Annotated in this window: 94 protein-coding genes and 1 tRNA gene (1 of these 95 running past the window's edge); 48 read left to right on the top strand and 47 right to left on the bottom strand. The window is 35.0% G+C overall.

Features of this window, described 5'->3' with window-relative positions:
* Positions 1-100: 100 nt before the first annotated feature.
* The 3 genes from cas2 to cas9 all read right to left on the bottom strand — a co-directional run bounded on the left by cas2 (position 101) and on the right by cas9 (position 6,153).
* Positions 101-454, bottom strand: a complete 354-nt coding sequence (gene cas2 / locus LX80_RS01000; RefSeq protein WP_111293529.1) for a CRISPR-associated endonuclease Cas2 — start codon at positions 452-454, stop codon at positions 101-103.
* Between the two features lie 96 nt (positions 455-550).
* Positions 551-1,462 carry a type II CRISPR-associated endonuclease Cas1 gene (gene cas1 / locus LX80_RS01005; protein ID WP_111293172.1) on the bottom strand — a complete coding sequence of 304 codons (912 nt, stop codon included), beginning with the start codon at positions 1,460-1,462 and terminating at the stop codon, positions 551-553.
* A gap of 332 nt (positions 1,463-1,794) precedes the next feature.
* Positions 1,795-6,153: a type II CRISPR RNA-guided endonuclease Cas9 gene (gene cas9 / locus LX80_RS01010; RefSeq protein WP_111293173.1), complete on the bottom strand. Its 4,359-nt coding sequence runs from the start codon at positions 6,151-6,153 to the stop codon at positions 1,795-1,797.
* A gap of 236 nt (positions 6,154-6,389) precedes the next feature.
* On the opposite strand from cas9, the gene LX80_RS01015 reads away from it, so the two are divergent.
* From LX80_RS01015 to LX80_RS01055, 9 genes are all read left to right on the top strand, one after another.
* Positions 6,390-8,549: a S9 family peptidase gene (locus LX80_RS01015; RefSeq protein ID WP_111293174.1), complete on the top strand. Its 2,160-nt coding sequence runs from the start codon at positions 6,390-6,392 to the stop codon at positions 8,547-8,549.
* Positions 8,550-8,817: 268 nt separating this feature from the next.
* Entirely contained in the window at positions 8,818-8,952 is a 135-nt protein-coding gene (locus LX80_RS14650; protein WP_262509747.1) for a hypothetical protein, read from the top strand.
* 387 nt (positions 8,953-9,339) lie between these two features.
* Positions 9,340-10,698 carry a sigma-54-dependent transcriptional regulator gene (locus tag LX80_RS01020; protein ID WP_111293530.1) on the top strand — a complete coding sequence of 453 codons (1,359 nt, stop codon included), beginning with the start codon at positions 9,340-9,342 and terminating at the stop codon, positions 10,696-10,698.
* A 401-nt stretch (positions 10,699-11,099) separates the two neighbouring features.
* The gene (gene kdpA / locus LX80_RS01030) at positions 11,100-12,803 is read left to right on the top strand and encodes a potassium-transporting ATPase subunit KdpA (protein WP_111293175.1); all 1,704 of its coding nucleotides are present in this window, start codon (positions 11,100-11,102) and stop codon (positions 12,801-12,803) included.
* A 27-nt stretch (positions 12,804-12,830) separates the two neighbouring features.
* On the top strand, positions 12,831-14,861 hold the full coding sequence (kdpB, locus tag LX80_RS01035; RefSeq protein ID WP_111293176.1) for a potassium-transporting ATPase subunit KdpB: 2,031 nt from the start codon (positions 12,831-12,833) through the stop codon (positions 14,859-14,861).
* Positions 14,862-14,872: 11 nt separating this feature from the next.
* The gene (locus LX80_RS01040) at positions 14,873-15,451 is read left to right on the top strand and encodes a potassium-transporting ATPase subunit C (RefSeq protein ID WP_111293177.1); all 579 of its coding nucleotides are present in this window, start codon (positions 14,873-14,875) and stop codon (positions 15,449-15,451) included.
* Between the two features lie 17 nt (positions 15,452-15,468).
* Complete coding sequence (locus LX80_RS01045) at positions 15,469-16,545, top strand: porin (RefSeq protein WP_111293178.1); 1,077 nt, start codon at positions 15,469-15,471, stop codon at positions 16,543-16,545.
* On the top strand, positions 16,545-17,669 hold the full coding sequence (locus LX80_RS01050; RefSeq protein WP_111293179.1) for a sensor protein KdpD: 1,125 nt from the start codon (positions 16,545-16,547) through the stop codon (positions 17,667-17,669). The genes LX80_RS01045 and LX80_RS01050 overlap by 1 nt, the downstream gene beginning before the upstream one ends.
* Before the next feature lie 68 nt (positions 17,670-17,737).
* Complete coding sequence (locus LX80_RS01055; RefSeq protein WP_111293180.1) at positions 17,738-19,468, top strand: HAMP domain-containing sensor histidine kinase; 1,731 nt, start codon at positions 17,738-17,740, stop codon at positions 19,466-19,468.
* Between the two features lie 85 nt (positions 19,469-19,553).
* Here the strand turns inward: LX80_RS01055 and LX80_RS01060 are convergent, their stop codons facing one another.
* A complete protein-coding gene (locus tag LX80_RS01060; protein WP_111293181.1) occupies positions 19,554-22,772 on the bottom strand; it encodes a S41 family peptidase in 3,219 nt (1,072 codons plus the stop codon).
* 47 nt (positions 22,773-22,819) lie between these two features.
* Here LX80_RS01060 and LX80_RS01065 point away from each other — a divergent pair, with 47 nt between their 5' ends.
* Both LX80_RS01065 and LX80_RS14415 read left to right on the top strand, forming a co-directional pair.
* The gene (locus LX80_RS01065) at positions 22,820-23,527 is read left to right on the top strand and encodes a peptidoglycan DD-metalloendopeptidase family protein (RefSeq protein WP_111293182.1); all 708 of its coding nucleotides are present in this window, start codon (positions 22,820-22,822) and stop codon (positions 23,525-23,527) included.
* A 34-nt stretch (positions 23,528-23,561) separates the two neighbouring features.
* A complete protein-coding gene (locus LX80_RS14415; protein WP_170120350.1) occupies positions 23,562-23,735 on the top strand; it encodes a hypothetical protein in 174 nt (57 codons plus the stop codon).
* Positions 23,736-23,937: 202 nt separating this feature from the next.
* On the opposite strand, the gene LX80_RS01070 is transcribed toward LX80_RS14415, so the two are convergent.
* From LX80_RS01070 to ychF, 3 genes are all read right to left on the bottom strand, one after another.
* Positions 23,938-24,798, bottom strand: coding sequence for a glutaminyl-peptide cyclotransferase (locus LX80_RS01070; protein ID WP_111293183.1), 861 nt, complete (start codon positions 24,796-24,798; stop codon positions 23,938-23,940).
* Between the two features lie 35 nt (positions 24,799-24,833).
* Complete coding sequence (locus tag LX80_RS01075) at positions 24,834-25,979, bottom strand: NAD(P)/FAD-dependent oxidoreductase (RefSeq protein ID WP_111293184.1); 1,146 nt, start codon at positions 25,977-25,979, stop codon at positions 24,834-24,836.
* 72 nt (positions 25,980-26,051) lie between these two features.
* Positions 26,052-27,155 (bottom strand): redox-regulated ATPase YchF, encoded by a 1,104-nt coding sequence (ychF, locus tag LX80_RS01080; protein WP_111293185.1) that lies wholly within the window; start codon positions 27,153-27,155, stop codon positions 26,052-26,054.
* Positions 27,156-27,372: 217 nt separating this feature from the next.
* Between ychF and LX80_RS01085 the strand changes: the two genes are divergently transcribed.
* A complete protein-coding gene (locus tag LX80_RS01085; RefSeq protein ID WP_111293186.1) occupies positions 27,373-28,605 on the top strand; it encodes a nucleoside recognition domain-containing protein in 1,233 nt (410 codons plus the stop codon).
* A 9-nt stretch (positions 28,606-28,614) separates the two neighbouring features.
* Here the strand turns inward: LX80_RS01085 and LX80_RS01090 are convergent, their stop codons facing one another.
* The 13 genes from LX80_RS01090 to LX80_RS01150 all read right to left on the bottom strand — a co-directional run bounded on the left by LX80_RS01090 (position 28,615) and on the right by LX80_RS01150 (position 39,868).
* Positions 28,615-29,970, bottom strand: coding sequence for a hypothetical protein (locus LX80_RS01090; RefSeq protein WP_111293187.1), 1,356 nt, complete (start codon positions 29,968-29,970; stop codon positions 28,615-28,617).
* Positions 29,971-30,069: 99 nt separating this feature from the next.
* The gene (locus LX80_RS01095) at positions 30,070-30,765 is read right to left on the bottom strand and encodes a Sir2 family NAD-dependent protein deacetylase (protein ID WP_111293188.1); all 696 of its coding nucleotides are present in this window, start codon (positions 30,763-30,765) and stop codon (positions 30,070-30,072) included.
* A 30-nt stretch (positions 30,766-30,795) separates the two neighbouring features.
* Positions 30,796-31,215: an EVE domain-containing protein gene (locus LX80_RS01100; protein ID WP_111293189.1), complete on the bottom strand. Its 420-nt coding sequence runs from the start codon at positions 31,213-31,215 to the stop codon at positions 30,796-30,798.
* Positions 31,216-31,238: 23 nt separating this feature from the next.
* Entirely contained in the window at positions 31,239-31,958 is a 720-nt protein-coding gene (locus tag LX80_RS01105; RefSeq protein ID WP_111293190.1) for a (Fe-S)-binding protein, read from the bottom strand.
* A 21-nt stretch (positions 31,959-31,979) separates the two neighbouring features.
* Positions 31,980-32,471 carry a 6,7-dimethyl-8-ribityllumazine synthase gene (ribH, locus tag LX80_RS01110; RefSeq protein ID WP_111293191.1) on the bottom strand — a complete coding sequence of 164 codons (492 nt, stop codon included), beginning with the start codon at positions 32,469-32,471 and terminating at the stop codon, positions 31,980-31,982.
* On the bottom strand, positions 32,471-33,160 hold the full coding sequence (locus LX80_RS01115) for a tetratricopeptide repeat protein (RefSeq protein WP_111293192.1): 690 nt from the start codon (positions 33,158-33,160) through the stop codon (positions 32,471-32,473). The genes ribH and LX80_RS01115 overlap by 1 nt, the downstream gene beginning before the upstream one ends.
* Positions 33,161-33,203: 43 nt before the next feature.
* Positions 33,204-34,199, bottom strand: coding sequence for a pyruvate dehydrogenase (acetyl-transferring) E1 component subunit alpha (gene pdhA / locus LX80_RS01120; protein WP_111293193.1), 996 nt, complete (start codon positions 34,197-34,199; stop codon positions 33,204-33,206).
* A gap of 131 nt (positions 34,200-34,330) precedes the next feature.
* The gene (locus LX80_RS01125) at positions 34,331-35,554 is read right to left on the bottom strand and encodes a TCR/Tet family MFS transporter (RefSeq protein ID WP_111293194.1); all 1,224 of its coding nucleotides are present in this window, start codon (positions 35,552-35,554) and stop codon (positions 34,331-34,333) included.
* 54 nt (positions 35,555-35,608) lie between these two features.
* Complete coding sequence (locus LX80_RS01130; RefSeq protein ID WP_111293195.1) at positions 35,609-36,094, bottom strand: hypothetical protein; 486 nt, start codon at positions 36,092-36,094, stop codon at positions 35,609-35,611.
* 217 nt (positions 36,095-36,311) lie between these two features.
* Positions 36,312-36,899 carry a hypothetical protein gene (locus LX80_RS01135; RefSeq protein WP_146250349.1) on the bottom strand — a complete coding sequence of 196 codons (588 nt, stop codon included), beginning with the start codon at positions 36,897-36,899 and terminating at the stop codon, positions 36,312-36,314.
* 89 nt (positions 36,900-36,988) lie between these two features.
* Positions 36,989-37,921, bottom strand: coding sequence for a DMT family transporter (locus LX80_RS01140; RefSeq protein WP_111293197.1), 933 nt, complete (start codon positions 37,919-37,921; stop codon positions 36,989-36,991).
* 24 nt (positions 37,922-37,945) lie between these two features.
* Positions 37,946-39,241: a radical SAM protein gene (locus LX80_RS01145; RefSeq protein WP_111293198.1), complete on the bottom strand. Its 1,296-nt coding sequence runs from the start codon at positions 39,239-39,241 to the stop codon at positions 37,946-37,948.
* Positions 39,242-39,268: 27 nt separating this feature from the next.
* A complete protein-coding gene (locus tag LX80_RS01150; protein ID WP_111293199.1) occupies positions 39,269-39,868 on the bottom strand; it encodes a hypothetical protein in 600 nt (199 codons plus the stop codon).
* A gap of 147 nt (positions 39,869-40,015) precedes the next feature.
* On the opposite strand from LX80_RS01150, the gene LX80_RS01155 reads away from it, so the two are divergent.
* The 3 genes from LX80_RS01155 to LX80_RS01165 all read left to right on the top strand — a co-directional run bounded on the left by LX80_RS01155 (position 40,016) and on the right by LX80_RS01165 (position 43,609).
* Positions 40,016-40,426, top strand: a complete 411-nt coding sequence (locus LX80_RS01155; RefSeq protein WP_111293200.1) for a cytochrome c maturation protein CcmE domain-containing protein — start codon at positions 40,016-40,018, stop codon at positions 40,424-40,426.
* A 67-nt stretch (positions 40,427-40,493) separates the two neighbouring features.
* Positions 40,494-42,932, top strand: a complete 2,439-nt coding sequence (gene ccsA / locus LX80_RS01160; RefSeq protein ID WP_111293201.1) for a cytochrome c biogenesis protein CcsA — start codon at positions 40,494-40,496, stop codon at positions 42,930-42,932.
* Positions 42,933-42,994: 62 nt separating this feature from the next.
* Positions 42,995-43,609 carry a DUF4294 domain-containing protein gene (locus LX80_RS01165; RefSeq protein ID WP_111293202.1) on the top strand — a complete coding sequence of 205 codons (615 nt, stop codon included), beginning with the start codon at positions 42,995-42,997 and terminating at the stop codon, positions 43,607-43,609.
* 6 nt (positions 43,610-43,615) lie between these two features.
* Here LX80_RS01165 and aat read toward each other — a convergent pair whose 3' ends face one another.
* From aat to LX80_RS01180, 3 genes are all read right to left on the bottom strand, one after another.
* On the bottom strand, positions 43,616-44,263 hold the full coding sequence (aat, locus tag LX80_RS01170) for a leucyl/phenylalanyl-tRNA--protein transferase (protein WP_111293203.1): 648 nt from the start codon (positions 44,261-44,263) through the stop codon (positions 43,616-43,618).
* A 16-nt stretch (positions 44,264-44,279) separates the two neighbouring features.
* Positions 44,280-44,594 (bottom strand): ATP-dependent Clp protease adaptor ClpS, encoded by a 315-nt coding sequence (locus LX80_RS01175; protein ID WP_111293204.1) that lies wholly within the window; start codon positions 44,592-44,594, stop codon positions 44,280-44,282.
* Between the two features lie 63 nt (positions 44,595-44,657).
* A complete protein-coding gene (locus LX80_RS01180) occupies positions 44,658-45,530 on the bottom strand; it encodes a helix-turn-helix domain-containing protein (protein ID WP_111293205.1) in 873 nt (290 codons plus the stop codon).
* Between the two features lie 402 nt (positions 45,531-45,932).
* Here LX80_RS01180 and LX80_RS01185 point away from each other — a divergent pair, with 402 nt between their 5' ends.
* The 6 genes from LX80_RS01185 (at position 45,933) to LX80_RS01210 (ending at position 56,788) form a co-directional block, all read left to right on the top strand.
* Positions 45,933-49,127 carry a SusC/RagA family TonB-linked outer membrane protein gene (locus LX80_RS01185; protein ID WP_111293206.1) on the top strand — a complete coding sequence of 1,065 codons (3,195 nt, stop codon included), beginning with the start codon at positions 45,933-45,935 and terminating at the stop codon, positions 49,125-49,127.
* A gap of 31 nt (positions 49,128-49,158) precedes the next feature.
* Complete coding sequence (locus LX80_RS01190) at positions 49,159-50,955, top strand: RagB/SusD family nutrient uptake outer membrane protein (RefSeq protein WP_111293532.1); 1,797 nt, start codon at positions 49,159-49,161, stop codon at positions 50,953-50,955.
* Between the two features lie 172 nt (positions 50,956-51,127).
* Complete coding sequence (locus LX80_RS01195; protein WP_111293207.1) at positions 51,128-54,706, top strand: VCBS repeat-containing protein; 3,579 nt, start codon at positions 51,128-51,130, stop codon at positions 54,704-54,706.
* 21 nt (positions 54,707-54,727) lie between these two features.
* The gene (locus tag LX80_RS01200; protein WP_111293208.1) at positions 54,728-55,231 is read left to right on the top strand and encodes a DUF1573 domain-containing protein; all 504 of its coding nucleotides are present in this window, start codon (positions 54,728-54,730) and stop codon (positions 55,229-55,231) included.
* A gap of 5 nt (positions 55,232-55,236) precedes the next feature.
* Positions 55,237-55,572, top strand: coding sequence for a hypothetical protein (locus LX80_RS01205; protein WP_146250350.1), 336 nt, complete (start codon positions 55,237-55,239; stop codon positions 55,570-55,572).
* A 52-nt stretch (positions 55,573-55,624) separates the two neighbouring features.
* Positions 55,625-56,788, top strand: a complete 1,164-nt coding sequence (locus tag LX80_RS01210) for a glycosyltransferase family 2 protein (protein WP_111293210.1) — start codon at positions 55,625-55,627, stop codon at positions 56,786-56,788.
* A gap of 256 nt (positions 56,789-57,044) precedes the next feature.
* Here the strand turns inward: LX80_RS01210 and LX80_RS01215 are convergent.
* Together LX80_RS01215 and LX80_RS01220 are read right to left on the bottom strand one after the other, a co-directional pair.
* Positions 57,045-57,122: transfer RNA gene (locus LX80_RS01215), tRNA-Val, on the bottom strand.
* Between the two features lie 63 nt (positions 57,123-57,185).
* Complete coding sequence (locus LX80_RS01220; RefSeq protein ID WP_111293211.1) at positions 57,186-57,476, bottom strand: hypothetical protein; 291 nt, start codon at positions 57,474-57,476, stop codon at positions 57,186-57,188.
* Positions 57,477-57,665: 189 nt separating this feature from the next.
* Between LX80_RS01220 and LX80_RS01230 the strand changes: the two genes are divergently transcribed.
* A complete protein-coding gene (locus tag LX80_RS01230; RefSeq protein WP_111293213.1) occupies positions 57,666-57,995 on the top strand; it encodes a DMT family protein in 330 nt (109 codons plus the stop codon).
* A gap of 24 nt (positions 57,996-58,019) precedes the next feature.
* On the opposite strand, the gene LX80_RS01235 is transcribed toward LX80_RS01230, so the two are convergent.
* Positions 58,020-59,027, bottom strand: a complete 1,008-nt coding sequence (locus tag LX80_RS01235; RefSeq protein WP_111293214.1) for a WD40/YVTN/BNR-like repeat-containing protein — start codon at positions 59,025-59,027, stop codon at positions 58,020-58,022.
* A 47-nt stretch (positions 59,028-59,074) separates the two neighbouring features.
* Here LX80_RS01235 and LX80_RS01240 point away from each other — a divergent pair, with 47 nt between their 5' ends.
* Complete coding sequence (locus tag LX80_RS01240) at positions 59,075-59,809, top strand: tRNA threonylcarbamoyladenosine dehydratase (protein WP_111293215.1); 735 nt, start codon at positions 59,075-59,077, stop codon at positions 59,807-59,809.
* Here LX80_RS01240 and LX80_RS01245 read toward each other — a convergent pair.
* Positions 59,806-60,981, bottom strand: a complete 1,176-nt coding sequence (locus tag LX80_RS01245; protein WP_111293216.1) for an exo-beta-N-acetylmuramidase NamZ family protein — start codon at positions 60,979-60,981, stop codon at positions 59,806-59,808. The two genes, LX80_RS01240 and LX80_RS01245, sit on opposite strands and share 4 nt — an antisense overlap.
* 3 nt (positions 60,982-60,984) lie before the next feature.
* A complete protein-coding gene (locus LX80_RS01250) occupies positions 60,985-61,476 on the bottom strand; it encodes a YkgJ family cysteine cluster protein (RefSeq protein ID WP_170120351.1) in 492 nt (163 codons plus the stop codon).
* 270 nt (positions 61,477-61,746) lie between these two features.
* On the opposite strand from LX80_RS01250, the gene LX80_RS01255 reads away from it, so the two are divergent.
* The 4 genes from LX80_RS01255 to LX80_RS01270 all read left to right on the top strand — a co-directional run bounded on the left by LX80_RS01255 (position 61,747) and on the right by LX80_RS01270 (position 68,320).
* Positions 61,747-63,633 carry a DNA topoisomerase IV subunit B gene (locus tag LX80_RS01255; protein ID WP_111293218.1) on the top strand — a complete coding sequence of 629 codons (1,887 nt, stop codon included), beginning with the start codon at positions 61,747-61,749 and terminating at the stop codon, positions 63,631-63,633.
* Between the two features lie 12 nt (positions 63,634-63,645).
* Positions 63,646-64,482 carry a DUF1835 domain-containing protein gene (locus tag LX80_RS01260; protein WP_111293219.1) on the top strand — a complete coding sequence of 279 codons (837 nt, stop codon included), beginning with the start codon at positions 63,646-63,648 and terminating at the stop codon, positions 64,480-64,482.
* A 65-nt stretch (positions 64,483-64,547) separates the two neighbouring features.
* Entirely contained in the window at positions 64,548-67,067 is a 2,520-nt protein-coding gene (locus LX80_RS01265) for a DNA gyrase/topoisomerase IV subunit A (protein ID WP_111293220.1), read from the top strand.
* Between the two features lie 68 nt (positions 67,068-67,135).
* The gene (locus tag LX80_RS01270; protein ID WP_111293221.1) at positions 67,136-68,320 is read left to right on the top strand and encodes an acetyl-CoA C-acyltransferase; all 1,185 of its coding nucleotides are present in this window, start codon (positions 67,136-67,138) and stop codon (positions 68,318-68,320) included.
* Positions 68,321-68,374: 54 nt separating this feature from the next.
* Here LX80_RS01270 and mtaB read toward each other — a convergent pair whose 3' ends face one another.
* Entirely contained in the window at positions 68,375-69,658 is a 1,284-nt protein-coding gene (gene mtaB, locus LX80_RS01275; protein WP_245897907.1) for a tRNA (N(6)-L-threonylcarbamoyladenosine(37)-C(2))-methylthiotransferase MtaB, read from the bottom strand.
* A gap of 132 nt (positions 69,659-69,790) precedes the next feature.
* Between mtaB and LX80_RS01280 the strand changes: the two genes are divergently transcribed.
* The 5 genes from LX80_RS01280 to LX80_RS01300 all read left to right on the top strand — a co-directional run bounded on the left by LX80_RS01280 (position 69,791) and on the right by LX80_RS01300 (position 78,335).
* Complete coding sequence (locus LX80_RS01280) at positions 69,791-70,090, top strand: hypothetical protein (RefSeq protein ID WP_111293223.1); 300 nt, start codon at positions 69,791-69,793, stop codon at positions 70,088-70,090.
* Positions 70,091-70,275: 185 nt separating this feature from the next.
* On the top strand, positions 70,276-73,560 hold the full coding sequence (locus tag LX80_RS14600) for a glycosyltransferase family 117 protein (RefSeq protein ID WP_245897909.1): 3,285 nt from the start codon (positions 70,276-70,278) through the stop codon (positions 73,558-73,560).
* A 148-nt stretch (positions 73,561-73,708) separates the two neighbouring features.
* Positions 73,709-74,806, top strand: coding sequence for a vWA domain-containing protein (locus tag LX80_RS01290; protein ID WP_111293224.1), 1,098 nt, complete (start codon positions 73,709-73,711; stop codon positions 74,804-74,806).
* 30 nt (positions 74,807-74,836) lie between these two features.
* Positions 74,837-76,384, top strand: a complete 1,548-nt coding sequence (locus LX80_RS01295; RefSeq protein WP_111293225.1) for a sigma 54-interacting transcriptional regulator — start codon at positions 74,837-74,839, stop codon at positions 76,382-76,384.
* Between the two features lie 28 nt (positions 76,385-76,412).
* Positions 76,413-78,335, top strand: coding sequence for a gliding motility-associated C-terminal domain-containing protein (locus tag LX80_RS01300; RefSeq protein ID WP_111293226.1), 1,923 nt, complete (start codon positions 76,413-76,415; stop codon positions 78,333-78,335).
* Positions 78,336-78,351: 16 nt separating this feature from the next.
* Here LX80_RS01300 and murB read toward each other — a convergent pair whose 3' ends face one another.
* From murB to LX80_RS01330, 6 genes are all read right to left on the bottom strand, one after another.
* Positions 78,352-79,368, bottom strand: coding sequence for a UDP-N-acetylmuramate dehydrogenase (gene murB / locus LX80_RS01305; RefSeq protein ID WP_111293227.1), 1,017 nt, complete (start codon positions 79,366-79,368; stop codon positions 78,352-78,354).
* A gap of 24 nt (positions 79,369-79,392) precedes the next feature.
* Entirely contained in the window at positions 79,393-80,205 is an 813-nt protein-coding gene (locus tag LX80_RS01310) for an HAD family hydrolase (RefSeq protein WP_111293228.1), read from the bottom strand.
* Positions 80,206-80,338: 133 nt separating this feature from the next.
* Positions 80,339-82,831 (bottom strand): replication restart helicase PriA, encoded by a 2,493-nt coding sequence (gene priA, locus LX80_RS01315; protein ID WP_111293229.1) that lies wholly within the window; start codon positions 82,829-82,831, stop codon positions 80,339-80,341.
* Positions 82,832-82,924: 93 nt separating this feature from the next.
* Positions 82,925-83,665, bottom strand: a complete 741-nt coding sequence (locus LX80_RS01320) for a lysophospholipid acyltransferase family protein (protein WP_245897911.1) — start codon at positions 83,663-83,665, stop codon at positions 82,925-82,927.
* Positions 83,666-83,715: 50 nt separating this feature from the next.
* Positions 83,716-84,534: a 4-(cytidine 5'-diphospho)-2-C-methyl-D-erythritol kinase gene (gene ispE / locus LX80_RS01325; RefSeq protein ID WP_111293230.1), complete on the bottom strand. Its 819-nt coding sequence runs from the start codon at positions 84,532-84,534 to the stop codon at positions 83,716-83,718.
* 36 nt (positions 84,535-84,570) lie between these two features.
* Positions 84,571-85,164 (bottom strand): bifunctional nuclease family protein, encoded by a 594-nt coding sequence (locus LX80_RS01330; protein ID WP_111293231.1) that lies wholly within the window; start codon positions 85,162-85,164, stop codon positions 84,571-84,573.
* Between the two features lie 318 nt (positions 85,165-85,482).
* On the opposite strand from LX80_RS01330, the gene LX80_RS01335 reads away from it, so the two are divergent.
* Entirely contained in the window at positions 85,483-85,914 is a 432-nt protein-coding gene (locus LX80_RS01335) for a DUF3592 domain-containing protein (protein ID WP_146250351.1), read from the top strand.
* 13 nt (positions 85,915-85,927) lie between these two features.
* Here the strand turns inward: LX80_RS01335 and smpB are convergent, their stop codons facing one another.
* The 7 genes from smpB to LX80_RS01370 form a co-directional block, all read right to left on the bottom strand.
* Positions 85,928-86,371 carry an SsrA-binding protein SmpB gene (gene smpB, locus LX80_RS01340; protein WP_111293233.1) on the bottom strand — a complete coding sequence of 148 codons (444 nt, stop codon included), beginning with the start codon at positions 86,369-86,371 and terminating at the stop codon, positions 85,928-85,930.
* 73 nt (positions 86,372-86,444) lie between these two features.
* Complete coding sequence (gene accD / locus LX80_RS01345; RefSeq protein ID WP_111293534.1) at positions 86,445-87,371, bottom strand: acetyl-CoA carboxylase, carboxyltransferase subunit beta; 927 nt, start codon at positions 87,369-87,371, stop codon at positions 86,445-86,447.
* 243 nt (positions 87,372-87,614) lie between these two features.
* A complete protein-coding gene (gene fbaA / locus LX80_RS01350; protein ID WP_111293234.1) occupies positions 87,615-88,682 on the bottom strand; it encodes a class II fructose-bisphosphate aldolase in 1,068 nt (355 codons plus the stop codon).
* 120 nt (positions 88,683-88,802) lie between these two features.
* Positions 88,803-89,624 carry an ABC transporter substrate-binding protein gene (locus tag LX80_RS01355; protein ID WP_111293235.1) on the bottom strand — a complete coding sequence of 274 codons (822 nt, stop codon included), beginning with the start codon at positions 89,622-89,624 and terminating at the stop codon, positions 88,803-88,805.
* 65 nt (positions 89,625-89,689) lie between these two features.
* On the bottom strand, positions 89,690-90,853 hold the full coding sequence (locus tag LX80_RS01360) for a threonine synthase (protein WP_111293236.1): 1,164 nt from the start codon (positions 90,851-90,853) through the stop codon (positions 89,690-89,692).
* 62 nt (positions 90,854-90,915) lie between these two features.
* Positions 90,916-91,812 (bottom strand): LysR substrate-binding domain-containing protein, encoded by an 897-nt coding sequence (locus LX80_RS01365; RefSeq protein WP_111293237.1) that lies wholly within the window; start codon positions 91,810-91,812, stop codon positions 90,916-90,918.
* A gap of 18 nt (positions 91,813-91,830) precedes the next feature.
* A complete protein-coding gene (locus LX80_RS01370; RefSeq protein ID WP_245897913.1) occupies positions 91,831-93,192 on the bottom strand; it encodes a pyridoxal-phosphate dependent enzyme in 1,362 nt (453 codons plus the stop codon).
* 229 nt (positions 93,193-93,421) lie between these two features.
* Here LX80_RS01370 and LX80_RS01375 point away from each other — a divergent pair, with 229 nt between their 5' ends.
* The 4 genes from LX80_RS01375 to LX80_RS01390 all read left to right on the top strand — a co-directional run bounded on the left by LX80_RS01375 (position 93,422) and on the right by LX80_RS01390 (position 98,969).
* A complete protein-coding gene (locus tag LX80_RS01375) occupies positions 93,422-95,800 on the top strand; it encodes a sodium-translocating pyrophosphatase (RefSeq protein WP_111293239.1) in 2,379 nt (792 codons plus the stop codon).
* 172 nt (positions 95,801-95,972) lie between these two features.
* The gene (locus LX80_RS01380; RefSeq protein WP_111293535.1) at positions 95,973-96,863 is read left to right on the top strand and encodes a sterol desaturase family protein; all 891 of its coding nucleotides are present in this window, start codon (positions 95,973-95,975) and stop codon (positions 96,861-96,863) included.
* A 128-nt stretch (positions 96,864-96,991) separates the two neighbouring features.
* Positions 96,992-97,369: a BlaI/MecI/CopY family transcriptional regulator gene (locus tag LX80_RS01385; protein WP_111293240.1), complete on the top strand. Its 378-nt coding sequence runs from the start codon at positions 96,992-96,994 to the stop codon at positions 97,367-97,369.
* Entirely contained in the window at positions 97,359-98,969 is a 1,611-nt protein-coding gene (locus tag LX80_RS01390; protein ID WP_111293241.1) for a M56 family metallopeptidase, read from the top strand. The genes LX80_RS01385 and LX80_RS01390 overlap by 11 nt, the downstream gene beginning before the upstream one ends.
* A gap of 4 nt (positions 98,970-98,973) precedes the next feature.
* Here LX80_RS01390 and LX80_RS01395 read toward each other — a convergent pair whose 3' ends face one another.
* The gene (locus LX80_RS01395; RefSeq protein WP_111293242.1) at positions 98,974-99,996 is read right to left on the bottom strand and encodes a PorP/SprF family type IX secretion system membrane protein; all 1,023 of its coding nucleotides are present in this window, start codon (positions 99,994-99,996) and stop codon (positions 98,974-98,976) included.
* A gap of 89 nt (positions 99,997-100,085) precedes the next feature.
* Positions 100,086-101,309 (bottom strand): serine hydrolase domain-containing protein, encoded by a 1,224-nt coding sequence (locus LX80_RS01400; RefSeq protein WP_111293243.1) that lies wholly within the window; start codon positions 101,307-101,309, stop codon positions 100,086-100,088.
* Between the two features lie 120 nt (positions 101,310-101,429).
* Between LX80_RS01400 and serA the strand changes: the two genes are divergently transcribed.
* Together serA and LX80_RS01410 are read left to right on the top strand one after the other, a co-directional pair.
* Positions 101,430-102,674 carry a phosphoglycerate dehydrogenase gene (serA, locus tag LX80_RS01405; RefSeq protein WP_111293244.1) on the top strand — a complete coding sequence of 415 codons (1,245 nt, stop codon included), beginning with the start codon at positions 101,430-101,432 and terminating at the stop codon, positions 102,672-102,674.
* A gap of 77 nt (positions 102,675-102,751) precedes the next feature.
* Positions 102,752-103,933, top strand: a complete 1,182-nt coding sequence (locus LX80_RS01410) for a carboxypeptidase-like regulatory domain-containing protein (RefSeq protein ID WP_111293245.1) — start codon at positions 102,752-102,754, stop codon at positions 103,931-103,933.
* A gap of 4 nt (positions 103,934-103,937) precedes the next feature.
* On the opposite strand, the gene LX80_RS01415 is transcribed toward LX80_RS01410, so the two are convergent.
* Both LX80_RS01415 and LX80_RS01420 read right to left on the bottom strand, forming a co-directional pair.
* Positions 103,938-104,660, bottom strand: a complete 723-nt coding sequence (locus tag LX80_RS01415; RefSeq protein ID WP_111293246.1) for a copper homeostasis protein CutC — start codon at positions 104,658-104,660, stop codon at positions 103,938-103,940.
* Positions 104,657-105,694 (bottom strand): N(4)-(beta-N-acetylglucosaminyl)-L-asparaginase, encoded by a 1,038-nt coding sequence (locus tag LX80_RS01420; protein ID WP_111293247.1) that lies wholly within the window; start codon positions 105,692-105,694, stop codon positions 104,657-104,659. Before LX80_RS01420 ends, LX80_RS01415 begins: the two co-directional genes overlap by 4 nt.
* A 158-nt stretch (positions 105,695-105,852) precedes the next feature.
* On the opposite strand from LX80_RS01420, the gene LX80_RS01425 reads away from it, so the two are divergent.
* From LX80_RS01425 to LX80_RS01450, 6 genes are all read left to right on the top strand, one after another.
* Entirely contained in the window at positions 105,853-107,130 is a 1,278-nt protein-coding gene (locus LX80_RS01425; RefSeq protein ID WP_111293248.1) for an NAD(P)/FAD-dependent oxidoreductase, read from the top strand.
* On the top strand, positions 107,117-108,157 hold the full coding sequence (locus LX80_RS01430; RefSeq protein WP_111293249.1) for a phosphotransferase enzyme family protein: 1,041 nt from the start codon (positions 107,117-107,119) through the stop codon (positions 108,155-108,157). The genes LX80_RS01425 and LX80_RS01430 overlap by 14 nt, the downstream gene beginning before the upstream one ends.
* A gap of 74 nt (positions 108,158-108,231) precedes the next feature.
* Positions 108,232-108,723, top strand: coding sequence for a YajQ family cyclic di-GMP-binding protein (locus LX80_RS01435; protein ID WP_111293250.1), 492 nt, complete (start codon positions 108,232-108,234; stop codon positions 108,721-108,723).
* A gap of 170 nt (positions 108,724-108,893) precedes the next feature.
* Positions 108,894-109,145 carry a type B 50S ribosomal protein L31 gene (locus LX80_RS01440; protein WP_111293251.1) on the top strand — a complete coding sequence of 84 codons (252 nt, stop codon included), beginning with the start codon at positions 108,894-108,896 and terminating at the stop codon, positions 109,143-109,145.
* 151 nt (positions 109,146-109,296) lie between these two features.
* Positions 109,297-110,031 (top strand): bacillithiol biosynthesis deacetylase BshB1, encoded by a 735-nt coding sequence (gene bshB1 / locus LX80_RS01445; RefSeq protein WP_211307670.1) that lies wholly within the window; start codon positions 109,297-109,299, stop codon positions 110,029-110,031.
* 106 nt (positions 110,032-110,137) lie between these two features.
* Positions 110,138-111,802, top strand: coding sequence for a PAS domain-containing sensor histidine kinase (locus tag LX80_RS01450; RefSeq protein ID WP_111293253.1), 1,665 nt, complete (start codon positions 110,138-110,140; stop codon positions 111,800-111,802).
* 19 nt (positions 111,803-111,821) lie between these two features.
* Here the strand turns inward: LX80_RS01450 and LX80_RS01455 are convergent, their stop codons facing one another.
* Positions 111,822-112,418, bottom strand: a complete 597-nt coding sequence (locus tag LX80_RS01455) for an HD domain-containing protein (RefSeq protein WP_111293536.1) — start codon at positions 112,416-112,418, stop codon at positions 111,822-111,824.
* Between the two features lie 100 nt (positions 112,419-112,518).
* Here LX80_RS01455 and LX80_RS01460 point away from each other — a divergent pair, with 100 nt between their 5' ends.
* The 3 genes from LX80_RS01460 to LX80_RS01470 all read left to right on the top strand — a co-directional run.
* Positions 112,519-113,595 (top strand): 3-oxoacyl-ACP synthase III family protein, encoded by a 1,077-nt coding sequence (locus LX80_RS01460; protein ID WP_111293254.1) that lies wholly within the window; start codon positions 112,519-112,521, stop codon positions 113,593-113,595.
* A 6-nt stretch (positions 113,596-113,601) separates the two neighbouring features.
* Complete coding sequence (locus tag LX80_RS01465) at positions 113,602-114,414, top strand: N-acetylmuramoyl-L-alanine amidase (protein WP_111293255.1); 813 nt, start codon at positions 113,602-113,604, stop codon at positions 114,412-114,414.
* Between the two features lie 85 nt (positions 114,415-114,499).
* Positions 114,500-115,343 carry the 5' portion of an acyl-CoA dehydrogenase gene (locus LX80_RS01470; protein WP_111293256.1) on the top strand. Its footprint extends 311 nt past the window's final position, so 844 of the gene's 1,155 nt are visible here — the first part of the coding sequence; the start codon lies at positions 114,500-114,502; the stop codon falls past the right edge of the window.

Below are 115,343 nucleotides of genomic sequence, written 5' to 3' on the forward strand. Positions count from 1 at the left end.
TGCAATGCCAATAAGCGTTTTCAAAGAAAATAGAACAAAAAAAATGAAGTTTTTAGGAGGCATACTTGGCTTATTTGCCTCCTTTTTTATTTCTGTGTACCTAAAACAATTCTAACTGCTGTGGAATAGGCTGGCTCGGTGCTTCTTTTTTCCCTTGAAATAGTTCCATCATGCCAAATTGTTTATCGGTAATGGTCATTATACCTACATGTCCTTTTTCCGGCAGGTTCTTTTTTACGCGTTTAATATGTACGGCGGCATTTTCCATACTGGGGCAATGGCGGAGGTAAATGGAAAATTGAAACATGATGAATCCATCAGCCAACATATTTTTTCGGAATTGTTGGGCTGCCCTTCTTTCTGCCTTGGTTTCTGTTGGCAGGTCAAAAAATACCATTACCCACATAATTCTATAGGCATTAAAACGTTCTGCATTTTTTTGTTGCGCCGCCATATTGGCCAATATGCATTGAATGTTTAGTGATTATTAATAAAAACGATTATAAAAAGTGATTTATTTTAAACTGATGGGCTATTTTAATTGAATTGCTTATTGAAGCTCAGGAAAGGATAGTTTTCGTAGTTCACCGGTATAGCATTTGCTCAACGAAAATGCCGTTTTTTGCATAGCAATCATCAATGGGCTGGTTTGATTATCAATAATGGCATCTTGGGTTAATACATTTAACAATTGAATTTTCAATGGTTGGGTTAATGTTGTTACCAATGATGTTTCGTGAATAATTTGACGAACTATTGCATCTACAAATGGGCGATAGGGTTCCATCATGTCATCGGCCAAACAATAGGCATTATATCGGTTGCGATGAAAGATGCCTAAAGTTGGCAATAAACCTGCTCCTGCAATGGCGCGGGCCATGGCAGCCCTTATAATGGCATAGCCATAATTTAATAAATTGTTGGGTGGGGGGCCTTCTCGGTTTCTAAAAAACTGCCAGGATGCAGGAAATAAGTGGCTCCAATAATAAGCAGCCGCTTTTGCCTCGGCATTATCGGTATCGCCGCTTTTAACTTGCTGTTGAGCTGTATTTAAATATCCTGCGGGTACTTGCCATTTTTGTAAAATGGCAGCTTGATTTTTAATTTTTGCTTTTATGGTTTGTTGCCATAATTGCTTTTTTAAAGGTTCACTGGCATTTATTTGTGCTTTAAAGCGCTCGCTTTGCAAGGTATGACTTTCCAACGGTAACAACATACCGCTGGGGTGGTGGTTTGCATTACAGGTAATTACGGCAATATTGTTAGCCACCAGTTTGTCTAATAAAAAATGGGTAATGGTAATTTGAGGATGCTCTATCACCAATACCCCAATGTCCTCAATGGGCACGGTTTTATCTTGCCGGTCTTCCAATCCTTTTATATGGGCATAGCTAATTACCAACTGCTCTAAGTTGAATTTTAAATGACATGGATTTTCTATGCAAAGGGTTCGCTTCAGCATGTGGAAAATTAATTTATGACCAATTTTTATATTGCGATGTATAACATAAAACAGTAAGTTTAATTATGAGGAGTGTAATTGTCATAATTTTTTGCAAATAATCTAAATTTTAGCTAAATATTTCCTGAAAATTATCCATAAGAAATAAAATGATATCATTTTTAAAGTGTATAAATAATTAGTTGTTCTAAATTAATTTTATTTAAGCCGCTTGTGTAATGAAGCATATTTTCAAACAGATTTTTTTATTAATCAATTAATTGTTTTCAAAGTTAATTTTTGATTGGTTAGTTAAAAATTAAATATGTTAAAAAATGCTTTTGTGGCGATTCCTAATACTCACCTACATATACAATTTGCCCAATGTGATTTAATCGAACTTTGATAATCCCTTTTAACTTATTTGGTGTTTGAATTAACTCCCAAGTTACTTTTCTTAATAATTTATTTTCGCTAACAGAAGTTTCCAGGTGATGCCTGAACATATAATTTTTTGTGGAAATTTTTTGTACCCTAAATAAATTCGGACTTATCAATGCGTAGTTATCAGGATTTAACAAATCAATTTCTTTTGGGCTGAACCCATTTTTTTCATTAGGAAAAACAAAGTATTCGTTTTGTTTCATACTGAACAAAAATTGCCAACCTTCTTTTTTATTAAATTCTTTGTCAATTATTGGTAATCCTAGATTGCGGCGTGTAACTGCTTCGTAAAAAGATATTACATTTTCTTGTAAGTTGCCTTCTTTATCTAGAAATATAGCTACATGATGGTTGCTGCCAGTATTTACAAAATCAACAGGGTGTGTCTTGCAATTTTCATCTAAGATTAATTTTCCATTATGATCTTTTTTGGTATGTAGTGCTTGTACATTGTTAATACCCGAAATAGTTACTCTTTTTATTGATTTACCATTTTTGTTTATAATTGGGTTCTCGATAAGGTTGGAAAATGCAGTTTCTAATACTTTTTTTTGTTCTTTCTTTTCAACTCTTTTATTATAATCTTCTATTTCTAGTTTTGTTTTTTTATATCGTTCAATTAATATTTTTCTAATGCCCTTATCAAAAATAAATTCAATAGCCTTGTCATAGGATTTATCAATTTCTCTTTCAGATAGATTGGTAGCTTCACCTAATGCTTTTTCAAAAATATCTTTCTTTTTTGCATCCTTAAATAATTCGGGACAAATTTCTTTACGAATAGTGTATACAGTTTCAAAATTTTTCGTTTTTACTTTTTCGGGAACAGTAAGGGTTTTTGCTTCATCAATATAAATCGGATGTTTTTTAGGTGTATTTTTTGAGCCAAATGCTTTTTTCGGATCATTTTTATTTTCCTGCAAGTGCTTAAGCAAGGCATTTTTGTATACAGGCTTGCATACAGTTTTAATTTTTTCCTCGTCAAAGGTTGTACCAATTTTTTCTAGTTTTACTGTGTATTTTTTTTGGCTCCCGTAAACAGTTTCCAAATGTAATTGCCCACGTGGCGTAAGTTGTACTTTTTTGTTTATGCTGTTTTTTTTCTTTGTAATGTTAATATTTTTGGTAGTAACTTTATTTTTTGCTTTAATAGAAACTAAAGTATTTTCTAAATGTTTTTTTGCTTCTGCTCTAAATTCCTTTATTTCTATAGGTGGTTTGAATAATAACTTTCCTTTATCGTCTCGGTAAAGTTCTTTTTGTTCTATACCATAAATAACTGAATTTTTGTCACTCCGTGCATTCAAGTTGTTTAGATATTGAACATATTGCCGTTTAGTAAAGGCAACAGTAAGTGCATCTAGTGCATGATGTCGATGGTCGTTTCGTTTTGTCCAATCTTTAATTTGCTTCACTATTTTGCCGTCTCTGTTAGTGAACTCTTCGACCAATTGAACTGCTTTGTATTTGTCCCAATTTAATTCTTTCAATACGTCAACTAATTGCCAATCTTCACGTAAACGTTTAGTTATTGAACCTGACGTGCTCACGACATTTTTTACTAAACTTTCTAACATTGTTTTAGCATATTTGGCAATATATCTTGTATCTGATAAATCACGATTAATAAAGTCTTCAGGAATATCTTCACCTGTAATAATTAATTTTTTTAGCTTTCCAGAATAATATTTGTTAATTACCTGTATTTGTTTTTCCGCTTCGGTTAACTTATTCCATTTTTCTCTTGCTTCTTTTTTCATTAATGATTTTTCATACTCTGTTTTATAATAATCAAAGTCTTTTTCATTTTTCTTTCCATAAACAGAAATGATTCTGTTTAAAAAAATATTTAGATTATCATAGCCTTTTCCTTTTACATAATCAAAAGCGGTTTGATTTCCTTTTTCAATATTAATACTTCTAACCTCCAAAGTTTTATTTGAAAATGAATCATCAAATAATCGAGACTGTGGAATGATATGTTCAATATCAAATTCTTTACTAAATAATTTTTCTTGAGGTATATATGTATCGGAATATAGAGTTCTGTAACCGTTATTTTTTAATTCTTCATATAATTTATAACGAATTATATCGTTTTGAGTTACATTAGTTAAACCGAACTCTTTTTGCAATTTAGTTTTAATTTCATCATTCTTTTTTGTTGTATCATCAATTTCTTTAGTCATTTCTTCCCGTTCTTTTGCACTTTTTTTCAGCTCACGAGCTAACTCAATGCGTATTTCATCAGGTTTGCCATAGGTATCAATAATCGTATTGACTACATTAATCATCTGATTTAAAATTTTCTCCACAACAGGATTTCGTAAATGATTTTTCGGCAAAATATCAAGCCGGTTTTTATAAATTTTGTTTTCAATTTCCTCTTTTGTAAGCGAATTTGCCGAATGCTTGTAACCCGCAAGCGCACAAGCCACATCATATTTTTCACCTGTTTTTAAATGAGGCAATATTTTCTTGATTGCTTTTGCACTCAAATTTCCGTAATCACTTTCAAAGACCACTCCTGCAAGAATAACTGCAGCCTTTTTTTCAAAACCATAATCGTTTTTCAATTTATTGATTAGCTTTTCGTTTCCTGTAATTGATTTATCACCCTCAAACGAATAGAGTAAGTGCCAAAATTTGTATAATGTCTCTGTATTTGGGTGCAAAATATCCTCATTGTAATTAAGCGTTTTAAATATTTTTGAAACTTCAATTAAAATTTTTTCAGCAGATTCTTTTAGATTCAGTTCATAGCCCGATAGTTCTATAATTTTTTGATAGGCTTTAAATAATTCAGCCTGTGTTTTATTCCCTTCAATGTTATTGAAATTGATCTCAAAATCTTGTAAATCCAATAAAGCAAGTATTTCGGCCTTTGAAAGTTTTTCTTTTACGCTCAATTCTGAGAATAAAATATTTTTTTCCTTAAGTTCCAATGTTCTAGCATTCGGTTTGGTCTTTTTATTTTTTTCGCTTATAGGAAAAATTTCTATATCATTTAATTTTTGCCAAATTCTAAATTCCTGAAATAATGGTGATGAGCGAGGAATAACATGACTACCGACAATTTTAGTAATCTTTTTTCCATTTTTTTCTATTTCAATTTTTCGGTTTTCAAATTCACAAAAACTAATTAATCCATTTTTACTTTTTAATCTTCTTTGAAAAAAAATAATTACATCACGAATTTCTTTTTTTAGTTCTTGGGTCAGTTCTTCGTGATATTTAGCTTGTTCATCCCAAATAGTATTAAACTCATCTAAATAATCTTGACGATAAAAAACCATATTGCGTAAACTCGCATTTGGATTTTTATCCAATACACTCATTTGATACTGTCCAACAGTTTGTTTGTTGAAATATAACTCTTTACTTCGGTCACTGATTTCCCCTAAATAGCCGCTTGAACTATTGATTTGCGAATTTAGTTTTTGAAAAATAATAGATAAACTTTCCAAATCCATTTTTTCGGAAAGTGCTTTCACACGCCACTCAAAATTTTCTTTTTTTTGTGCATCTCCTTTTGTAGTACGTTTTACACCTATAAGTTTAAGCGGTTCCTGTAAAATTGCCCAGGTTGTTTTTTCGTTTTTATTGTGTAATTTTTCTTTTAGTTCATCCGTTAAAATATCGGGATAAAACTCTTTTTGTTTGTACCATATTTTATCAAACTCTTTTTGCAAATCCGACCTATAAAAATCGGGTAAATACTTTTCCCCATTATTCAATAATTGTAAGCAGAATTGTCCGGGAGTCAAATTTTCATTATACAATTTTTTTGCAATTTCCATTCCATCAATCAATACTCCCTCTTCTGTTCCTTTTGCTTTACGACTACTTTTGTAACCGCGCTTTTTGTTTATCATTAATAAAACTCTGGCAAATTGTTCTAGTGAAATTTTTTCACTTGCCGCTTTTGCCCTTAGTCTGTGTGTCTCAAAAGTACTAAAATTACCATTTTCAGATAAATTAGTTTCTTTCAATATAAACTTGTGTTCTTTTAAAATCTCAATTAGGTTTTCTCTGCGAAGTTTGTAACGTTGTAAATTTCTTCTAATACTCCGTTTGAGCGTTCTGTTGGCATTAGTGGTAATACTTTTTCCTTTTTTAAAATTCTGCTGTTCATCAACTGTTAATGGATTCAAACGCACACCAATTTTAATTATAGATGATTTTTCATTGTCATTCTCAGCTTCATTTACTAAAGCCCAACCTATGCTTGTTGTACCTAAATCAAGTCCTAAAATTTTTTTTCCCATATTTGTTTCTTTAATTAATTAATTTATTATTTTTATGTCATAATTTGAAAGCAAATCACAATAAGGATTATTCCGTTGTGAAAACATTTAAGTCGCCTCACCTTACAATGTGGGGCTTTTTTCTTCCCCAAAATACAAAAATTTTAATATTTGTATAATTCCATCTCAGCTTTTTTTATAAATGGTTCATCGTTGCATGTATTTGTGTTTTACCTTCATCTAAAATTTTCAAACACATGAGAAAAATATTTGGCTTACTGGCTGTGGCTTGCTGTATGGCAGCTTATTTGCCGGCACAACAAAAAACAATTCCTATTCATGAACTGGTTACCGGTAAACCACCTAAAGGTTTTATGCAACCATTGCCTTCTGTTATGGAGTGGCTCAATAATAATGAATTGGTTTTAGCACAACGTGGCGAAAATAGAAGCGATGTTAAACTGTTGCGCTATAACATTGCTTTAAATACAACAACACCTTTTACGCAAAATAAAGAAGCGCAACTGGGTAAACGCGTTACCGTTATGAACAACGATTTGTTTTTATTCATCAATGGTAATCCCACTCAAATTACGCACGATACTGCGCAGGAAAGAAACCCTACTTTTTCACCGGATAGCAATTTTATTGCTTACACCAAAAACAATAATTTATATGCTTACAATATAGCTAATCAAAAAGAAGTGCAATTAACCTTCGATGGCTCTGCCACTATTTTAAATGGTTATGCCAGTTGGGTATATTTAGAAGAAATTTATGGTCGTCCTACACATTATCGGGCATTTTGGTGGAGCCCCGACAGTAAAACCATTGCTTATGCCCGCTTTGATGAAAGCATGGTGCCTATTTTCCCTATTTACAGCAGCCAAGGGAAACATGGTTATTTAGAAGAAACCCGCTATCCACAACCCGGTGATAAAAACCCTGAAGTTAAAATTGGTTTTGTTCATCCAAACGGTGGCAATACCACATGGGCTAATTTCAATGAAAAATACGATCAGTATTTTGGATGGCCTGTTTGGCGCAGCGATAATAATAGTTTGTGGTTACCTTGGATGAATCGGAAACAAGACAGTTTAATTATTTATGAAGTAAATACACAAACGGGTACACGTAAACCGGTATATACCGAAACGCAGAAAACATGGATTGATTTAGAAGATAGGGTAGGTGGGCGCATTAACTTTTTAAAAAATGGCAAAGGTTATATTGCGCAAAGTGATAAAAGCGGATGGAATATGTTGTATCTCTATAACATGGATGGTACTTTGCAACATCCTATTACCAACGGAAAATACACAGTTACCGGCATTGAATATATTGACGAAGCTAATCGCATAATTTATTTTACAGCAAGGGGTATAGAAAATTCTACCAGAATAGATTTGTACAAAATAAGTTTTGATGGCGGAACCCCAAAACGATTAACATTTGGGAATTATACTCATTCCATTAATTTTTCGCCATTCGGTAATTATTTTATTACCACATACAGCAATACACAAACCCCTGCCCGTATGGCATTGGTTGATGTAAATGGTAAAATAGTCAAAGAGTTGGGTAATGCCAAAGGTGCTGAAATGGACCAATATGCTATTGCCAAAACCGAAATTATACGCATTAAAAGTGCAGATGGTTTATTTGAATTACCTGCTTTGGTTACATGGCCTACTCATTACGATAAAAATAAAAAATATCCCATGTTAATCAGTATTTATGGCGGCCCTAATGCCGGTACTGTATGGGATAAATGGAATTGGACTGCGAACAGGGAATTGTTAGCACAAGAAGGATTAATTCAAGTGGCTTTCGATCACAGAGCCAGTGGCCAGTTTGGAAAAGCAGGTGTAAATTATATGTACCATGATTTGGGGTATTGGGAAATGGAAGATTACAGCACTATGGCAAAATGGTTTATTAACAATGCAGGTGCCGATCCTGCCCGTATTTGCATTACCGGATTCAGTTACGGTGGATACATGACGTGTTTAGCATTGACGTATAAGTCTGATGTGTTTACTTATGGCATGGCCGGCGGAAGCGTGGTAGATTGGCAGTTGTACGACAGCCATTATACTGAACGTTACATGGGCACACCGGCAGATAATGAAGAGGGATATAAGAAAAGCAGTGTTTTAAATTATGTAAACAATTATAAAGGCATGTTACAAATTGTGCATGGTACCATGGATGATAATGTGCACATGCAAAACAGCATTCAATTAATTAGTGCATTGGAAGATGCCAAGAAGCCTTTTGAAATGATGTTATACCCGGGCGGCAGACATGGATGGCCTTATTTACCGGCTAAGTGGGATGATTTCCAAAATTTAAAAACCAAATTCATTTATAAATATTTGTTGCGAAAATCTGTTCCGGAAGGACTCATTCACTAAGCCAAAAGCCTCAACTTTAAGTTGGGGCTTTTTTGTAGGGAATATCATCTCGTTTCAGTATTCATTACTTACTATTCAAACTATTGTAAACAAGCTTGCATCATTCTTTCAATGACCCTGCATTAATGTTTGCTAATATTTTAAGTTTTTTATGTTAAAAAATTTAGTATTTCAATTTTTTTTATTAAATTTGCTGTTCTTTCATTTAAAATAGCTGCATGCATATAACTCTACCCAACTTTATTTAATCACCTAAAACCTCGGTAGCATGCAAATGTTATTGTTAGAAACCGCATTACTGATTGGCGGATTCTTTTTATTTATTTATTTGTCAGCAGGAATTGACGCCATTACTTCCGGCATAAAAAATTTAAGAAAACGAAATGTAATACGGATAATTTAAAAAATTATTTCCTTCATTGTAATTGCCGCAGGGGTTTTATTTACTTTCTTTTTAATGGTATTATTCAGCTACAAACCGGAAAAAGATAGTAAAAAATAGTTTTTATGATATAAATGACGCATCAGGTATTTGAAACAGAACTTGGTTAATTGAATTACATGAGGTAATTCTAACATCAATACACTAAAAAAAGCTGATACATTCCTATTAGGTGCACATGTTATTCATCGGCAGCAATAAAGGTTTTATCATGTTTTGATGATTGTCTTGGACATTGAAATAGGTGATTCATCATTTTGAAATGCCTTTATTTTAATTTTCAGAATCAAATTACTTTTACATTTGTTATGCTTTAAAAGCATTTACAACGAATGTATTTTCATGAATATGGCCAACACTATTTTAATAATTGATGATGAAGTGAAGCTTAGAAGCTTATTGGCTAAAATGTTGATGCTGGAAGGCTTTGAAGTACTTCAGGCCGGAGATGGTAAATCGGGATTAAAGAAATTAGAACAACAAAATATTGATATTGTACTTTGCGATGTAAAATTACCCGATGAAAATGGTATTGAATTATCTGCCGCCATCAAGCAAAAGTATCCTACCATTGAAATTATTTTAATGACGGCATACGGCACTATTCCGGATAGTGTGAAGGCCATTAAAAGTGGTGCTTTTGATTATATAACCAAGGGTGATGATAATTTAAAAATAATTCCCTTACTGCATAGGGCAATGGATAAAGTAAAGCTGGCAAAACGCGTACAGCAACTGGAGAAACAGTTAGTTCATAAATATGCGTTTGATAGTATTATCGGAAAATCAACAGTCATTCAACAGGCAATTGATGCAGCTAAAAGGGTGGCACAAACGGATGCAACGGTTTTATTATTGGGAGAAACAGGAACGGGAAAAGAAGTATTTGCACAAGCTATTCATCAGGCAAGCAAGCGTAAACAAAACAATTTTGTCGCAGTGAATTGTTCGGCTTTCAGCAAAGATTTGTTAGAAAATGAATTGTTTGGTCATAAAATGGGAGCATTTACCGGAGCCACGAAAGATGCAAAAGGTATTTTTGAAGAAGCCAATGAAGGAACCATTTTTTTAGATGAGATTGGCGAAATGCCCATTGATTTACAAGCCAAACTGTTGCGTGTTATTGAAACAGGCGAATTTTTAAAACTCGGCGATACCGTGCCTACTAAAGTGAACGTACGGTTAATTGCTGCAACGAATAGAGATTTAAAACAAGAAATTTTAAATGGAAAATTTCGTGAGGACTTGTATTACCGTATTTCTGTTTTTCAAATTCAATTGCCTTCCTTGTGTGAAAGATTAGAGGATATACCTGTTATTGCAGCCTATTTCCTAAAACACTTCTCAGAAAAAATAAACAAGAAAATAGAAAATATTAGTCCCGATTATATTCAACTCTTGCAAAACCATACTTGGAAAGGCAATATTCGAGAATTAAAAAACATTATTGAACGAAGCGTTATTTTAACCGATTCGGATGTTTTGCAGCCCGAAACCTTGCCTATTGATTTTCTGCAAGATTTTAATAGGGATACTATGCATCAATCGGGTATTTTTGATTTAGCCTCTGTTGAAAAAGCACATATTCAAAAAGTACTGCAATATACCGGTGGTAATAAAACGGAAACTGCTCGTTTATTGAATATTGCTTTAACTACTCTTTACAGAAAACTGGAAGAATACAAAATTTCCGTTTCCCCTCAATAAATTTCTATTGTTACCCTTTCAAAACGATAGTCTTACCCTTTCAATTTGAAAGGGTATTTTTTTGCAAATGAATAATGAAAAAATTTCATAATTCAGTCCTGTATTACATTTTATTGATCTTGAAAATTCTTGGTCTTTCATTTGCCACCTATAATGCCAAAATGAATGAGCCATGCCAAAACTGAACACCTCATAATGATGCTTTAAGTTATGTATTTAATTTTCTAGTCAACGAATTATATCACCACCTTATCAATCTTCATGCAAAATGTTTATCGTTTTTATTATAGCAATATTGGTATTCATCTACATGTGTTATGTACTTGTGCATCCTGAAAAATTTTAAAGCAAATTTTATTAAACGTCAGGTAGAAAAGTTTTAAAGTTTAAAAATAATTATAATGCAATCTTATTCGGAATTATATGGTGTAATTGCCATGTTCATAATCGCTGTATTAATTGCCATCCCATTGGGTAGATATATGGGAAAGGTATTTTTAGGAGAAGATACCTGGTTAGATGTTGTGTTGAATCCGGTTGACCGCTTCATTTACCGCTTAATTGGGATAGATGAAAATGTTGAAATGAATTGGAAACAACACATCAAGGTATTGTTGATGATTAATTTTATTTGGTTTGTATTGGCCATGTTGGTATTAACAAATATGGCGCATCTGCCATTCAATCCCGATCATAATCCATCCATGCCACTCGATTTGGCTTTTAATACCGCTATCAGTTTTATTACCAATACTAATATTCAGCACTATGCAGGCGAAACAGCCATGTCGTATTTAGGACAATTGGTATTAATGCTCTTTCAGTTTATTAGCGCAGCCAGTGGTATAGCCATTTCTATTGTTGTTATTAAGGCCATGAAAGAAGGGATTAATTTACCGTTGGGTAACTTTTATTTTTACTTTGTTCGTACATGTACAAGAGTATTATTGCCTATTTGCATTGTACTGGCCATTATTTTTTTATACAACGGTGTGCCCATGACGTTTCAAGGTAAAGACACCATTACAACTTTGCAAGGTGATACTGTACAAGTTAGTAAAGGGCCTGTTGCAGCTTTTGTTGCGATCAAGCAATTGGGTACAAATGGTGGGGGGTTCTTTGGACCCAATTCTGCTCATCCGCTGGAAAATCCGAACTACTTTACCAATATGGTTGAAACAATAGCTATTTATTTATTACCCATTGCTTTAATCTTTACCATGGGCTATATGCTGAATAGAAAAAAATTAGCTTGGATTGTTTTCGGTATTATGACCTTAGGATTCATTCTTTTGGTGGTTCCCACCATTAGCATGGAGGTTAGGGGAAATACAGCCATTGCCAAAATGGGTATTAATAATATTTCTGGAAATATGGAAGGAAAAGAAGTTCGCTTTGGTTCAATGGCTTCAGCCTATTGGGCAATTGCAACAACGGTAACCAGTAATGGTTCTGTAAATGCCATGCATGATAGCTTTATGCCATTATCAGGTATGTGTGCAATGTTGGGAATGATGATTAATGCCTTTTATGGTGGGGTAGGTGTAGGATTTTTAAACTTTTATATTTTCATGATCTTAGCCGTGTTTATCAGTGGTTTAATGGTAGGAAGAACACCTGAGTTATTGGGTAAAAAAATTGAAGCTCGTGAAATGCAAATTGCCATGATTGTTGCTTTGTTGCATCCATTCTTAATTTTAACCGGTACCGCTATTGCTTCCTATTTGTATGCGCATCATCCTGAACAATATGCAGCATGGTTATCTAATCCCGGCTATCATGGCTTCAGCGAAATGTTGTATGAATTTACTTCAGCAAGTGCCAACAACGGTAGCGAGTTTGCGGGGCTAAATGCGAATACGGCCTGGTGGAATATTGCCGATGGAATTGTGATGTTATTGGCCAGATTTATACCAATCATTGGTCCGGTAGCAATTGCCGCATCTTTATCGCAAAAAAAATATATTCCTGCCGGTGCCGGCACTTTACAAATTGATACCCCAACATTTGGCATTATGATTATTGCGGTAATTATCATTATTGCAGCATTATCCTTTTTCCCTGCACTGACACTGGGTCCTGTTGCCGAATATTTTTCTTTCTAAACAAATGTTATATATCAATTATATATTATGACAAACAAAGTAATCAATAAGGCATCAATAGGTGGTGCATTAAAACAATCTTTTTTAAAATTAAATCCTGCCACATTAATATTGAATCCGGTAATGTTTACAGTATGGTTAGGAACTGCGGTAATGGCTTGTGTTTGTATATGGATTGCTTTAGGCGAAACATCGCAGGGCAGTTTAAGCTATAATGTAACCATTACCATTATTTTATTTGTAACATTATTGTTTGCCAATTTTGCGGAAGCAATAGCTGAAGAACGTGGCAAAGCACAGGCGAATAGTTTAAGAAAAACCCGTGAAGATTCACCTGCTAAGTTAGTGTTGCCTGTAGGTGAAATTTATATGAATGAAGTCATTACAATTCCGGCTTCCAAGTTGAAAAAAGGAGATGTATTTATTTGTGAAACCAATGATATTATACCGGCCGATGGTGAAATTATTGAAGGTCTTGCTACCATTGATGAAAGTGCTATTACCGGAGAAAGCGCACCTGTTATAAGAGAAGCGGGTGGTGATAAAAGCAGTGTTACCGGCGGCACTAAAGTATTAAGTGATAAGATAAAAGTTAAAGTTACAAGCGATGCCGGAGAAAGTTTCTTAGATAAAATGATTGAGTTGGTGGAAGGTGCTTCCCGACAAAAATCGCCCAATGAAATTGCGCTTACTATTTTGTTGGCAGGGTTTACATTGGTATTCATTATTGTAACGGTAACACTTAAACCATTTGCCGATTATGCACATACACCCATAACCATTGCGGCTTTCATTGCCTTGTTTGTTTGTTTAATTCCTACAACCATTGGCGGCTTATTGTCTGCCATAGGCATAGCAGGCATGAATAGAGCATTAAAAGCCAATGTGATTACAAAAAGCGGTAAAGCAGTTGAAACAGCTGGTGATGTGGATGTGCTGTTGCTTGATAAAACTGGTACAATTACGATTGGTAATAGAAAAGCTACTCATTTTCATGCATTATCTAATGTTGACAAGGAATATTTTAAACAAATGGCGGTATATAGTTCCTTGGCAGATGAAACCCCTGAAGGAAAATCTATCATTGAGTTAGCTGACATGAATGTATCGGTACAGCAATTAGAAAATCCCAGGTTTATTGCATTTACTGCCGAAACACGTTGTTCGGGAATTGATTGCAATAACTTACGCATAAGAAAAGGGGCGGCTGATGCTATTAAGAGAATTTGCGAAAAAGCAGGCACCATGTTTCCGGAAGAAGCTACCCATATTGTTCAATCTATTTCAATGCAAGGGGGTACACCGTTAGTGGTGGCAGTAAATGAAAATGTGATAGGAGTGGTAGAGCTACAAGATATTATAAAAACAGGTATTAAAGAGCGTTTTGACCGATTACGAAAAATGGGTATAAAAACTGTAATGGTTACAGGAGATAATCCATTAACCGCTAAATACATTGCAGAAAAAGCAGGTGTAGATGATTTTATTGCCGAAGCAAAACCTGAAGATAAAATGAATTACATAAAGGTTGAACAAATGCAAGGCCGCTTATTTGCTATGATGGGCGATGGAACAAATGATGCCCCTGCTTTAGCTCAAGCTGATGTAGGTGTTGCCATGAATAGTGGTACCCAAGCAGCCAAAGAAGCAGGCAATATGGTTGATTTGGATAATGACCCCACTAAACTAATTGAAGTAGTTGAAATTGGAAAGCAATTATTAATGACGCGGGGTACACTTACTACTTTTAGTATTGCCAATGATGTAGCAAAATATTTTGCCATTGTGCCGGCCTTATTCATTACCTACATTCCTGCATTGCAGGGAATTAATATTATGCATTTGCATAGCCCTCAAAGCGCCATTTTATCTGCTGTTATTTTCAATGCAATTATCATTCCTTTATTAATTCCATTGGCTTTAAAAGGTGTTACCTATCGGCCTATTGGTGCAAGTGCTTTATTGCGCCGCAATTTATTCATTTATGGCTTAGGGGGTATTATAGTTCCCTTTGTAGGTATTAAACTCATTGATATGATTGTTACATACTTTTTTTAATATAATTAGATATGAAAACTTATTTATTTCCGGCTATACGATTAACATTTGTTTTTTTGGTTCTATGCAGCATTATTTACACTGCAATTATATGGGGTGTTGCAAAAATTACACCCAACAATGGCGAGCCTGCAATTATAAATGTGCAAGGAAAAAGAATGTATAGCGATGTTGGACAAAAGTTTGATGCTGACCAATATTTTTGGTCGCGTCCTTCTGCTGTAAATTATAATGCGGCCGCTGCAGGTGCCAGTAATAAAGGCCCATATAATACCGATTATTTAAAATCAATACAGGCCAATATTGATTCGTTTGTAATACATCATCCGGATGTGGCTGTGAAAAATATTCCCATTGATATGATTACAGCCAGTGCTAGTGGCTTAGACCCCGATATTACGGTTCAGGCTGCCAACATTCAGGTAAATAGAATTGCTCATGTTCGCAATCTTCAACCCGGTTTACTGCAGTCATTAATTCAACAACATATTCATCATCCATTTTTGGGAATTTTTGGTCCTGCTTATGTAAATGTATTGGAATTGAATGTTGCTTTAAATGATTTGTCTGCAAGTTATCATGCACAATAAAATTTTTTAATTCATTTATGCGAAAAATTACATTTTTATTTTTTTATTTTTCTGCTGTTGCCGTAAATGCGCAAACAGATTCCTCAAAACAAAAATTGAAATTGAGTGCATACCTTGATATGTATGATACCTATGATTTTGCCAATCCCGATAATCATACTCGCCCCACTTTTTTGTACAATTACACCAGAACAAATGAGGTTAATTTAAATTTAGGTTATATAAAAGCTTCGTTAGTAGAAAAAAATGTAAGAGCTAATTTGGCTTTTGCCACCGGTACTTACATGAATGCCAATTATGTCAATGAAGTTGGTGTAATGAAAAATGTTTTTGAGGCTAATTTGGGTGTAAAACTATCATCAAAAAAAGCACTATGGATAGATGCAGGTATTTTCCCGTCACACATTGGTTTTGAAAGCGCCATATCAAATGATTGTTGGACTTTAACTAGAAGTATATTAGCGGAAAACTCACCTTATTATGAAAGTGGTGTGCGGCTATCTTATACTACTTCAAACGAAAAATGGTATTTGTCAATGCTATTGCTGAATGGATGGCAAGTTATTAATAGAGTAGATGGCAATAATGCACTTGCTTTAGGCCATCAGGTTACTTTTCAACCATCGCAGGCCGTTTTGTTCAATAGCAGTTCATTTATTGGTAATGTATATGCAGACAGTATTTCGCGAATGCGCTATTTTCATAACTTTTACACAGTTATTCAATTCAGTTCCAAGTGGGGAATCACAACAGGGTTTGATATTGGGCTTCAACAAAAACACAAGTATAGTAATTCATTGAATAACTGGTATGGCTACGTAGTTATATTACAATGGAAACCTACTGAAAAAAATGCAATTGGATTGCGGGTTGAAAATTACAATGACCCGAATAATATTATTATTCCAAAAGGTTTCAACAATGGGTTTAATACCTTTGGTTACTCACTTAATTATGATCAATCTATTTTACCCAATTTATTGTGGAGAATAGAAGCCAGATATTTATACAATTCCGATAACTATTTTACAAATAATAATATGCCGGTTAATAATAATGTTTCAATTTGTACAGCACTTCAAATGTCGTTTTAATGGCTAATAAAGATATTTCCATACAAGATTTTTATAACCTGATTAAAAAATCTAAGCGCGGTAAATTTAAAATTTACATAGGCATGAGTGCAGGAGTTGGCAAAACTTACCGCATGTTACAAGAAGCGCATGCTTTACTAAAAAATGGGGTAGATGTTAAAATAGGATACATTGAAACACATCAACGAAAAGAAACAGAAGCCTTGTTACAAGGATTACCGGTTATACCTCGACGAAAATTGTTTTATAAAGGTAAAGAGCTGGAAGAGTTAGATGTTGCTGCGGTATTAAACATGAGGCCTGAAGTGGTAATTATTGATGAGTTAGCCCACACCAATATTGAAGGAAGTAAAAATGAAAAACGTTGGCAAGATGTTATGGAAATATTAGAGGCCGGGATAAATGTAATTAGTGCGGTGAATATACAACATATTGAAAGTTTAAACGAAGATGTAAAGTCCATAACAAACATAGAGGTAAAAGAACGTATTCCGGATAGCGTTTTGCGGGAAGCAGATGAAGTGGTGAATATTGATTTAACTGCTGACGAATTAATAGACAGATTAAAAGAGGGGAAAATATATACAGCTGATAAAATTCATGCTGCGTTAAAAAATTTTTTTCAAAAAGAACACATACTACAATTGCGCGAATTAGCATTGAAAGAAGTAGCATCGCAAGTAGAAAGGAAAGTGGAAACTGAAGTAATAAAGAGTAATACATTAAAACCTGAACGTTTTTTAGCTTGTATTAGTTCCAATGATCAAACAGCAAAAACGGTGATAAGAAAAACAGCACGTTTGGCTAACTATTACAATTCAAAATGGTATGTTTTGTACGTACAAACTATGGATGAAAGTCCGGAGAAAATTCCTTTGGATAAACAAAGACATTTAATTAATAATTTTAAAACCGCTACCGAATTAGGTGCTGAAATTATTAAAATGAATAGCAATAATATTGCTAAAACAATTATTGAGCAATGTGAAGAGCGGCAGATTACTACTGTATGCATAGGTAAACCGCATTTTAGTTTATTCAGGTTAATACTTTTCACCAATGTGTTTAATGAACTATTAAAAAAACTTTCATTTAGTAAAGTTGATTTGATTATATTAAGCTGATAATTGTATTTGAATTTGTTATTGAAATAAGTGAACACTGAATTTTATTCAATTTTGAGCATTTTTATATGAAAACAAAATCAAAGCTGTCAATAGGTATTGGTTTGTTGTTTGTAATGATTGTCTTACTCACAACCTTGAGTATATTTTATATTAACAAACTTTCAAACGATTCCAAAAATATTTTAGTTGCCAATTATAATACGATTGATTATTGTAGAAAAATGGAAATTGCTTTGAATGATGGAATTGAGATACCCAACAATAAACAATTGTTCTTAAATAGTTTACAACTACAGCAAAAAAATATTACGGAATTAGGTGAGAAAGAACTTACCGATGAGTTGTGGAATCATTTTCAAGAATTAGTCGTAAAGCCACAAGATACTATTGTAATTAAAGAAGTGCGAAATGATATTTCTGCTATTATGTTGTTGAACATGCAAGCCATTGAACGGAAAAGTAATATTGCGAACATAACTGCTCAAAAATCTGTTTTTTGGATTACCATCTCAGGTACTATTTGTTTTTTGGCTGCTTTCATCATGTTTGTGAATTTACCCGGTAGTATTGCTAATCCCATTCAAGAACTTACAAATAGTATTAAACAAATTGCAGCACAAAATTATTCGCAAAGGGTTCACTTTTCCGGACATGATGAATTTGCTGAATTGGCGGCTTCGTTTAATTCTATGGCCGAGAAGTTAGAAGCTTATCAATTAAGCAATTTGGAAAAGTTAATGATGGAAAAGAAACGCATTGAAACACTTATTGATAATTTACAAGACCCGATTATTGGTTTAGATGAACAAAAAAAGATATTATTCATGAATACCATTGCCTTGCAAATTACAGGGCTTAAGTCAGATGAGGTAAAAGGTAAATTTATACAAGATATTGCGGTAAAGAATGATTTAATTCGAAACTTAATTCAAGAATTGTTTTCAGATACGGGCACAACTTCCCTAAAAAAGCAACCAATAAAAATTTATGCCGAGGGTAAAGAAAGTTATTTTGAAAAAGAAATTATTCCCATTCGTATAATACCAACCGGTGAAACGGTTGAAAAGCTTATTGGTAATGTAATTCTTTTGCAAAATATTACGCCTTATAAAGAGTTAGATTTTGCAAAAACCAATTTCATTGCTACTATTTCTCATGAATTAAAAACACCGCTTTCATCTATTCAACTAAGTACTGCATTGTTGTCGAACAAACAAATTGGTAATTTAAATACTGAGCAACAAGAACTGATTGATAGTATTAAAGAGGATGCCGGGCGATTACTAAAAATTACAGGGGAATTATTAAATCTCTCACAATTGGAAAGTGGTTTAATTCAGCTTTCAGTTGTGGAATGTAATCCTTTAGATTTAGTGCATTATGCTCTCGAAGCTAATCAAAAAATAGCTGAGCAAAAGAAAGTTTCAATAAGAATGCAAATACCTGATGAATTACCTAATGTGAAAGCAGATAAAGATCGCACCTCATGGGTATTATCTAATTTATTATCAAACGCTATTCGGTATTCTTACGAAAATTCCTCTGTTATCATTACTATTCTCAATAAAGGAAATGCATTGCATTTTGCTGTTCAAGATTTTGGTGTGGGGATTCCGCCACAATATTTAAACAAAATTTTCGATCGTTATTTCAGAATTCCCGGAAATAAAAGTGAAGGAACCGGTTTGGGACTTAGCATTTGTAAAGAATTTATGAATGCCCAAGGCAGTGATATAAAAGTGGTCAGCGATTTTGGATCTGGTTCAACTTTTTCATTTGATTTGCCGGTGGTATAAATCAATCTGTTACTAATTCTTTTAAAAAATAAAAAAGCCGCTTCATTGTTGAAGCGGCTTTTTTTGAGGTTTATGTTATAGTCCGTTATTTGTTATCTGCCGTTTCTTTCAACATTTCTTTTACGGCTGCTTCCAATTGATCATCTTTTCCAAACAATACATCATTGTATGGATTATCCACATCAATATCAGGATTAATTTGCAAATTCTCAGTTGGTCTGCCTTCTTTACCAATGGTGGCAATCATGGGAATGCCAAATACAAGGGTAGGATCAATTTGTGTTTCCCACCAAACGGCTGTACCGGTTCCGGGAACAGGTTTGCCAATTAATTTTCCAATATTGTTAGCGCGATAAGCATAAGGGAATAAGAATGCATCACTATAATTACTTTCACTCATTAACACACAACTGGGTTTAGTCCATTTACCTGCGGGTTCACCACCGGCTGCTTTAAATCCATAGGGTGCAAAGCTTAAGTATTGTTTGCCTTTTAAGAAAGTAACTAAATCATCGTGTAACCAACCACCACCATTAAAGCGCGTATCAACAATCAAAGCTTTCTTGTTGTAGTTTTTACCCATTACTTTATCAAAAAATTCGCGATAGCTGGCATCATTCATGCCTTGAATATGTACGTATCCAATTTGACCATTGCTCAGCTTGTCAACCATTTCGGCCATGGTATTGGTCCAGCGTTTATATAATAACGCATTTTCTTCCATAACGGTAATGGGTTTAACGGTTTCTTCCCAAGTGGTTTTTGTGGTTGGATTATATACTTGTAATAAAACATTTTTACCGGCCTTTCTATTTAAAAAACTATTCCAATCAACTGCGTCAGTAATGTTATCCCCGTCAATAGCCATAATAATATCGCCTGCTTTTATTTTGCTGGTTGCTTTATCTACAGGGCCACCTTTCATTACTTCAGTAATTTCTAAACCGTTACCGCCTTTCATTTCATTATAAAATAAACCCAATGAAGCGGTATTGTCACCATCGGGATTACGAGGTGAATAACGACCACCGGTATGTGAAGCATTTAATTCACCCAATAATTCACTTAATAATTCCTGAAAGTCGTAGTTATTATTAATGTGCGGTAAGAAACGTGCATAATCAGCTTTATACATTGCCCAGTTTACACCATGTAAATTCGGATCATAAAACTTTTTCTGCACTTGGCGCCAAGCATGTTCAAAAATATAAGCACGTTCACCGGCTGTATTTAAAACCATTTCACCATTAATGGTAACGGGGGTTACCTTGCCGTTATCAACATCCACTTTCATTAATTTACCACCACCTAATACAAACAATTGTTTACCATCTTTACTTAATTCCATATTCCCGCCGCTGCTAAGTTTGGTTAACAGTTTCATTTCTTTGGTGCGGGTATCCATCTGCCACAAGTCGGCACCTTGTTCAAAGCGGCTTAATAAAAACAGTTTACTGCCATCGGCCGATAGTTTATAATCATCTAAATTCATTGAAGCATTGGTAAGCCGAACTTTCTGATGGTCTAAATTGCTGAAATCTAATACAACATTTTCTTTCTTTTTTGTTGTGTCTTTATTTTCTTTTTCTTTTTCTTTCAGTAATGCTGCATCTTCCTTGTTTAAATTAAATTGGTCGTAAGCATTTTTATCAAAGAATAAAGCATATACATCTGCTTCTTTCGGCCCTTGAATAGCTAAAGAACGCTTACCTTCCTTGTCAGAGGTAAATAATAGTGCTTTTCCACCCAAAGCCCATTGTTGGCGATTGTTACTAAAACCACTTTGTGTAACATCGGTGCCGTTGGCATCACTACCATCTGCTTTAAACACCATAATAGCACCACCGCTTAATCCAAAAACACCTTTACTGCTTCTAACGGCAATCCATTTGCTATCGGGGCTCCATTCAAAACGTTGATCACCATCGCTATACGAAAAATTTTGTCCGGCAGGTAGGATGGTAGTGCTTGTTTTAGAAGCTAAATCATAAACTTTTAAAATATTTCTTTCTTCTAAATATGCAATTTTTTTACCATCGGGTGAAGGCATGGGTTGAAACTCTTCTTTTTCAGTAGCAATCACCGGTTCTTCTTTAATTAAAGTAGATGCATAAAAATAAGGCTCTTCCTTGCGGGCAATAGTGGCTTTGTAAATATCCCAACTGTTACCCCTTTCTGCCGCGTAATACAAGCTTCTGCCATCGGGTGCAAATGCTACCATGCGTTCTTGTTGCGGTGTATTGGTGATGCGTTTGGTATAGCTTCCATCGGTGCTGGTTACAAATACTTCGCCCCTAAATACAAACGCAATTTCCTTACCGTTAGGTGATACACTCATTTCAGTAGCACCGCCATTAATAGTTACATTTTTTTCTACGTTACCCCGTGTGTCTGCATTAATGATAATGTTTACTTTTTCGGGTTTGCCACCTTGTTTAAGCGTATATATTTCTCCATTCCATGAAAAACACAAAGTGTTGTTGTTTGAGCGGGATAGGTGACGAACAGGATAATCTTTCAAATCGGTTAATTGTTGCTCTGCAATTTTTAATTGCAATGGCATTTTGTAAATATTTTGTGTGCCATTTTTTTCACTTAAATAATACACATATTGATTATCGGCACTAAAAACCGGCTCTCTGTCTTCACCATTAAAAGTGGTAAGTTTTCTGTAATTTTTTGTTTGGAAATTATACAACCAAATATCACGGGTTACACTGCTGGTGTGGTGTTTGCGCCAAGGATCTTCATAGCCTTTTCTATCTTGAAACACAATTTCCTTTCCATCATTACTGTAATGAACATTTTCAGTGCCGGCTGTATTCAGTAAAATATTTCTACCGCCGGTAACAGGTACTTCATATAATTTAAGAAATATTGCTTTTTGCGGAAAACGAACGGATGTGTTTAAATCATTTCGGCCACTGCCAAAAATAACTTTGGAATTATCGGGTGAAAAATCCCAAGGAAAATCGTTGGCTGAGTTATAAGTTAAGCGTTTTGCTTCACCACCATTAGCAGGCATAACAAAAACATCAAAATTGCCGTAGCGGTCAGAGGCAAAAGCAATGTATTTGCCATCATGGCTCCAAACGGGCATTTGTTCTTGCGATTCGTTTAAAGTTAGAGGAATGGCTGTTCCACCTGTTGCAGGAACACTGTACAAATCGCCTTTATACCCAAATACAATGGTATTGCCATCGGGACTAATAGCAGGGTAGCGTAGCCATAATGGCGGATTGTTTTGTGCATTTACAACAAAGCTGCAACTCAGCAGCATCAATAAATAAAATAATTTCTGCATGGCATTTCGTTTTATTTTTATCGGAACAATAAAGATAATTATAGACAATGGACAGTACGACTAAATTTTATGAACGGATAAAAGCATTGCAGCCAACAATAGCATCTGTTGTACCATTCAAGGCAGAGACCGATAAGTTAGTAAAAATGGATTTTACTGAAAAAAATGATGTATGGAAGGAAGCAATTATTACAAATGTTGACTTGTTTTCCACTACGGTTCATTCAATTTTACAAACTGCCGATGCCCGTTATGGTATTGGTGGTTATTTAGAAAACAGGCATATTTATGCGCGTAGTCGAGTTTTTGATGGAACTGAGCCTCGCCGCATACATTTAGGAATTGATATTTGGGGCGAGGCAGATACACCTGTAATGGCTCCTATAGACGCAACTGTGCACAGCTTTGCGTTTAATAACGCTTATGGCGATTACGGGGCTACCATTATTTTGCAGCATTCATTAGGTGAATTTACTTTTTATAGCTTGTATGGGCATTTGGCTTTAAAGAGTTTGCAAACATTGGAAGAAGGAATGCCTATTAAAGCAGGTACAACATTTGCCTGGTTGGGAAAACCGGAAGAAAATGGGTATTGGCCTCCACATTTGCATTTTCAACTAATGTTACAGATGGAAGGGTATAGGGGCGATTACCCCGGTGTATGTGCTGCATCGCAATTAATGCATTATGCACAAAATTGTCCCAATCCCGATATTATTTTACAAATGGAACAATTTGCAGTGCTTGCTAATTAACTGCTTGTAATTAAATTTGCAAAAAACAATCCACATGTCACACGAAATTCATCAGGAAGAAGATACTAAGAAATTTACCCTTACCGTAATTCTGTCTTTTGTTGTAATATTTTGTTTTTATGTATTGTTAGCACAATGTAAAGGGCCCTACCATCCGCACGTTGAACATGCTACAACTGAACAATCAGCGCCTGCTGCACATGAATAATATTACGTTTTTGTTTCAGCAGCTTTAGGTATAAACATTTATTTGTGTAATCAATGAAAATTTGATTACACAAATATTTTACCATTCATTATAGTGGTAGTAATGATTACAAATTATTTTCTTATTCTTTCTTGGCTATAAGACTGTAAAGAAGCATACAAAGCAAGAGAAAAGCTAAGGGGTTTAACTATAATACTGAATGCTACTGTATGCGTATGGCAAATAATTTTGGCCAATATTTGCCCGTGATATAGAAAGTGTGATTTGAACTATCAAAGGCAATACCATTTAATACATCACGTTTAGCCGTTTCTGCAGGTGGGGCATATCTTTCCAACAATCCATTTAAGTTCAAGGTGCCTATCACTTTTCCTGAATTGGGATCAATTTTCACTATTTGATCAAAATCCATGGTATATAAATTGGCAAATATATTGCCATCCACATATTCTAATTCATTTATATACACTTCGTGCCCGGCATAATCTTTTGGCACCCCTGTAATAGGTAAAGTTTTTACAATTTTGAATGTTTCAGGATCGCGATAAATTAATTCATTATGTCCATTGTCCATAATTAAGTTGTGTCCATCATTCGTCATTCCCCAACCTTCGCCTTCATAAGAAAATTCGTTTAGTTTTTTAAAAGTGTTGGCATCGTAAACAAAACACTTTTGTTCTTTGTAGGTTAGCTGGTAAATTTTACCATTCAACATAGTAATACCTTCACCAAAAAAAGCGGGTGCCAGTATAATTTTTTGTACATCTTTTCCGGTATTTACATTTGTTTTAGATAGCTTACTTCTTCCGGCATAATCCGGATCGCCGGTGCTTTCATACAAAAAACCGTTATGAAACTCTAATCCTTCCGTAAAAGAAGCCGTATCGTGCGGATAAACTGCTACTATTTGATAGGATAAAGCAGGTATGCTTGGGGTAATGGTATTGATGGTTGAACTGTCGTTGTTTTCATTATTGTTTTTGCAAGCAACAAAAAACAAAGCAAATAAAATGATAATGAATGGATAATTGAATTTGTTGCTTTTAATGAATGATTGATGCATGTGGATGAATTGTAGTTGTAATAGTGTAAACAATATTAAAAGTTGGGTAAAATTTGATGCGCTATTTCTTCGGCTATTATTGGCGTTAATGCAACACCCATACCATTGCAGGCAATAGCGTTTAAAATATTGGGTGCTGTAAAATGTACATAAGGCAAATGGTTATCGGTAAAAGCCATAATGCCACTCCATCTTTTATCAATGGTATATTGAATGGATGGGTTTAAATGTGTTTGTAAAAAATTTTCTAAAACGGTTTGTACATTTTCGGTTACAGTAATATCAGTAGTAGTTTCTTGTTCAAAAAAACTGTTACGTCCGCCGCCAATTAAAATGCGATTCCCCAGGTTTCTCCAATAATAATATCCTGCGTCATAATGAAAGGTGCCATGTAAGGGCAGGTTAGGGATTGGGCTAGTAAGCAATATTTGTCCGCGGCCTGGTTTTACCGGTAAGGTGGTTCCCAAATTAATTGCATTTGAAAAGGCATTGGTGCATAAAATAACGGTATTGGCCTTTAGTACAATTGATTGTTGTGTTTCAATGGCAACATAATCGTTTTGCCGGTAACACTGCGTTACTGTTATTCCATACAAACAATTTACGCCCAAACAAGCGGCCTTGTTTTGTAATGCCTGAACCAGTTTGCCGCTGTGTAAACCGCCTTCCCACTTGTTTTCAACTAATGCATCAAAATTTTGTAGTCCTAATGCAGTTAATGCAGCATCATTTCTTTTAAAAGTATGTTGGGTATTGGTAATGTCGGCCAGCAATTTATTTAGATATGCAAGCGCATCATTTATTTCGTTTGCGGGCAGTTGTTTTTCTGTTAAACATTCGTAACCACCACAGGCATCAAAATCAATTACATTACCAAAGTATTTTTTTATTTTTTCAATACCCTTATAACGTTTTTCAACAATTTGCAACATGGCCGATTCGCCCAACGTTTTTGCGTCGTGAAGTAGTTCAGTTGGGCTTCCAAAGCAAGCAAAGCCTGCATTGCGCGTTGAGGCACCTAATGGTGTAACATTTCTTTCAACAACAGTAATACTTAAATTGGGCTTTTGTTCTTTTAAAGTAATAGCAGTCCAAAGTCCCATTAATCCGCCACCAACTATCACAATGTTTTGTGGGGCGAAATAGGTTTCATTTTCCCAAACTGAAATATTGCTTAGCATGTTTCAAATGTACTAAACATAGCAATAGTAAAAGCTATTTTACAAATCTGTTAGCAAAGCGCTTTGCTTCATTTACACATTAAACCTAAAGTGCATAATGTCGCCATCTTTCACTACATATTCTTTGCCTTCAATACGTAGTTTGCCATTATCGCGGCAGGCAGCTTCACTGCCATATTTTATAAAATCATCGTAGGCAATTACTTCTGCTTTAATAAAGCCTTTTTCAAAATCACTATGAATTACACCTGCGGCCTGTGGTGCTTTCCAACCTACATGAATCGTCCATGCTCTTACTTCCTGCACACCAACAGTAAAATATGTTTCCAGGTTCAACAATTTATATACGCTTTGAATAAGTCTGTTTAATGCAGGCTCTTTCATGTTATATTCTTCCATAAACAATGCACGGTCATCGGCCGATTCCATTGCGGCTATATCGGCTTCAATGGCATTATTCATAATAATCATTTGTGCACCTTCTTCCGTAGCAGCTTTTAGTAATTGTTCAGAATATTTGTTGCCGGTATGCATGCTGGCCTCATCAACATTGGCTACATACAATACAGGTTTATTGGTTAAAAGAAACAAGTCGTCAATAGCTGTTTTTTCTTCTTTAGAAAGGTTAAGCGAACGAATGCTTTTACCTTGTTCCAAATGGTTTTTGCATTGAAGCAATGTTTTTAACTCAGCCTGTGCTTTTGTATCGGAACCAACACGGGCCAGCTTTTCCGTTTTTTGAATTTTCTTTTCAATACTTTCTAAATCTTTCAGTTGTAACTCTGTATCAATAATTTCTTTGTCAGAAATGGGATTAATCGCTCCTTCTTCGCGCAATACATTTTCATCTTCAAAGCATCTGATTACATGGATAATTGCATCTACTTCGCGAATATTGCCCAAAAATTTATTGCCCAAACCTTCTCCTTTACTAGCCCCTTTTACCAGTCCGGCAATATCCACTATTTCAACTTGTGTAGGCACAATTCGGTGCGGATTCACCAGTTTGGCCAAATGCTGTAAGCGTTCATCCGGCACATCTACCAAACCCACATTGGGTTCAATGGTGCAAAACCGGTAATTACTGGCTTGTGCTTTAGCGCTGTTGGTAACAGCATTAAATAAAGTTGATTTTCCTACATTGGGTAATCCTACAATTCCTGCTTGTAATGCCATGTTATATTCATTTTTATGTAAGCTTTGTTTTTAGCTTACCATCTGCCAAAGTATTTTAAGCCGCAAAAGTAAGGTGTAAATCATATTGAGAGAATGCTTATTTTCATTGCCGCAATAAATGTTTGCTATTGCAGTTATTCAATAGATTTTTTTATGTCATTGTTTGTTGAAGAAACCGGGCAACGAATCATGGCAGCAGTAACCAAAAACGAAAATAATGGCGTTAAACATAGTTTGGATTGCATTTTTTTTGATTGCCTTTTTGATTGCATTATATAAGCTTATTTTTTTACATGACACCGAAATTTTTAAAACTTTGGTAGATGGTATGTTTGATACTGCCAAAGGTTCGGTAATTGATGTTGCTTTTCCTTTAGCAGGTACAATGGTATTTTTTTTAGGATTGATGAATATTGCCGAAAGGGCAGGTGCTATTCGCTTTTTATCGCGAATTTTAAATCCTTTTATGAAGCGATTGTTTCCCGGTGTTCCGGCAGGGCATCCGGCCATGGGTGAAATGGTTATGAATTTTTCTGCCAATATGTTGGGTTTAGACAATGCTGCAACACCTTTTGGACTTAAGGCCATGGAAAGCCTGCAAACCTTGAATCCTGAAAAAGAAAAAGCAACGAATGCACAAATCATGTTTTTGGTGCTGCATACCAGTGGTTTAACCTTAATTCCTTTATCAATTTTAACTTATCGCTTAGCTGCAGGTTCTCATGAACCGGCCAGTGTATTTATACCTTGTGTGTTAGCTACAGTAGCCGCTACTTTAGCTTCAATTATTATTGTTGGATTTTGGCAAAAACTTAAATGGGATTGGGTGTTAGTGGTTTGGCTTACGGGTTTATTGGTAATAATGGCTGCCTTATTGTTTTGGGTGAATGCCTTGTCGGCCACTGATAAAGCCGTATTTAGTAAAATATCGGGAAATTTTTTGCTATTACTGATTGTTGTGTTGATTATAGTTGGTGGATTATGGAAAAAAATTAATGTATTTGATGCGTTTATTGATGGTGCCAAAAATGGTTTTGATGTTATTTTGAAAATTATTCCCTATTTGGTAGGCATGTTGGTGGCAATAAGGGTATTTAGAGATAGTGGCGCATTGAATTATGTAGTGAACGCTTTAACACATGGTATTCAAATGTTGGGAATTAATGCTGATTTTACGCCTGCACTTCCTGTGGCCATTATGAAACCGTTTAGTGGAAGCGGTGCCAGGGGATTAATGCTTGATGTAATGCAAACACATGGCGCCGATTCATTTGTGGGTAGAATGGCTTCAACCTTTCAAGGCTCGGCCGATACTACTTTTTATATTATAGCTTTATATTTTGGCAGCGTTGGAATTAAAAAAGTACGGTATGCGATTTGGGCAGGTATGTTGGCCGATTTTATTGGGGTAATCGTAGCCATTTTGATTGGATACATCTTTTTCAAATGATATTTGTTGCTATTGAACCGTAATTTCTTTCGTGCCTAAAATGCTGTAGCCTTTATCGCGATACACTAATTGATATTTTCCCGGAAATAGGTACAGATAATAAAACCCGTTTTCGGCATTTACAAAAGTTTGGTCTGCCGGAACATAAATACCTTCTTCTTTATCGCCCCATTCATTTTTATAATAGGCTTGTACAAAAAATAATGCCTGATAGGCAGGCGATACCGGCACTTCTTTTCTGGTAGCATCAATATTATACCAAACAGGTCTTCCGTCTAAATATTTGGTAGGTGGGTGCACAACATACAAATCATAAATCCCCGAATCTAAAAACTGAACGGGTAAATTATTACGCAAAGGTATTACCGTTTGTTTAATATGGTGTTTATCAACAAAGGCCGCATAAAATAATCGGCCATAGTCTGAATTGCTGCCTTCTGTCATTTCAGTTTGGTCAATACTTAATATTTTGTTACCGGTGAAATATTGTAAATAAACTGCCATTGGAATGTTGTGCTTATCGTAAGCAAGTTTTGTAGTATGTTCATTTCCAGCTAAAACAATTAATTTTTCTCCGGGATGTTGTTTGATAAAATTAGATAAATGAACAGCCTGCATTGAATCGCGTTGGTTAGCATTTAGTTTAGTAGCATTTTCATCTTCATAAGGTAAAAGCGTAAAGCCTAATTGCAGTGCCTGTCTTACCAATTCACCGCAAATAGGCTCAGCAGTATAGTAACCTGTTTGCACAGTCAATTGCTTTAATGAAGCGTTTTTATAAGGGTTCAATGTTTCCATTGCTAAATATTTAAAACCCTGTTCATGTAAGTCGCGTAACATGGATAAAAGGAATGCTCTATGTTGGGGCTTACTATGTGTTTCATTAAACAATACAATAGTATGTTTGGCGGTTTGCTGCAGTAAATAAGGAATGGCCGGCATTAACTGAATATTCTTCAACTTTTCAACATCATGTAAGGCCGTATCGACGTATTTATTGGGTAACATGTCATAAGCCTGTTCTTGGTAATACAAAGCCGACTGATAATCGCCGGCAAAAGCTAAAGCTTGTGCCAAATCTTCATTATATGCCTGTAATCCATGGTTATCTATCAATGCATCTTTATAGCCAAAAGCTTTGTACAAAGGTTTAAAATAATTTAAACGCCCTTTTTCCAGCATAGAAAGAAATGGGTTGGTAGTATCTGTTACCAGTTGTTTATTTTGCTGAATAAAATGTTGCAAATCGGTTAATGCGGTAGTGGCTTTGCGTTGTGCCAATAAATGGTTGATGCTGCAACACATCAATAACAATAGGATGAAATGGTATTTGAAATAATTTTTTGCCAATGAGTTTGAGCGCATGTATGAATATTGATTGGGTATAAAATAGATCTGCAATGTTACAGGCATTTGTAGCCTAATGTTCCTGCAGAATACTTTTTAACATTTTTATTTAGTTGCTTATTGGGCAAAAATTTTGTTTAAGATGTTGGGTAATTGTGGCACACCTAAAGTTGCCGGTTGTTCAATGGTAATAAATTGCTGGCTGTTAGGGAAATTAGGAATTTTTTTATCTATTACAATTATGGGGGAATCAGCAGCAACATAATGAATAAGTCCTGCTGCCGGATACACTTGTAATGAAGTACCTATTATAACAAAAACATCTGCTTCTGCAACCACGGCAGCGGCTTGTGGTAATAAAGGTACTTCCTCATTAAACCATACTATGAAAGGCCTTAATTGGGAACCATCTTCCGCTAAATCGCCCAAATTGATATCGCCGGTAATTGGAAAAGTAACTTGTGGATTTGCCACACTACGCATTTTAAAAATTTCACCATGCAAGTGTATTACTTTATTACTACCGGCTCGTTCATGCAAATCGTCAATATTTTGTGTGATAATCGTTACAGCATATTTGTTTTGCAATTCGGCTAAAGCAATGTGTGCAGCATTGGGTTTTGCCTTGGCTATTTCTCTTCTACGTTGGTTATAAAAATCGAGTACCAATTTTGGATTTTTAGCGAAGCCTTCAGGAGTGGCTACTTCCTGTATAGAATAACCATTCCATAAACCATCGATATCTCTAAACGTTTTTAATCCGCTTTCGGCACTTATACCTGCTCCGGTTAATATGACAATGTTGGGTTGCATGGTAAAACGGATAACAACAATGGTAATACGTTATTTTTTCAATTTTGTTTCACTTAATTCTAGAATAACTTTCCATTCATCCGGTTTTACTGTTTGTACGGAAAGCCTACCTAAGCGAACCAAGTCCATATTTTGCAAACGTTCATCGGCTTTAACTTGAGCCAGGGTAACAGGTTTGTTCAGCTTTTGATAGGGTTTTAAATCAACTACTACCCAAGCTGGTTCGGGAGTTGTGGGGTCTTGATAATGTTCTTTAATAACCTGTGCTATGCCCACAATGGCTAAACCTTCATTGCTATGATACCATAAAACAAGGTCGCCTTTTTTCATGGCTTTTAAATTGTTGCGAGCTCCGTAATTACGAACACCATCCCAAAATGTTTGTCCGTCTTTTTCAAATTGTTCCCAACTGTATTTAAAGGGTTCTGATTTTACTAACCAGTATTGCATAAATTAAATTGTTTAATTAATGTTTACCAGCCGCTGGCCAAAACATCGGCTAAGTGCATAACCTGAATGGGTTTCTGTTGAAAATTGATAATGCCTTGTAAATGCATTAAACAACTCATATCGGTGCTAATAATATATTCGGCTTCTGTGGCTAGTGCATTCACTATTTTTTGATCACCCATGGCAGCGCTAATCGGTTCAAATTTAACGGCGAAGGTACCACCAAACCCGCAGCAGGTTTCAACATCATTCATTTCAACCAATTGTAACCCTTGTACATGGCTCAATAGTTTTCTGGGTTCTTGTTTAATATTGCATTCTCTTAATGCGGCACAACTATCGTGGTAAGTAACTTTTGCCGGAAAGCTGGCACCAAGGTCTTCTACGCCCATAACATTTACCAAAAAGTCACTCAACTCAAATACCTTTTCCGATAAAGTTTTTACGTGATTATGTAAGGAAGTGTTGTTGAATAAAGTGGGATAATAATTTATTACGAATCCAATGCAACTGGCACTGGGCGCAACAATAAAATCATTACCGGCAAAATCTTTTACAAATTTGGAACATACTTCTTTTGCTTCGCCTCTAAAACCGGCATTGAAAGCAGGTTGTCCACAACAAGTTTGTTCCGTATTATATTGTACGGTACAGCCTACTTTTTGCAGCACTTTTACCATGTTAAATCCAACTTGCGGAAAAAGTTGGTCAATAAAACAAGGTATAAACAATTGCACATTCATTGCCTGTTATTTTGCTAAAATTCAAATTGTTTGTTGTTGAATTTTACGGTTTAAATCAATCATTTTAATAGCAGTTATGGCAGCTTCTTCGCCCTTATGGCCGTGTTTGCCACCAATACGTTCAATCGCTTGCTGATTATTTTCAACTGTTAAAACACCAAATATAACCGGTTTGTTGTGGGTTAAATTCAGTTGTAATATTCCTTCAGTAACGTATTTGCATACATAATCAAAATGGGGAGTATCACCACGAATAACGGTACCTAATGCAATATAAGCGTCGGGTTGGTTATTAGAGGTTTGAATATGTTGTTGAATAGCAAATGGTATTTCAACAGCACCGGGTACAATAATCGTTTGAAAACGAATATTGTTATCCTTAAAAATGCGTATGCAGCCATTTTCCAATTCATCAACAATTGATGCATTCCATTCGGTTTTTACCAATAGTACAAAGGCATCCTTAATTACGGGGATGCCTTTGTGCAATAACGAGTTTCCGGGTGTAGCCATTAGTTAACGCTTAAATCATTTTTTTCAATGCTTAACCGGTAAATGTATTTATCGGCCTGAAGACCTTTATCGGTTTGCGGATATTTTTCTTTAATTTCTTTGTATAATTCTATGGCATCCTTGGTTTTACCAAGTGTTTCGCTTAATAAGCCTGCACGGAACAAATATTCTGATGAAGAGAATGCATCTTTAGGAAAAGTAGCACCTGCTTTTTTATAATCTTTAATTGCATCTTCATTTTTGCCTAATTCAGCTTCAGCATCAGCTAAAGCACCATAGGCAGCCATTTGAATTTGTGGAGCACCGGTTGAAAATTCTTTCAAGTATTTAACTGCATTGGCAAAATCGCCCAATTTTAAATAACTAATACCGGCATAATATTTTGCAAGATCGGCTGTTTTTGTTCCATCAAAGTTTTTAATGATATATAAAACACCTTTGTTAAATCCATCGCCATTCAATACTAGGTTAGATGAATCTTGTGCAAAATATTCTTGTGCTTTGTAAATAGCTTCTGCCGCTTTTTCTTCTTTTGGCTTAACAATATATTGGTTGTAACCATACCATCCGCCTACAACAACTATAATAGCAATGGCAGCAATAATAATTTGCTTAGCATATTTTTTTCCAAAAAATTCTGCTTGTAATAATGGGTCGCTGTGAGTTGGTTGTTGTTTATGTTCACTCATTACTAATGTGGGTTTATTTGTGATTGTTCTTTTAAAATTTTAATTAATCAATGTCAAAAGCATAGTGGTCATTGTGGTAAACATCTTTATAAACTTCACTTGCATCCGGGAAAGGACTTTCTTCTGCAAATTGAACAGATGCTTCTACAACTTGTGCTATTTTCGCATCAATGGCATTAATTTCTTCCTGCGTAGCAAACTTATTATTTAAAATGGTCTGCATTACTTTATGAATGGGGTCTTGATTTTTGTATTCATCAACCTCTTCTTTGGTACGATATTTTTGCGGGTCGGAAATAGAGTGTCCTTTATAACGGTAAGTTTTCATTTCCAATAAAGTTGGTCCGCCACCTTCACGGGCACGCTTAACAGCACGGGCAACTGCTTCATGTACATCTTCGGGGTTCATACCATCTACTTTGTCACCGGGCATATCGTAGCTATCGGCTAATTTGTAAATGTCAATTACGTTTGAAGTACGTTGTACAGAAGTACCCATGGCATAATGGTTGTTTTCACAAATAAAAACTACGGGTAATTTCCACAACATAGCCAGGTTAAAAGTTTCGTGTAAAATACCTTGACGCGCTGCACCATCGCCAAAGAAACATAAAGCTACATTGTTAGTGCCTTTGTATTGTTCGGCGAATGCTAATCCTGCACCGGTAGCAATTTGAGCACCTACAATACCATGTCCGCCAAAAAATTTATGTTCAACACTAAAAAAGTGCATACTACCACCTTTACCTTTTGAACAGCCTGTTGCTTTTCCATATAACTCGGCCATGCAAGCATTGGGTGATACACCTTTCGCTAACGCCCATCCATGATCGCGATAACCGGTTACAAATGGATCATCGGGCGTGGTGGCAGTCATACAGCCGGCAGCTATTGCTTCCTGACCAACGTATGCATGGAAAAATCCTCTAATTTTTCCTGCCATCTTATACATTTCCTCGGCTTTTAATTCAAACTGACGAATTAATTGCATTAACTCGTACCAATACAGGTATGTTTCTTTCGTAAATTTTGTTGCCACTGCTACTAAATTTTGAGGGGCAAATATAGCACTTACTATGTAAAATAAATGGGTAATATTTTACACCCTAAATTCAAAAAGTTGAATTTAGGGATGTTTTAATTTTAAATAGGTCTTCATTAAAATGTTTATTAACTATGTTTCTTTTCAGCTTTTAGTGTCCGATAGGCTAATAAAGTGCTGATGAATGTAAGCAAAGCGCCCAATAACATAGCAGCACCCGGGAAATGAATGGGTGCTTTGGGTGAAGTAAAGTAAGCAAAAATGTGTGTCATCATTAAGGGTCCAACTATGGAAGTTGCACTCATTAAACTGGTTAAAGCACCTTGTAACTCGCCTTGTTCATTAGCAGGTACATGGCCGGAAATGAGTCCTTGTATAGAAGGGCCGGCAATACCACCCAAAGCATAGGGAATCATAAATACAAACATCATCCAGGTAGTGGATGCAAATGCAAACAATAAAAATCCTATGGCATATAAACTTAGGCCCACGTACACACTTTTTTCCTGCCCCAATTTGGGTATTATGGCACGAATTAATACTCCTTGTACTAAGCCAACAATTAATCCAATAAAACCGAGTGAGTAACCAACCATGCGCTCATCCCAACCAAATTTGCTCATGGTATAATAATTCCAACAACTTTGCACTGCATGGCCGGCAATGTATAAAAGGGTTATGGAAAACACCAAACCGGAAATAACCGGGTATTTTTTTAGTTGTAATAATGAGCCCATTGGGTTGGCTCTTTTCCATTCAAATTTTCTTCTGCTATGAGCCGGTAATGATTCCGGTAGAATAAAAAAACCATATATCCAATTCAAGAATGCCAATACAGCTGCAGCAAAAAATGGAACTCTGGGACCATAATGACCTAAAATGCCTCCTAAAACCGGGCCAATGATGAAGCCTAAACCAAATGCAGCTCCAATCATACCAAAATTTTGTGCTCTTTTTTCGGGCGTGCTAATGTCTGCAATGTAGGCCGAGGCCGTAGTAAAGCTGCCACCGGTAATGCCCGCAATAAATCGCCCTACAAATAACCAAAAAATGTTCGGTGCAAAACCTTGTAACAAATAATCCATTCCAAAACCAAACAATGAAAATAGCAGAATGGGGCGTCTTCCATACCTATCGCTTAAGTTCCCTAAAATAGGAGAACATACAAATTGCATAATGGCATAAACAAATAAAAGCCATCCCCCGTAATTAGAGGCTTGGCTTAAATTGCCATGAATTAATTGTTCAATTAATTTGGGAAGCACCGGAATAATAATTCCGAAACCTGTAACATCAATTAAAAGTGTAATGAAAATAAAACCTAATGCAGCTTGCTTTTGTTGCTTGGCCATATTCTTATTAATGTGGCGCAAAGTAACTGCAATTTGCTAATAATAAAGGGAATTTTACACTGTTATTACTTCTTTTTCTTTGGGTTGGGAAGACTCTATTAATTCATTCAAATTAATATGTTGAATTAAAGCGTCTTCTAAAATATTAGCAAATGTGTTCAGATATTCAATTACATCTTCACGTTTGTTTTTTTGAAGCCACCGAAAACCACCGGGTAAATGGTCCAGTACAGTTCGATCTTCTAAATATTCAATGTTGTGAATGTCTGTTGGAGTTAGGCCTAAATCCTGCAACTTTTTCAATAATAAATTTACAGGCGTATTCGATGTTGGGCAAAATTCTTCTGCCAATTCGGTCCATTCACCCCAGCCGGTATGTGCATAAGTTAAAATTTCCTCTTTACTTAATTGGGTGGTTACCTGAATTAGGTTGCCACAATTGCAGGTGCCATGATTGCCCCACGCATATGGTGCACCATTTGCTAAATTTTCGGCTGTTTTGCGAAGTGCATTAATTAGTTCAATGGATGGTTTTGCCATAACAAATATTATTTGGATAGAAAATGTAGTATAAAAAATTTTTTAAATAAATTTTCTGTAATTTGAAATTACGCACCGGTTAACGATGGTTATAATTTTGTTGAGCCTGTGCCTTGAAATATTCAAACACTAAAAAACAAAATAAGTTTTTGCTCATAAAAAAAGCATTACCGAATAATTACAGTAATGCTTTTTTGGGTTATTTAAGTGTTTGTAATTATTGGGTTGAGCTGTTGCTATTATCGGAAGAAGAGCTGTTACCTGATTCAACTTTCCGCCCTTTCATTTCATGTTCTTTAATGTTTAGCTTGCGTAAAACTTTTGATTTTATCATAATGCTTGCCTCTGTGCCGGCCGGTTCAATATGATATTGTTTGCCATCATAATTAATCACCCCGTATTCACCTATCCACTCATTGGCTAAAATACGATAGGGATCATTTGGGCGGGCTTGTTTTGTTTTTCCGAATGTAATAAAATTATTATTGTTTTGATCAAATGCTATACCTACAATATTGTTACGCTGAAGTACGCAAACACCGGGTGTGTTTTTCTTTAATCGAATAATGTTTACATTATGTCCTTTTTCCAAAACCACTTTACCATCGGTTACTTTAGCTTCACCTGTTTTTACATCTCTTCTCAACACAATGTCGCGATCGTTATAAAATTGAATTTTATCGAGTGGTTGATGATTGGCAGCCAAGTCGGCCCGAATGGCAGCAGTAAAATAAGTTTTAGGGGCAGAACAAGCGGTTAAAAGGAGTGCAGTTGAAAAAAATAGCATCGTTTTCTTACTCAGCATAATAAAGTTTTTTATGCGCAATAAGACATTGAATGCAATGATTGGTTTATTGCAGCACTGCTAAAAAATGTTAAAATAAAATCAAGCAATTAAATCTGCTTTTTTTTGAAAGTAAAGCTTTTTATGGAAAGAAAATTTGCCAGGAAGAGTCCTAAAATGATTAAGATGCTACTGATTACATGTACCTTATAAAATTTTTCATTTAACAATAACACAGCTTCTATAGTACTAAATAATGGAATTAAGTTTCCCATTAATGCCGTTTTAGAAGCACCTAATTCCAGAACAGCTTTGTTCCAGCTTAAATATGCCAATACTGATGCACCTGCACCAAGGTAAATCATTATCCAAAAAATGTGCATATTAAGAGTGGTGGGTTGTTGCCAAAAAAAGTTTTGTACCCATAAAAGCGGTACCAAAAATAAACTGCCTAAACTTATAATAACTGCCAAAAAAGCGTTGCCATTTAATGCAATAGGCTTTTTTTTCACTAAGATGGTGTATATAGCAAATAACAGAGCACTCATTAACACCCAAATATCGCCTTTTGAAAAATTGAATTGTTGTAAGTGTAACCAATTGCCTTTGGTAATTAAAAAAATAACCCCTATAAAACACAAAAGCATACCCGTTAATTTAAAAAAATGTACTTTCTCTTTTAAAAAAATAGCTGCTAAAATGGTTGCAAATATGGGGGATGCAGATGTGCCAATAATGGCCAGATTAATAGCCGGAGTAAAATGCCCACCTACATACAAAAATGTATTGAATAAACTAATGCCAATGAAAGCCGTTATACTTAAATAAACAATATGTTGTTTTATTAGCTTCCATTGCTCAATAATAATACGAAATGTAAAGGGAAGTATAATAATGCCAGCTGTAATCCAGCGTAATAAACTAAGCTGAACGGGTGGAACTGCACCGGCAATGCCACGAGCAACAATAAAATTACCCGACCAAAGCATAACCGCTAATAATGCAGCTAAAAATCCCAGAGTGGTATGACGTTGGTGCTTCATGTATTAATGGTCATGAACCATTTCTTAATGTGCAAAATCAATATCGTAATTCCCTTTAATTCTTTCTATGGGGGGATTGTAATAACCAAATTTTACATTTGGAAATTCTTCGTGAATTAATTCCTGTAATTGTTTAACACCCAACATTTCGCCGGTTTCAGCCAAATTAATTTGTCCTAAATACCAATCAGGATCAATATTAAAATTTCGCCATTGAATCATGCTTAAGTTGGTTGTTTTAATCAACTTACGCAAAGCTTCATACTCTTCAATCGAATCAGTTACACCGGGGAACACAAAATAATTGATGCTGCTCCATCCGCCATGTTTATGAACAATTTTGAGACTTTCAATAATATCTTCAAATTCATAATTATTGGGCCTGTAATAGCGCGTGTAAAGGCTTTTTTGGGCGGAATTGGTACTTACTCTTATACTGTTTAATCCGGCTTTGCATAATGCGGCTACTGCATCTGGTTTAGAACCGTTGGTGTTAATATTGATGCTTCCTTTTGAAGTATGTTTTCTAATTTCAATTATCGCTTCGCGAATGGTTTCCCACATAAGTAAAGGCTCGCCTTCGCAACCTTGTCCAAAGCTAACAATGGGATAAGGTGCATTTAGCAAATGGGGTACCGTAAACTCCACAATTTCTTCAACTGTTGGTTTAAAAGTTAAACGGTCTTGTGTAGAAACAATGGTTTCTTCAGCAGGCTGAAATGAAATACAACCAATGCAATTAGCATTACAAGCAGGTGATGTGGGTACTGGGCATTCCCAACGTCCCAAAGCAAAATTTCGGGCAGCAGGGCAATGGTAAGTGTTACAGCAATTTTGCATTAAGTGCTGTACTAATCGATTATGTGCATATTGTTGTAACAAATTTTTAGATCCGCTTTTAATTTCTTTATCATTATATCCGGCACATTCCTGTCGAATATCTCGTTCAATTCGTACTGCCGGAACATAAATGGTATTATTTAGCCAGCCCACTGCGGTATAGCAAAACAACGGTAGGGTGGGTGCATCGGGGAAAGACTCATATGCTGCTAAAAACAATCCGGTGTGCGCAGGGGGAATGAAAGCAGCCACGGCCCAACCTTTTTCGCATAAACGCATTTGGCCGGTATTAACGTCAATGCCAATGCCGCGGCGTTGAGGTAATTCATATAAGTTGCCGCCTTCAGGCAGTTCAATCCAATCTTCAATAGAAATGGGGAATGCATCCCAACCGGCACGGCCAATGGCATAGAGTGTTTCATCTTCATAAATATTGCCATTGCCATCGGAATATAATAGATAGGGTGATTGTTGTAACATTTTCAATTTACTTGAAGGTATAAACAATTAATTTCCTGCTTTAGTGTTGTTGATTTGTTCAGCACAAAAAGCATTAAATTCTTTTTCCTGTTCCGGTGTTACCTCTGCATTTACAGTTTTTTGAATGAGTTGATTATTCTTTAAATCTATGGTTAAAATATTGTCTTTAAGTACCACGTTATTTACTTGTTCCCATTTAAATTTTTTAGAAGGGATGCTGTTAAAAACAATTTCTTTTTTATCGAAAGCAACTTCGGGTAATACTTTGGCGGGCTTTTCCAACACAGCAGCAATTAAATATAAAATGGCAAAAAATAACCCCTTTGGATATAAATACCAGCCCCATGCAGCTAACATTAGTGCAAAACGATAGTAAGGCATTATGCCTCTGCTTTGTTGGCGATAGCACCATATCCACCAAGAAAAAATAAAAATTGGGATTAAAAAGTTAATGGTGTAAATACCTCCACTATGGCCATTTTGGAATAAAACGATGCCGCGTAAAATAAAAGCAACAGCTGCAATGGCCAGCATTAATTGACTAATAATGTCAATTGCTTTAAAAAATTTAACAGGATAGTTTAAAACAATAATGTAATCGAAAGTTTTTATAGGGCGTGTAATCATATTATTCAAAGCGGCAAAATTACGTATTAATAGGTAGTTTGAAGGCTTTTTTTGTTAAACCTTAATCGTTAAAATAATGGATAGTGAGCAACATCAGTAAAATTTAATCATTTAAGGACTACTTTTGCAGTGAAAATTTGGAATGACATGAAGAAGATGCACCTAATTCTTTTAATTGCTATTGCAGCTGCTATCACCATTTTAATCAGTTATACAGGTAATTTAACAACTTATGAAACTATTGCCTCTGCTAAGCAAAAGCCCGGTAAGTTTGTTAATTTAATTGCCAAACTTGATACAAAAGAACCTGTTCAATATGATGCTGTAAAAGATCCTAATTTTTTAACCTTTACAGCCATTGATACTTTAGGGAATTCAGTAAAAGTGGTTTACCACAATACGAAACCTACCGATATGGAAAAAAGCGAAAGATTGGTATTGAAGGGTAGAATGGAAGGCGACCACTTTGAATGCAAAGATATTTTGTTAAAATGTCCTTCAAAGTATAAAGATAATCCTGAAGCTGCCGAAAAATCTGTTGCAAAAGGTAATATGTAAAATATTTTTAATTACCGGGTAGTATTATTTCAAATAGCTACCTTTTTACGTTGATATAACTAAGCTTATGCATTATAATGGGGAACATTTACTGCCTGGTCAAATAGGTCATTTCTTTTCAATATTATCATTAGTAGCCTCACTTTTAGCCACTATCGCTTATTTCAAAGCAGCGCGAATGAATGATTTACTGCCCGACAGAAAAGGGTGGATAAAATTGGCACGCACCGCTTTTTTTGTTGAAACCATTTCTGTTTTAGGAGTATTCTTTTCTTTATACTACATTATATATAATCACTATTTTGAATATTTTTATGCCTGGAATCACTCCTCACGCAGCTTACAATTCAAATACATATTGAGTTGTTTTTGGGAAGGTTCAGAAGGTAGCTTTCTATTATGGAGTTTTTGGCATTGTGTATTAGGATGGATATTAATTAAAACGTCCAAAACCTGGGAAGCAGGTGTTATGACGGTAATTAGTTTTGCCCAATTTTGTTTGGCCAGCATGCTGATTGGCATTTACTTTTTTGGCTATAAAGTAGGAAGCAATCCATTCATATTATGGCGTCAGCAAATGCCCGATATTCCCATTTTTTCTGACCCCAACTATTTACAATTACCCAGAATTGCCGAAGGAAATGATTTAAACACCTTGTTACAAAATTATTGGATGGTGATTCATCCACCCGTTCTTTTCTTGGGTTTTGCCTCTACCATTGTTCCTTTTGCGTATGCGATTGCAGGTTTGTTTAAAAAAGACCATACTTGGATTAAAACCAGTATACCTTGGGCAGCATTTTCAGGCGCCATATTGGGTACCGGTATAATGATGGGTGCTGCTTGGGCTTATGAAAGTTTATCGTTTGGCGGATATTGGGCTTGGGATCCCGTTGAAAATGCTTCATTAGTGCCCTGGATTGTAATGATTGCCGGATTACATACTAACCTAATTTATAAATCTACAGGCTACTCATTAAGAACAACTTATCTTTTTTATATTCTCAGCTTTGTATTGGTATTGTATTCAACCTTTTTAACCCGAAGTGGTATTTTAGGCGATACTTCAGTGCACGCCTTTACCGATTTGGGCATGAATGTTCAGTTATTGTTATTTGTGTTGGTATTTTTTATTCCCGCCATCTTATTATTTATTTGGCGATATAAAAACATCCCCGCATTACATAAAGAAGAAAATACCAATAGTCGTGAGTTTTGGATGTTTATTGGGTCGCTTGTTTTGTTTTTATCGGCTATTATCATTGCAGCAAAAACTTCCGTACCGGTTTACAATAAAATGTTCGGCACCAATATTGCCCCCCCTGAGGATCCTGAATTTTCCTTCAATCAGGTTCAAATATTCATTTTAATAATTATTGGCATTTTAACGGCAGTTACCCAATACTTTAAATACAAAAGCTCACCCCAAGGCTACTTTAGTAAAAATATAGTTTGGCCTACGGTTGCATCATTAATTGTAGGTTCGGCTATTTGTATTTGGGGTAACATTCATTACAATAAACAAGGCATTGGTTTTTTAGTAGCCATTTATGTTGGTGTATATGCCGCCATTTATGCCATAATAGCCAATGCAGCTTATATTTGGTTAGTACTGAAAGGTAAGTTGAAAGTGGCCGGTGCATCTGTTGCACACGTGGGGTTTGGTATGATTTTATTGGGTGTGCTCATCTCATCAAGTAAAAAAGAAGTATTAAGCTGGAATACAACCGGAATTGCTGTTTTCAAAAAAGATAAGAAAGAAGATCCTGCTGAAAATATTACCTTATTTAAGGGTGTAGCCACAGATATGGGTAAATATATGGTTACCTATGTTAAAGATACTTTTAACACCGTAGATAGAAAACGTTACTATGAAATTGATTTTAAGGCCAAGAATGGTAATGAACATTTTAAAGTGTATCCCGACATCATAAAAAATAACAAAGGGATGGAGGGTTTTTCACCCAATCCCGATTCAAAACATTATTGGAACCGCGATATTTTCGTTTATATTTCTTCGTTTCAACAAAATGATCAACCCGATACGGCTACTTTTAGAAACATTGGCATAAAGCCGGGTGATACCACTTTTTACAGCAATGGCATTTTAATTTTAAATAAAGTTCAGGTAAATCCCGAAGCACAAAAAGATAAGTTTAAAAATGGGGAAACGGCGTTGTTTTTAGATATGACTGCCATTACAAAAGATGGGCGTAGATACCCTTTAACACCGGGTATAGTATTGAATAATAATGAATTAACCAATTACCCGGATACCGTTAAAGCCCAAAGTTTAATTGTGAAATTTAATAAAGTAAGTAATCCGCAAGACGGCAAATTAGAAATAGGCGTGAAGGAGAGTGGTGCCATTACGGATTTGGTAACTTTAAAAGTTTACGAATTCCCCATGATAAATATTTTATGGCTTGGAGTGGTGGTAATGGTAATTGGATTCTTTATGTCAATTTATCAGCGAATTGCACCGCAAATTTTTTCAAAAGAATAGGTTACTTTTAGACTGTCGGCAGCATTAACTTAACGGTTAATGTCTATAGCTTAGCAGCAGTTATGGTTCGTAAACGTTTAATTCAATTAATAGTTATACTGGCATTCAGTTGTATTTATGTTACAGCCAATGCTCAACGCGGAATAAATGATACAATCCCCGTGCATGCATTTATTACTCCGGAGGGCGATACCATACCTATGGGCTATTTACCCGACTTTACGGTAATATATTATTTAAATGCCCGACAAAAAAGGTATTGGGCTGAGTGGACAAGGTTGCGCAATGCAGTATATGTTACTTATCCTTATGCAAAAGCTGCAGGAAGAATAATGAATGAAATAAATGCTCGTTTGGCAGGAGTATCCAGTAAAAGTGAACGAAGAAAAATTATCCGTTCCCGTGAAAAGGAATTAAGAAAAGAATTTACCGATAAACTAACCCAGTTATCGGTTTATCAAGGAAAGATTTTAATGAAATTAATTTATCGGGAAACGGGGAACAATTGTTATGAAATTATACAGGAATATAAGGGCAACATTACCGCAGCGGTTTATCAAACGGTGGCGTTTTTTTTCGGTACCAGTTTAAAACAAAACTACGATCCAAACGGTGCTGATAGAGATATTGAAACCATTGTTCGCGATTTGGAAAGAATGTATGGTATAAGAGGTTAGCTAATATTAGTTTACATAATTTTTTAAAGTATTAATAAAGCTTTCTCTGTCAATAAATCTTGCACCTAAGCGCTCTAAATGTTCGGTATAAACCTGGCAATCAATAAGCACAACACCTTCTTTTTGTAAATATTCCACTAATTGAATAAAGGCAAATTTGCTGGCATTACTCACTTTACTAAACATGCTTTCACCAAAAAAAATACCACCTAAGCGAATACCATACAAGCCACCTACCAATTCGTCATTCAAATAAGTTTCAGCACTAATGGCGTATCCGTTAGTATGCATTTGAATATAAGCCTGTTCCATTTCATCGGTAATCCAGGTTCCGTGTTGCCCTTTGCGGGGTGAGGTTTTACAGTAATGAATAACAGATTTGAAATTTTTGTTGATTGAAAATTGGAAAACATTTTTTCGAATAAGTGCTTGCATACTTTTACTCACTTTCAACTCATTCGGGAACAAAACAAACCTGGGATCGGGGCACCACCATAATGGGGTGTTGCCTTCGTACCATGGAAAAATTCCTCTTTTATAGGCTTCCAATAAACGTTTAACCGATAAGTCGCCGCCAATTGCTAATAAGCCATCCTCCAAGCTTTCAGTTACGGGCGGGAACCATAATGTGTGATTAAGTTGGAACAGCGGCATAATTTAACAACAAAACTTAATAACCAATTGCAGTAGTTTCAATGGTTGCATTAATGCCACGATCTAAAATGGCTGTACACATTGGTTGTAAAATTTCGTATTCACCATTTTTAACGGCACATTTTCCTTTCATATGAATGAGTAGTGCACATTGCTCAGCTTGTTCATGCGTATGCCCGCAAACTTCTACTAATGTTTCAATAACCCAATCGAAAGTGTTTACATCATCATTCCAAACAATAAGGTGGCAAGTAGGCGAAAAGGCGATTTCAGTATCAAGTGCCGGTTCTTCCCATTTTTTTTCTTTGGTATGATTTAAAACCTGAATCATGCAACAAAAATAGGTAGTTCTGTTAAATTCTGAATAAGAGTTATCACTTCCAAGAATAAAAATCTAAGCAGGAATATTGGTTTGTAATAAAAACTGATAATTTTTTGGCGCCAATCCGGTATACATTTTAAATATTCTATTAAAATGACTAACATGATTAAATCCACAACTGTATGCAACATCTTTAATTGTTTTGTGATGGTGGGCTAATAATTGAATGGCACGCCCGATTCTTTTTTCAATTACTAATTCTGTGAAGGATTTACCGGTATGCATTTTACAATATCGTGCAAAAGTTGCCTCACTTACATTAAATAATAATGATATTTTTTTTAAACAAATATCTTCGTGAAAATGCTTATTAATACAAGTATTAATCGCTTCGGCATTTATTGCCGTATTATTTTCATTACTAATTATTGAATGTGTTTCATTTAAAACTCTGTACGATTTTTCTTTCGTTAAGGTGTGTAATAATTTTAATAAATTAATAATATCTAGAAAATCATTACTGTGGCCAATGATACTAAAATATTCCATCATTTGTTTTGAGCTGATATTGTTAAAAGCTAAGCCGCCACAGGCTTTTGAAAAAAGTTTTTTTAGTGACAGGAAAGAAAGTTTGTTTAACAGATTGTTATTCAGTAAATCGTTAGGAAAAATAATTTTAGTTACGGTAGCTGAGGTTGTTATTTTATGATTAAGATAATAACCATGCAGCATATTGGGCGGTATGAGGAATACCACTTGACAGCTGTTTATTTTGAAAATATGATTGCCATTAATGCATGTTACCCCTTTTGACCAATTGAAAAGTGTTAATTCCCAATAAGGATGTAAATGTAAAGGTTCATCCTTCAATAATGGGAATTTTACAACCTGCATCGCATCATCGTGCAGGTATATAGAAGAACCACTCATATTTTTTGAGTTCATGCAGCGTACGTTTGGGACATTCAAGTAAACAGAAACAATCAAATTGTATTTTGAATGTTCCTCAATTACATCAGGCAATCATTAACGTTAAAACGTTGCAGTTCATTTAAAATTTAATGCAGTAAAACAAATAAGGTGAATTATGAGTTCTTTTCAAATGAGTAAAACTTTTTATGTGATTGTAAAAATCACTTGCCAATATTTTTTTTGACAAAAATCAATTCATCAAAAAAAACATTCTGTAATGCAGATACTATGCAGGATTTTTATTATTAATGTGTAAATAGTACATAATTGTTTGTTAAAAAATCATAGAAACATGCCGTTAAAAGGTAAGCACGCAATCGTTTGCGATGTTAAATTTGTTAAAGTTTATTTAACAACCAAACGAAAACATTGCTTATGCCAAACAAACCAAACCTAACACGGTGTTTTTTGTTACTTGCAGGACTCTTCTTTTTTACAGTTGGGGCTTTTGCGCAAAAAACAGTTTCCGGAAAAGTTACAGGTAAAAACAATCAACCCATTGCAGGGGCCACTGTTAAGGTACAAGGTACCAGTACGGCAACTGCTACAAACGACGACGGTACTTTCACCATTAAGGTACCCGGTGATAAAAGTGTATTGCAAATCTCATCTATTGGTTACAACAGTGTAACAATGCCGGTGAATGGTCGTTCTCAAATTGATGTAAGCTTAACCGAAGCTACAAGTGATTTGAATGAAATTGTTGTGTTGGGTTATACATCACAAAAGAAAAAGGACATTACAGGTTCTGTAGCTGTTGTAAATGTGAATGATATGAAATCAGTGCCGGGCGGTAATACTGCTGCATTACTGCAAGGTCAGGCATCTGGAGTAAGCGTAATTAACTCTGGTGTACCCGGTGGTGCCACCAGCGTAAAAATACGTGGTATTACTTCACCTGGCAGTTCAGACCCATTAGTAATTATAGATGGGGTACAGGGTAATTTGCAAGATGTTAACCCCAATGATATCGAATCTATTCAAGTGTTAAAAGATGCCGGTGCAGCTGCTATTTACGGTGTACAAGGTTCAAATGGTGTTATCATTGTTACCACTAAGAGGGGAAGACAAGGTAAAGCAAGAATTAGTTATGATGCTTTTGTTGGAACACAGCGACCTTTAAAAAATGGTTTTAATTTAGAAAATACCATTGGGTATGCCAATGTTGTAAAAGCCTACGAACTTAACAGTGGTATTGCCCCAGGAAGCCGCAATCCACAATTTGGCCAAGGTGATACTCCTGTTATTCCTGATTACATTACACCTACCGGAGCAAAGGCCGGTGATCCGGGAACCGATCCCTCTACTTATAACATTAATACCAATCAAATTACAAAAGCCAATAAAATTGGAACAGATTGGTTTCATGAAATTTTTAAACCCGCAATTTTCCAAAGCCACACCTTAACTGCAAGTGGTGGCAATGATAAATCTACTTACTTGTTTTCTCTTGGTTATTTAAATCAGCAAGGAACATTAATCAATACTTATTTAAAACGTTACTCTGTAAGAATGAACACCTCCTTCAACGTAAATAACCATATACGTGTGGGAGAAAATGCTTACGTTTTTTATAAGCAAAGCCCCGGGTTTACCAACCAAAATGAGGGAAATGCTATTTCCATGAGTTATAGAGAAGCACCAATTATTCCTGTTTATGATATTGTTGGAAACTATGCCGGTACAAAATCTGCCGGTTTAGGCAACGCACAAAACCCTGTTGCCAACCAACAAAGAACAGCTAATAATAAAAGCAATGACTGGCAAGTAAACGGAAATGTATGGGGTGAAGTTGATTTCTTGAAACATTTTACCGCTCGTACCAGTTTTGGCGGTTATTTTGACAATTATTACTACTATTACTTTACTTATACTGCTTATGAAAATGCGGAAGGAAATACAAATCCCAATGCATTTACTGAAGGCGCAGGTTATAACAGTTTGTGGTTATGGACAAATACTGTTAAATACAATAATGCTTGGGGTAAACATAGTTTGAATGTATTGTTAGGTACAGAAGCAAAAAATCAATATAACAGAGGTATAAGTGCCGGTAGAGGCTCATATTACAGTACTGACCCCAATTATTGGATTTTAAATACCGGTTCACCTAGTTCTGTAAGTAATAATGGTAATCCGCCATACCAATTAACAATTGCCTCTTATTTTGGAAGAGTTGATTATAATTATGCAGACAAATACATACTTGCAGCCACTTTACGTCGTGATGGCTCATCCGTATTTGCACCGGGTCATCAATATGGAAATTTTCCTTCCATATCTGCCGGATGGAGAATATCCAATGAAAATTTCATGAAGAATGTTAGTTGGATTAATGATTTAAAACTTAGAGGCGGATGGGGAACATCCGGTTCATTAAGTAATATTAATCCTACCAATGCCTATTCATTATATGCTTCCGCAGCAGGTATGTCTTATTATCCAATTACAGGCGCTGCTAATTCATCAACACTTGGATTTTATAATAGCCAGTTGGGTAATCCCAATACTACTTGGGAAAAAGATATTATCACTAACATAGGTTTGGATGGTACTATTCTAAAAAATAAGTTAGACTTTAGTTTAGAATGGTACAAAAAGTCAATCAGTGGTTTATTATTCCCAAGTGTATCAGCAATTGGCAATTACCAAGGTGGTGCCAGCCAACCATTTGTTAATATAGGTGATGTAAAAAATACCGGTATAGACTTCTCTTTAACCTATCATGGAAAAATAGGACGTGATTTTCGTTTTGATGTAAATGGTAACATCACTTCTTACAAAAATGAAGTTTTAAGTTTGCCTCCCGGTGTTAATTATGTAGATGAGTATAGTGCCGGCTCAACCAGAATAGGTGCTTTCTCCAGATTACAGCCCGGTCATCCAATTGGCGCATTTTATGGTTATCAAGTAATTGGATTATTTAAAGATGCGAACGATGTAGCGAAGTCTGCTACTCAAGATGGAGCTGCACCCGGCAGATTCAAATATTTAGATGCTAACGGCGATGGCCAAATAACACCTGATGATAGAGTGTTTTTTGGAAATCCTAACCCAAAATTCACTTATGGCTTTACTATCAATGCAACGTATAAGAACTTTGATTTGTCTATGTTCTTTTATGGCTCTGCAGGCAATGATGTTATTAACTATGTTAAATATTGGACAGATTTCTATCAAGTATTTAAAGGGAATGTTAGCAAAGGATTGTTACAGAACTCTTGGTCACCCACTAATTTAAATGCTAAAATTCCAAGAATAGAACAATCAGCTAATTTCAGTAATACAACAGTATTTAACTCTTTTTATATGGAAAAAGGTTCTTATTTAAGATGTAAGAATTTCATGATTGGATATACAGTTCCTTCAGCACGATTAGAGCGTATTGGTATTCAAAAATTACATTTCTATTTGCAGGCTGCTAACTTATTTACCATTACCAAATACACCGGATTAGATCCTGAATTGCAAGGCTCTGATCTTTCAAACAACAGTAATTTTGGTATTGACTTTGGTAACTATCCTGCAAATCAGAAGAACTTCAATATTGGAGTAAATGTAACATTCTAGTTGTGATTTATAATCATTTAAAAATATGAATATGAAGAAGTTTCATTATAAATATATAATACCCACTACAATCATGTTGGTTGTAATATTCGTGGCTTGTAAACAAAGTTTTTTGAATAAACAACCTATTGGAACATTGAACCAAAATATTTTGGCCAATCAGTCAGGTGTGCAAGGGCTTTTAATAGGTGCATACTCTCTATTAGATGGGGAAGGTGGTAATAATACTGGTTGGGGATCAGCGGCCAGTAACTGGGTATATGGTAGTGTATGTGCCGATGATGCCTATAAAGGTTCTGATCCTTCAGATCAAGGGGATATTTTATCTCTGGAAACTTTTACGGCTAATTCAACCAATAGTTATCCTGCCCAAAAATGGGCTGCTTGCTATGATGGTGTTCAAAGAGCTAATGAGGTTTTAAGAGTATTAAAAATAGCCACCGGCATTTCAGCTGCCGATGCAACCGAGTTCACTGCTGAAGCCAGGTTTTTGCGTGGACACTATCATTTTGAATTGAAAAAAGTGTTTGGCAACGTACCTTACATTGACGAAACTGTTACAGATACTACCAGCAGAAACTCTGTAAATAATGTTGATGCTTCCGGCAATTATGTAAATATTTGGCCTCAAATTGAAGCCGACTTCCAATATGCCATGCAAAATTTGCCGGCTGTACAACCTCAAATTGGTAGAGCCAATAAATATGCTGCTGAAGCATTTTTAGCCAAAGTATATATGTTTGAAGGAAAATATGCACAAGCAAAACCTTTATACGATGATTTAATTCAAAATGGTGTTACTGCAGGAGGTGTAAAATATGCTTTAGTAAAATACTATAGCAATTTTAATCCAGCCACCAGAAACAGTGCCGAATCAGTATTTGCAGTACAAATGGCTGTTAATGATGGTTCAGCTACCAGCGCCGGTGCACCCAATGGTAATTATGGTGATATTTTAAATTTCCCTTATGGTGGTGGGCCCGGTGCTTGTTGTGGGTTCTTTAATCCTTCTCAATCACTAGCAAATGCCTATAAAACTGACCCTGTAACGGGTTTGCCATTGTTGAATACTTATTTCAATGGGCCTAATGTTAGCGATTCAACCAATTTATATACAGGTACATTAGATCCTAGAATAGATTGGGCCATTGGTCGTCCAGGTATCCCTTATCTTGATTGGGGGCCACATCCGGGCGCAGCATGGATTAGGAATGTGGCTGCTGATGGAGTTTTTAGTCCTAAAAAGAATGTTTATGCTCAAAGTCAAATAGGAGTTTATACAAGTACTGAAAATTATTGGGGTGCTACAGAATTGGTTGCCAATAATGTTAACTTAATCAGGTTTTCAGATGTATTGTTGTTAGCCGCTGAATGCGAGGCGCAACTAGGCAACTTAGGCACTGCCTTAAATTATGTAAATCAAGTACGTGCACGTGCAGCCGATCCTACCGGATGGGTTTATAAAAACGCTAGTTACGATGCCACCAGTTCAACTTATGCTCCACAAACAACTCCGGCTGATAATTATAAGGTTGGATTGTATCCTTCATTTGCTAACCAGGCAGCCGCTTTGCAAGCTATACAAATGGAACGCTATTTAGAGCTTTCAATGGAAGGCCATCGCTTTTTTGACTTGGTTCGATGGGGAATCGCTAAAAATGTAATTAACAATTATTTTAATACCGATAAAATTGCCAAGGCAACTTTATTGCCGGTTGGTGCTCAATTTGTTGCCGGAAAATCAGAATTATTCCCAATTCCTCAAACTCAAATAGATATTTTAAATGCTGATGGTAAAATTCATTTAAAACAAAATCCCGGATATTAGTATTTAAAATTCGATTATTTAACCTTTCAATCAATATGTAACCTATTGCTGTAATAAAGTTTATGGCAATAGGTTTTTTTATGTGCTTTTTAATAAGCTTCAAAAGTATAAAAATGCTCTGTTTGCCGTATATTAAGGGTCCCTTATTAATATTAGTTAACCAAAACTTTTTATGAGAAAACTTTTCTATTTATTATCCATTATTGTGCTTGTGGGTCAATATGCCTGTAAAAAAACTCATACCTTGTTTGTACAAATGGATGTTAAACAAACAGGTATAGACTTTTCAAATACTATTGTTGAAAACGATTCTATTAACTCTGTTGATCTGGAAAATGTATATAACGGAGGGGGCGTTGGCGTAGGTGATTTTAATAATGACGGGTTGCCGGATTTGTATTTTACCGGCAATTTGGTATCAAACAAACTTTACTTAAATAAAGGCAATTTTTCTTTTAAAGATATTACCAATGAAGCAGGTGTAACAGGAAATGGAAGATGGTGTAGAGGTGTTGCAGTTGTAGACATTAATAATGATGGTTGGTTGGACATTTACGTATGTGCAACTTTAATGAAAGATCCCGAGAAAAGACGTAACCTTTTATATATTAATCAAGGAGCAGATAAAAATGGAGTTCCGCATTTTAAGGAAATGGCAAAGGAATATGGGCTAGACGATACAGCCCATTCTACACAAGCGGCTTTTTTTGATTATGATAATGACGGTGATTTAGATGTTTACATTGTGAACAATGAAATAAACAAAGACAAATACCCTGATGGATTTCATGTTATTTTAAAAAATGGTGAGAATCCAAGTACTGGAAAATTATACAGAAACGATTGGAATGATAGCTTACATCATCCGTTTTTTACCGATGTTTCAAAACAAGCAGGTATTCAAACAGAAGGCTATGGCCACTCGGTTGCAATTGCCGATTTTAATAATGATGGATGGAAAGATATTTATGTTAGTAATGATTTTGTTACGAACGATTTGTTGTGGATTAACAATCATAACGGCACTTTCACAAATCAGCTTTCCCACTATTTTAAACACACTGCAGCGAATGCTATGGGGTGCGATGTAGCTGATATGAACAATGATGGGTTGCCGGATGTGGTTACACTTGATATGAACCCTCAGGATAATTACAGAAAAAAAATGATGATGAATGCCAATAATTACCAGCGTTATCAAAATAGTGATAAATATGGCTACAATTATCAGTATGTTAGAAATGTATTGCAACTGAATCAAGGATACCGAGTTGCAACCAATGATTCAATTGGTGACCCTATTTTTAGTGATGTGGCCTATTATGCCGGTATGGCTGAAACGGATTGGAGTTGGACGCCTTTATTGGCCGATTTTGACAATGATGGTAAGCGTGATATCATTATTACCAACGGCTTTCCTAAAGATGTTACTGACCATGATTTTATTGCCTATAGAACAGAGGCCTATTTACTTGCTTCAAAAAAAGATTTATTGGCACAAATTCCCGTAGTAAAAATTCATAACTATGCTTTCAAAAATATTGGGGAAACTAAATTTGAAAATGTAACCGATAAATGGGGCTTTCAAATGCCTACTTTCTCAAATGGAGCAGTTTATGTTGATTTAGATAATGATGGCGATTTAGATGTGGTTATCAATAACATCAACCAAAAAGCATTAGTTTATAAAAATAATATTCGCGAAACTGATTCTTTAAACTCACATTTTTTAGATGTTGTTTTTAAAGGGGGTAAAAATAATGTAAACGGGGTTGGTGCTTCAGCTACCATTTATTACAACAATGGTGAACAACAAATATGGGAAAATGCTCCTTATCGCGGTTACTTATCTTCAGTTCAAACCAGGGCACATTTTGGTTTGGGAAACTTAAATAATATTGATTCCTTAAAAATTATTTGGCCTAATCATTTTCAACAAACTATTCTGAAACCAGCCATTAATCAACAATTGGTAGTAGATGAAAAAAATGCTACAGTACCGGTAACATATGGTCATCCATACATTGCCCAAAATGCTTTGTTTAAGAATATTACGGACTCAGTACATTTAAATTATATGCATCAGGAACATGATTTTATAGATTTCAATATTCAAAAACTTTTGCCTCACAAGTATTCCGAATATGGCCCGGCAATGGCAGTTGGTGATATTGATGGCAATGGGTTAGATGATATTGTTGTTGGTGGCGCTTACAAATACAGTGAAACCATATTGTTCCAACAAAAGAATGGTCAGTTTATTCAAAAAAACTTATTAAGTGATGCTGCTGCAGCAAATAAAGTTGCAGAAGATATGGGCTTGTTATTGTTTGATGCAGATGGTGACGGTGATTTGGATTTATATATTGCCAGTGGCGGATATGAAAATACACCCAATACCTCTGCCTATCAAGATAGATTGTACATGAATGATGGTAAAGGTAATTTTACATTAGATAGTTTAGCATTGCCTCAAAACTTCACCAGTAAATCATGTGTTCGCGCATTTGATTATGATGGTGATGGGAAGTTAGATTTATTCATTGCAGGCCGTGTTGATCCTTGGCATTATCCAAAGCCAGTAAGCAGCATCATACTACACAATGAAAGTAGCAATGGTAAAGTGTATTTTAGAGATGTAACAAAAACAGTTGCACCAGATTTGAATAATATTGGTATGGTAAGTGATGCCATCATTACTGATTATAATAACGATGGCAAACCTGATATTGTGTTAGCCGGTGAATGGATGCCCATTACTTTTTTTGAAAATAAAAATGGTACGTTTAAAAATGTTACAACACAAACCGGGGTGCAAAACAATTTGGGCTGGTGGAATAGTATTGTTCCCGGCGACTTTAATAATGATGGATATACAGATTACATTGTTTCAAATTTAGGATTAAACTCATACTATAAAGCCACACAACAATATCCTATGCATGTTACTGCAGGCGACTTTGATAATAATGGTAGTTATGATGCCTTTGTTTCATTGTATTTGCCCGATAGTACAGGTAAAATGTTAGAATATCCGGCTTTAACTCGCGATGATGCCATTAAGCAAATGATTATTATGAAAATGCGATTTAAAAACTATAAATCATATGCTACTGCAACTATGGATCAAATTTTAAATCCTGAAGAGCGTAAAAACGCTTTACGATTAACAGCTAATTATATGCAGTCCGTTGTTTTAATGAATAATGGGAAAGGTGGTTTTAGTTGTGTTCCCTTACCTATGCAGGCGCAACTGTCTGCACTAAATGGAATGATAGTTGATGATTTTGATGGCGATGGCAATTTAGACGTGTTTTTTAACACAAACGATTATGGAACTGAGGTAGGAACGGGGCGTTATGATGCATTGAATGGTCTGCTTTTAAAAGGAAATGGTAATGGTAACTTCAATGCTATGAATATGTTACAAAGTGGAATATTTATACCCGGCAATGGCAAAGCGTTGGTAAAACTTAGGAATGCCGAGAATAAATATTTAGTGGCAGCTTCACAAAACCGAGGACAATTGTTGTTGTTTGCTGCCAATCATTCCTTTCAAAATATACCCCTATTACCAAATGATGTGTATGCTATGGTTTATTTTAAAAACGGTCATAAACAAAAAATCGAATGCAATTATGGTGCATCATTTTTGTCGCAGTCAGCACGTTTTATTAGTGTGGGTGGTTGGGTTCAATCGGTAAATGTTTACCAAAATAATGGTAGTCACAGAACGATAACCTTTAAATAGTGAAGGTATTAATAGTTAACCATGCAAAAAGTAAGAATGAACAAAACTGCTTTATTTATTTCCGTAGTTTTTTGTTGGGGGTATTTTAGTTGTAAACAAAAGCCTTCAAAAAATGTATATGAAAATAATTTGGGTATACCGCCTGCTGTATTGGCACAACTCGATAGCATTCATTATACACAAATACAATGGATAGATTCCGTTAAAACCATAGGAAATGTTTTTTACGGTGATACCGTATTGCTAAACTTTATGTTTAAAAATACCGGTGAAACACCATTGTTTATAGCAGAAGTTAAGCCATCTTGCGGATGTACGGTAGCCAATTATCCCAAGCATGGAATTATGCCAGGTGAAATTGGTATTTTACAAGCCAAATACACTTCTGAAGGGTTCCCGGGAAATTTTCGAAAATCCATTACCGTTAAATCAAACACTACAAATGGTGTTTATCATAGTTTGCAATTTTTGGGTATTTTAAGTAAAGACAGTTTACCTCACCAAAATAAAACATATTTAAAATGAAATGTATGAAAAAGTTTAATCAATTGATTATTGGTGGATTTCTGTTTTTTATGGTTGCATGTAATACCATTAAAAATCAAACCCCTGAACAAGTACAACAAAGTTTAACCAACGCTATGCAAAATTTCTTACAAAAAACGCAACAACGCGACAGTAATAAAGTAATTTTTACGGTAAAAAGCGTAGCCTATTATGAAGAGCCGCAATATTACATTTGCGATTTTACCGTACACATGCAAAATAACCCTAAATTAATGACCAATATGCCTAAAATAGATACCGTAGGCACCATGCATTGTCGTATAACAAAAGATTTTCAAAATGTAACAAGGGTATATTAACATTTGGCCATTACCATCATATTAGTATATTTAGCACCCTTTTTGCACGAATATGATGGAATGGCTTTTTTGGATAGCTTTTTTACTGTTGTTGTATACGTACATATTGTATCCAATAATACTTTTATGTATTGTAAGGTTCTTCAGAAAAAAAACGTTCAAACCTAATACAATTCTATCTACAAATTATCCTTCTGTAGCTTTAATTATACCTGCTTATAATGAAGCTGAATGTATTCGCGAAAAAATTGAGAATTCTTTAAATTTAATATATCCCGCTCAATTATCCATCATAGTTGTAACAGACGGTTCAACAGATGGGACTGAAACTATTGTTGCTTCATATAATGAAGTAGAATTATTGCATTACCCCAAACGTTTGGGTAAAATTGAAGCAATGAAAGCTGCATTGAATCAAGCTAAAGCCGATGTATTAGTGTTTACCGATGCAAACTCACTATTAAATACCAATTGTTTGTTGCAATTAATTCCACACTTTTCAAATTCAAGTATAGCAGCAGTTTCGGGCGAAAAGAAAATTATTTTAACCAACATAGAAGATGCTATGTTAGGCGAGGGGGTTTATTGGAAATATGAGTCCTTTATAAAAAAAATGGAAGCCAGATTTAATACTGTAATTGGTATGCCGGGTGAATTATTTGCTATTCGTTCCGGTTTATTTCCGGAATTGCATGAAAATACCATTACAGAAGATTTTGCTATTGCCATGCAATTAATTGAGAATGGATATATTATTGCTTACGAACCGAATGCCATAGCTGCTGAAAAACCATCAGCTTCTATAAGGGATGAATTTAAACGCAAAAAAAGAATTGCGGCAGGCAGTATTCAAACTTTATTACGTACCCTGCATTTGTGTAACCCTTTTAAATATCCGGCTATTGCTTTTCAATACATTAGTCATAAAGTTTTGCGTTGGTTACTTATTCCTTTATTATTGCCAATTTTGTTCATTACTGCTTTTTATTTTTGGCAATTTGCTCATCTCAGTTTTTTTAAATGGATCTCTATCCTGCAAATTATATTTTACATTTTGGCATTTATTGGTTGGATTGCTGAGTGGAAACATGTTGCTTTAAAATGGCTGTACATTCCCTTTTATTATTGTTTTATGAATATTGCTATGCTGGCCGGAATGATCAATTATATATTAGGACGCCAACCAATTTTGTGGGAAAAAGCTATTCGTAAATAAAACAAGTAACTATAAGAACTTCATTACATTTTATGACTCCTTAATTGGCTGGTATATATTCTTTCAAACACTAGTTAGTATACCCAATGTTTATTTGCTTAATGAATGCAATTTATTCTGTTTGAATTTTTTTGTGAATAGCATCTATTCTTTTATTGAAATGATGCTGTTCGGTTTAGACTTTGGCAGAAAAAGTAAAATGTGTTTATGTTAGATACGTTATGAACAAAAAAAACGAAACAGAAACTGTTTCGTTTGGTGGGAGTTGACGGGATCGAACCGCCGACCCTCTGCTTGTAAGGCAGATGCTCTAAACCAGCTGAGCTAAACTCCCTTCATTGTTGTTGTTTGGGAGTGCAAAAATAGGTGCTGAAAAATATCTACCAAAAAAATTTTTTTAATTTAGTTGTAAAGCGGGTAAACGGTACTGTGTACTGTCGTATAATAACAAGCTTTCAATACTATATTGCCAAAACTTATTTAGTGGCATTTTATTAATGTACTTTATTACTTCTTCTTTAGTATCGGCATTCATGGTAATCCAAACGGTTTGACTTTCCATACTAACGGCATAACTTTCAATAATACCTTTATTCATCAAATAATTAATATATGTACGATGTGAAGGTAATAAAGTCAAAATCTCATCATCTAAAGTAAATTGCACAATTACTTGAAATTTGTTCATGAGGCTGATTTTTCAATTTCACAATTTAAATTCATCTCACAAGTTACAACAATATTCATGCTTTTTTTGTTTTTTATGGCAATTTGTCAATGATAGCATGCCAATTATGGCAGAACTATTAAATTGCATTATCATTTTGATGCATCATTATATTGATTTACTAAAGTTTTTTACAAATAATTCTTTAAAATGAAGACAATAGGACTACTCATTGTTTCTAACATTTTTATGACGTTTGCCTGGTACTGGCATTTAAAAGCAACGGGCGTGCCTTTATGGAAGACCATTGTAATTAGTTGGTCAATTGCTTTCTTTGAATATTGTTTAACAGTTCCGGCCAATAGAATTGGGTTTTTAGAGGGGTGGAATGGTTTTCAGTTAAAAATTATTCAAGAAGTAATAACGCTAATAATTTTTTCTTTTTTCGCAGTGTTATATTTAAAAGAACCATTGCGTTGGAATTATGTGGTTAGTTTTGGATTAGTATTGGGTGCCGTTTATTTTGCTTTCAAAAAATAATGCTTCCCGCAATTCACAGATTTATTATTTAAGATTTAGTTGGGCAATACGACCTTTATTCCCGGCTAAAAAAATGTTATTGTTTTGGGAAACAGCAATAGTATGAAAAGAAGCTGAACTAATTTTTTTCCAATGCATGCCATTGTCGTTACTTATATCAACACCTGAAGTGCCGCAACAAATCCATGTATTATTTTTTATGTGTTTTACGCAAGAACGATAACCGTTTGGCAATTGTTTAGGAACTATTAATTGAATGTGTGGTTTTGTTTCAATAACCACAGCGTTGCCTTTAGCAATGGTATCGTGCATAAAATTACCACCTACTACTATACATGTGTGCTTATAACAATCCATTGAATTAGCGCCCTCAGTGGCGTTTCCTTGCAGCAATGGTAGTGGGTATGCTTTTACAGGTGTATATAATACAGATGCTGTACCACCGGTTATCATCCAAGGCTCAAACTGATCTTTCCATACAAAAAGGTTGCTGTTACTGGCAGCAAAAAAAGCTTCTCCTTTCAATAATATGGGTATATTGTCAGTTTTTATTTGCCAGTTGTTACCTCCATTGTTGGTAAAAGCTAAAAAGGGTTGTTGATTATGAATAGGATCGCCAACTACCCACCCGTGCTTAGCATTGGTAAAAAACAAGGCATCTAAAAACATTCCGGGTGTATTATTCTGCCAAACAATCTTCCATTCTTTTCCGCCATCATTGGTTTTTAAAATAACAGCAGGCTCGCCAACTGCTGCAATGATAGCTTCATTTGCATTGATGGCATATATCGATCTAAAGTCACGATTGGCAAAATCTTTAACAGTTATCCATTCCCAATGCCGGCCGCCATCCAATGTTTTGGCAATTTGGCCGTTACTGCCTGTAGCCCATACAACATTTTTTCCTGCACAACTTAAAGCTCTAATAGAGGTGTTTTCATTGCTTTCAGCTATTATTTTAATTTGTTGTCCGGTAGCAATATCTAGATAAAATAAAAAGCAAGTGAACAAAATCAGTTTTGATAAATGCATTTTTCATTCATTTTTGCAAACGAAAATTACTTTAAAATTTTGAGTATATGTTGCCTTATTGGATGAGTAGAACGAATTTGTTATTGCAAGAAGAAGCCATTAATGCTTTGCAATCAAAAAAAGTTTTGTTATTGGGTTTAGGTGGCGTGGGTGGAATTTGTGCGGAAATGCTAGTAAGAGCCGGTGTTGGTAATATAACCATTGTTGATAATGATAAAGTAGATGCCAGTAATATTAACCGTCAATTAATTGCTTTGCATTCAACCCTGCAACAGCCTAAAGCAGAACTATGGCATAAGCGTTTATTAGATATTAATCCCAATTTGCAAGTTGAATATTTACAATTATTTGCCGATAAACAATGGATACGAACATACATTCAACCTGAAAAATTTGATTACGTAATTGATTGTATTGATACCCTTACTCCCAAAGTATTTCTACTGCAACATTGCGTTGAAAATAAAATTAAGATTGTTAGTTCCATGGGGGCAGGTGGAAAAATCAATCCATTACTGGTACAAGCATGCGATATTTCCGAAACTTATGAATGCAACTTAGCCAAGTATGTTCGAAAAAAATTAAGAAAAGTAAACATTCGTAAAGGCATTAAAGTTGTTTTTAGTCCCGAAGTAACAATGCCCGGTAGTATCTTAGTAACTGAAAACGCAAAGCCCAAAAAATCAATTATAGGAACCATTAGTTATATGCCCGCTATTTTTGGTTGTACCATTGCCAGCGTGGTAATAACCGATTTGTTAGGACTAAAGATTCATAATTAGTAAAGCAAATAGGGTTTTATTGTATGCTGCCAGGTATTTTCAACATTTAATAAGCCGGCTATTGCAGTTAAAAACTTGGTTAATGGCAAATCAAATAAGCTTTCTGCATTTTTAATGCCGAGCAGCTTATCCAAATGCTTAACTCCTGACGGATTTACATTAGTAACATAATTTTCCCAAGCAAAATGTATTGGATGTAAATCTTTAATAATTTTTATCAGCAGCAACCCGGTAAATACAGATTGGTATTTTTCTTTATCTATAATTTTCAGCTGCACGCCGTGGCATAGTTGGTTAGCAAATTTTCCTTGAGTTGGTATAAATTCAATAGTATTGGTGCCAACATAATTAGGCGATAATTGATTAAATGTTTTAGAAATTGCTAAAGCATCCATCCATGGTGCTCCGGCAATTGTAAAAGCATAAGGTGTGCTGCGACCTTCTGAAATATTGGTGGCTTCTAAAAATGCCAACCCACCATAACAAAGTGCTGATTCAAAATGTTGAATGGCAGGGGAAGTAGGAATAAAAGGTAATCCCCATTCATTTTGAAAACTATTTCTATGATAATTGGCTATTTTAATTACAGATAAAGGTGCATTCAATTTCATTTTTTGATTAAAATAATTGGCCAATTCACCTAAAGTACAGCTATGTCTAATGGGCATTGGCCATCGCCCAATAAATGAGGCGCAACTGCTATCTAGCATTGGGCCTTCCGATAAACTGATATTGCCTGAAATAGGATTGGGGCGGTCTGCAACAATCAAAGGAATTTGATAGGCAGCACTGGCTTCCAGTGCATAACTTAAAGTCCATAAGTAGGTATAAAATCTGGCACCAACATCCGGAATGTCAAATAACAAATAGTCAATCCCCTTTAAATCATCAGCTGAGGGTTGTAATTTTTTGCCATATAAACTAATAACAGGTAATTGTGTTAATGGGTCAATACCATCCGCTATAAATGCCCCATCTGCACCATTAACTTGCAAGCCATGTTCAGGTGAAAACAATAGTTGAATATTAAATTGATGTTGCAATAACGCCTGCCTGCCGGGCAATCCATCCTTGTTTTTGGCTGCATGGTTTGTAATTAAAGCAATGTTCTGATTGTGCCAAAAGGGTGGGTTATCTAACAATACATCTATTCCTGAAATAGGTGTTTGCATGGGTTAAGATTCATTTACAAACTTTAAAACAATTTTTAAATGCTCTACTACATTAAAAATAATAGGGCATCGGCTGTAATGCATAAAGGTAGTAAATGTACGCTTGTTAAATTCCGGAATATGCAATGCCGGAAATTCTTTGCAACCCTGGAAGCGATGCTCATAAATACTACAGCTTAAATTCTTTAAAAAAGGGCAGGGTATGGCGTTGATTAATAAAGTAGATGAAATTCCTTCTTCTATATAGCTTTCATTAAATTGCGAACGAGGAATGTTTAGGTGTTTCGCAACAGCCGCTGCTTCAGCATCGGTAACATTAATTAACAAACTTTTACAGCAATTGCCACAATGCCTGCAATCAATATAAGGTGTAATAGCCTCGTTTAAATTTTGTACGGCGGCATCAACTTGTTCTGAAGGAAAATTTTTGAGAAATGGTATAAATGCCTCATTTTCTGCTTCTTTTTTGCAGGCAACTGCAGCAATGGCCTGCAAATTGGTTTCAATATGAAAATGTGGTGTGATAAAGCAAACTTACAGTATTAAACCTGCAAAAAACAGATATTTCTAACCAAATTTTATCCACAATTCCTTTAAAAAGTAAAAACTTGCTTTGTAAAGTGCTTTGCAGGCTTAGATTTGCGGCACACAAAAGTTTCGCATTATTCAATAATGTTGATATTTTTTTTCGCTACCGCACAATGTTCACCTTTATTTTGGCTTTTGTGCATATATGCTACATTTAATGATTAAAATTGAAAACCTATGGCAGCAGAACAATTTGGAAAATATACGGAAGATGATATTAAAAGCCTCGACTGGAAAGACCATATCAGGCTTCGCCCGGGTATGTATATTGGTAAGTTGGGTGATGGTACTGCCCCTGATGATGGTATTTATGTGTTATTGAAAGAGGTGATTGACAACTGTATTGATGAATATGCAATGGGCTTTGGAAAAAGTATCCAAATTCAGTTAGATGGAAAATCCATTCATGTTCGCGATTTTGGTCGTGGTATTCCTTTAGGAAAACTGGTTGATGTAGTAAGCAAAATCAATACAGGTGCAAAATATGACAGCAAAGCCTTTCAGAAGAGCGTTGGTTTAAATGGTGTAGGTACCAAAGCTGTAAACGCATTAAGTAGTCATTTTATGGTGGCTGCTTATCGCGATGGGAAAACGAAAATGGCTGAGTTTGAACGCGGTAAACTAATTAAAGAAACAAAAGAAGAAAAAACAACTGAGCCTAATGGTACTTTGGTATCGTTTACCCCCGATGAACAAATATTCAAAAATTATCATTTCAGAATTGACTTCATTGAGAATCAATTACTGAATTACTGCTATTTAAATGCCGGATTGGTTATTCAATTCAACAATAAAAAATTTGTAAGTAAAAATGGTTTGTTGGATTTATTACAACATAAAACCAACACCGATGAATTACGGTATCCCATTATACATTTAAAGGGTGAGGATATTGAAGTAGCCCTATCGCACAATAACGATTATGGTGAGGATTTATATTCATTTGTAAATGGACAATATACCACACAGGGCGGTACGCATCAACAAGGTTTTAGAGAAGCGTTTGTAAAAGTAGCTCGTGATTTTTTTAAGAAAGATTATGAAGCATCTGATATACGTACCAGCATTGTGGCAGCCATTTCAATTCGTGTGCAGGAACCTGTATTTGAAAGCCAAACAAAAACCAAATTAGGTTCGCAACACATGTATGAAGGCGGACCATCCGTAAAAAAGTTTATTGAAGAATTTTTGGCTAAAGAATTAGATAATTTTCTACACAGAAATGCCTCTGTTGCCGATGCCCTAAAAAAGCGAATTGAACAAAGTGAAAGAGAGCGAAAAGAATTGGCAGGTATTAAAAAAATTGCCAATGAGCGTGCCAAAAAAGCCAACTTACACAATAAAAAATTACGCGATTGCCGAATTCATTTCAATGATGAGCCGCCGGTAAAAAACCGTCAGGAATACATTGAACTTATGAACCAAACTACTTTGTTCATTACTGAGGGAGATAGTGCCAGTGGATCCATTACAAAATCGCGTCATGTTGATACACAGGCAGTGTTTAGCCTTAGGGGAAAACCTTTAAACAGCTATGGACTCACTAAAAAAATTGTGTACGAAAACGAAGAATTTAATTTGTTGCAACATGCATTAAATATTGAAGAAGGTATGGATGGATTGCGTTACAAGAATATTGTAATAGCTACTGATGCGGATGTAGATGGAATGCATATACGTTTGTTGCTAATGACTTTCTTCCTGCAATTTTTCCCCGAACTGGTAAAGCAAAACCATGTATTCATTTTAGAAACCCCTTTATTTCGTGTAAGGAATAAACAAGAAACCATTTATTGTTACGATGAAGCAGAAAAACAAGCTGCAGTGGCAAAACTGGGTAATAAACCTGAAATAACCCGTTTTAAAGGTCTGGGCGAAATTTCGCCTGAAGAGTTTGGTAAATTTATTGGTGCTGATATACGCTTGCAACCCGTATTGCTGGAACAAGGTGATCATATACAGCAATTGTTAGAATACTATATGGGTAAAAACACACCACAGCGCCAAGAATTTATTATTGAAAATTTAAGAGTTGAACTGGATTTAATTGAAGAAACCGTTTAAAAAATTTTAAGCATGACGCATATTGTTTTTAATGCTGCCGATGCAGAAGTTCTAAAAAAAGCTATGGAGCTTGATGAATCGCTTTTGGGTGATGTTGTTGAGATAAAAGATGATTATGCTGTTGGACCCGTTATTGATATTTATGAAACGTACGGTTATCAGTCAAGAAGAAATTGGTGGCAGGAAGTGCTGGAAAATTCACCTTACACAGGGCAATTGGACATACTTGATGACAAGTTAACGGTACACAATTTGTGTAATAAATTAAAAGAAGACAGTAATCTCCAGGTTTGGATTTGGATGGGGCAAAACGCACACGATGTATGCGGTTATTACTGGTTAATGTCGCAACTGGGTGCTTTTCAGGGCCAGGTATTTGTGTTGTATATGAATAACCTACCTTTTATTAATGAAAAAGGCGGTATATTCTATCCTGCATACTTGTATGAAATACAACCTAAAGAGTTTTTGAAAGCTAAAAAGTTAGCACGACCTATTACTTTAAGTGAATTTGAAGTGGACCCTGATGAATGGAAAAGAATAGGATTAGAAAACGGATTAGTTAGAGTTTTGGAAGGAGGAAAAAAAATTGTAAGTAAGGATGCCGGCTTTTTTGATAAAGAAATTAAGGCATTCATTCAAAACGATCCTCAAAAGCTACCCAAAATGTTGCAACAAGTAGCCAACAAATCAAAATTAAAAATAAGTGATGTATTTATGGTTTGGCGAATGCGTGAAATGGAAAAAGCAGGCATAGTGGCTTTTAAGGGTGATTGGGCAAAAGGCTGGAAAGACATGGAGGTTATGTTGAATAATACTGCTGCAATAGAACAGGTATCGGCCGAGTAGTTAACCTAAGCAAGGAATAAATTATTTTGTTTTAATTATTAAAAAGTAAGCCGGGAATTGAAGTTATGGAAAATGATAATTTAGAAAATTCAATATATCAAAACGAAAGTGGCATTCAGGGTCAATACAAGAATTGGTTTTTGGAGTATGCCTCGTATGTAATTTTAGAAAGAGCTGTACCCGCTGTTGAAGACGGTTTAAAACCGGTACAACGCCGCATATTGCATGCCATGAAAGAAATGGATGATGGTCGCTTTAATAAAGTAGCGAACATTATTGGTCAATCTATGCAATACCATCCGCATGGCGACGCATCAATTGGTGATGCATTGGTAAACATGGGGCAGAAAGATTTATTGATTGATACACAGGGAAACTGGGGCGATGTTCGTACAGGTGATGCAGCAGCGGCCCCCCGTTACATTGAAGCTCGTTTAAGTAAACTGGCACAAGAAATTGCTTTTAATCCGAAAACCACCAATTGGCAATTAAGCTATGATGGACGTAAACAGGAGCCCGTTACCTTGCCCATGAAATTTCCGCTTTTATTGGCGCAAGGTGCCGATGGAATTGCCGTAGGGCTTTCAACCAAAATATTGCCCCATAATTTTTGTGAAATTTGCGAGGCTTCCATCAAATATTTAAAAGGTAAAAAATTTGAGTTGTATCCCGATTTCCAAACCGGTGGTATGATGGATGTTTCCAACTACAATGATGGAAAACGAGGTGGTAAAATAAGGGTACGTTGCAAAATAGAAGAACTTGATAAAAAATCGCTCATTATTCGCGATGTTCCTTATGGTGTAACAGTTTCTCAATTGTGTGAAAGCATTACTAAAGCCAACGATCAAGGTAAAATAAAAATTAAAAAACTTACTGAATTTACCGGCAAGAATGTAGAAATTCAAGTTGATTTAGCACCCGGCATTTCATCGGATATTACTATTGATGCATTGTATGCATTTACCGATTGTGAAGTAAGTATTTCACCCAATGCCTGCGTTATTATTAATCAAAAACCTGTTTTTACCAGCGTTACTGAATTACTGAAGATTGCAGTAAATAACACACAAAATCTTTTGCAACAAGAATTGCAAATAAAGCTGGCTGAGTTAAATGATAAATGGCATTACACTTCACTCGAAAAAATATTTTTCGAACAAAAAATTTATCAAGAACTGGAAAAAAAATATCCCACTTGGGATGATGTTTTACAGGCCATTGAAGCAGCTTTTAAACCCTTCTTGAAAAATTTAAAAAGAGGTATTACGCGAGAAGATGTTATAAAACTTACCGAAAAACCGGTAAGGCGCATTTATAAACTGGATATTGATGACTTAATTCGTCAAATTAAATCCATAGAAGAAGAAATTAATCAGGTTCAATATGATTTAGATCATTTAACCGAATTTACCATTCATTATTTTGAAAGCTTATTGAAAAAATATGGTAAAGGAAGAGAACGTAAAACAGAAATTAAAGCTTTCGATGTAATTAAAGTTCAGCAGGTGGCCATTGCCAATACTAAATTGTATGTGAACCGTGCTGAAGGATTTATTGGCACTTCATTGAAAAAAGATGAATATTTATTTGATTGCTCAGATTTAGATGATATTATTGTTTTTACGCGAAGGGGTATCATGAAAGTTATAAGGGTGGGTGAAAAAAGCTTTGTTGGCAAAGACATCATTCATGCTGCGGTATTTATAAAAAATGATGAGCGCACCACGTATAACATGATTTATGTAGATGGTGAATCAGGAATTTCCTATGCCAAAAGGTTTAATGTAACCGGTGTTACACGTGATAAAGAATATGACTTAACAAAAGGTAGTGATAAAAGTAAAGTACTATATTTCTCAGCCAATGCCAATGGTGAAGCTGAGTCAGTTAAAGTAATACTGAGCCCCAATTGTAGCGCTCGTAACAAAGAATTTGATTTCTTTTTTGAAACTATTGAAATTAAAGGAAGAGCAAGTCAAGGTAATATCGTTACCAAATATCCGGTTCGCACCATTAAGTTTAAAGAAGCAGGTAAAAGCACTTTGGAAGGAAGAAAACTATGGTACGATCCTCAATTTGGGCGTTTAAATACTGAGGAAAAAGGAACATACTTGGGTAGTTTTGAAAATGAAAATATTTTAATTGTGTATAAAGATGGTAATTATGAAATTACCACAACAGAGCTAAACCAGCGTTTTGAAGCAGAAAAAATAATCTTAATAGAAAAGTTTGATCCTGAAAAAATTATTACGGTAGTTTACAAAGATGCAGCAAAAAATCAGTTTACGGTAAAACGCTTTAAAATTGAAACTTCCACTTTGCAAACCAAGTTCATGTGCATTAAAGAAGGAGAAGACAATTTTATTGAAGCGATTACAACTGCTAATGAACCCGTTTTAGTTGTAGAAACAGGAAAAGGTGCGATGGTAAGGAAAGCCAAATTTAAAATTTCAAACATGGTTGAAGTAACAGGATGGAAAACTGTTGGTGCCAAACTAATGGATTATGCTAAAGCCATTCAAATGCATTGGGAAACAGCACAGTCGTCAGACCAGCAGCAACCCGAATTATTTAACGAATAATTTGCCAACCATTTAGATAAAATTGCTAACGCTTGTTAGTAAAATGTATCTTTGCCAAAAATTGCTATATGGATAAAAGAGTTGTTTACATAGTTTCGGCCGTAAGAACGCCGATTGGAAGTTTTGGTGGTAGTTTAAAATCACTTACAGCTACACAATTAGGTGCTGCTGCTATTAAAGGCGCAATAGAAAAAGCAGGTATAGATGTAAATCAGGTACAAAATGTTTACATGGGTAATGTGTTGCAGGCCAATGTAGGACAGGCACCTGCAAGACAAGCTGCTATTTTTGCTGGGTTACCTGCCAATGTAGTATGTACTACCGTAAATAAAGTTTGTGCCAGTGGTATGAAGGCAATAGCGCATGGTGTACAGGATATATTGTTGGGTGATGCTGATGTGGTTGTTGCCGGTGGTATGGAAAGTATGAGCAATGTTCCATTTTATGTACCCAATATGCGTTGGGGTAACAAATATGGCGATAGCACATTAGTTGATGGATTAGCAAAAGATGGGTTGGTAGATGTTTATCACAATTATGCAATGGGTAATGCTGCCGAATTATGTGCCAAAGAGTGCAACATTTCTCGTGAAGCACAGGATAGCTATGCCATTGAAAGTTATGAACGCAGTCAAAAAGCAATTAAAGAAGGATGGTTTAAAGAGGAAATTATACCAATATCCATACCTCAACGCAATGGTGATTCCGTTATGATTGATAAAGATGAAGAACCATTTAACGTTAAGTTCGATAAAATTCCTTCTTTAAAACCCGCTTTTCAGAAAGACGGTACCGTTACTGCTGCCAATGCCTCAACTATGAATGATGGGGCTGCAGCTGTTGTATTAATGAGTAAAGAGAAAGCAGAAGCTTTAGGCATAAAACCATTAGCCATCATTCGGTCATATGCAGATGCCGAACAAGCACCTGAATGGTTTACAACCACCCCCAGCTTGGCGGTTCCCAAAGCTTTGCAAAAAGCAGGTATTACCATGAATGAAGTAGATTTTGTTGAAATTAATGAAGCTTTTTCAGTTGTATCACTTGTGAATATTCAAAAAATGGGATTAGATGCTGCTAAAGTAAATGTTCATGGGGGGGCTGTGTCTTTAGGGCATCCTTTAGGTTGTAGTGGTGCCAGAATTATTGTTACCTTAATTAACGTTTTAAAACAACATAAAGGCAAAATTGGTGTTGCCGGCATTTGTAATGGTGGCGGTGGTGCAAGTGCAATGGTGGTTGAATTGGCTTAATAATTAAATCACTTTGATTAATGATAAACCCTATACTTTACAAAGTATAGGGTTTTATATTGTCCAATCAATAATGTTATTCGCCCATTCTTTTCTGTAAGGGGTTTGAATGCGAATATAATTGTCGGTATAACCTTCCATCATGCCATTTTTATTGGCATCTTCAAATAATACTTTACGTGTAGTGCCGGTATGTTGTGCAGTAAAGTATTGCAATTTTTTAAAAGATAAGTTGCGAAGAATCTTGTTGCGTTCATTTCTTATGGAAATGGGAATGGCACCGGGCAAGTTTACCGCTAAAGTATTTGGTCTTTCGGAATAGGTAAAAACATGTAAATAACTAATATCTAATTGGTGTAAAAAATCGTGGGTTTCTTTAAAATGTGTGTCAGTTTCTCCCGGAAAACCAACAATTACATCAACACCAATAGCGCAGTGTGGAATTTGCGCCTTAATGGTTGCAACTTTTTCTTGGTATAATTCTCGTTGATATCTTCTGCGCATTAACCCCAAAATAGCATTACTGCCGCTTTGTAGCGGAATATGAAAATGCGGCATAAACTTATTGCTGGAAGCTACAAACTGAATAATTTCATTGGTCAATAAATTGGGTTCAATAGAAGATATTCTAAAGCGTTCTATACCTTGAATTTCATCTAAAGCTTGAATAAGTTGAAAAAAGTTTTCTTTTCTTTTCTTACCATCAGGCCCTTTTCCAAAATCGCCCAAGTTCACACCTGTTAGTACAATTTCTTTAATGCCATTTTGGGCAATTGTTTCCGCATTGGCCAAAACTGAAGTAATAGTATCACTTCTGCTAATACCACGTGCCATGGGAATTGTGCAAAATGAACAGTTATAGTCGCAGCCATCCTGTACTTTTAAAAAAGTACGGGTTCTATCATTAATGGAAAAGGCACTGTTAAAACCTGTAACATCATCAATATCACAACTGCAAATTGTGGCATTGCCGGTTGTTTTTGTTAGTTGTTGTAAATGTTGTACGATATTAAATTTTTCAGCGGCACCTAAAACCAGGTCAACCCCTGGAATAGCCGCAATTTCATTGGGCTTTAATTGCGCATAACAGCCTGTAATTACAATAAAACTGTCGGGGGCATTGCGCTGAATTCTTCTAACAATTTGCCTGCATTCTTTATCAGCATTGTCAGTAACCGAGCAGGTATTAATTACATAAACATCTGCTACATCATCAAATGCTTTTTTCTCAAAACCCTCTTGCTCTAACAAACGGGTTAGGGTAGAGGTTTCCGAAAAATTTAATTTACACCCTAAGGTGTGAAGTGCTACCGAGCGCTGCTTTGTCATGTTCTTCATGGGGGCAAAGATACGTAGCCGGAATTTAAAATTATTTAGGTGCTTTTAATGCCTTAGGACTTACCTGACTGAAATAATAACTTTTTATTAAATAGGTTATGCTTTATTTTGCTACATTCAAATTAAAAGTTTGTGAGCAACAGAGAAAAGTCACCTCATATATTAAATGCTTCTTCCAATTTGTTAGGAATTTGTTTTATTCTTTTGGCTTCTTTAAAAGTTATGAAAATAGCTGAAAAAACCTTTATTGATGAAGTAACAACCTTAGCTATTATTTTATTTATGGGCAGTTGTATTTTGTCGTTTATTTCCATAAGAACCAACAATCAGCGCAGCCAATTTTATGAAAATATAGCTGATATTGTTTTTATGATTGGTCTTTCTTTGCTTTTTATTACCACCATTTTGTACAGTTTTAATGTTATTAAATAATATCATGTTTTCTCAATGCAATCAATTAAGCCAAGCCAATAGGCTGTCTTTTGTTAAACTTCAAGATACTTTTATTGATATATGTTCCAGTAAAATTTTATTGAATATTGTATGTTATCAATAAAGCATTTTAAATTTTCCTATTAAAAAGTTATGTTTGCTCCGCTCTAAAAAAAATAAAACCCATGAATTTTAAGAAAACCAATAATCTGGTAGGTTGGGCCGTGGCAATAATTGCCTGCACGGTATATATATTAACAACAGAAGCAAATGGCAGTTTTTGGGATTGCGGCGAGTTTGTTAGCAGTAGTTTCAAATTGCAAATTCCACACCCGCCCGGTGCACCTTTATTTGTAATGCTGGGTCGTTTATTTATTATTTTGTTTGGAAACAATCCTTTAACAGCCGCAAAAGCTGTTAATGTTATGAGTGCTTTAGCCAGTGGTTTCACCATTTTATTCTTATTCTGGACTATTACCCATTTTGCTCGCAGAATTGCAAAAGTGGGCGTGAATGATACCATCACACCAACTCAGGCATGGACCATTATGGGAGCCGGTGTGGTAGGTGCATTAGCCTATACTTTCACTGATTCCTTCTGGTATAGCGCAGTTGAGGGTGAGGTATATGCTATGAGTTCTTTTTTCAGTGCCATTGTATTTTGGGCAATTTTAAAATGGGACAATGTAGCTGATGAACCCGGGGCAGACCGCTGGTTGGTATTAATTTTCTTCTTAATTGGTTTGTCAATCGGCATTCACCTTCTGTGTTTATTGAATATACCCGCAGTAGTAATGGTTTATTATTTCCGCAGAAGAGAACAATTTAATTATAAGGCAATTCGCACCTGGTTTTTACGTATTGTAATTATTGGCGGTATCTTGGCTTTCATTGGTGCTTTAGCAGGTGCATCTTCCGAAGCAACTGACAATATTCCTATGGATAATACGGTTCCTGCTTTGATGATAGTGGGCACATTAATAGTAATCGGTATTTTATATTTAATTGAAAAAGTTTACAAAGACCGGAAAGATTACTATGGCGGCATATATATATTTTTCGTTATTGGTTGTGTGCTTACCGGCATTGTACAAATTGTGGTAATTCAATACTCTATTAAATATGCCGGTGTTTTTGACAGAATTTTTGTAAACAACTTAGGCTTGCCTTTCTTCAGCGGCTTTACATTCTTTTTCATTGTTTTAGCTGTATTAATTTGGATTGGCTTACGTTATGCTAACAAGAAAAAATGGCCCTATTTACGTTTAGCCTTGTGGTGCTTCACTTTTGTATTGGTTGGCTATAGCACTTATTTAACTACCATGATCCGCAGTAATGCCAATCCTTCTATCGACATGTATAATGTAGATAATCCAATGAGTTTGGTTGGCTACTTAGGACGTGATCAATACGGTGATTTCCCTTTATTGTATGGTCAAAAATTTACGGCTAATCCTGTGGACTATAAAGAAGGAGCAGAAAGATATCAAAAAGGAAAAGATAAATATATTTCAATAGGACGTGAAGGCCATTATGTTTACATGCCTGAAGATAAAATGGTGTTCCCCCGTGTATGGGATGCCAGCAATGATCAATACCATGCTGATTATTATGCATCTTTCTTGGGCATTCAAAAATATCGTGATAAAAACGGCCAGGTACAATATGATAGAACACCCAATCAATTCGATAATTTTCGATTTTTAATCCAATATCAATTTTATTTCATGTATTTCCGATACTTTGCCTGGAACTTTATTGGAAAGCAAGATGACGTTCAAGGAGTGTTTATAGGCAATGTTCGCGATGGTAACTGGATTACAGGCATTAATTTTATTGATAGTTTGTTATATGGTAATCAAAGTTTATTGCCCGACAGTATCAAAAACAGTAAGGGACATAACACTTTATTTGCATTGCCATTTATACTGGGACTAATTGGTGTATTTTATCATTTTAAAAGAAGGGGTGATGATGCACTTGCCAACTTCTTGTTATTCTTCTTTACCGGTATTGCCATTATTATTTATTTGAATCAGGCGGGCAATCAACCACGTGAACGTGATTATGCTTATGTAGGTAGTTTTTATGCCTTTGCAGTATGGATTGGGTTAGGTGTAATGAAAGTTATTGAATGGTTCAGTAAAAAGTTACCCCAAACCAGTGCAGCAATTTTAGCAACACTGTTATGTTTAGTAGCAGTTCCTGCGGTAATGGCTCAACAGGAATGGGATGATCATGATAGAAGTCGTAAAACACTTGCACGCGATTTGGCAAAAGATTATTTAGAAAGTTGTGCTCCTAACGCCATACTATTTACGTTTGGTGATAATGATACATATCCGCTTTGGTATGCGCAGGAAGTTGAAGGTATTCGTCCGGATATCCGTGTAATTAACTATAGTTTGTTAGGTATTGATTGGTACATTAATGAGTTACGTTACAAAGTAAACCAAAGCGATCCTATTGATGTAATTTACAGTGCAGCTCAAATAGAAGGCCGCAAACGTGATTACATTGTTTATCAACCCAAACCCAATATTCCGGAAGATCGTTACTATGATTTATACGATTTAATGAAGAATTATGCCGGTAGCGATGATCCTGATAAAATGGTTGACCGCGGTGGCGGTGATGTTATTAATACCTTCCCGGTTCGTAAAGTATCGGTTCCTGTTGATACTGCTTTGGTTCGTAGAAATGGTACCGTTAATCCAACTGATACCATTGTTCCGGAACTTCGTTTTGAAATTCCTCGCGGTACATTAATGAAGAACGACATTGCCATGTTAAACATTATTGCTGCAAATAAATGGAAACGCCCAATTTACTTTACCGGCTATTTTAGCGACTTGGGCTTTCAGAAATATTTGCGTAAAGATGGTTTAACTTATAGATTAGTGCCTGTAGAAAATCAATATATTAATACCGACACCATGGTGAATAATTTGCTACATAAGTTTTCATTTGGAAATGCCGATGTTAAAAATGTATATTTTGATGAGGAAAATCGAAGACACTTATTAAGCATTCGTCAGGCGTATGCAGAATTGGCTAGCGATTTAGCAGATAAAGGAAGAAAAGCGGAAGCCCGTGAAGTATTGGAAAAAGCAGATAAAGGAATGTTACAGGAAAACTTCCCTTATGGAATGGTAAGTCGAGCCAATTATCATGATAGAGTATCATTACAATTCTTAGATGCATGTTATAGAGCGGGTGATACAACCTTAGCGGCCAAAGTAAGTGCTTCCGTTAAAAAAGATTTGGAACAACAAATTCGCTTTTATAATGGTCTTTCCGGCACTAATGCTGAAAATATGGCTGATGATAAACAAACAGCTGAAAGTTATTTAAAAGCATTAGAACAACTTAAAGAAATGTACTATCCAAAAGTACCGGTAATTGAAAATGGAAAAATTCCCGGTATGGATTCCGGAAAAAGTATTCAACTTAAATCAAAAGCCAAGTAATTCAATTAAATACTGGAAAACCGGAGTAACTCTCCGGTTTTCTTTTTTTAACCATATTGGGTTATGATTGTTATAATATTGAATGAATTGATGCAACCATCAATTTAATTAATTATTCAATAACAATTTTTTTCGTAGTTTTCGTATTATGTTAGGACATCGTTTCATAAAATTTAATCCGGCCGATAATCAGCAATCTTTATTTGAACAACTGCTAAACATTTTTACCCAGTTGCTTACTTATACAAGTGGCGATGTTGCTGAAGCTTTACAATGGATGAATGAGTTAGATAAGCAATACCAATTAACCAATCCTGAATATGGAATGGGCGATTTTATTGAAGATTTAAAAAAGAATGGATATCTGCAAGAAAATGTTGTTACCGGAAATTTTGATTTAACTGCTAAAAGTGAACAAACCATTCGTAAAAAAAGTCTTGAGGAAATTTTTGGTAAGCTTAAAAAAACAAAATCCGGCAATCATACTACCTTCAAACCGGGTCAGGGCGATGAAATAAATCCTGAAACACGTCCTTTTCAGTTTGGCGATATGTTGGAACAAATTGATTTTACCCAAAGTATTCGCAATGCCCAAATTAATCATGGTATAGAAAGTTTTTCTATGCGTGAAGATGATTTGCAAATACGCGAAACAGATTTTAAAACCCAAACATCCACCGTATTAATGATAGATATTTCACATTCTATGATTTTATATGGTGAAGATAGAATTACCCCTGCCAAGAAAGTTGCAATGGCTTTAAGTGAACTCATTACAACCAAATATCCTAAAGACACTTTAGATATTGTGGTGTTTGGAAATGATGCATGGCCCGTTGAAATAAAAGATTTGCCGTATTTGCAAGTGGGGCCTTATCACACAAACACCGTAGCTGGCTTAGAATTAGCCATGGATATTTTGCGAAGAAGAAAAAATCCGAATAAACAAATTTTCATGATTACCGATGGCAAACCAACCTGTTTAAAAATTGGGAAAAAATATTATAAAAACAGTTTTGGTATTGATAGAAAAATTTTAAATCGTTGCATTAACCTCGCTGCACAGTGCAAAAAGCTAAAAATACCCATTACAACATTTATGATAGCATCCGACCCATATTTACAGAAATTTGTGCAAGAGTTTACTGAAATGAATCAAGGTAAAGCATTTTTTGCCAGTTTAGATAAATTGGGTGCATTTATTTTTAAAGATTTTGAAAGTGGCAAAAGCAAAACCGTTTATTAGTTTATAGCAAGAAATAGAAAATTAAAAGCAATGACAGATTATTCAAAAATTACAACTTTAGGAGCATTAAAAAAATCGGGTTATAAGTCCAAATCAGTTAAAGAAGAAATTCGTGACAATTTAATTGCCAAAATTCAATCAAAAGAAAATCCCTTTAGTGGCATATATGGTTATGAAGATACAGTAATACCCGATACTGAGCGAGCCATACTTTCCCGACACAATATCTTGTTTTTAGGATTACGCGGTCAGGCTAAAACACGCATTGCACGACAGATGGTTGAATTATTGGATGAGTATATACCTGTAGTTGCAGGAAGTGAAATTAACGATAATCCATTTCATCCTATTAGTAAATATGCAAAAGATCAATTAGCTGAATATGGCGATGAAATGCCGATAACTTGGCTGCATCGCTCTGAACGTTATGGAGAAAAGTTAGCTACTCCCGATGTAAGTGTTGCTGATTTAATTGGTGATATTGACCCCATTAAAGCTGCCAATCTTCGCCTAAATTTTGCCGATGAAAGAGTAATACATTATGGCATTATTCCCCGAAGTAACCGTGGCATATTTGTAATTAATGAAATACCCGATTTACAAGCTCGGATACAAGTTTCATTATTCAATATTTTGGAAGAAGGGGATATTCAAATAAGAGGCTTTAAACTAAGAATGCCGTTGGATATATTATTTGTTTTCACGGCCAACCCTGAAGATTATACCAATCGGGGTAGTATTGTTACGCCATTAAAAGATAGAATTCAAAGCCAAATATTAACGCATTATCCAAAAAATATAGAAACGGCATTAACCATAACAGAGCAAGAGGCAACTATACTTCCGCAACAAGCAGAAAAAGTAAATGTAAGCGATTTGATTAAAAGATTAATTGAACAAATTGCTTTTGAAGCACGTAACAATGAATATGTTGATAAAAAAAGCGGTGTAAGTGCCCGATTAACCATTGCTGCATTTGAAAATGCCATTAGCAGTGCAGAACGAAGAGCTATTATTTTTAAAGAAAAACAAACACAGGTTTGGATAAGCGATTTAATGGGTACCATTCCTGCCATAACCGGAAAAATTGAATTAGTGTATGAAGGTGAGCAGGAAGGACCATATCAAGTAGCATTACACTTAATCGATCGTGCTATTAGAGCTCAGTTTGTTCAATATTTTCCCAACCCTGAAGCATTGAAAAAGAAAAAGCCGGTAGGCAAAAAGTCAGTAGAAGAAAAGCCGGAAGATAATCCCTATAAAGCCATTATACGCTGGTTTGATGCTGGAAATCACATTGATTTGATGACTGATATGCAAGACAGTGATAAGATTGCTGCTTTATATAAAGTGGATGGCTTGTATGCATTAGTAAAAAAATATTTTCATTATGCGAATGAAAAAGAAAATGCTTTATTAATGGAATTTGTTTTGCATGGATTAGCCGGCTATTCACTTATTAGCAAAAAAATGCTTGACGGTAAAATAGAGTTCAAAGACTTAATGGGTAGCATGATGAACCTAAATGCCATGAATTTTGATGACGATGATGAATTAAATGAGGATGACTTCAACTAAACATAGGCTATTACCCTTATAAGCAACCATGAACAAATACCCCTTTTTTTTAATTATATTATTTTTTGCTTACAATAATATAGCTAAGGGACAGTTATGTTCGGGTAGTTTAGGCGATCCTGTTGTTGATATTACATTTGGAAGCGGCGGTGGAATTGGTCCACCGTTACCTTATGGGGTAACGAATTATACATATGTTTCCAAAGATTGTCCTCAAGATGGTGCATATACCATTGCTTCTTCAACAGGTGGTTGTTTTAATAATACTTGGTTTGTATTACCAAAAGATCATACACCCAACAGTGTTAATGGCTATATGATGCTTATCAATGCATCATATGAACCCAGTGATTTTTATGTTGATACAGTAAAAGGTTTATGCGCCAGCACTACTTATGAATTTGCAGCATGGCTTTTGAATTTAAATACACCTTCGGCATGTAGTGGTCATCCAATATTGGCTAATGTTACCTTCAGTATTGAAACTACTACCGGTACTGTATTACAACAATATTCAACCGGTGATATTCCCAAAACTGCAACACCTACCTGGCGGCAATATGGTTTTTATTTTTCCACACCATTAAATACCAGCAATGTTGTAATTCGTATGCGTAACAATGCCCCCGGGGGCTGCGGCAACGACCTGGCGTTAGATGATATTACTTTTCGGCCATGTGGCCCATTGATTACCGTTTCAAATAACGGGCAAACTGCAAATACTAATATTTGTGATACAGTAAAGAATACAATAATATTAAACGGGAATATTTCTTCGGGTTTTGCCAATACACAATACCAATGGCAAACCTATGTTAATGGGGGTTGGCAAGATATTAATGGTGCCACATCTGCTAATTATAGCAGGTTAGCAACACCGGCCGGTGATTATCAATATCGTTTAGTGGTAGCGCAAGGAAACAACATATTATTACCTGCTTGTAGGGTTGCTTCTAATGCATACACTATTCATGTTGAACCAAGGCCATCCATTACAATTCAAACAAATAATGCAGGTTGTATAGGTGATAACCTGCAGGTAACTGCCACCAGTAACACTGCCAACCAGTTTGAATGGTATGGTCCTGCTTCGTTTCAGGTTACTCAACCTGGGTTTACTATTCCTAATATTACACAGCAAAATGACGGTTATTATTATGTTTATGCTACATCTGATATTGGTTGTACCAATCGTGATTCTTTATGGGTAAGTGTAAATGCAGTACCGTTAGCGAATGCCGGTTCTGCACAAACAATATGTGAGGGGAGTAGTGTGGTATTGCGTGGTAGTGGGGGAGAAAAATATCAGTGGCAACCTGCCAATTCCTTAACATCTGACACGATACCGGAACCAACTGCAACCCCAACAGATAGTACACTTTACCATTTAACGGTAAGTAATGGTAATTGTATTAGAACTGACAGTGTAATGGTGAATGTTTTACATTTACCCAAAGCCAATGCCGGTAAAAGCTTCACAATTTTTGAAGGGGATCAGGTTCAATTAAATGGTACAATTGGCGGTGATGATGTTCAGTTTTTTTGGCTTCCCAATTACAATATTTCGAATCCTAATGTGTTAAATCCAATTGTTTATCCAACTTTTGATACTACTTATTATTTACACGTAGTATCTCAGCAAGGGTGTGGAGAAGCTATTAGTAAAACATTCATAAGGGTATATAAAAAAATTTCAATTCCCAATGCATTTTCCCCAAATGGCGATGGCATAAATGATTATTGGGAAATTAAAGATTTATATACCTACCCAACAGCCGAAGTAAATGTTTTTGACAGGGGTGGTCAAGTGGTATTTCATTCTGTGGGTTACAACAATCCATGGGATGGTACTATTAATGGAAGACCGGTTCCCATTGGTACTTATTACTATGTTATTAATTTAAAAAATGGAACACCGCCTCGTACGGGTTCAGTTTTGATAATTCGCTAAAACAAATGTGATACCGTTACCAAACATTAACTTCACGTTCCAATACAATTCCAAATTTTTTTTGTACGGATTGAACAATTTTTTCTGAAAATTCATAAACTTCTTTGCCTGTAGCGCCACCGTAGTTAACTATAACCAACGGTTGAAGCGGATTACAGCCCACATTGCCTTCACGTACACCTTTCCACCCGCATTTTTCAATTAGCCAGGCTGCCGAAATTTTAAAGTACATATCATCTAATCCAAATCCCGGGATATCGTTGTATTGTTCGCTTAATACGTGTAATCGAAATTTTGAAATAGTAGGATTTTTAAAAAAACTTCCTGCATTGCCAATCTTTGCCGGATCGGGTAATTTACTGGTGCGAATAATGTTAACAGCTTCAGCTAATTGTTGTATAGTGGGTTTTTCAATTCCCATTTGTTGTAACTGATTTTGTAAACTTCCATAACCTATAATAGGTTTAGGTATTTTGCTAAGTTTTAAAGTAATGGAAATAACAATTGCTTTATTTTTATATGCGTTTTTAAAAACGCTATCTCTATATCCAAAAGCACACTCTTTATTCGAAAAGTGTTTGATGGTATTTTCATGAATTAAAAATGTTTCTACATTTTCTAACACATCTTTTAACTCAACACCATAGGCCCCAATGTTTTGAATAGGTGCTGCACCAACACTTCCGGGTATTAGACTTAAATTTTCAATACCGGCATAATTATTTTGCAAACAATATTGTACCAAGTCATTCCACTTTTCCCCTGCAAAGGCTTTTACCCAAACATTTTCATTATCTTCTTTTATTACTTCAATTCCTTTCAATTGGTTAAATATAGTAAGACCTGTAACATTTCCGGTTAACAATATATTACTTCCACCACCTAAAACATAACATGGATGAAATTGCTTACACATTTCGGATAATTCAGCAAGTTCATCTAATGATGATATTACTACAAAATTATCTGCTTCAACTGCAATACCGAAAGTGTTATAATGTAGCAATGAAATATTATGGGTTAATGTAAGCATGTAACAAGTTTAAATCAAAAAAAATTAAAACCATTGTTGTAAAAAGTGTTGAATTGCTTTAGCAACACCATCGTTATTGTTAGTGTCAGTTACATATTTAGCTACAGCTTTAACAGCATCGGGTGCATTTCCCATTGCAATTCCTGTACCGGCCATAGCTATCATTTCTATATCATTAAAATTATCTCCTATGGTAATTATCTCTTCAGGTTTAATATGATATTGTTGAATTACTTTTTCTACCGCTTTTGCTTTTGATACATTCAATGGCATAGCTTCTAAATAAATAGGCTTTGATTTGGCCATATTCAATTGATTGGCAAATTGTGGTTGAATAGTTGATTCTACTTGTTGAATGGTTGATTCATCACCAATCATCATAATCTTATTAGGCCCTGTGTTATCTCTTTCCCATTGAAGTACTATTTCTGCTATAGGTTGTATTGTTACCGGAACATCTGTAATTTTTTGTTCATTAATACTATATTGGCTTTCCTTTTCTGCAAACCATAATTCATCTTGGTAATACAATGTAGTTAATGGATATTGTTCAACTGCGTTGTGTAAGGCAATTACTGTTGAAGCTGGTATGTTACATTTGTATATAACCTGATTATTTTGTGCTATATAACCGCCATTTAATCCTATTGTTGGAGCGGTTTCTAAACCAACAATTTTACTAATTCTACTTATTCCATGAACAGGTCTTGCCGATACTAATACAACCAATATATTTTTTTCCTTTAATTGTTGAATTGTTTTAATTGTTGCATCGCTAACGGTATGATCTGATTTTAGTAAAGTACCATCAATATCAATGAAAACAGCTTTTAACATAGTATAAATTTTTTTGTTTAATAATTCGATTGGTAAAAGTATTGTGCCGCTGTAATTTAAACAATGCGTGTGTTTAAAGTATAGGCAACTTAATTGTTTTTTAATTTATATTCGGTTTGTCATTTTTCTGTATTTAATATGGATCCACATCAATTACAATTTGAATGCTTTTGAAGGGTTGTTGTGCTTTTAAATTGTTCATGTTTATAATAATAGCTTGTTTGCATTGTTGAACCAAAGTATTGTTTTTGGGCAGCTTAATCAGCAATTCCCATATATATAAGTTTCTTATTCGTTCAATAACCGGTATGGATGGTCCGTTAATGTATGGTTTAAATTTTGCAGATAATAGTTGCTGAAATTTAATGGCAGCATCTTCGGCTATGTTTCTGTTTTTGTGTTTAAATATTATTTTAATGAGTCTTGAAAAAGGTGGGTAATGATAAATCTTTCTGCTTTCTAACTCAAAATCATACAATGCTTTAAAATCATGGTTTTTAATGAAATTCAGTACCGGGTGTTGTGTGTTATTTACTTGAATAAGCACAAGGCCTTTTCCGTCCTTTCTTCCAGAACGGCCACTAACTTGTTCCATTAATTGAAATGCTCTTTCATTTACTCTAAAATCGGTAAAGCTTAAAATACTGTCTGCATCTATAATTCCTACTAATTGCACATTTTCAAAATCTAAACCTTTTACTACCATTTGTGTACCAACTAACACATCAATTTTATGTTGTTCAAATTGTTGAATCAGTTTGTCGTGGTCATGTTTTCCTCTCACTGCATCCAAGTCCATTCTGGCAATTTGTGCGTTGGGTAAAGCTTCAATTAGCAGTTCCTCAATCTTTTCCGTTCCAAAATTTTTTTGAATGAATTGATGACTGCCACATGCCATGCAAGTTTGTATTACAGGATAATAGGTTCCACAATAATGACAAATTAATGTGTTTTTTGCTTTGTGATAGGTAAGGGTAACGGCACAGTGTTTACATTGAGGAATCCACCCGCATGTTTGGCACATAAGGTAGGGTGAATATCCTCTTCTGTTTTGAAATAAAATGGCTTGTTTTTTTTGTTGAATGGTTTGTTGTAATTGTTGCATTAACTTTTCACTTATTGCAACTTTGCCTTTTTGTTTACCGGGGCTTTTTTTAATATCAACTATTTCTATTGATGGCATGGCAGCATCACCAAATCGTTGCAACAATTCTACCAAGCCATATTTTTCTGTTTGGCAATTATAATAGGTTTCAACCGATGGGGTAGCGCTACCTAATAACACTTTGGCATTTGTTAATGTTCCTAAATAAATAGCTGCGTCTCTGGCATGGTAGCGGGGTGCAGGATCTTGTTGTTTAAAACTACTATCTTGTTCCTCATCAACTATTATTAACCCTAAATTTTTAAATGGTAATAAAACTGAGGAACGAGCGCCTATAATAACTGCCGATTCGCCATCTTTCACTTTATTCCAAATTTCAACCCGCTCATTAGCATTAAATTTGGAGTGGTACACTGCAACATAGCCACCTAAGGAATCTTGTAATCTTCGTATAATTTGTGCAGTTAAAGCAATTTCGGGTAGCAGGTATAATACCTGTTTGCCTGTTTCAATGGCTTCTTTTATTAACTGAATATATAGTTGTGTTTTACCACTGGCTGTTACACCGTGTAATAAACAAACCTGCTTTTGTTGCCATATTGTTTTTATTTGATGCAAGGCTGCATTTTGTGCGTCGGATAGTTTAAAGTTGATTTGAATATTTTTGGGTAGTTCTTTTATTCTGTTAACTATTTTCTTTTTAGCCACAAGCACTCCTTTATCAATTAATGCTTTTAGTTGTGCTGCACTGGCACCGGATTTTTTTAGTAATTCGCTTTGTATTACTTCGCCATTTGTTTTTGCAAAATGTAAATAGGCCAAAAGTAATTCTAATTGTTTGGGTGCTTTACTCCATTGGTTTAACAATTTTTCTAATTCACTTTCGTTGGTATATGGCGTTTGTAACTGTATGAATGTTTCTGTTTTGGGTTTATATTTATCCTGCAAGCTTTCCCAAATAAAACAGGCTTTTTTATCAATTAATTTTTTGATAACAGGATATATATGGTTGGAAGATAAAACTTGTTGAACTTCCGTTAAACGAAGTTCTTTTCTTATTTCTAATGCTTCGGCCAATAAAAATTCATCATCCGATAATTGTACACTATCTACAATGAATCCTTCATTCCAAATAAGAATACTTTCGCCGCTTAATTTTAAATGTGCAGGCAGGGCAGCTTGCATTACTTCGCCTTCACTGCATAAATAATATTGCGATAACCATTCCCAAAATTGTAGTTGTGTTTCATATATTACGGGTAATTCATCTAAAACACTAAGTATGGGTTTGGGTTGGAAAAGTTCAGGTTTTTGTTGATGTACTTTTTTTACAATTCCTGCATATTTTTTATTGCGTAATGCCACTTCAACCCGAATGCCTTTTTGTACAGCTGCCTGAAATGCCGGTGGTACTTCCCATGTGTAAGTATTCGGTAATAGAATGGGTATAATTACATCGCAATAAACCGGGTTGGTAGAAGAGGTAATTGTGGGGTACGATGTGGATGCTACTAAATTCATAAATCATTATACAGGCAATAATCCATTCAAAATGGGAATAACCATTCTAAACTTTAAAGTTACATTATTTACTTGAGTTAGTAATTTGAAATACTATTTTTGGTTGTATTGAAGAATTGCAGTTTCCATTTTTTGATAAACCAGTTGTTTTAATGTTGAAGCACTTAGGCTTTTATCATTTGCATCAACCATAACAGGTGTTAAAAAAACAGCTTCTGTGGTTCCGGGGCTTAGCTGCAACAAATACTCGGGTGGCATTCGTTGTGCGGTTTTCAAAAATATGATGGGTTGTATAGGAGTGTTGGTTTCAATAGCAATTCTAAAGGCCCCATCATAAAAATCTTTTAAAGGTTGCCCTGTTTCGTTAAAAGTTCCTTCCGGAAAAATGAAAATTGACAATCCGTTTGCAATGGTTTTTTTTAAAGCCTGATAACTTTTTGCTCTTTCTTCTGCACTACTTCTTTTTACCAAAATAACTGCACATTTGTAAATGTAACCAAATACCGGAATTTTTACCATTTCATATTTTCCCAATACTCTGTATGGTTGATGCAAGGAATGGATAATGGTTGGAATATCTAAATATGAGGTATGATTAGCAACAAAAATGTATTGTTGTTTTTTATTTGGAATTGATTCGTAAATTATTTTGTGTTTTATGCCAATTAAGCTATACCAAATTTTACCCCATATTCTTGCAATGGCATATACTGCATTGCCCCCTTTTATTCCAAATAGTGCAACAAACGCAATAAATGGAAATGCAATTAGCATTAATATGATAAAAATGATTAGTGCATAAATTGAATATATGGTTCTTAATATTTTTTTCATTTTAATTTTTCCGAGTCAGGTTTAATTGAATATAAAATTTTCCTGTTAGACTAAATTATTTTTACAGTTACATGTTTCGGAAATTCAACATTGGCAACTTGCCCTTTTTCAAATATGCCAAATAATGTACTACCGCTGCCGCTCATAGCTGCATACAAAGCACCATTGGCATAAAGTTGATTTTTTAAAAGGGCTAAATCCGGATGTTGTTTGAATACAGGAATTTCAAAGTCGTTTACCAGGGTATTTTTCCATTTCGAAATATCTTGTTCAACAATATCCAATAAATTCACCTCTGGCATTGTTGGTGTAATTTGTTGAAATGCCCATGCAGTGCTAATATGGATGGAAGGAAAAAGAAGAACGAATTGATACTGCTGCAATGACAATTTTATGGGTTGCAATATTTCGCCACGACCTGTTGCCAATGCAGGTTTGTTCAGCAAAAAGAAAGGGCAATCACTACCCAGCATCAATGCATATTTTTGTAGTTGTTGGTTTGTTATATTTAATTGAAAGTATTTATTCATTAGCTGTAATACAGCTGCAGCATCTGAACTGCCGCCACCCAAACCTGCCCCCATAGGAATGGCTTTGTGTAAATGCATTTTTATGGAAGGTATTTGCGGAAAATCTTTTTTCAACAATTCATATGCTTTTACACATAGGTTGGCATTCAAATTACCGGGTATTGTTAGTCCGGTGGTAGTAAATTGAATATTACTGCTTTCTTTTTTTGTGGGTATTATTTCCAAAGCATCATGCCATGCAATGGGGTAGAAGATTGAAGCAATTTCATGGTATCCATCTTCCCTTTTTTTAGTAACATGTAAGCCTAAATTAATTTTGCAATTGGGAAAAACTACCATTGAATTGAAATGAGGAATATTGATGATTGTAGAAAATTATTTTCGTCTGTTAATTTCGTCGCGTATGGCAATTGCTTTTATATAATCTTCATGTTCTAATACTTCATGTAACAATCGTTGCAATTCTTCTAAACTCATGCTGGCCAAATCAAGCTCACCTTCTTTTTGGTGTTCTTCCATACCAACAGCCTCCATTTTTTGGGATTCGCCGGAATGTTTATCATCCATTAATATACCGGCATTTTGTAAAATATGTTCATAAGTGTAAATGGGGCATCCAAAACGAACAGCTAAGGCTAATGCATCGCTGGTTCTGCTGTCAATTTCTACAGTATCATGTTCGGAATAACACACCAAATTTGAGTAAAAAATGCCTTCTTGCAAATCGTTAATAATTACTTCTTGTAATTCAATGTTAAAGGCGTTCATGAAGTTTTTCATTAAATCGTGGGTTAATGGGCGGCTTGGCTTCATGTGTTCCAATGCAACTGCTATGGCCTGAGCTTCAAAACCTCCAATTACAATAGGTAATCTACGTAAACCATTCACTTCACCTAATACAACTGCATAAGAGTGTGTTTGTGTAATACTATGTGAAAGGGCGACAATTTCTAACTCAATTTTTTTCATATTCCCACGAAAATAATATAATTTTCAAAATTTATTACGAGCATAAAAATAAAACTTCCTTTTTTAAATGCGTTGTAATTTCTATTTTTTGAGAATTCCATTTTTTAATCCATTTTAAAAAAGCTTTAAAATACAGTTTAGAAAGAATCAATGAAAAATGTTGCAATGTTTATCGCTTTTCTTAAAAAATAAACCTTTTAATCATAAACAACGAAATAATTTTCTGAAAAGAATGAAACTCATCAAAATGTTGTAATTAATCTGTTTCTTTGGTTATTCATTCAAATTGCCACATTATCACTTTAAAACCATATTTAATTGTATAAGATAGTAATAACTTTATATATATTCGTAACCTTTTTTTACGTAGTGTTTACGCGGCAGCCTGATTATTTTGATAGTGATATTACTTATGGTACTATTCAACTGAAAGATACAGCTCATCGGTTCATTCCTTTTGCAACTTTTCATGTTGCTTCGGATAGTTTTTCCGTAAAGGCTTCATATCCGCTTTTAAAGTTGGAAAATGGGGAAAGGGTAAAGATTATTTATAATACTGCCAAGCCCTCTAATGCTTCAATTTATTCAGTGTGGGGCTATTGGTTTAAATGGGACGAAATACTAGGTTCTATTTTAATTGCACTTGTTTTTTGGGGTATAGCTGTTATATTGAATAAAAACCCTGCTGAAGAAAGTTTAAAAGAGCAAATGGATAGGCATGAAACAACTTCAAAGAGAAAATATGATTGATGGTTGAAATAAGTTATCGTTTAAGATACCGTTTCATGTCGCGTTCGGCATCTTTTTGTTTAATAGATTCTCTTTTGTCGTAAAGTTTTTTACCGCGAGCAAGTCCAATTTCAACTTTTACTAAATTGTTTTCATTAAAGAAAATACGTAAGGGTACTATAGTATATCCTTTGTCTTTCAGTTTTTGTTCCCACTTTTTTAGTTCCCTTTTTTTTAAAAGTAGTTTTCTGTCTTGTACGGCAATGTGATTATTGTGTGTACCTAATTTATATTCTGCAATGTACAACCCCCTTAACCACAATTCACCTTTTTCAAATAAACAGAAGGCATCATTAAAACTTACTTTACCTTCTCTAATGCTTTTTACTTCCGTACCCAATAATACAATGCCGGCTATTAATTTATCTTCAATAGCATAGTTAAAATAAGCCTGTCTGTTGTTCATTTCTTTAGCCATACAAACACAAAGGGTGAAACTTTACCTGACCATTGGCTTTATTTGAAATAATACAACCAGCCAAAAGTTTAATTTAATTACTGAATAATGTAATTAGATCAGAAATTTTGTTTTTTAATTTTTTTCGGTCAATAATAAAATCTAAGAAGCCATGCTCAAGCAAAAATTCGCTTTTTTGAAATCCTTCGGGTAAATCTTTTTTAATGGTTTCTTTAATTACTCTGGGTCCGGCAAAGCCAATTAATGCACCGGGTTCAGCAATATTTAAATCGCCTAACATACCAAAGCTGGCAGAAATACCCCCAAAAGTAGGATCGGTGAGCAAGGAAATGTAGGGAAGTTTGGCATTACTTAATTGTGACAGTTTACCACTGGTTTTGGCTAATTGCATAAGGCTAAAAGCACTCTCCATCATTCGGGCGCCGCCACTTTTTGAAATTACCATGTAGGGTAAACGATGTTTGATGCAATAATCAACGGCTCTGCTGAATTTTTCGCCCATAACGCTGCCTAATGAGCCACCAATAAACTCAAAGTCCATGCAGGCAATTACTATTTTTTTTCCATTGACATTGCCTACGGCTACGCGCATTGAGTCTTTCAGATTGGTTTTGGAACGAATTTCGTCTAATCGTTGCTGATAATTTTTTAAATCGGTAAAGTGTAAAAAATCTTTACTGATAATTTCATCAAACAGGGTTTCATATTCTTTATTATCGAATAAAATATCAAAATATTCCTGACTTCCTATGCGGTGATGATAGTTACATTTTGGGCAAACAAATAATTCTTCTTCTAAGTCTTTAGTAGTTGATATATAATTACAATTAGGGCATTTACTCCAAAGTCCTTCCGGGGTTTCTTTTTTGTCGGCTGTGGAGGTTAATATTCCTTTTTTTCCACGCTTAAACCAACTTCTTTTCTGGCTTTCCTCTTCCTTTTGGGTTTCCTCGTCGCCGGTTAAATTGTGTTCTATATTTTCTTCTAATTCTTTTTTCATGGTTATCATCATTTTTCAACTTGTTAAAATGTAACTAACCCATGAAACATACATATTCCATTTGAATAAGCAGAACAAGGGGTATAGTATACTATAAACAGTTTATTGAAGGTAGCAAAAATAAGGTTGTTTACCGAAACAGCACCTATTTACTGCCTAACCTACTGCAAAATAAACAGATAATACTCCAAAAAACAATAGCCACTCATTATTTTGAGTGGCTAAATGTTAAATATATAAAAATTATGCGTTCCTATTAATGCAATTTAAATCTTCGAAGGCTTCTGTTAAACGCAAAATGAAATTTTCTTCCCCTTTTCTTAACCAAACACGGGGGTCATAATGTTTTTTGTTGGGCATTTCAGGACCTTCCGGGTTGCCTAATTGGCTTTGCAAATAGCCTTCATTTTTTTTGTAATTATTCAATACACCTTCCCAAAAAGCCCATTGCATATCAGTATCAATATTCATTTTGATAACCCCATAGCTAATGGCTTCATGAATTTGTGCTTTGGGAGAACCACTTCCACCATGGAATACAAAGTTTACCGGCTTTTCCTCGGTATTTAAATGTTGTTGTATATAAATCTGGCTATTGTGTAAAATTTCAGGACGTAAATGTACATTACCCGGGCTATATACACCATGTACATTGCCAAATGCAGCAGCTATCGTAAAAAGGTTACTTACTTTGCTTAAAGCAACATATGCTTGTTGTACTTCTTCGGGTTGTGTATATAATTTATGGTTTTCAACATCCGAATTATCAACGCCATCTTCTTCGCCGCCAGTAACTCCCAGTTCAATTTCCAAGCTCATTCCCAAGGGTTTAATTCTTTTTAAGTATTCAACTGAAGTAGAAATATTATAATCTAATGCTTCTTCGGAAAGGTCGAGCATATGTGAACTAAATAGCGGTTGTTTTTTTTCTTTGTAGAATTGTTCACCTGCATCAATTAACCCACTTACCCAAGGTAACCATTTTTTGGCTGCATGGTCAGTATGTAGTACAACGGGAACCCCATAATATTTTGCCACATTATGAATGTGTAATGCTCCGGAAATAGCACCGGAAATATTGGCTTGATAATTGTCATTCGGCATGCCTTTTCCTGCAATAAATTGAGCGCCACTATTAGAAAATTGTATGATAACGGGTGAATTAACTTTGGCTGCAGTTTCTAAAACGGCATTTATTGAATTAGTACCAATGCAATTTACAGCGGGTAATGCAAATTTGTTGTCTTTTGCATCTTTATACAATGCAGCTAGTTCTTCGCCAAATAATACTCCGGGTTGATACTTTTTCATGATGAATTTTTTGTTGTGGTTAAATGGTAAATTATTGTGGTGAATAATTTTATTGCTATTGTTTTTAACAGCAATTTCAATTTCGGTTGCAAAGATACTGATAGTTCATAAAAACATTCGTTAGTATTTGTTTTTATTAAACGTTAATTGACTGTTTTTTTGAATATTTTCAATTAGTGTTTTGAAGTATGCAACACTGTGCAATAATCTGCTGCCATACCAACTAAACATTTCCCCATCAACTAAAATAATGGTTGAATGGGGAAGCAATTGTTGAAAATAGTGCATGTGTTTTTCTTGAAAAGGGTAGGGTTCTGATGATAGTAAAATGAATTCTGGTGCTGAAGCTATTAATTCTTGTTCGGTTATGGCCGGATAACGTAGCTTGTTTTGAAAAGCATTTACAAAACCACAAAGCAACAGCATTTCATGAATAAATGTTTGGGAAGCGGCTACCATTAAAGGCTGCTTCCAAATTATGTAAGCTACTTTTTTGTGTGTTTGTAAAGGTTTTAATGATGAAAAATTGTTTTGAATATTTTTTGCTAATTCATTCGCCAATTCATTTTTATAGCATATTTCACCCATTTGGTGAATCATGCTTAAAGCATCATTTAAATTATTAACATCAGTTACCCAAACCGGTGCAATGTGGCTAATGGTTTCTATTTGTTCACGTATGTTTTCCTCTTTGTTGGCAATAATAAGATCTGGGCTTAATGCTTTAATTTTTTCAATATGTAGTTGTTTGGTTCCGCCAACAATAGTTTTACTATGTTTCCATTCGGGTGGGTGAACACAAAATTTAGTTATACCAACTACATAGTCTTCCATTCCCAACGTGTATAGCAATTCTGTTTGAGAGGGTACTAATGAAATAATTCTCTTAGGTGAATTTTTATTTGGTAATGGTAGATTGGAATGGTTAATAAAAAAGTGCATATTTCAAATGTACATTATTTGCTTATGTGAGCATAATTTCTGCAAGCAATAATGACATTAACTCATTAATGGTACTTATACCAACTGCCGGTATTCACAATACAAACATTTTCGTGTGCTTCAATCCAGTTTTTTTCGGTTAATTTTTTAAATCCTGCAAAAGCGGCAGCGCCTTCAGGCGAAAGTAAAAGCCCTTCTGTTTTTGCAATTTCTTGCATACTTTTTTGTATTTCTTCTTCATTAACATCAATGCCAGTACCGTTACTTTCAATAATTACTCGCAACATACTTTTTTCTGCAAATGGTGTGGGTACCACTAATCCATTTGCTATTGAATGTTGGGGCTGAAAATTGTTTTGCTTTTGTCCGTTTTTAATAATCTGTATCATGGGATTACAATTTTTTGTTTGTACAATTACCATTCTTGGTTTTTTATTGAATGTTATCCAGTTTAATTGTTCTAATTCATGAAATGCTTTCCATATTCCAATTAAGCCGGTTCCACCGCCTGTTGGAAAAATAATAACATCGGGTAACTGCCAGTTAAGTTGTTCCGCAATTTCGTAGCCTAGTGTTTTTTTGCCTTCCAATCTATAAGGTTCTTTCATGGTACTTAAATTGAAGGCGCCGGTTTTTTGTGCAATTTCTTCGGCAAGCTTACCGCATTGTTGAATAAAGCCGGGAATTTGAAGAAGTTTTGCGCCATAAAGTTGCACTTCCTCTTTAATTACAGAAGCACTATTTTCCGGCATAACTATGGTAGCTTTTATCTTAGCTTTTGCACAATATGCACTTAAGGCACCGCCTGCGTTACCTGCTGTTGGTATAACACACTGCTCAATACCCAGTTCTTTTGCTTTTGAAATGGCAACACTTAAACCTCTGGCTTTAAATGAGCCGGTAGGATTTACCCCTTCATCTTTTAAATAAACTGTATTAACCTTATAACGGTTACTTATTTTGTTAAGGGTATGTATAGGGGTAAATCCTTCATTTAAGCTTACAATATTTTGTTCATCAAAAACCGGTAACATGTTGGCATAACGCCAAAGGCTTTGTGTTTTTGAATGAATTTTTATTGCAGGTAATGCATTGCTATTGTAAACGGTAAATAATGGCTCATTGCAGCAAGTAGCAAAAGTTTGTATAGTGTGAATATTGTATTGCTTGCCACAGTTTGGGCAGGTTAGGTGTGCTGCTGCTGATATGGTTTTACTAAGTGTTTTCACACTGTAAAACTAAGTAGGCATTATAACTAATTTGTGTATAAAGTTGTTATAAACTATAACTTTTAGTGATAAACACTTTGTGCAGTTTTTATGAAGTGTTTATTCAAATTACTGATTTCGCCCTTTCGTTGAATGAAATAGAAGTTGCGAACAATATTTAATCCTTCAAAACTTACTTGTTTTAGTTCACCATATTTTAACTCTTTAATAACAGAACGACGAGGTAAAAATCCTAAACAATCCGAAGCAATAATAAAATTTTTAAGTGCTTCCGTGCCGCCTAATCGAACTTTGATGTTTAAATTATTGAATAGAATTTTATGTTTTTCCAGTTGCTTTTTAAGTACAGCTAATGTACCACTGCCACGTTCACGAATGGCTAATGGTATTTGATATAAGTCTTGTACTTGGTAAATTTTCTTTTTTGCCCATTTGCTTTGGCTGCTGCATACCGCAATTACTTCATCGCTAATAAAAGGCAAATAGCTTACATTGGTCAATTGGCCTTTTTCTTCAATAATGCCTAAATTAATTTCTTTATTTAGCAGTGCGTCTAAAACAATTTCTGTATTTCGGTTTAGTAAACTGATATTGATATTTGGATATTGTTCATGAAATACCGATAAAACTTTGGGTAGAATGTACAAAGCTACGGTTGTACTTGCCCCAAGTTTTAAATTACCTTCTGCTTCTATGGCATTTGATAAGGCCGTTATATCAAACAAAGTTTGTTCTTGTATGCGTTTTACTTCGGTTAATCTTTCATACAATAAATTACCGGCGGGGGTAAGTTCAATATACATTCCCCGCCGGTCAAATAATTTAGTTTTATAAAGGAATTCAAGTTGCTTAATGTTTTTGCTGATAGCCGGTTGCGACATAAACATTTGTTCAGCAGCCTTTGAAAAACTTTTTTGTTTGGCTACTTCCAAAAATACTTCGTGTTGCGGCGAAAGCATAAACAGCAATTTATTTGATTAACGGCCCAGGCTTTGTAGTACATCATACTTTGTAATAATGTGGTAATCGCCTTTTTCATCGCACGCCAATACGGCACCGTTGGTTTTATTAATTAGTGAACCTAATTTTTCAACCGGTGTAGCCATATCAACAATAGGGAAGGCCGGCTCTAAAACATGGCTAATAGCTTGTGTTTTAATTTCTGGGTTTGAAAACATTTTAATAAATAGTCCGCCTTCACTAATGGCACCTACAATTTTATTATTTTCCATTACAGGAATATGTTCAATATCGTACTTTTCCATTAAGGCTACAGCTTCAGCAACTGTTTGGTTTGGCGTAACGCTAATCAATTTTTTATGTGCACGTGCATTAATAATGTCTTTGCAGGTTTTCACTTCTAAAAATCCTCGTTCCATCATCCATTGATCGTTATAAATTTTTCCAACATAACGACTGCCATGATCGTGAAAAATGCAAACCACTAAATCGTCTTTTTTTAATTTATGCTTTAATTGCATTAAACCCTGAAAGCAACTTCCCGCACTATACCCGCAAAATAGGCCTTCTTCTTTAGCTAAACGCCTGGCCATAATTGCGCCGTCTTTATCGGTAACTTGTTCAAAGTGATCAATAAAGCGCATATCATAATTTTTGGGAACAAAATCTTCCCCAAAACCTTCACTGATATAAGGGTGAACATATGACATATCAACCTCACCGGTTTGATAATAATGTGTAAGCAATGAACCATAAACATCTATTGCCCAAACTTGTATGTTCGGATTTTTTTCCTTTAAAAACATAGCTGTTCCGGTAATAGTGCCCCCTGTGCCGGCAGTACATACTAAATGCGTAATTTTTCCATCTGTTTGTTCCCAAATTTCGGGTCCGGTACTTTCATAATGTGCCTGACGATTGGCTAAATTATCATATTGATTCATGTAACAGGAGTTGGGTATTTCCTGGCTTAAACGTTTAGCAACGCTATAGTAACTGCGGGGGTCATCGGGCATTACATTGGTTGGGCAAACAATAACTTCGGCACCAACTGCTTTTAAAATATCAGCCTTTTCTTTACTTTGTTTATCGGTAGTTACAAATATGCATTTATAGCCTTTTATGCAAGCAGCTAATGCAAGCCCCATTCCAGTGTTTCCACTTGTTCCTTCAATAATAGTTCCACCGGGTTTTAAGCGCCCTTCTTGTTCAGCAACCTCCACCATTTTTAAAGCCATGCGGTCTTTAATAGAGTTGCCCGGATTAAAGTAATCTACTTTAGCTACAACAGTACAAGGAAAATCTTTTGCAACGCGGTTAAGGCGTATCATAGGGGTGTTTCCTATGGTTTCTAAAATGTTGTTTTTTATTTTCATCATGGCATTTGTTATGTTGCAAATGTAGGTTTTTCGGCATTTTCAGTTTTAAGGAATAAGCATATTCTTTTATGCAAATAACTACTGTTAAAGTGAAATGAGGAGATTTTTTAAGCAATTCATGCCAAACTAAAAAATGAATGTTACTTGTTTGTAGATATTTTATTGTTTTTCCCCCTATTTTTGTTTACTTCATTTTAATTTTTTTTAAAACTTAGAACCAAAACTAATGATGAACAATTTGTTTTACGCTGTACCTATCATGGGTATTATTGGTTTATTGTATACACTGATACAATTTAAATGGGTAGCCAGGCAAGATGCCGGCAGCAGCAAAATGAAAGATATTAGTACCTATATTGCTGAAGGGGCCATGGCCTTTTTAAAAGCTGAGTGGAAAGTATTGGGTTATTTTGTTGTTTTAGTGGCTATTTTATTGGCTTTTATGGCACAAAGTAATGCCAATAGCCATTGGAGTATTGCCATAGCTTTTATTATTGGTGCTGTTTGCAGTGCCATAGCCGGTTTTATTGGTATGCGTGTTGCTACTAAAGCCAATGTGCGTACGGCTCAAGCAGCTCGCAGTAGTTTAGCCAAGGCTTTAAAAGTTTCATTTACCGGTGGTTCGGTAATGGGCTTAGGGGTTGCGGGATTGGCTGTACTGGGTTTAGGTGCTTTATTTATTATTTTAAAACAAATATTTGCCCCAGCTACTGCTTCTACAAGCGAGGAAATGATTAAAACAATTGAGGTATTAACAGGTTTTTCTTTAGGTGCTGAAAGCATTGCTTTGTTTGCAAGAGTGGGTGGCGGTATTTATACTAAAGCAGCTGATGTTGGAGCAGATTTAGTTGGTAAAGTAGAAGCCGGTATTCCGGAGGATGACCCACGTAATCCAGCTACTATTGCTGATAACGTAGGGGATAATGTAGGCGATGTGGCCGGTATGGGTGCAGATTTATTTGGTTCTTATGTAGCTACGGTATTGGCGACTATGGTATTGGGTCAGGAAACAATTTCAAACGATAATTTTGGGGGATACGGCCCTATTTTATTACCTATGATGATTGCCGGCATTGGTATTTTATTTTCCATTATCGGAACTTTCTTTGTAAGAATCAGTGAAAATGCCGGTATTAATACTTCTAACGTTCAAAAAGCCTTAAACCTTGGAAACTGGGGAAGTATCGTTTTAACTGCGTTGGCTTGTATTGCATTGGTTGCTTATATTTTGCCTGAAAACATGGTTTTAAGAGGACATGAATTTTCACGTTGGGGTGTTTTAGGCGCAATTGGTGTGGGCTTATTGGTAGGTACACTAATGAGTATAATTACTGAATATTATACAGCAATGGGAAAAAAACCTGTATTGAGCATTATTAAGCAATCTTCAACCGGCCATGCTACCAATGTTATTGGTGGTTTGGCAGTTGGTATGGAAAGTACATTTTTGCCCATATTGGTTTTAGCAGGCGGTATTTGGGGTGCTTACGCTTGCGCCGGTTTATATGGTGTTGCCATTGCTGCGGCAGGTATGATGGCTACAACAGCCATGCAATTAGCTATTGATGCTTTTGGCCCTATTGCTGATAATGCCGGTGGTATAGCCGAAATGAGTGAATTACCCGGCGATGTTCGTGAAAAAACAGATGTGCTGGATGCTGTGGGTAATACCACTGCAGCTACCGGTAAAGGATTTGCCATTGCTTCGGCTGCACTAACAGCCCTTGCGTTGTTTGCAGCTTATGTAGGTGTAATCAATAATAATGGTTACGCTATGCGTGGTATTGATATATATAAAGCTAAAGTGTTGGCCAGCTTATTTGTTGGAGGCATGATTCCATTCATATTCTCATCGTTGGCTATTCGTGCAGTTGGGCAGGCTGCTATGTCAATGGTAGAAGAGGTGCGTCGTCAATTTAAACATATTCCAGGTATTATGGAGGGCACCGGAAAACCCGAGTATGATAAATGTGTAGCTATTTCAACTACTGCCTCTATTAAAAAAATGATGTTACCCGGTGCTATTACTATTCTTGCACCTTTATTCATTGGCTTTATTTTAGGTCCTGAAGCATTAGGCGGATTTTTAGCAGGAGCCACAGTTAGCGGCGTTTTAATGGGTATGTTTCAAAACAATGCCGGCGGTGCTTGGGATAATGCCAAAAAATCTTTTGAAAAAGGAGTTGAAATTAATGGAGAAACCTTTTATAAAAAGTCAGATCCACATAAGGCTTCAGTAACAGGTGATACCGTAGGTGATCCATTTAAAGATACATCCGGGCCTTCAATGAATATCTTAATTAAGTTAATGTCAATAGTTTCATTGGTTATTGCTCCAACCTTAGCCCATATACACAAATCTGATGAGGGTGTTGTGAAAGCCCAAACCATTGAAATTTCTGTAAGCGATTCTACACAAAAATTAAATGGGCATGGTACTTTTTCAATTGGTGATCCGGCAACCAATCAATTTTTACAAGATTTGCTTAAGGATGGCATTATTGAGAATAATAATGCTAAAGTTGAAATTCGGGATAGTAAAATTTTTGTAAACGGAAAAGAACTTTCTGAAGATTTACAGGAAAAATATAAGGTTTACTTAAAATAAGCTTTCTTTACTAAAAGCAAAGGCTATCTCACTAAATAATGAGGTAGCCTTTTTTATTGGTAAAAAATATGGAAGATTCATATTTTTGATGGAATGGCCTGTTATTTTACATTTTGCCGGCTTCACTTTTGCCTTAAAATTTGTAAATTCGGGTTATAATATTTTGATTGTCATGCCGCAATTTCCCAATATTTTATTACATGCTGTACCCGCCTTTATTTTACTAATTATCATTGAGGTTGTTTATGCTTATCATATACAAAAAGATTTATATAATGTAAAAGATACAGCTACCAGTATTGCATTGGGCTTGGGAAATTTAATAACAGGTATTTTTACCAAAGGAATGATTTTATTATTCTTCTCTTGGTTATACACTTATCGCTTTTTCACAATTCCTTATACTGCTTGGTGGGCATGGGTATTATTGTTTTTTGCAGATGATTTCAGTTATTATTGGTTTCACCGATTTTCGCATACCATTCGTTGGTTTTGGGCAAGTCATGTAGTGCATCACTCTTCTGAACATTACAATTTAGCTGCAGCATTAAGGCAAACATGGACGGGGAATTTAACCGGATCATTTATTTTTTGGTCGTGGATGCCGTTGGTAGGATTTCATCCTGCCATGATATTGTTAATGCAATCCATTAGCTTACTTTACCAATTTTGGATACATACACAAACATTAGAAAAAATGCCCCGCTGGTTTGAGTACATTTTTAATACCCCTTCTCACCATCGGGTTCATCATGGAAGTGATATTTTGTACTTAGATAAAAATCATGCCGGTACATTAATTATTTGGGACAGAATGTTTGGTACTTTTCAAGAGGAAGTTTTTACTCCCACTTTTGGTTTAACCAAAAATGTAAATACTTACAATCCCGTTAAAGTTGCCTTTTTCGAATGGATTAAAATATTTAAGGATATTCGAAAATCACCACGCATTGCACATATTTTAGGTTATTTGTTTGGCCCACCCGGATGGAGCCACGACGGCAGTAGTGTTACTACACAACAGTTACGCGAAAAGCTGAAACAACAGCAGCAAACTAAATAATCTTTTTATCATTTCATTTACAAAAACCATTGTAACTTGCTTACGAATAAAATCGTATCAAGTGGCGAAAATGTCATAGATCGGTTTATACAGAAAAAATACATTTTCATATTTTTAATGAATATGCTATGAAATCAATAAAACCTACAGAAAGTGAATTGGAAATTTTGCAAGTGTTGTGGCAAAAGGGAAGTGCAACTGTAAGAGAGGTGCATGAAGTGTTATGCTTACATAAAGATGCAGGATACACAACCACGCTGAAATTAATGCAAATTATGCATGAAAAAGGCTTGGTAAGCAGAAATGAACAAAGCAAAACGCACATTTATAGAGCCAATGTTTCAAAAGAAAATACCCAACAGCAATTACTGGGCAAAATGATTAATAGCTTGTTTGAGGGTTCTGCATCTGCTCTGGTTATACAGGCTTTAGGCAATACAAAACCTAGTGCTAATGAAATTGAAGCTATTGAGCATTTATTGAGAGAACTAAAAAATGCTGAATAAAATGAGTGGCTACCAATCATTTTTAATTCACTTGGGCAATGCCATAATTTGGAATCTGTTTATAGGTGCCATTCTGTGGTTTTTGTTTTTGCTGATTAAACAATTGGTACCCCATAAAGATACATTTCATTATAACTTTTCATTTGCCGCTATAAGTTTACTCGGATTGTTTTTTGTTGCAGCAATTCTCTATTTCAATCTTGGTACAAATGATTTTTATATCGATTACTTTAATGAAGTGAGTAACATTTTTGTTACTCAAAAACTTGCATGGACCAATATAAATATTATATCCTATTTGATATACGGAATTGGTTTAATATATATTATCGGACTTCTTCTTCAAATCATTAAATGGCCGTTTGTTTTAAAGCGCCAAAAAACACTATATAGTATTTTCAATCAACAAGTGCCGGAAACTATTCATAGTTTTATTGAAAAGCAAAAACAAATTTTAAATATTCGAAAAAAAGTTATTGTTTACTTGATAGATGGAATGATAAGTCCTGTAACAATTGGTTTTATAAAACCCATTATTTTGTTGCCGGTTGCAAGCATCACAAATTTATCTACTTCAGCAATTGAGGCTATTTTGGTGCATGAATTGGCGCATATTCGCCGTAATGATTATTTAATAAACTTTATTGCCAGAATACTTCAATCTATTTTGTTCTTTAATCCGTTCATTAATTATTTCTTGCGTGAAATGAATACTTCACGTGAAATTATTTGCGATAGATATGTTTTGCAACAGCAATATTCGCCCATGTTTTATGCTGATGCATTGTTGCAATTATCTAAGCTTAGTAACCCTCAATTAGCACCTGTGCTATCAATGCCTGCTATTCAAAAAAATGGAACATTGTTGTTAAGAATTCAACATATTGTACAGTTTGGCAAAATGCCAAAACCTGTTTCAATTTTGCATAATACCAAAATTTTAATGGCTGGTTTTTATGTTTTATTGGGAATGGCAATGATTTATTGTATTCCTTTTAATGAAGGGTATAAAAAAAATACAGTTCAACACCCCAGCAATAAGAATGATATAACGTGGGCTACTGCTGACAAAAAGTTAGATGTTATTCCATTGCAATTAAATGAAAACAGGTCAATTAGAATACGCCCCCCAAAAAAACAACTATTGGTTAGCACTAAGCAAACTAAAGTGTCAAAATATAAAAGCATCAATCCCATTATTGATAAAAGCATAGAATTGAATGATAAGGAAGTAAACAACATTGACGATTCTCAAAACTTTTCAATCATTCCGGTTAAACAACTGCTATCATCTGCCATTAATGAGAATGATGCAACACAGGCTTCGTTTAAAATTAAACAAGTAAGTGCTATTCATTATAATCATTCAACAACAGGGTATCGAATGTATTTTATTCAAAAAGTAGTAAATAAACAAACTCAAACTACTGAACCTTATGGTTACATATTAGAAGTACAAAAACAGATACCGGGTATAGATGGAGAAGTGCATATTGTTCGCGAATATTATGGGCATCTTTATCCTAATACCGAAACAAAATTAAATGCCTTTGCGCCAGTAATGAATGATTCTACTCTTTTGAATAATTTGTTTAATTAATTCCTTACCATAAACGTTGCGGGCATCGGCTTGCATAACGATTATTGAGCAATAATCCAATTAGTATTTCGTGTGTACCACTACTAACGGTACCCAATATTGATGTGCTGTAATCATATGCATATCCAACGTTTACCAAACTGTTTATATTAACTCCAAGCATACCGGTAAAACCATTTTTATATCTAATTGAAAAACCAGTCCATAATAGGTCACGATATTGCACCTTCACATTCATATCAATACCAATCGGTAAGGGTTGTATGTATCTTAGCTGAAAGGAGGGAAGAGCAGAAACATCATCCGACAGCGGAAATTGGTAACCGCCTGTAAAAAATAAATGAGGTACTAATTTGCCTGGTACTACACCTATGGGTTGTGTTGAAAAATAAATAGCATCAGGCAGCAATTGTTGCACAGATAATCCCAGAAAATAATGTGCACTATATAACCATAAGCCGGCACTTAAGTCAGGTTTAAGGCGATTAATGGTATTGGCATTTGCAACTGCCGGATCTACCGGAACGGCAAAATTTAAATTGCCTGCGTTTAAACTAAGTTGGGAAACACCAACTGAAACACCTGCAGATAAATTCGTAGTAGCATTTAAACCTACGTGGTATGCATAGGTGGCGGCTGCCGAAAATCTATTTAATGAACCGGCTCTGTCGTTCAATATGGTTAAACCAACCCCTGCATGTGCCGGTGCACTGGTATAATTTCGCCAATAAGCTTGTCCTAAGGGATTTTCTCCCGGGGTACTAAAACCGGTTACAGTAGTTTGTGGATAGTTTTGTTTATGTAATGGACCCTGTATGGTAAAGTAAGTGGTAACAGGTGCATCCGTTAAGCCGGCCCATTGAACACGTTCACTCAATTTTACATCTGTGTAATTTTCAATACCTGCAACAGCCGGATTGATAATAAAATTATTTAAAATGTATTGTGTATAGTAAGGTCGTTGTTGTGCAAATGCAGAAACAATGTTTAAAATAATTAATAGCAAAAAAAGGCAGCGCAGTTTCATTTTAATCAGTATCGAAAATATTGTATTTTACCCATAATTAATTGCAGGTAACATATTTTCTGATATCTGTCAATTGCAAAAACCTTCAATTATTCTTCTACTCTTGAAGTATCAGAGGTTCCTGAGAATACTGAAGTTAATTTTCTGGCACTGTAAATATTTCTGTTGTATTTATTGCCTAATATAATTAGGGTCGCAGTATCATTAATTAATCTTGTAAAAACTGTATTGTTGCCATGCCACCAACCATTATGATAAATAATAGGTCCATTGGTGCCATCCAGCAGCATTCTCCAGCCTAATCCATAGTTGTGGTTCGATCTGGTTTCATGGCTTTGCGGTTCAAAGGCCATACTTAAAGTTTGGGGGCGTACAAATGTTCCTTCATACAATGCTCTATCCCATAGCAACATATCTCTAACTGTGCTATATACATTCTTATCGCCGTATATACAATCTAGTTTTTCTAATTTAAATGGTGCTTTGTTGGCTTGGTATGAGGGAACATAATTAGCAGTATCGGCAATGTTAAATACAAATGTGTGTTTCATGCCCAACACATTAAATACGCTATCTTTCATGTATTGTGGAAATGGAATGTGCGTTACACGTTCTATGATAAGTGCCAATAAGGCATAGTTGGTATTACAATAATGAAATGTTTTGTTGGGTAAAGCTAAAATTGCCGGTTTGTATTTTATCATGTAGTTCAACACATCTTCATTGGTTTGAAAGCCTTTAACTTCATTCCCCGATGCTACAAAATGTACTACTTTAACACGTCTTCCGCGTTTGTTTCTTGTATAAGTAACAACGGCCTTCTTTTCATCCATAAAATAAACATAGTTGGGTAAACCACTTCTATGTGATAATAACTCGGTAATGGTTATGTTTTGGTAAGGAAATTGCGGAAAAAATTTTTGTAATGTGTCATTCAAATTTATTCTTCCTTGCTCCCATAAACGCAGTAATGTCATTGCAGTAAAAGTTTTTGAAATGGAAGCCAGGTGAAATGGATCATCCGGTGTTAATTTTTCATTGTTTTTAAAATTGTAATAGCCATGGTAATCTTCAAACACTACTTCACCGTTTTTGGCCATTAAAATGGCACCATTGAAACCTTTGTCTAACAAATCTTTTTTATATAAAGGCGCAATAGCATCAGCATAAGCCTTTTTTTGTTCAGGTGTTAACGGATTAAAATGAAAGGTCTCCGCCTGAATGGTAACAGGCTGATTTTTAGTTTCCTGTTGTGATTGACATGATGAAATAAAACAAGAAAATATAGATGATAATAACAATAGTTTTCGCATGCGGTAAAGTTTCAAAAGGCGCAAATATAAAGTATAAAATACGGTATTGACGTTAATCAAAAACAAAAGTAATTTTTATGGCAAATGAACATTTGCTAAATATGATTTAATTTAGCACGCATGAGCAAGCAACCAACCAACCCGACAAGTTATCCCAAAGAAAAAATTAATATACTGCTGTTAGAAAATATAAGCGACAAAGCAGTACAATTTTTTAAACAAAATGGATACACTAATGTAAAAAAATTAAATGGAGCTTTAAGTGAAGCCCAACTAATTGATGCCGTAAAAAATGTACATTTATTAGGCATTCGTTCCAAAACCCAAATTACTGAGAATGTTTTAAAAGCGGCCACTAAATTGCAGGCAATCGGCTGCTTCTGTATTGGCGTAAATCAGGTTAATTTAAAAGCTGCTACCGAAAATGGAGTTGTGGTATTTAATGCACCTTACAGCAATACCCGAAGTGTAGCCGAATTGGTGATTGCATTGGCCATTATGCTTATCCGCAGAATACCCGATAAAAATAAAGCCGCACATGAAGGTATTTGGTTAAAAGAAGCCAAAGGCAGTTTTGAATTGCGTGGTAAAACCTTGGGTATTATTGGTTATGGCAACATAGGTTCGCAAGTAAGTGTATTGGCCGAAGCAATGGGAATGAAAGTACGTTTTTACGATATTGAAAATAAATTACCATTAGGAAATGCCACAGCTTGTAAATCGTTGAAGGAATTAGTAAGTACTGCTGATGTTATTACCTTGCACGTTCCTGAAACGGCACAAACCAAGAATTTAATTTCAAGATCAGTAATTAAAAATTTTAAACCGGGAGCAATTTTATTGAATTATGCTCGTGGTGAAGTGGTTGATTTGAAAGCCTTGGCAGAAGCCATACAGGCCGGATTAGTGGGTGGTGCTGCCATTGATGTATTCCCCTGGGAACCTGAAAAAAACGGTGATCATTTTGAAACACCCTTGCAGGGTTTACCTAATGTAATTTTAACTCCACACATTGGTGGTTCAACAGAGGAAGCTCAGGAAAATATTGGCGAAGATGTAAGTGCCAAGTTGTTTAATTATTTAGAACGTGGTATTACCAATGGCTCACATACCGTGCCTGCCATTAGTTTGCCGGCAGTAGAGGGTGCGCATAGAATTTTGCATATTCACTACAATAAGCCGGGGGTATTAAGTGCCATTAATACGGCCTTGTCTGAACACCATATTAACATTGTTGGTCAATATTTAAAAACCAATGATACAATTGGTTATGTTGTTTTAGATGTAGATAAAAAATTATCGAAACAAGCTGCCGAATTATTAAAGGGAGTAAAAGAAACGATTAAAGTGCGCATGTTATACTAGTTGCGTGGCCAACAAAAAATATAATTTGGTTTTTGTTCAATTTTGATACAGTAAACCATATAATAGAATTGTATTGCATGAAAATTAAAAAAGCGATAAGCCTTGGCATACTCGTTTGTACTTTTTTTGCAAATGCGAATGCCTATAACCTGAAAGGAATAGTGGTGAACGCTGCAACCAATAAACCATTAAGTGGAGTTTATATTTATATAAATCAATCGGAAAAGTTAGCAATTACTCAAGCTGATGGAACTTTTGAATTACAAAATGTAACTGCACCTGAAGCCGATATTATTGCCACACAAAAAGGTTTTGAAACTTTACAATATCATGTACAGTATCAAAAAAATCCTTCGCTGCTGAAATTTGAAATGCAGCCCATTGAAAATAAACGTTGGTTAAATTGGGTAGGAAATAATACAGAAAAGGGAAAAGAATGGTTTCAGCTATTTCAAAACTTTTATATGGGTCATTCTGTCAATGCCGCGCAATGTGAAATGTTGAATGCAAATGTTTTACATTTTAATTGGGATGATTCAACACAAATTCTGAATGTTGCCACCGATGGGCCATTATTGGTTAGCAATGAGGCTTTAGGGTATTTGCTCATTATGAATTTTGAAAGTTTTAAAATGAATAAGAACGGCGATTTGCTATATGATGTGTCAATGGGTTTCAAACCGCTACATTCAAGCAATCCATCTATTTTGTATAAATGGAAAAATAATCGCATTCAAAATTTTGCCACAAGCCAGGTTTCGTTTTGGTATAGTTTATATGCCGATAGTTTAAAACAAAATGGATTTACTGTTCAATTTATTCAAAGAATATTTGAAGGTGAACCGGGTTACGTTAATGCCATTGCCAATAAAAAAAATACAACAGGCATTCAGTCGGTTAAAGCAGGTAATGCAATAGTAAAGAAAAAGTTTGTTGATTTATTGCTTTCCGGTAAGGAAAACAATTTAACTACTTATCTTAAAAAAGTGAATGATTTTACCACATCCCTCACCGCACCACAAGTTATTTTACAAGTGAAATACAGAAGGGTAGATGCCTGGGGACTTAATGAACAAACCAATGGATTCAATCCATTTTTGGGAAATCAGGCAGAAAGTTATTCATACATTATCTTTTCAAACAATCCAATTTATATTACAAAAAATGGATATGCCTACCCCGGTAATGATTTTTGGGTTACCGGCGATTGGAATTGGATGGGTTTATCAACCGCCATGCCTTATGATGCTGCGTTATAAAACTTCAAGAAGCGTTTAGTATTGTTTGCAAAGCAGCTATTTCATTGGCATCTGCAATAATTTTTTCTTTTGCATCGTGCATGCTTTCAACCCAATATTCACTATTTGCAGGAACCCATTTTTTTGCACTGCTATGCCATTCATTTGATTGAATGGATTGCATTAATGCATTTAAATTATTACTTCGAATGCCGCCACCGGGCAGAATGATAATATCATCATTGGCCGCCTCTATCAATTGCTGTATTAAGTCTTTCCCTTCAAAAGCCGAAGGTTGTTGTCCACTGGTTAAAATGCGTTGGCAACCGCATGCAACAATTTGTTGCAAAGCCATCATTGGATTATTGCAACGGTCAAAAGCACGATGAAAGGTAACATCCATCGGGTAAGCCCATTCTACAATTTGTTGCAATCTTTCTGTATCAATACTGCCATCCGCTTTTAAAACTCCGGCTACTATACCATCAAAGCCCATTTGCTTGCACAAAAGTATATCTGCTTTCATGGCAGCAAATTCTTCTTCGTTATAAACAAAATCGCCTGCACGTGGACAAATCATTACAAACATGGGTAATGACAATTGGTTGCGTACAGTTTTTAAATATCCGTATGATGGCGTTGTACCGCCATTGTCATAATTTTCACAAAGCTCAAGCCTATCGGCACCGGCTTTTGCTGCAATGAAAGCAGATTCAATAGAGAATACAGCAATTTCTAATATTTTCATGCGGGCAGTATATATTTAGCATCTTCTAAAATATTTTTATCGTCGGCATAACAAACTGCATAATTAAAACCTTTTTGCAATCCGTATGCGCCATAAACTCCTTGTTTGTTCAAAGCAATAAAGCCTACTTGTATATCTTTTGCTTTCGCACCTTTAATTTTTGCAATCCGTTCAACAGCCATTTTGCAAGCTTGTTCAGGCGACCAACCTTGCCGCATTAATTCAACAACGGTATGAGATCCACTAATGCGTATAATATCTTCACCCTGGCCGGTGGCTGCTGCAGCACCCACCGCATTATCAACATACAACCCTGCACCAATTAAAGGTGAATCGCCAACACGACCATGCAATTTAAATGCCTGACCACTGGTTGTACAGCTGCCGCTTAAATTGCCTGCACTGTCTAACGCCAGCATAGCAATAGTATCATGATTCCATTCTCCGTTAGCTAATTTTGAAGGTACAGGAGTTGGGGTGTATGCATTCCCGCCTTCTGTTCGTTCAATATTAATAATGGGTTTATACTCACTTTTTTTAAGCCAGTTTTCGTAAGCCTTTTTTGCTTCAGGACTCAACTTCTCGGGTTCTAATGTAAATCCTTCGGCAATGGCAAACTGTTGGGCACCTTCACCAACCAATAACACATGTGGAGTTTTTTCCATTACACGGCGGGCAACAGCAATAGGGTGTTTTATTCTTTGTAAACACGCAACTGCTCCGCAATTATAATTTTCATCCATGATGGAAGCATCTAATGTAACATAGCCATCACGGTCGGGATTGGCACCTAACCCCACACAGCAGTTGATAGATGATTCTGTAACCATTACCCCTTTTTCAACTGCATCTAATGCACGCCCATTGTTTTTTAATATAAGCCAGGCCGCTTTATTGGCAGCAATACCGGCATCCCAAGTTGCAATAACAATGGGCTTTTTTACCGGCCCCTTTAGTAGTGGGAAGTTGAGTTTTGGTAAAGTAAATGCAGTTAATCCTAAGGTACTGAGCGATAAAAAATTTCTTCTTTGCACGGTATAGTGTTTTTGTTATTACATAAATATGCTGTAAATAAAGTTAATTTAATCAGCCAAATTATAAGCATTTCAGTTGCTAAATTCTTTCCAAATAAAGTAAATAAAGCCAGATACAGTGCTGTACCTTTATGCAGTTGAAATAAAATTATAGCATAATGAAAATAGTATTAATTGGAGCAGGATTTGCCGGATTGAAAATTGCACGTACCCTAAATAATCAAAAAAATATTGAAGTTTGGTTATTGGACAAATATAATTATCATCAGTTTCAGCCTCTTTTTTACCAAGTGGCAACTGCCGGGTTAGATGCCAGCAACATTTCATTCCCTTTACGAAAGGTGTTTCAAAACAGTAAAAATATTCATATACGTATGGCGAATGTGCAAAGCGTGGATGTTCATTTAAAAGAAGTACATACGGATATTGGCAATTTTCAATATGATAAACTGATTATTGCAACGGGAGCTGATACCAATTTCTTTGGTAATACCAAAATTCAGGAAGCTGCATTAGCAATGAAAAGTACAGCAGAAGCCTTGCAGTTGCGCCACCGTTTTTTACACAATTTAGAAGAGGCATTGCAGATTACAGACAGAGAAGCACTAATGAAATTGTTAACCATTGTAGTAGTAGGGGGCGGACCAACGGGGGTGGAGTTATGTGGTGCTTTAGCAGAAATGCGAAATATTATTTTACCCAAAGATTATCCGGAACTTGACTTTTCATTAATGCAAATTTATTTGATAGAGCATAACCAACATACATTGGCTTCAATGTCGGAAAAAAGCAAAATTCAATCTGAGCAATATTTAAAGCAATTGGGTGTAGAAGTTATAACAGGTGTTTCTGTTGATGATTATGATGGGGAAGTGGTTAAATTAAGTAACGGACATACCATTGCGTCCAATACATTAATTTGGGCTGCAGGCATTAAAGGGAATGTGCCAAAAGGACTCGATGAAAGTTTAGTAGTGAAAGGCAACAGGCTAAAAGTAAATCGCTTTAATGAAGTGTTGGGTGTACCGGATGTGTATGCTGTAGGTGATGTAGCCTATATGGAAACACCTTTATATCCGCATGGACATCCACAGGTTGCCAATGTGGCTATAACACAAGGGTTTCGTTTAGCATTAAATTTACTGCATCCCGGTAAAGCTGTTCCTTACGAATACCATGACAAAGGAAGCATGGCTACCGTTGGAAGAAATTTAGCGGTAGTTGATATTCCAAAGCCCAAATTACATTTTGGTGGTTTTTTAGCATGGCTGGTTTGGATGGGGCTTCATTTGTTTTTATTGGTTGGCGTAAAAAACAGAATACAAGTATTCATTAACTGGATTTATAATTATTTTACCAAAGACCCTAATTTACGCTTAATTTTCAGGGAATTTTATAAACCTAAAAAGAATGTATTAACCAATGTCGACAATTGAACTGCCAATTCAAATTCAACTTCTGTATCAACTTCCTGAAATAAAATCAATAGAAGTATTATCCGGTGGTTTAATTAACTATACTTATAAAATAACTACTGTAGAACAAGAATATATTTTTCAAAAAATTAATACAAATGTTTTTCCTCAACCTGAAAAAATTGATGAAAATTTACGCTTGTTAGCACAGTTTTTTCATGATTATTTCCCGCAATACTTATTCGTTGCTCCAATAGCAACTATTCAGCAAAAAACCATAATTGAAATTGAAGGAAATTACTACCGATTGTTTCCATTCATTAAAGGCACACATACCAATTCAATATTACTTTCTTCAAATGAAGCTTATGAAGCTGCCAAACAATTTGGTCAATTCACGGCTTTGTTGGCAACATTTCCGGTGAACAAATGCCATGTTTCAATACCTTTTTTTCATCATCTTTCATTTCGTTATTGGCAGATGCAACTAGCATGGCAAAACGCAAATACAGCTAAAAAAAAGGCAGCAACAGCTTTAATGCAAAAAGTGGTTGATAATTATAAAATTGTACAACAGTTTAATGATTTCATTCATAAAAACAACTGTATACAACGTGTAATGCATCATGATGCTAAAATATCGAATGTTTTGTTGAATGAAAGGAATGAAGGTGTTGCTGTTATTGATTTTGATACCACAATGCCCGGTTATTTTTTTAGCGATATGGGCGATATGATGCGCACCTATTTATGTCCGGTTAGCGAAGAAGAAACCGATTTTTCATTAATTGAAGTGAGAAAAGAATATTGGCAAGCTATATATGAGGGTTATTTAGAGCATATGGATGTTGTTTTAACGTCTTTTGAAAAAGAACATTTAATGTATTCCGGGCAAATTATTACCTACATGCAGGCCTTACGTTTCTTAACCGATTATTTGCAAAACAATCAATATTACGCTTGTGCTTATCCCGAACAAAATTTAAATAGAGCAATTAATCAGTTTCATTTGTTAGAAAAAATGCAACTGCAAAGTTTTATTTTTTAATCTTATCCGCTCTATATATTATTTTATCTGCATAACTTAGTTCACAAAATTTTTATCTTTGCAAAAAAATTGTTATGCCTTCATTTGATATTGCCAGTAAAGTTGATCTTCAAGCATTAGACAATACCATTAATACCGTTAAAAAAGAAATTCAAGGCAGATTTGACTTTAAAGATTCGCCTGTTGTTATTGAATTAAATAAAAAAGACTTTACTTTAATGCTTGAGGTTGAAAGTGAAATGAAAATGAAGCAGGTGATAGATATTTTAATAAGTCGTGGAATGAAGCAGGGCATACCTGCTAATGCATTTGATTTTGATAAAGATGCATACCCAAGTGGTAAAGTAATGAAGAAAGAAGTGATTGTAAAAAATGGCTTAAAACAAGATGTTGCTAAAAAAATTGTGAAAGCTATTAAAGACAGCGGTTTAAAAGTACAACCTTCAATAATGGATACCATTGTAAGGGTAACCGGCAAAAAAATTGACGATTTACAAGCTGTTATTAAACTCTGTAAGGAGACCGATTTCGGGGTTCCTTTGCAATTTGAAAACATGAAATCGTAACATTTATACAATTTTTGCTTCTTTTTAATTGGGGAATCAGAATAAAATAAATGGTCCAGCGGATACTAAATGAATCGTTTTTTTGGTTAAAATGCTTTGAACCCTTATTTTTGCACCCTCAAAAAATTTAATAATCGTACGGCTGAACCGTACAACCTAAATCATTCAGTATGAAGAAAGGTATCCATCCCGAAAATTACCGTTTAGTGGTATTTAAAGATATGAGTAACGGGTACTCATTTTTAAGTCGTTCAACTGCCGCTTCTAAAGAAACCATACAATGGGAAGATGGCAATGAATATCCTTTAATTAAATTAGAAATTTCTAATACTTCACATCCGTTTTATACCGGAAAGAATGTATTGGTTGATACTGCAGGACGTATTGATAAATTCAATAAACGTTATGCAAAGAAAAACTAATTTACACGTGAGAATAGAGCAAGAACCCGGTCTGTTAATGACTGGGTTTTTTGTTTTATATTATTGAAATTAATTTTTATTACAACCAACTATTTTTTAAAATAGCTGTTTTTCAGTTATAATTAAAACAGTTGCATAAATTTAAATAGGTATGAAATTAGATATTTTAGCTTTTGGTGTGCACCCCGATGATGTAGAACTAGGTTGTTCCGGAACAATAATGGCTGCTATTGCTGAAGGGAAAAAAGTTGGCGTGGTAGATTTAACGCAAGGCGAATTAGGTACACGTGGTACTGCTGAAACACGTAAAAAAGAAGCTGCCGATGCTGCCCAAATTATGGGCATTACTATTAGAGAGAACTTAGCTATGGCTGACGGATTTTTTACAAATGATGAAGCACATTTACGTAAAGTAATTACCGTAATTAGAAAATACCAACCGGAAATTATTCTATGTAACGCCCCAGAAGATAGACATCCTGACCATGGCCGCAGTGCAAAATTAGTTGCTGATGCTGCTTTTTTATCAGGTTTAAGAAAAATTGAAACGCAATTTGAAGGAAATAATCAAGAAAAATGGCGTCCTGCTTATGTATTTCATTACATACAAGACCGATTTATACAACCTTCCTTTGTTATTGATATTTCGGCATATATGTCAAAAAAAATTGAAGCAGTTTTGGCATACAGCACTCAATTCTATACTCCCGAAGTACAATTAAATGAACCTCAAACCTATATTTCCTCACCTCAATTTTTAGAAACGGTGAAAGCCCGTGCCATGATGTTGGGTAAACGCATTGGTGTAGAATATGCCGAAGGATTTATTTCTGAAAAGGTATTGGGTATTCGTTCATTTGATGCTATTATACAAAATGTTACCTAAGTTTTAAGTAACTTTTAAAAATATAGTGTGATTTATAATATTAATTTAAGTATAATTTTTGTTTAATGATGTTTAATTTGCAAGGCAATTTCATTAAACAAATTGAATGAAGTTTCGTAGCAAGTTAACAGTTCCAACTCTCGTTTTTTTTTCTATTATCATCATAACTATAATTATTAGTTTTTTTCTTCACATAAATAATAATTATCAATTAAAGAATGAAGAGAAAAATGTTTCATCTGAGATATTAATAAAAATTTCGTTGCTTAAGGAAATTTTAATTAATATAAATAATTCAAATAATAACTATTCTTTTTTCAAAAATATAAAAGTTGAAAAAAAATACTTTAATCCTATTTTAGAGTTTCAAAAAATAAATTTAGAAAAAACTGATAGTCTTCTTAAAATTTTTACAATTACTGAACTTGATTCTTTTGAAAGAAATAATTATAATAAAATTAATTATTATAAAATAAAATATAATGTTATACGTAATGATATATTGAGGAATATATTTAATAATAAAAAAAACTCACCACTATTCAATATAAACTTGGATAATAAATGCGAATTTTATTTTAAGAGAATTGTAAACTATATTGACCAACTTATCATATACGAAAATGAAAAATTAAATAGGGCACTGCTTGTAATTCGTGATTCATTTTCTATTTACTTTGATATATATATTATAATATTAATAATTATATTAATTATTTTGGGTTTTTTATTTTATCGAATTATACTAAACCTTGAAGCAGCTCTTTCTGAGGCAGAAATTAATGAAATAAAATATAAAAATCTATTTTCATTTAGTCCAGTTCCTAAAATAATTTATAACCTTAAATCTTTTAAAATTCTTAAGTGTAATCAGGCTGCGCTAAATTTATTTGGATATTCGGAATCAGAAATGTATCAAATGAAAATTCTTGATTTAGTTCAAGAGGAAGTTCAGAATACTGCAATTAATATTTTAATTGATTTAAACTTGAATAAAAACTTAAACAACTCTGCAAGAATTAAATTACAAACAAAGGACGGGAAAAAATTATTAGTAGAGTGTAATAGTATGTATATTCGGTTTGCTAATATTGACGCAAGAATTGTATCAATTGTTGATTTGACCGATCTGTATGAATTTGATAATAAGCTTTCAAAAGCAATTTTTGAAACACAAGAAAAAGAAAGATTTGAAATTGGTGCTGAGCTACACGATAATGCAAATCAGCTACTTACGGCCGCTTTAATTGATTTATCTTCTATAGTTAAGTATGAGCAGGTATCAAAAATAAATTCGGTTAAAAATCACATTACTGAAGTAATAAAAATTAATAGAAATTTATCACATAAATTAGCTCTGCCTTTATTGAATAGAGATAATTTTTATGAGCAAATATTGAATCTAATTTCTTCTTATAATCAATTATATAAAATTAAATTTGTTTATTCTTTATCAGAGAATTATTACTTATCCGATTTACTAATTACACACTTATATAGGATCATTCAAGAACAATTAGTGAACATAAAAAAATACTCAAAAGCAACTACTGTTGAGATTTCTTTACATAATGAGGAGGGGTTTTTGATACTTTTTACTTCGGACAATGGTATTGGTTTTGAACTAGATAAAATCAAAAATGGTATTGGGTTACTTAATATGCAAAAAAGGGTATCCCTATTTTTAGGTGAACTTAATATTAATACAGCCCCGGATAAAGGATGCGCAATTGAAATTAAAATCCCCTCTGAATCTAAACCATCAAATTGAAATTTTTATGTTTTTATTTTTAAATATTATTAATGTTATTAATAATAAATGCAATTAAATCATCCAATGCTATCCCTGCCATTTCGCATGCTTCTAATATTTCATGGCGTGATACATTAGCAGCAAACGATTTTTCTTTGAATCGTTTCTTTACACCTTTTACATCCATTCCTTCATATCCATTGGGGCGCATTAATGAATATGCATGAATTAAGCCGGATAATTCATCAAAGGCATATAACATTTTATCCATTTTAGTTTCCGGTTGTACGCCAAAATGTGCCGGACCATGTGATGCTATTGCATGAATAATTTCCGGATCAATATTGCGCTGCTCTAATTCTTCAATAATTTTTTTGCAATGTAATTCAGGCCACTGATCCCAATCTGCATCGTGCAGTAAACCTGCCATTTCCCATTTCCAACATTCTTCTTCAGATAAATTTTCTTTTTCTTTGGCCCAGCACTTCATTAAATGTGCTACCTGCAACATGTGTAATTGTAATTTCGGGTTTAATACCCATTGCTGCATTAATTCCATTGCAGCTTGTTTGCTTAATACATTATTCTTATTGGCAATATTCCCAAATACACTTCTTCCTATTTGTAACGACATAATTTTTTTTGAATAAAGATACAGGTTTGAATTTTTATTAAATGCACTTTTGTTAATGAACAATGCTTACATTTAATCTTCACATTTATATTTTTTTAAAATGCCTGCCATTAAAACAGTTATTACCGGAACAGGATGCTATATTCCTGAATTAATTAAGTTGAATAAAGACTTTTACATTAATCAATTTTACGATGAAAACAGTAAGCCTATTGCCTTGCCATCGACCGAAATTGCAGAAAAATTTAAAAATATTACCGGCATTGAAGCCAGACGTTATGCGCCTGGTAATATGAATAATGTTGACATGGCCATTGCTGCTGCAAATGCAGCTATTGAAGATGCCGGAATAGATAAAGAATCAATAGACCAAATAATTTTAGCACATAATTTTGGTAATGTTATCCAACATACCATTCAAACCGATACCATGCCTGCGCTTGCATCGCGAGTAAAGCATGGTTTACAAATACGAAATCCTCTTTGTGTTCCTTATGACATTGTATTCGGTTGTCCCGGTTGGTTACAAGGTGTAATACAAGCGCATGCTTTTATACAAGCAGGTGTTGCTAAAAACTGTTTAGTAATAGGTACAGAAACCTTATCACGAGTTATTGACGTATATGATAGAGATAGCATGATTTTTTCTGATGGAGCCGGTGCTTGTGTGGTAAGTGCAAAAGAAACCAATGAAGAAGTTGGGATTCTATCATATAGTGTATTATCGCATGCTTTAGAAGAGTTAGATTATTTGTACATGGGTAAATCTTATTTTCCTGAAGCTGACCCTCGCATCCGCTATATTAAAATGAAAGGAAGAAAAGTATATGAGTATGCCATGCGTTATGTTCCTGAAGCCATGAAAGCTTGCTTAGATAAAAGCGGAATTCCTATTGAACAACTAAAAATGATTTTTTTACACCAGGCCAATGAAAAAATGGATGAAGGAATTGTGAAAAAAATGTATGAATTGTATGGTATTCAAAAAGTTCCAGCTAACGTTTTACCCATGAGTATTCATACCTTAGGCAACAGTTCTGTAGCCACTATTCCCACTTTGCTCGATTGGGTTAGAAAAAGTTTAGTACCCGAACATCATTTGCAAACAGGCGATATTATTTTATTTGCATCGGTAGGTGCCGGCATGAATATTAATGCCGTTACTTATAAACTGTAATGGTATATGAAAAATTTATTTATTTTATTTCTGTTTTTTATAGGTTTATATGCCTGCTCGCGTAATCCTTATTATGCCAGTAATAAAAGTTATAAAAAGCAAGCTGCTGCTTGGGCAAAGCAAATAAAAGCATTACCTGAAGTTCCTATTTCCGATAGCATACAACAACCACCTTATTTTGTGGGTACCACAAATTTTAATTTACGTAAACCCAATTACGTTATTATACACCATACAGCACAAAATGGTTGCCCTATTACCTTAAAAACTTTTACGCGTCCGGCTTCTCAAGTAAGTGCACATTACGTAATTTGTAAAGATGGCACAGTATATCACATGTTAAACGATTATTTTAGGGCTTGGCAGGCAGGTGTTAGCAGTTGGGGTAACGATAAAGATGTAAATTCATCATCCATTGGAATTGAACTGGATAACAATGGTTTTGAAGCTTTCCCTGAAGCACAAATAAATAGCTTGCTCAGTTTGTTGCATCGATTAAAACAAAACTACCGAATACCCACAGCCAATTTTATTGGTCATGGTGATATTGCACCTACTCGAAAAAATGATCCCAATTATCGCTTCCCATGGCAATTATTAGCCAATCAAGGTTTTGGATATTGGTTTGACACTGACATAAAAGATACCTTACCTGCTTCATTTAATACACTGGCTGCTTTGCGTATTATTGGGTATGATGTGAAAGATAGTTCCGCAGCAATTATTGCCTTTAAACGCCATTTTTTGCAGGATACAACACCGGGAATGAATATGGATGCCCGTTTAATTCTGTATAATTTACAAAAGAAATATATGTAGCACACTCCTTTAAAAAATTTACATACTAGAATTTGATGTTACTAACACTTGTTAGCTTAAATTTGCCGTATTAAACATTACAATTATGGATTTTAAATTGAGTGAAGAGCATTTAATGATTCAAAAAGCAGCCCGCGATTTTGCTAAAAATACATGTTTGCCGGGTGTTATTGAAAGAGATGAACACCAAAAATTTCCAAAAGAACAAGTGGAGCAATTAGCAGATTTGGGTTTCATGGGTATGATGGTTAAACCCGAATATGGTGGGGCAGGGATGGATACCATTAGTTATGTTTTAGCAATGGAAGAAATTAGCAAAGTAGATGCCAGTACCAGTGTTTGTATGAGTGTAAATAACAGCTTGGTATGTTATGGATTACAGGAATTTGGAACTGAAGAGCAAAAGAAAAAATATTTAACCCCCTTGGCGCAAGGTAAAAAAGATGGTCAACTATATATTGGTGCTTTTTTGTTAAGTGAACCCGAGGCTGGAAGTGATGCAACATCACAAAAAACAACAGCTGAGGATATGGGTGATTATTATTTGTTAAATGGAACCAAGAATTGGATTACCAATGGTTCAAGTGCAAGTGTTTATTTGGTTATTGCACAAACCCATCCTGAAAAAGGTTCTCATGGTATTAATGCTTTTATTGTAGAAAAAAATTGGCCTGGAGTAACCGTAGGTGCTAAAGAAAATAAATTAGGCATTAGAGGAAGTGATACACATAGTATATTATTTAATGATGTAAAAGTGCCTAAAGCCAACAGAATTGGTGAAGATGGATTTGGTTTTAAGTTTGCCATGAAAACTTTATCCGGCGGTAGAATTGGCATTGCTGCTCAAGCATTAGGTATTGCAAGTGGCGCTTATGAATTGGCATTAGCTTATTCAAAACAGCGTAAAGCATTTGGCCAAGAAATAGCTA

It is taken from the genome of Hydrotalea sandarakina, assembly GCF_003254115.1.
Lineage (GTDB): Bacteria > Bacteroidota > Bacteroidia > Chitinophagales > Chitinophagaceae > Hydrotalea > Hydrotalea sandarakina.

Coding starts and splice junctions, on each gene's coding strand:
- cas9 (WP_111293173.1), bottom strand. CDS start 6,153: ATGGGAAAAAAAATTTTAGGACTTGATTTAGGTACAACAAGCATAGGT.
- LX80_RS01265 (WP_111293220.1), top strand. CDS start 64,548: ATGGAAAATGATAATTTAGAAAATTCAATATATCAAAACGAAAGTGGC.
- LX80_RS01440 (WP_111293251.1), top strand. CDS start 108,894: ATGAAGAAAGGTATCCATCCCGAAAATTACCGTTTAGTGGTATTTAAA.
- LX80_RS01190 (WP_111293532.1), top strand. CDS start 49,159: ATGAAGAAGTTTCATTATAAATATATAATACCCACTACAATCATGTTG.
- LX80_RS01050 (WP_111293179.1), top strand. CDS start 16,545: ATGGCTAATAAAGATATTTCCATACAAGATTTTTATAACCTGATTAAA.
- LX80_RS01175 (WP_111293204.1), bottom strand. CDS start 44,594: ATGATTCAGGTTTTAAATCATACCAAAGAAAAAAAATGGGAAGAACCG.
- LX80_RS01310 (WP_111293228.1), bottom strand. CDS start 80,205: ATGTTAAAAGCTGTTTTCATTGATATTGATGGTACTTTACTAAAATCA.
- mtaB (WP_245897907.1), bottom strand. CDS start 69,658: ATGAAGAACATGACAAAGCAGCGCTCGGTAGCACTTCACACCTTAGGG.
- LX80_RS01060 (WP_111293181.1), bottom strand. CDS start 22,772: ATGCAGAAATTATTTTATTTATTGATGCTGCTGAGTTGCAGCTTTGTT.
- bshB1 (WP_211307670.1), top strand. CDS start 109,297: ATGAAATTAGATATTTTAGCTTTTGGTGTGCACCCCGATGATGTAGAA.
- LX80_RS01370 (WP_245897913.1), bottom strand. CDS start 93,192: ATGATGAAAATAAAAAACAACATTTTAGAAACCATAGGAAACACCCCT.
- LX80_RS01330 (WP_111293231.1), bottom strand. CDS start 85,164: ATGAAAAAAATTGAGTTAGAAATTGTCGCCCTTTCACATAGTATTACA.
- smpB (WP_111293233.1), bottom strand. CDS start 86,371: ATGGCTAAAGAAATGAACAACAGACAGGCTTATTTTAACTATGCTATT.
- ccsA (WP_111293201.1), top strand. CDS start 40,494: ATGCATTATAATGGGGAACATTTACTGCCTGGTCAAATAGGTCATTTC.
- LX80_RS01100 (WP_111293189.1), bottom strand. CDS start 31,215: ATGCAATACTGGTTAGTAAAATCAGAACCCTTTAAATACAGTTGGGAA.
- LX80_RS01415 (WP_111293246.1), bottom strand. CDS start 104,660: ATGAAAATATTAGAAATTGCTGTATTCTCTATTGAATCTGCTTTCATT.
- LX80_RS01300 (WP_111293226.1), top strand. CDS start 76,413: ATGAACAAATACCCCTTTTTTTTAATTATATTATTTTTTGCTTACAAT.
- LX80_RS01085 (WP_111293186.1), top strand. CDS start 27,373: ATGGCGTTAAACATAGTTTGGATTGCATTTTTTTTGATTGCCTTTTTG.
- cas1 (WP_111293172.1), bottom strand. CDS start 1,462: ATGCTGAAGCGAACCCTTTGCATAGAAAATCCATGTCATTTAAAATTC.
- accD (WP_111293534.1), bottom strand. CDS start 87,371: ATGAAAAAAGAATTAGAAGAAAATATAGAACACAATTTAACCGGCGAC.
- LX80_RS01200 (WP_111293208.1), top strand. CDS start 54,728: ATGCAAAAAGTAAGAATGAACAAAACTGCTTTATTTATTTCCGTAGTT.
- aat (WP_111293203.1), bottom strand. CDS start 44,263: ATGCCGCTGTTCCAACTTAATCACACATTATGGTTCCCGCCCGTAACT.
- priA (WP_111293229.1), bottom strand. CDS start 82,831: ATGAATTTAGTAGCATCCACATCGTACCCCACAATTACCTCTTCTACC.
- cas2 (WP_111293529.1), bottom strand. CDS start 454: ATGGCGGCGCAACAAAAAAATGCAGAACGTTTTAATGCCTATAGAATT.
- LX80_RS01020 (WP_111293530.1), top strand. CDS start 9,340: ATGGCCAACACTATTTTAATAATTGATGATGAAGTGAAGCTTAGAAGC.
- LX80_RS01400 (WP_111293243.1), bottom strand. CDS start 101,309: ATGCGAAAACTATTGTTATTATCATCTATATTTTCTTGTTTTATTTCA.
- LX80_RS01105 (WP_111293190.1), bottom strand. CDS start 31,958: ATGAATGTGCAATTGTTTATACCTTGTTTTATTGACCAACTTTTTCCG.
- LX80_RS01240 (WP_111293215.1), top strand. CDS start 59,075: ATGTTGCCTTATTGGATGAGTAGAACGAATTTGTTATTGCAAGAAGAA.
- serA (WP_111293244.1), top strand. CDS start 101,430: ATGAGCAAGCAACCAACCAACCCGACAAGTTATCCCAAAGAAAAAATT.
- LX80_RS01430 (WP_111293249.1), top strand. CDS start 107,117: ATGTCGACAATTGAACTGCCAATTCAAATTCAACTTCTGTATCAACTT.
- LX80_RS01395 (WP_111293242.1), bottom strand. CDS start 99,996: ATGAAACTGCGCTGCCTTTTTTTGCTATTAATTATTTTAAACATTGTT.
- LX80_RS01055 (WP_111293180.1), top strand. CDS start 17,738: ATGAAAACAAAATCAAAGCTGTCAATAGGTATTGGTTTGTTGTTTGTA.
- kdpA (WP_111293175.1), top strand. CDS start 11,100: ATGCAATCTTATTCGGAATTATATGGTGTAATTGCCATGTTCATAATC.
- LX80_RS01365 (WP_111293237.1), bottom strand. CDS start 91,812: ATGCTTTCGCCGCAACACGAAGTATTTTTGGAAGTAGCCAAACAAAAA.
- LX80_RS01390 (WP_111293241.1), top strand. CDS start 97,359: ATGCTGAATAAAATGAGTGGCTACCAATCATTTTTAATTCACTTGGGC.
- LX80_RS01295 (WP_111293225.1), top strand. CDS start 74,837: ATGACAGATTATTCAAAAATTACAACTTTAGGAGCATTAAAAAAATCG.
- LX80_RS01185 (WP_111293206.1), top strand. CDS start 45,933: ATGCCAAACAAACCAAACCTAACACGGTGTTTTTTGTTACTTGCAGGA.
- LX80_RS01070 (WP_111293183.1), bottom strand. CDS start 24,798: ATGCATCAATCATTCATTAAAAGCAACAAATTCAATTATCCATTCATT.
- LX80_RS01135 (WP_146250349.1), bottom strand. CDS start 36,899: ATGCTGAGTAAGAAAACGATGCTATTTTTTTCAACTGCACTCCTTTTA.
- LX80_RS01205 (WP_146250350.1), top strand. CDS start 55,237: ATGAAAAAGTTTAATCAATTGATTATTGGTGGATTTCTGTTTTTTATG.
- LX80_RS01195 (WP_111293207.1), top strand. CDS start 51,128: ATGAGAAAACTTTTCTATTTATTATCCATTATTGTGCTTGTGGGTCAA.
- LX80_RS01435 (WP_111293250.1), top strand. CDS start 108,232: ATGCCTTCATTTGATATTGCCAGTAAAGTTGATCTTCAAGCATTAGAC.
- LX80_RS01165 (WP_111293202.1), top strand. CDS start 42,995: ATGGTTCGTAAACGTTTAATTCAATTAATAGTTATACTGGCATTCAGT.
- LX80_RS01095 (WP_111293188.1), bottom strand. CDS start 30,765: ATGCAACCCAACATTGTCATATTAACCGGAGCAGGTATAAGTGCCGAA.
- LX80_RS01255 (WP_111293218.1), top strand. CDS start 61,747: ATGGCAGCAGAACAATTTGGAAAATATACGGAAGATGATATTAAAAGC.
- LX80_RS01450 (WP_111293253.1), top strand. CDS start 110,138: ATGAAGTTTCGTAGCAAGTTAACAGTTCCAACTCTCGTTTTTTTTTCT.
- LX80_RS01045 (WP_111293178.1), top strand. CDS start 15,469: ATGCGAAAAATTACATTTTTATTTTTTTATTTTTCTGCTGTTGCCGTA.
- LX80_RS14415 (WP_170120350.1), top strand. CDS start 23,562: ATGTCACACGAAATTCATCAGGAAGAAGATACTAAGAAATTTACCCTT.
- LX80_RS01090 (WP_111293187.1), bottom strand. CDS start 29,970: ATGCGCTCAAACTCATTGGCAAAAAATTATTTCAAATACCATTTCATC.
- LX80_RS01065 (WP_111293182.1), top strand. CDS start 22,820: ATGGACAGTACGACTAAATTTTATGAACGGATAAAAGCATTGCAGCCA.
- LX80_RS01380 (WP_111293535.1), top strand. CDS start 95,973: ATGCCGCAATTTCCCAATATTTTATTACATGCTGTACCCGCCTTTATT.
- LX80_RS14600 (WP_245897909.1), top strand. CDS start 70,276: ATGAATTTTAAGAAAACCAATAATCTGGTAGGTTGGGCCGTGGCAATA.
- fbaA (WP_111293234.1), bottom strand. CDS start 88,682: ATGAAAAAGTATCAACCCGGAGTATTATTTGGCGAAGAACTAGCTGCA.
- LX80_RS01230 (WP_111293213.1), top strand. CDS start 57,666: ATGAAGACAATAGGACTACTCATTGTTTCTAACATTTTTATGACGTTT.
- kdpB (WP_111293176.1), top strand. CDS start 12,831: ATGACAAACAAAGTAATCAATAAGGCATCAATAGGTGGTGCATTAAAA.
- ribH (WP_111293191.1), bottom strand. CDS start 32,471: ATGGCTACACCCGGAAACTCGTTATTGCACAAAGGCATCCCCGTAATT.
- LX80_RS01465 (WP_111293255.1), top strand. CDS start 113,602: ATGAAAAATTTATTTATTTTATTTCTGTTTTTTATAGGTTTATATGCC.
- ychF (WP_111293185.1), bottom strand. CDS start 27,155: ATGGCATTACAAGCAGGAATTGTAGGATTACCCAATGTAGGAAAATCA.
- LX80_RS01320 (WP_245897911.1), bottom strand. CDS start 83,665: ATGAAAAAAATATTAAGAACCATATATTCAATTTATGCACTAATCATT.
- LX80_RS01385 (WP_111293240.1), top strand. CDS start 96,992: ATGAAATCAATAAAACCTACAGAAAGTGAATTGGAAATTTTGCAAGTG.
- LX80_RS01460 (WP_111293254.1), top strand. CDS start 112,519: ATGCCTGCCATTAAAACAGTTATTACCGGAACAGGATGCTATATTCCT.
- LX80_RS01075 (WP_111293184.1), bottom strand. CDS start 25,979: ATGCTAAGCAATATTTCAGTTTGGGAAAATGAAACCTATTTCGCCCCA.
- LX80_RS01245 (WP_111293216.1), bottom strand. CDS start 60,981: ATGCAAACACCTATTTCAGGAATAGATGTATTGTTAGATAACCCACCC.
- LX80_RS01040 (WP_111293177.1), top strand. CDS start 14,873: ATGAAAACTTATTTATTTCCGGCTATACGATTAACATTTGTTTTTTTG.
- LX80_RS01455 (WP_111293536.1), bottom strand. CDS start 112,418: ATGTCGTTACAAATAGGAAGAAGTGTATTTGGGAATATTGCCAATAAG.
- LX80_RS01220 (WP_111293211.1), bottom strand. CDS start 57,476: ATGAACAAATTTCAAGTAATTGTGCAATTTACTTTAGATGATGAGATT.
- LX80_RS01410 (WP_111293245.1), top strand. CDS start 102,752: ATGAAAATTAAAAAAGCGATAAGCCTTGGCATACTCGTTTGTACTTTT.
- LX80_RS01270 (WP_111293221.1), top strand. CDS start 67,136: ATGGATAAAAGAGTTGTTTACATAGTTTCGGCCGTAAGAACGCCGATT.
- LX80_RS01290 (WP_111293224.1), top strand. CDS start 73,709: ATGTTAGGACATCGTTTCATAAAATTTAATCCGGCCGATAATCAGCAA.
- LX80_RS01355 (WP_111293235.1), bottom strand. CDS start 89,624: ATGCACTTTTTTATTAACCATTCCAATCTACCATTACCAAATAAAAAT.
- LX80_RS01210 (WP_111293210.1), top strand. CDS start 55,625: ATGATGGAATGGCTTTTTTGGATAGCTTTTTTACTGTTGTTGTATACG.
- LX80_RS01125 (WP_111293194.1), bottom strand. CDS start 35,554: ATGGCCAAGCAACAAAAGCAAGCTGCATTAGGTTTTATTTTCATTACA.
- LX80_RS01150 (WP_111293199.1), bottom strand. CDS start 39,868: ATGATTACACGCCCTATAAAAACTTTCGATTACATTATTGTTTTAAAC.
- ispE (WP_111293230.1), bottom strand. CDS start 84,534: ATGGTAGTTTTTCCCAATTGCAAAATTAATTTAGGCTTACATGTTACT.
- LX80_RS14650 (WP_262509747.1), top strand. CDS start 8,818: ATGCAAATGTTATTGTTAGAAACCGCATTACTGATTGGCGGATTCTTT.
- LX80_RS01235 (WP_111293214.1), bottom strand. CDS start 59,027: ATGCATTTATCAAAACTGATTTTGTTCACTTGCTTTTTATTTTATCTA.
- LX80_RS01140 (WP_111293197.1), bottom strand. CDS start 37,921: ATGAAGCACCAACGTCATACCACTCTGGGATTTTTAGCTGCATTATTA.
- LX80_RS01145 (WP_111293198.1), bottom strand. CDS start 39,241: ATGTTACAACAATCACCCTATCTATTATATTCCGATGGCAATGGCAAT.
- LX80_RS01180 (WP_111293205.1), bottom strand. CDS start 45,530: ATGAACTCAAAAAATATGAGTGGTTCTTCTATATACCTGCACGATGAT.
- LX80_RS01260 (WP_111293219.1), top strand. CDS start 63,646: ATGACGCATATTGTTTTTAATGCTGCCGATGCAGAAGTTCTAAAAAAA.
- LX80_RS01375 (WP_111293239.1), top strand. CDS start 93,422: ATGAACAATTTGTTTTACGCTGTACCTATCATGGGTATTATTGGTTTA.
- LX80_RS01425 (WP_111293248.1), top strand. CDS start 105,853: ATGAAAATAGTATTAATTGGAGCAGGATTTGCCGGATTGAAAATTGCA.
- LX80_RS01115 (WP_111293192.1), bottom strand. CDS start 33,160: ATGAGTGAACATAAACAACAACCAACTCACAGCGACCCATTATTACAA.
- LX80_RS01130 (WP_111293195.1), bottom strand. CDS start 36,094: ATGGCAAAACCATCCATTGAACTAATTAATGCACTTCGCAAAACAGCC.
- LX80_RS01015 (WP_111293174.1), top strand. CDS start 6,390: ATGAGAAAAATATTTGGCTTACTGGCTGTGGCTTGCTGTATGGCAGCT.
- murB (WP_111293227.1), bottom strand. CDS start 79,368: ATGCTTACATTAACCCATAATATTTCATTGCTACATTATAACACTTTC.
- LX80_RS01155 (WP_111293200.1), top strand. CDS start 40,016: ATGAAGAAGATGCACCTAATTCTTTTAATTGCTATTGCAGCTGCTATC.